The following is a 115,343-nucleotide window of genomic DNA, read 5'->3' as shown; positions in this document are numbered from 1 at the left end:
CGCACTGAAAAGTGTCCAACAGCAACAAATAGAGACGCAGAAAGAACAACAAAAAGCAGTAATACGTTGGAATGAATGGCAGCAAAAGCTAACGTTAACCGAACAACAGCTTACGGCACTACTGAGCAAAGACGATGCGTGGTTAACTCAAGAGCGTGAAGCGCTAAAGTTGATTGAACAGGCGCTATCTTCCGCGTTAACGGTATTAGTGGAACGCGAACAAGCGGTTATTGAACATCAAGCATTAGCAGCTTTATCACATCAGTGGTTAGTACAGCATGAGCTGGCAGAAGACAGTGAGCAGCAAGCTGAATTAGTTGCTGATTGGAACCAGCAAAAAAGTGCACTGGATGAGCAAGTCTTCCAACATCGTCAACAATTAGAGTTGGCGAAACAAGCTGAGTTACAATCAGGCGAATTGACTCAGCAGCTTATAAAGCAGCAAACGCAAACCGAATTGTGGCTACAAATGAATGAGCTGATTGGTTCGGCGACGGGTAATAAGTTCCGTACTTTGGCGCAGGGTTTAACATTGCAACAATTGGTAATTTTAGCCAATGAGCATCTGCAAGATTTAGCACCACGCTATGCTTTACAGCCCGTACCGGGCAGCCCGTTAGCACTGCAAGTGATCGACCATGATATGGGGGATGAAGTGCGCAGTGTTGAATCACTATCGGGTGGTGAAAGTTTCTTAGTGTCTCTTTCTTTGGCGTTAGCGCTTGCTTCACTGGCTGCGGATACGCGTCAGCTAGGCTCTTTGTTTATCGATGAAGGCTTCGGCACATTAGATCCTGATAGTTTAGAGATGGCATTAGCTTGCCTTGATGCATTACAGGCCGATGGGCGTCAGATTGGGGTGATTTCACATGTGGGCACACTGGTCGAACGTATTGGTGTACAGGTTGCGGTAGAGGCAGTCGGTGGCGGTCGTAGCCAAGTATCAATTAAGGGCTAAACGTAACTAATTGAATACATATGAAGAGTCATTAAGACAATAAGACACCAGATGCATTGCACTTAGATAAACACTTGGTTACGTTTTTATCGCCAAGAGTCACAAAAGTGTCATACTTAACACACATAATGACGCTCAAATACAGCAACTACTAGGTAAGTATCACTATGGTAAGAAGGATTCTTGTTGTAGAAGACGAAGCACCAATCCGCGAGATGTTGTGTTTTGTTCTAGAACAAAAAGGCTATCAACCAATTGAAGCCGAAGATTATGATGATGCATTAGAAAAAATTTGTGAACCTTATCCTGAATTAATTCTAATGGATTGGATGTTACCGGGTGGCTCAGGCATTAACCTGATTAAGCACCTAAAGCGTGATGAGCTAACGCGTCAGATCCCTGTAGTAATGTTAACTGCACGTGGTGAAGAAGAAGATAAAGTGCGTGGCCTTGAAGTGGGCGCTGATGATTACATCACCAAACCATTTTCACCTAAAGAGCTAATGGCACGTCTTAAAGCGGTAATGCGTCGTGTATCACCTACGTCATTGGATGATGTTATTGATGTACAAGGTTTAAAGTTAGATCCTGTGTCGCACCGTGTAACAACGAATGATGAACCATTAGACATGGGGCCAACAGAGTTTAAGATGCTGCATTTCTTTATGACACACCAAGAGCGTGTGTATAGTCGTGAGCAGCTATTGAACAATGTGTGGGGTACTAACGTGTATGTTGAAGATCGCACGGTTGATGTACACATTCGTCGTTTACGTAAAGCGCTTGAAGCGGGCGGGCACGATAAAATGGTACAAACAGTGCGTGGTGCGGGTTACCGATTCTCGACACGTTTGTAATGGTGTGCTTTAGTATAACGATCGTTTAGTACAGTGACTGTTTTATAAACAGTGTCTATCAACAGCAAAGTATGATCTCTATTGCCACACGGTGAATGAGAGAACAGAAGTATATTGAAAAGCGATGAAGGGGCGAGAGCTAATCTTCATTGATATGGAGTTTTAATGGTTGAGCGGTTGTCGTGGAAAAAGCTGGTTTTGGAACTGGCTCTTTTTTACTTTCCTTGGGTAATTCTCGGTTTAGTGTTTGGCTATTTGCCGTGGTTCTTATTGGTTGCAACCTGGATTCAGTTAATCTGGCATTTTCATAATCAATTGAAGATGTCTGACTGGCTATGGAAAGAACGTAGCCTGACTCCCCCTTCTGGTTCCGGTAGCTGGGAACCGCTTTTTAATGGCATGTATCGTTTGCAGCAGCGTAATCGCCGTCGTCGTCGAGAACTTGCTACATTAATTCGCCGTTTCCGAAATGGCGCAGAATCTATGCCTGATGCCGTTGTTGTTTTTAGAAGCGAAGGCAATATTGTTTGGTGTAATAAACTGGCACAGCACTTATTGGGTTTACGTTGGCCAGATGATGCAGGCCAGCCGATCAGTAATTTATTGCGTAGCCCTGATTTTGTTCGCTATATCGCCAAGCAAGAATTTGAGCATCCGTTAGAAATCACTTCACCGCTTAATTATGACCGTACATTAGAGCTGCGTATCATGCGTTATACCGAAGGCGAATACCTGATGGTGGTGCGTGATGTTTCTCAATTGAAGCAGTTAGAAGGTATGCGTCGTAATTTCTTTGCTAACGTTTCTCATGAATTACGCACCCCAATGACAGTACTGCAAGGTTATCTGGAAATGTCGAAAGACCCAGAAATGCTGGTGGGGCCAATGTGGGGTAAGGCACACGGTGTAATGACCGAGCAACTTGTGCGTATGAACTCTTTAGTTGAGCAGTTACTGACGCTCTCTAAGATTGAAGCAGCCCCGACGATAGAGCTAGAAGAAACCGTTAATATTCCTGCCATGCTCGACATTCTAGAGAAAGAGGCCATCTCGTTAAGTGGTGATAAAAATCAACACTTTACGTTTGATGTTGATGCATCATTAAATGTCTTCGGTGATGAAGATCAGCTACGCAGTGCCGTGTCTAACTTGGTATATAATGCCGTTAAACACACCCCTAACGATGCCAATATTACAGTGCGTTGGTATCTCTCTGCTGGTGGACCAAGGTTGGAAGTGACTGACAGTGGAGAAGGTATTGGACCACAACATATTCACCGTTTAACAGAGCGTTTTTATCGGGTTGATAAAGCGCGCTCACGTGAAACGGGTGGCAGTGGCTTAGGCCTGGCTATTGTGAAGCATGCGCTGAGCCACCACGATTCACAACTTGAGATTGAAAGTGAATTAGAAAAGGGCAGTACCTTTTCTTTCACCTTGCCTCAACGATTAGTAGCGAAAGCAGCATAATAGCGACGCGAACAAAGCATCAATCAATAGCGACCATAGAAGGTCGCTTTTGCCATTTTATTTTTGGCTGAATGTATAAGGACAACCATCTTATATGAGTGTAATTCGCCGTATTCTTCCCATGATATTAGCATTCAGTATGCACAATGCTTGGGCATTAGATGCTGATTTAGCCGAATACCAAAAAATCAGTGGTGTCTCTGGTAATTTATCGTCTGTCGGTTCAGACACGCTCGCCAATCTGATGACCTATTGGGGCGAAGAATTTAAACGTAAATACCCGAATGTGAATATTCAAATTCAAACCGCAGGTTCATCTACAGCCCCTACCGCATTAACAGAAGCAACGGCTCAACTTGGCCCTATGAGCCGTAAAATGAAGGCCAAAGAAATTGAAGCGTTTGAACATGAATACGGTTATAAGCCAACAGCTATTCGTGTCGCCATTGATGCTTTAGCAGTGTTTGTTCATGAGGATAACCCGTTAAAGGGCATTAATTTTGAGCAGCTTGATGCCGTATATTCTCGAACGTATCGCTGTGGTGCAACGCAGCCTATTACACGTTGGGGTCAATTAGGTTTAACAGGGCGCTGGGTTGACCGAGATATTCAACGCTTTGGACGAAATTCGGTATCAGGTACGTATGGTTATTTTAAGCTACGAGCACTATGCAAAGGTGATTTTCTTAATAATGTTAATGAGCAGCCAGGATCGTCATCCGTCGTACAGTCGGTATCAACATCATTGAATGCGATTGGTTACTCTGGTATTGGTTATAAAACGACGGGTATTCGTGCGATTCCAGTAGCGAGAGAGGGAGATAACTATGTGGATGCAACGATTGAGAATTCGATAAATGGCAGCTACCCACTAGCTCGTTACCTGTACGTATATGTTAATAAGCATCCGAATAAACCATTGGATCCGATTTTAGCTGAATTTTTTAAATTTGTTTTATCGCACAATGGGCAAAGTGTCGTTGAAAAAGATGGATATATACCCTTACCAAGCGGTGTTGTAAAAGCCGATTTAGCCTTGCTTAAGTTGTTGAATTAAAACTGATTGGATTTAACGAAATGAATCGAGATAACTAGATTTTAGTTATCTCGATTGTTTATGTTAATTACTCTTAATGACCATTATTCTTCAATCGATAATTGCCATCCCGCTTTTTGCCAATATTCTTGTTCTTTGATTAAATCAGCCGCTAATAGTTTATTATTACCCAACCAACCGAGGGGTAAAGTAAGCTGCCAGTGCTCTTTCTCTGCCTTAATTTTGATGGTAGGTAAAGGTTCATCAATGCGTTGCCCGTTTAGAGCGGTAGCAATACGCAGCGTGCGAATCAGAGGGTATAAATGTTTACGCTTGTAGATACTAAGTTCTGGCATTTCTTCTAGTTTTAATGCTTTACGTTGAAAACGCACCAAGGTGGCTAATACCGTTTGTTGTTCAAGATTGAAGCCTGGCATCGTACTGTGGCGAAGTAGATAAGCAGAATGACGATGAAACCCTGGATAACTAATACTTAATCCCACTTCGTGAAGTAATGCTCCCCAGCTTAATAATATTGAGAGCTCTGATTTTGCTAACCCAGGATGCGTGTCTATTTGGTTATAAAAATATTCAGCAGCATGTTTCACACGGTTTGCTTGGCCAATATCGATATTATATTGCTTTGCCATGGCATTGGCCGTGCGTGTACGAATATCGCTATGACGGAAACGATCTTCCATTTCATACAATAAACCTTCACGTAGTGCACCATCTGAGTAAATCATTTCATCTATATTCAAAGCGCTAAACACCGCACTTAAAATCGCAAGACCAGCAGCAAAAACGGGTTTACGGTCATCGGTTAAACCGGGTAGATCAAGGTCTTCCGTTGTTTTGAATGACAACACTTGTTCGATAAGTTGGTTTAAGCGTTTGCTGGTAATCACCCCATCAGAGTAACCGCTAGCGATTAATACCTCTCGAATAGCTTTTATCGTGCCTGAGGATCCTACTGCTTTATCCCAGCCGAATTTACGGTATTTACTGGTGATACATTCCATTTTTTGTTGTGCGGCAAGTTGTGCCGCTGCAAAGTTTTTACTGTTTAACTTAGCATTTTGAAAGTGGCTTTTATTGTAGCTTACACACCCCATATGCTTGCTATAAAGTATATGGGTATCGAATTCTTCACCGATCACCAGTTCAGTACTGCCGCCGCCTATATCTACGATCAACTTACGTCCCGTATCGGGCTGGGTGTGCGCAACCCCTAAATAGATTAAGCGAGCTTCCTCAGTGCCGGGAATGATTTCTATAGGGTAGGGCAATATGCTTTCTGCACGCTTTAAAAAAACGTGGGCATTACGGGCTTGGCGTAGGGTATAGGTGGCAGCAATACGTACATTTTCGGGTGCGAAACCTTGTAATCGTTCTGCAAACATCGTTAAGCAGTTTAAGCCACGTTGAATCGCAGCTTGATCTAAGTTCTGTTGGGAATCTAACCCTGAAGCAAGGTGTACCCGCTGTTTGTGGCGGCTGATAATTTGCAAGCTTTGCCCTACAACGCGGGCAACAACCATATGGAAGCTATTTGAGCCCATATCAATTGCTGCAATTTCACGAGGACGTTCGTTATTAATGAGTGTCATTGTTTGTTATCGCCTTTTCTGCTCGTTTCTTCAGCTGCTTTTCACTGTGTTTTAGGTAATCGTAAATGGCGATTTGTGAGCGAACTTTACGACGATTACCACGAGGCACATATTGATTGCTCATTTCTTTATCGAGAATACGTGCCTTCACTGTATCTGTAAGCTGAATGTTTAAGATGTCGATGATTTTTTTCTTTAATGCAGGATCATTGATCAGGCAACCCACTTCAATGCGGTTGTCGATGTTGCGTGTCATCCAGTCGGCAGAAGAGATCATGACATCTGGGTTATTATTATTATTGAATACTGCCACTCTTGGGTGCTCAAGAAAGCGGTCAACAATGCTGATTGCGGAAATGTTCTCACTGATCCCTTTTAACCCTGGTATAAGCGCACACATACCTCGAACAATAAGCTTAATCTTGACGCCGTTATTACTCGCCTGATACAGCATGTTAATCAAGCCCTTATCGACAAGGTTATTAACCTTAAGTGTAATACCAGATAGCAAATTTTGCTTAGCATGTGCAATTTCACGATCAATTAAATCGTAGAGTCGGCTTCGTGAGTTACGAGGTGAAACAATAAGGTGGGTAAATTCAGCTGGGCGATAGGGGTTTTGGATGTAACTAAAGACTTGCTTTACTTCGTCTGCAATCTCTGTGCTACAGGTCATTAAAGAGAAATCAGTATAAATACGTGCTGTTTTTTCGTTAAAATTCCCAGTACCAATGTGCGCATAACGAACTAGTTTATCGTCTTCTTGTCGGGTGATAAGGCATAACTTAGAGTGAATTTTTAAACCTGGTACCCCAAAAACGACATGCACCCCGGCTTCAGTTAATCGCCTTGCCCATTCAATATTGGCCTCTTCATCAAAACGCGCTTGTAGTTCAACCACTACGGTGACACGTTTACCGTTATTGGCCGCATCAATCATTGAATCAATCACCCGTGAGTGTTTGGCTACTCGGTAGATATTAATTTTTATTGAACGTACTTTGGGGTCGTATGACGCCTGGCGAATAAATTCTGTTACATGGTTAAAGGTGTGATACGGATAATACAGCAGAATATCTTGTGCTTTTATGGCATCAAATGCGTTACGTGCTTGGGTGAAATGGTAGCTTTGAATGGGTGGTAATGAGGCATTTTCAAGGTATTTACGCCCGACATTAGGGAAGCCGATAAAATCCTTGAAGTTATGGTAACGACCACCAGGAATAATACTGTCGTAACGGGACACTTTAAGTAGTCCACACAGCACATCGGTCATATTGCCCGGCATATCACGCTGGTAAACAAAGCGTACAGGCATTGCCGTGATGCGTTGATTTAGCCCTTCAGACATTTGTTCCAGTAAGCTATGTTCTACCTCTTGGCTAAGATCGTATTCGGCATCTCTGGTCATTTTCATTGAGTATGCGGTTAGGCTATCGTACTCAAAGAAGCCATTGAAAATATCATCTAAGCAAAAGCGGATAATGTTATCGAGCAAAATGAGGGTTTTTTTTCGTTTACCTTTAGGCTCTGGCAATTCGATGAAACGGGGGAGTTGATCGGTTGGGATCTCAATAAGCGCATGACGTTTTTTTTCACCTTGCTGCATTTCAATGGCAAGGTATGAGTATTCGTCTTTCAGAAATTGCAGTAGGTCAATATCGTCAGTAAGCAGAATCGGCGTAATGTGGGGCAAAATGGAATCACGGAAATATCGGCGCAGCCAATTTTGTTGATGCTCGTCTAATTGAAGATCGTTGACGAGAAAAATATGGCGACGTGCCATTTCAAGTAATATCTCATTGTATAAAGTATCAAAGTCTTGATTCATTTTTAACACACGACTTTGAATTTTGCTTAAGAGGTGCTTAGCGCCATCATCGCCGCCTTGTACCTGATTGATCAGAATTCTACGTTTAATGTCGGCAAATCTTACTTTATAGAATTCATCGGTATTGCTAGAAAAAATACCCAAGAAGCGAACACGTTCAATTAAAGGGACAGATTTATCAGCCGCTTCTTGCAGTACTCGTTCATTGAATGATAACCAGCTAAGCTCTTTTTCAATATAGAGAGATTCCGTGCTCATTGTTTTCCTGTTGTATTATTGAATAGACGATATTGCGAACGGCTTCTTACAAGATAAATAAACGCAGTATTGTGGTTTGATTAAAAGTAGGGAATGACTCTTCATTCCCTATTGAAGTACGTGGAATTTATGCAGGTACGTAATCTTCGATATCCACAGTTAAATCATCGGCTAACTTTTCGAGTTCATCTTGAATAATATCCAGATCAATATTGGCAGGGGTTTCTAATTGAAAAGTCGCGATGAAAATGGGGTATCCCCAGTTAGGTGCACTTTGAGTTTCTGTCTTCAATTTGTTGATATTGATGTTCAGCTGGCTCAATAGCGTGGTGACTTCTTTTACGATACCTGGGCGATCATTGCCCGTTACTGTTAGTTGATGTAATTCTGGTAAAGGCGCTGTTTTTTTTGCTTCTTCCACTATGTGTATTTGTAATTCATCTATTTTGGTTAACGCTGCACTTAATTGCGGCATGTCTTCAGGGGCCACTTCCACTTGCAGAATACCGGCAAACTGACCAGCTAGTTTACTCAGGCTACTGCTTAACCAATTTCCGTTATTTTGGAAAATCGTGTCAGAGAGAAGCTCTACAAGCCCTGGGCGATCTTTACCGATAATGGTGATGATAAGATGTTTCATAACGAATTTCCTTTTTCGTGAGAGTGGGTAATGAGTAAAAGTAGAGTGAAACTTTTATATTAGTACTATACCCAAGTTACCTCTAGATGCTCACTGAGATCACTCTGAATCCTGCATATTGAGGCTGCTTGGGTATATTAATTATTGAAGCATAGAGGGATTCTGTCCACATTCGAACGAGAACCATGAGTTGAAATCTGAATAGGATCATAAATCATTAAGAGTACTGACATTTTATTGCAACTTTATGTCATTTTAATAAGTCGGGATTTCAATAAAGAGGTTACAATGATCTTTGTGGATCCTGTTGTCACAAAATTGTCATCTAAAAGACATATTATTAGTAAACGTATAAAAAGCTAGAGGTAATAATGGCGAGTGCCAGCGCATTTTTGTTGGGGGAAAACCGTGGTCGACGTTTAAGAGACCGATTGGTGCGGTTTGGTGTAACAGCTGGTGGCATTTCTGTACTTATTACTTTGGTTTTGATCTTCTTTTATTTACTTTATGTCACGCTGCCAATCTTCTCGTCAGTCACCGTAAAGCCTCGTAATATCACTATTGCTTCTTTCCCTGATACCGTTGCAGCCGTTGGCGTTGAAGAAAATAACGATTTCGCTTTTCGCTTTTCTAAGCAAGGCGAACTGACTTTTGTCAGCTTGAAACCTGAAGACTCGCTCGATCCTATTATTAGCCAGCACTCTATTGCTAATAACCCCGTTAGTTTTGCACAAAGTCTCCCTCGCGATGCTATTTTTGCTTATGGGCTAAGCGATGGTTTCGTTAACGTTGTAAAACCCATATTTCAGGTTAGCTTTCCTGGTAATAAACGTATAAGCACAGCCAGTGTTTCTTACCCTTTGGGGCAATCACGTTTCTTACTTGATCCGCAAGGGCAAGCCATTGTGGATCTTGCTATTTCATCTCGAGATAGTGAAGCCATTATTGTTGGTAAAACGGCTGATAGCCGCATTGTTGCCATGACATTTAAAGGTCAAGACGATGCATTAAATAGCGGCCCACTAAATACGGGCTCTATCTGGCAACCTCATTCATTCGAAATTACAGACGTACCACAAAACATTAATGAGATTATTGTGACGCCAGATGGGCGCACCGTCTATTTACGCAGTGGTAATTATATTTACGTCGTACAGGTAAACCAATCTGGTGCCAAAGTCCGTGATGTCGTGAATGTGAGTGATAAAAATGGCAACATTGAAAAGATAGAGTTGCTATCAGGTGCTAATTCATTGTTGCTTACTGCCTCTGATAATTCTGTATCGCAATGGTTTGAAGTGGTTCGTGATGGCAAACGATCGTTAGTGAAAGCTCGTGATTTTGAGTTTTCAGCTATCCCGATAAAAGAGTTGGTTTCTGAGTACTACCGCAAAGGCTTTTTTGCTGTACAGCAAGATGGCATGTTGTCGGCATACTACACATCAGAACGTAACGTGTTATACAAAGAACCTCTATTTGAGCAAGTACCTGATAAGCTGATTATTTCTCCTCGTGCAGATCGCTTGTTAGCCATTTCAGGGGATCAATGGCAAACCTATACCGTTAAAAATTCTCACCCTGAAATTGGCTTTGCTTCTTTGTGGCAACAAGTATGGTACGAAGGGTATCAAGAGCCTGATTACGTATGGCAATCAACGTCTGCCAGTGATGAATTTGAACCTAAGCTGAGTTTGGTGCCTATCGTATTTGGTACGCTAAAAGCAGCATTGTATGCCATGTTTTTTGCAATACCGTTAGCATTGGCTGGCGCGGTTTATACTGCATACTTTATGTCATCTAGAATGCGTAATGTAGTTAAACCGACCGTTGAAATTATGGAAGCGCTACCAACCGTTATTCTCGGTTTCTTAGCGGGGTTGTGGCTAGCTCCGATTGTAGAAATGTACCTGTCAGGTATTGTGATGAGCTTGATTTTATTTCCAGTGACTATTTTATTGGTTGGCTGGGGATGGGCTGTATTACCGGGGAAATGGCGATACCGTATTCCTAATGGCTTTCACATTGTGATTCTTATGCCTGTGATTGTGCTATTGGGCTACGGGTGCATAGCGGCGAGTCCGTATATCGATCAATGGTTATTTGACGGCGATGTGCGCGGCTTTCTTACCAATGAACTAGGTATTGGCTACGATCAGCGTAATGCACTCGTTGTTGGTATTGCAATGGGGTTTGCGGTTATTCCTACCATTTTCTCTATTGCTGAAGATGCCATCTTTTCTGTGCCGGGTCATTTAACCAGTGGTTCATTAGCATTGGGTGCAACGCATTGGCAAACTCTGACAAAAGTGGTGCTGTTAACGGCAAGTCCGGGTATTTTTTCTGCGCTAATGATGGGGTTAGGTCGAGCTGTCGGTGAAACAATGATTGTGCTGATGGCTACGGGGAATACCCCTATTATGGATTGGAATATTCTGCAAGGGATGCGTACATTAGCGGCAACGATTGCGATTGAAATGCCAGAATCTGAAGTGGGCAGTTCACATTATCGCGTCCTATTTCTTGCTGCATTTGTCTTGTTTATATTCACTTTTATTTTTAATACTATCGGTGAATTGGTTCGCCAGCGCTTGCGCGAAAAGTACAGTTCATTGTAATAATCATGTGTGTGATACCACGGATGGGCAATGTGTATTCGTGTATTGATTCAAATAGAGTTTATTCTGTCGTTATAGGAATATGGAATATGTTGATTAATGATTAAGTGGTTTAAATCAGGCTCGCCTTGGATATGGCTTACTGCGGGTGCGGTAAGTTTAAGTCTGGTTGCTGTATTGGGTTTATTGCTATTGATTGGCTGGAAAGGGCTCAGCTTTTTTTGGCCGGCGCCTGTTTATCAATTTGATGTGTCGATCAATGGTAGCAACCAAATAATTATTGGCGAAATATACGAACAAAAAAGTATACCGGTTGAACAGCTAGCTGATGCAGGAATCGATGTTTCTAGCATTGAAGGTAATAGCGTACCGCGTTACTTAATTAAAACGGGCAATCGAGAGCGTGTCGCGCTTGATTTTATAACGTTACTGAAAACGCAAATCACACGCCAAGTATTGGCAGACAATATAGCGGTTATCGATCGTGATAAGAATGGTAAATTTTACGGTTATCCTATCGGTTTTATTGATGGCGGTCAGCGTCGCGGTGTCGAAGATATTGAGGCTGGCGTATTACAAGCCAATCTTGTGCGTACCCAATTAGATGACCTACAAGAGACTGAGATTGCAGATATTAATTGGCAATTAAATCAGCAGCGGTTAAAGCTGCGTAAGTTAGCCGTGAATGAATCATCAAACGATCCTGCACAGTTCTCATTAGATGAATCGGCACAACAATCGATTGATACAGAAATAAAACGGTTACAAGATGCTTATTTAGAGGTAGAACAACGTCTTTTTGTGCTGCAAGAAAAATTGCAAAATGATGCATTAGTTGTCGTTGATATGCATGGTAATGAAGTAATGTTGCCGATGATACAAGTGTTGGATATGTGGTATCCGAATAATTTATCATTTTTGGGTAAGTTTACGCACTGGGGGCATCAGGTGGTTAAGTTTTTAACCGAAGACCCCCGTGAAGTTAATACTGAAGGTGGCGTTTTTCCTGCTATTTTTGGTACTGTTTTCATGGTGCTACTAATGAGTATTATAGTGACACCACTAGGCGTAATGGCTGCTATTTACCTACATGAATATGCAGGTAAAAATGGCTTTACTAAGCTTATTCGTGTGGCTGTGATTAACTTAGCGGGTGTGCCTTCTATTGTATACGGTGTGTTTGGTTTAGGCTTTTTCGTATACATGGTTGGGGGAACAATCGATGATGTGTTCTTTTCGTCACAACTGCCAACGCCTACTTTCGGTACACCAGGTATTTTATGGTCGGCACTGACATTAGCCATTTTAACCTTGCCTGTTGTGATTGTATCAACAGAAGAAGGTTTGGCGCGTATTCCTAGTTCAGTGCGCCATGGCTCATTGGCATTAGGTGCCACGCAGTTTGAAACGTTGTGGCGAATAGTATTGCCAATGGCAAGCCCTGCAATAATGACAGGTTTAATTTTAGCGGTTGCACGTGCAGCAGGTGAAGTTGCTCCTCTTATGTTGGTGGGGGTCGTAAAAATGGCACCCACGCTGCCTGTTGATGGTCATTTTCCTTATGTGCATTTAGATCGTAAGTTCATGCACCTTGGATACCATATCTATGATGTCGGCTTTCAAAGCCCCAATGTAGAAGCGGCTCGCCCATTAGTGTATGCCACCTCATTTTTACTAGTGACTGTTATCGTCGGCTTGAATTTAACAGCCATTGGTATTCGAAATCATCTACGTGAGAAATTCCGCTCTTTAGAGCAGTAACGCGTTGATATAATAGCGAGAAACACATGCTTTCAGTTAATCCATCAATGGGCTTATTTGAGCCGTTAGATTTAGCCTCGTTACCCGATGACAAAACGGCGATGTCAATTGAAGGGCTCGATCTTCATTACGGTAATACGCAGGCGTTGTTTGATATTAATATGCGCATTGCGAAAGGGCAGGTTACCTCATTCATTGGTCCGTCAGGTTGCGGTAAATCGACATTATTACGCTGCATTAACCGAATGAATGAATTGGTGGAAGGTTGCCGTGTTGATGGCAAGATCATGCTTCATGGTCAAAACATCTATGACAGTAAAGTGGATGTAGCATCATTACGTCGTCGAGTGGGTATGGTATTTCAGCGCCCGAATCCATTTCCTAAATCGATTTATGAAAACGTGGTTTATGGGCTGCGTTTGCAAGGGTTGAAAGAGCGTCGAGTACTTGATGACGCGGTTGAAAACTCATTACGTGGTGCGGCGTTGTGGGATGAAGTAAAAGATCGTTTACATGAAAATGCCTTTGGTTTATCAGGTGGTCAGCAGCAGCGTTTGGTGATTGCCCGAGCGATTGCGATTGAGCCTGAAGTCTTGTTATTGGATGAACCTACATCAGCGCTGGATCCTATTTCGACGCTGACGATTGAAGAATTGATCAATGATCTAAAAACGAAATACACGGTCATTATCGTAACCCATAACATGCAACAGGCTGCTCGAGTGTCGGATCAAACCGCATTTATGCACATGGGTGAGCTGGTGGAATACTCTAGTACCAATGATATTTTTACCACCCCAAAAGAGAAACGCACTGAAGATTACATTACTGGCCGATACGGTTAAGGAGTCGCAATATGTTAGATAATTTAAGCCTTGGCCGCCATATATCTGGTCAGTTTAATGCCGAATTAGAAAGTATCCGTACGCATGTATTAGCAATGGGTGGGTTAGTTGAACAGCAGTTAGCAGATTCATTAAAAGCAATGCATCAGCAAGATGCTGAATTAGCTAAACGTGTGATTAAAGACGATCACAAAGTTAATGCGATGGAAGTAGCAATTGATGAAGCGTGCACGCGTATTATCGCGAAACGTCAGCCAACCGCGAGTGATTTACGGTTAGTTATCGCCATAATTAAAACCATTACTGATCTAGAACGTATCGGTGATGTAGCAGAAAGTATTGCAAAAGTGGCATTAGAAAACTTTACGAATAAACAATATAACTTATTGGTATCGTTAGAAGCACTTGGTCAACATGCCGTGAAAATGCTGCATGATGTACTTGATGCGTTTGCGCGGATGGATGTAAAAGCAGCCGTTGAAGTGTATCAAGAAGATGATCGTATTGATCGTGAATATGAAGCGATAATTCGTCAATTGATGACATATATGATGGAAGATCCGCGCTCAATACCCAATGTATTACAAGTAATGTGGTCGGCGCGTTCTATTGAACGAGTTGGTGATCGCTGCCAAAATATTTGTGAATATATTATCTATTTCGTTAAAGGCAAAGATGTTCGTCATACTAATCCTGATGAAATCGGCAATATATTGAAGTGATCAATAGCAGCAGTAGGCACCCTGAATAGGTTATACAGGGTGCTTTACGGCGTAGTTATTTAAAACTTATGGTTATTTAAAACTTATAGTTAGCACCAATGTAGAACGTACTGTAATCAGAGTCGACGTCTAGTGGCTTAACTGAAATGGCCTTGTAACCTGCCTTGACTGTCACGTTTTGATTGAAATCATAGCCTGCTTCTAAGCCGTATGACAAGCCAGTATCACTGTCAGAGAATTTATCAACATCACCAAAAAAGTCTTCTTTGAATTCTTCTTTTACACTGTGTAAGCCCAACTGAGCACCTGCGTAAAAGTTATCATTGAAATAATATTTAGGTTTTACATTGATACCGAATGAGTGAGCTTTCAATTCGGCAGACCAACCATCAACTATTGTCACTTTATCCTTACCATAGCTACGATATTCACCTTCGACACCAATGACAATCTGTTGCGTGATTTGGAAGTCATAGCCTGCCACCAAGCCAATGCCAGTATCGAATGATTCACTATCTAGGCGGTTTGAGCCTAAGTCAGCACCGATGTAAAAACCATCTTTAGATGCTAAGGCTGGAGCTGAAAGTAAGGATGCGATAGTTAGAGCAAAGATTGTCTTTTTCATAATATACCCAAATAAATAAGTTGTGATTGTTTTTATACCCGCAGAAGTAACTGCGTTTCGATGTGAGAGATATTAAATTAAACACTGTTCATAATGTAATTAGTTTGGTCTATATCGATTATTAGTAATGCTTATTACCTGTGTTAAGTGCTCATGCCGAAGGGGTATATTGGAGGCTTATTGGGAACTCAGTAACTTAATTATCGTTGTTGATGAATATGTGAGGGGAAGAAAGGTAGGTTTGATAAGACGATCAAAAAAGCCCCTAGAATAAAGATATGAGTCGTAGGGGCGAGAGTAACCAAATGGCTGAATGGGTTATATTTTCATTATAGAAATTGGAGTAACTAGTGGTTCTAATTATAAAATTTCTAACGCTGTTATTATCGATTTTAACTAGCAAGAATGATCAGATACTTATTTAGGTTGGTATAAATACTATTCAAAAAGCTAGAATTTAAAATTAACCCCCATTTCGTATGAGCTTTCAGATGTAACACGTTCGCCTGGGCGTACTCGGTATTCACCGTAGGTATACTTTAAATAGGGTTCAACCCATTTGGGTTTAAATGTAATAGTAATATCATGGCTGTTGATGTTGTCATTTACGACATCTTGAGACCAGCGGTTGCCTGAAAGTAGTCGATCATGATTAAAGTTATAGCTGGTATTAAGCCACGTTAAAGGGCTATAACTAAGTCCAACTGATGATTTCCATTCTCGTTGATCTAGCCAATCAATATCTATCAAGGCTTTTGTGTCACGCCATTCATGAGAGGTACTTGCAAATGCCATGAGGTTCTCGGTTAATGCAGTACCTGTGAAGATACCAAGATCATAAATATCTATGCTATCTGCACGGCCATAACTCGCAAAGGCTTCAGTATAAAATTGACCAAACATCACCCCATAACCAGTGCCTATTTCTAGGTAGCCAGTAGAATCAATTTCGGCGCTTACATTGATTTCTTCGGTAGCTTGAATTGATCCGATTACTGTACCTATCCAGTCATCACCCGTTTTAGATACTTGGAAACCGATTTGTGGTTCAGCTGTGGCTGGCTGAAAAGAACTTGCCAATATTGCAGCAACGGCAAGTACCTTGCTAATAAATTTCATATGTTCACCAAGGCTTATTGTCAAAAGAACCGCTGAATGGCGGCTCTTTTTTAGGTTTGAATCAATCGTTTAACCCGTATGGTTAAGAACGGTTGATCTGTGCCTTGATGTTTTCACGTAGATCTTTCGCTTTGGTACGCAGCTGAGATTTTTGCTCGTTAGAAAGGTTACCAAGATTTGATTTAATTTCTGCAATATCTTTTATACCACCGTTAGCTGTCCAATATTTATCATCATGGATAATGCCAACGACCTGATTATTATCATTTTTGTATACAAATACGTTTTCAAAGTTATAAGACTGACCACCCATCGTGATTCGAGCGGTATTGGCCGAGTCATCATAGGTAATCAAAGCAATATAATTTCCTTCAGAATCAAGTGCTTTGTAAGTGCTATCCCCAACAGCAACAACAGAGTAGTTAACTGGCAAAATATCACCAAGAATAGGGAGTGTAGGCTCCATCTCTATTGGATTTTGGTTGTCAGGTCGAGAAATAACTGCTGCGAAGAGTCGTCCATCTTCGTTTCGAAAGACAACTTCGGTACCATTATCGGTGCGGAGAGTGACAGTATCATCAGTGATCTGGACGTGACCTACTACTTCACCTGTACTGTAATTCGTGATCTCATTATTGTCATTAATTGTAAATACACCTGAATCTGTGTAGATGACGGTTGAGTCATGGGTTTTTGTATCAACGGTGATGACAGTTCCATTATCACCAGTAATAGCAAAGCCATTATGAGTTTCTGAAATATCACCGTATGTTGGTGTTGTAGTATCAAAGCCAGGATCTAATTCTGGATTGCCATATTCTGGATCCAGTTCAATAGGATTTTCAAGTTTAGGGGTAAAGCCATAACCCGGATCTACGTCCTCATTTTTTGAACCGGAAGAAGATGAACAGCCAGCCAAAACAGACACAGCAATGAGTGAAGCCAGTAATTTCTTTTTCATTTGATTCTCTCAATAAAAATTAGTTAGATATTACGAGCTTCCATTGCTCTGCAGTGCCGTTTTATTATGGCTATTTATTGACCTTCCTAGTCGATGAGAGAATATTAAATTGAGCGGTGTTTTTTATCTAATCACCAATTATTATCTAACTGATAAGGCCTGCTAATTAATCTGACTAGCTTAAGTAGCCGATAAGGAGTACTTATAAGGAGGAAGGTTAGTAGAAAGTAGAATTGCCTAATAATAAGAAAGAAGTTTATCAGGCAATATCGCGTTATTTTACAGTTTCTTTTTGCAGTAACTGATTGATGAGTTTATGCAGCCAAAGTGTTGTTGGGTTTCGTTTATTCTTTTGATGATAATAAGCGATAACAGGGAAAGTGATATCTTTACCATCAATACTGACCTTCATTCCGCGTAACTCTCTCAATTCTCGCTCAGGGACAAAAGTGGTTGATGGATAGACCATATCGGTGTGTCTTACTACATCGAGCACTGCCATTGGTAATTCAGAGCGAAATCCAATTCTGACACTCAATCCATGACTTTTCATTACTCGCTCTGCTTGAGAGGTATTTGAGTTCCAATCTGGAATGATCAAGTTAGCCATTTCATAGCCTTTGACATCTTTGGGGGAAATGACGTCTTTTTTAATTGGATGATCTTTACGTACATATACAATGAAGGTGTCATCCCCGACTTTTTTTCGAATTAGTTCTTTAGGTGCATGATGAATATCAAAATTAACTCCGATGGCTATCTCACCTTTATTCAAATCTTCAAGTGTTGTCGGTGACCAGTTAAGAAGATGTACATCGACATTAGGTGCATCTTTACGAATAGCATGGAACAACTTACTAGAAAGGTAAGTAAGGATATGTGGCGCTAGTGCAATACGGATTGATCCCTCAAGATCGGCGGGATCAAAGTCTTGGCTGCAGTTTAAGGTAGAAGATAGTTCATCCATAACTGGATTAATACTATCCATCAGCTCTTCACCGAAAGCTGTTGGTTTTAGACCGTGTCGCGTTTTCACAAAAAGCTCGTCTTCAAAATGGTTGCGAAGTTTGAGTAAGGCTTGGCTGATTGCGGGTTGACTGACGAACAGTCGCTCAGAGGCTTTTCGCATATTGAGCTCTTGCGATAGAATCACAAATGTTCGTAGTAGATTGAGATCGAGCTTTAAATATAAATCTTTCGCCATACTGGCTACCTCTTAAACCATCCATGTTGATATCAAGCTACCAGAAAACTGATAATCACAAAGTGCTTTTTTGTTTGAACAAAGCATTATGCGCGATCAAAACTTATTTTGGGCTGAACAGGTCAGGTATAAAAGTTTGATTGTCTATTGGTGAACGTACGTAGCCTTCTTTATTCACCTTAGGTAACGAGATAGTTGGGTAATCAATTTCTTTATAGGGGATCTGAGTTAATAGGTGTGAAATACAGTTGATGCGTGCTTTCTTTTTATTGTCTGCATCGACAACCCACCAAGGGCATTGTTTTGTGTCTGTATAGGCAAACATTGCGTCTTTTGCTGCGGAGTATTCAGCCCAACGATTGCGGGATTCTAAATCCATAGGGCTAAACTTCCAACGCTTCATTGGGGTATTAATACGTTCTAAAAAGCGTTTTTCTTGTTCGTCATCAGAGACTGAAAACCAGTACTTAACCAAGATAATGCCTGAGCGTTTAAGCATGCGTTCAAATTCAGGGCATGAACGAAGAAACTCGTTGTATTCTTCATCTGAACAAAAGCCCATGACTTTCTCGACACCGGCGCGGTTGTACCAACTACGATCAAGCAATATCATTTCACCAGCGGCAGGAAGGTGAGAAACATAACGTTGAAAGTACCACTGTGTTTTCTCTTTTTCTGTCGGCTGAGGCAGTGCAACAACACGACAAACACGAGGATTAAGCTTTTCAGTGATACGTTTTATTACCCCACCTTTACCCGCGGCATCCCGCCCTTCAAAAATAACGACCACCTTCATACCAGAGTGTTTTATCCATTCTTGCAGTTTTACCAGCTTTATCTGCAAGTTGGCTAGCTCAGATTCATAGTCCTTTTTCTTTAATCGATTGACTGAATTGTTGGACATTGTTCACTCCAGATAAAGCGTACTTAAGAGAGGATGTTATGTAATTGTAACCTTAAGAATAGTTGTTCAGTAAATTTTAGGTATTGATATGACAAAAAAGAATAGCTGTAGCTAACTATTTGTTTGAATTGCAATTGCATGGTGTATCATTTTATTTTTATATGTGTTTTTATTGTAATGATAATTATTATTAATTAATGGTTTATTATTTCAACTTCACTGAATAAGGTTTTTTGATGTACCGATTAATATCTGGATTGGCTGTTAGTTTATTACTAGCAGGTTGTGGTGGTGGTGATGGAGGGAGTGATTTTTCTAAAACGACCACTGACGCACAACGCACTTGCCCACAAAACATGGAATGTGGCTTTTTGTCGGTACCGAAAGATTACAGTAATTTGAATGATGGCAATATTGATGTCTATTACGGTGTTCGCCGAGCAAATATTCCGTCTCAGCGCCTTGGTATTTTGGTTTTCAACTTTGGAGGGCCTGGTGCGAGTGCAGTAAATGGTGCTGGTTCTATGGCTGCAAACCGTTTACCCAATGATATTTTGAATCGCTTTGATATTGTTGGAATGGATCCAAGGGGGGCGGGCCGTAGTGAATATGCTAAAGAACTTACCCAGTGTGCTGAAAACGGTAATTGTGATAATGAATATGCAACATTTTCGCAGTACGTAGGCAGTAATAGTGTGGTAAAGGATCTTGACCAATTACGTCAGAAATTTGGGGATGATTATCTGAATTTTATCGGGTATTCCTATGGTACGCGTTTAGGTTCGTTATATGCGCAACAGTTTCCTGAGCATGTGCGCGCTATTGTGCTTGATTCTTCGATGCCACCAAATGCAGAAAACTACCTACAATTGCGTTTAGGTAATACTAAAGGTTACGACACGGTGGCGAATTACCGTCTAGAAAATACATCAAGAATGAGTAAATTCGAAACAGTGGTCGATACCATCAATGCCTCTAGCTATTACGTTGATACAAAAAATAAGACGTTCTCTAAATATGAATCTGACAGCACATTGAATCGTCTTGTTAGCCGACAATCTTATAACGAATGGGCTCCAATTTCAGATGGGTTATTCAAATTTCTGAAGGATGATGATGCCACTGATTTGCAAACAGCTTTGTCTCAACCTATTTCAAGAATGAGTGAAAACTTTTCATCTTCTTACTCGCGAAGTGATGCTCTATTTGGTGCTGTGATTTGTACCGATGAACTTAGTCCGATAAGTACGAATGAGGTATTAAGATCTGATTTTATGAAGGAATCTAAATTATTTGGCCATTATCAATATGAACAAAATGCATCGTTATGTGCAGACTGGCCGAACTCTCGAGATTCAGTCGCGAATATCGAGAATATGGAGCAAAAGTTAGCGGGTCAGCGTATTTTGATTATCGGCGGGCAGTATGATCCCGCGACACCATATGCTTGGACGGAATCGATGCGTCAGCAATTTGGTAACTTGGCTTCTCTGATTACGGTGAATAACTATGTTGACCACGGTTTTAGCTTTGATGGCAATACGTGTATCGATAACCCAACGACGCAATATTTATTAAACCCAGAAATACCTGTTGGTAATATTAACTGCGATGGCTCTATTCAAACGAAATCGGCCATGTACTCTAGCGGTATAGCGTCTGAAGACGATATCCATCCGGCGAAAAGAGTTCGTGGTTTTTAAGGTACATAATCGACAGGAAAATAAAGCCAGCCATAGTGCTGGCTTTATCGTTTAAATAGTATGAAACCTAACGGATTGCGTTGATTACTGCAGAGATCTTTTCAACCGATGTAACAGGAATGCTGAAGTCATCAATATCGGCGCTACCCATATGTGCTTGGTTAGCGAATTGCACCATATGACTCGGGCGTGTGCTTTTCCCTGATAAGTGAATTTCACTAATACCAGTACGAGTGATAATTTGTTTTGCGTTAGTAGCCGTTACTCCGGCACCCGCCATTATACTCAGACGTTCACCACAATATTTAACCATTTCAGCAATCATATCTACGCCATCAAGCGCATTAGCTTGTAAGCCTGATGTTAGTATTCGCTCACAACCGGCGACCATTATGTTGTCTAATGCTGCCATTGGATCAATACATTGGTCGATAGCGCGATGAAACGTTACCCCTAAGCCATTTGCTTCTTTCATTAGGCTATTAAGAATATCGCGATCGATATGACCTTCTTTCGTTAATACCCCAATAACGACACCCTGAAGCTGTGATTTTTTCGCTGTGTGAATATCAGCCAGCATGATTTCGACATCATCACTTGAAAATAAGAAATCACCTTGGCGTGGGCGAATCATGGCATAAACAGGAATTGAGGCGTGTTTGGCTGCTAACTGCATAAAACCTGAGCTGGGTGTTAAACCACCAAGGGCCAATGAAGAACATAATTCAATGCGGGAAGCGCCACCTTGCTGTGCATAGTGAAGTGACTCTAGGTTGTCGATACAAACTTCAAGTTGGATTGTCATTATTATTCAAATGCGAGTGTATAGGTGTTGGCAGTTTAATCCATATGACCATAAATGTGACTAAATTTTGGGAGGGAATAAGGGCAGTTCGATTAATATTGAAAGGGCAGTTTTGTTCAGATAAAAAAAGGGCCCGGTGCAATCCGGGCCTCATCGTTCTTTTTGCCTTTGGCTGACTTAGGCTTTACGCTTTTGCGTTCGTTGCCTCAACACCGTGAGCATGGTGTTGTTAACTCTTCAATAAGAAGAATTATAGGTCTGCAGTGTGCTCAGATAGGTAGTCAGCAACACCTTTTGGAGATGCGTCCATACCTGCTTTGCCTTCTTCCCACTGTGCTGGACAAACTTCACCGTTTTTCTGGTGGAAGTTTAGTGCATCAACCATGCGTAGCATTTCGTCGATGTTACGGCCTAGTGGAAGGTCGTTAACTACTTGATGACGTACAAGACCGTCTTCGTCGATAAGGAAAGAACCACGGAAAGCAACGCCAGCTTCTGGGTGCTCTACATCGTACGCTTTACAGATTTCGTGTTTAATGTCAGCGATTAATGGGTACTTAACTTGACCGATACCGCCATCTTCGATAGCAGTGTTACGCCATGCGTTGTGAGAGAACTGAGAATCGATTGAAACACCGATTACTTCAACGCCTTTCGCTTGGAAATCTTCAAAGCGCTTGTCAAAAGCGATTAGCTCTGATGGGCAAACAAAAGTGAAGTCTAGTGGGTAAAAGAAAACTACTGCTTTTTTACCTTTAGTGAACTCTGCGAAGTTGAAGTTATCAACAATTTCGCCGTTACCTAGAACAGCTGCAGCAGTAAAATCTGGTGCTTGACGACCTACTAGTACCATTTTGGTGCTCCTAAAATATTCTGTTTGTCGCCGACCTTTTCGGTAGGCTCCTTGTTTGGACGAGACAAACTATACCTAAACTGTTAGATTGAAAAAAGCGGAATAAATAGATTGAAGTAATCGGAAAAAACGATGAGCAAATTTCCTTCACTAAAGCAGCTTCACTATATTGTTACTTTGTTTGAAACGCGCCATTTTGGCAAAGCGGCAGCAAAGTGCTTTGTTAGCCAATCGACTCTGAGTTCAGGCATTCAAAATCTTGAGGAATTGTTGAATTGCCAATTAATCGAGCGTGATAACAAATCGTTAGTCTTTACCTCTACAGGGGAAGAGGTCGTGATACGTTCCCGTGAATTACTGGCACGTAGCCAAGATCTGATGGAATTATCAAGTGGCACAGGTGATGGCATGGAAGGCCAGCTTCGGGTTGGTTGTATACCGACTATCGCTCCATTCTTGCTGTGCGATTTGGTGCAAGAGGTGAATCGTATGCACCCTAACTTGAACCTTCTGCTGCGTGAAGACACTACCACGAACCTGTTAGCAGCGTTACGTAATGGTGAAATGGATGTACTGATCTTAGCTTTGCCTGTTGATATCAATAACATGCACAGCAAGGTCGTAGGGCGAGATGCCTTTAAAATGGTGATCAGCAAAAATCAGGCTGAAAAAGTGAATGTTCCCCTTCGATACGCTGATTTACCAGATGAATCGGTTTTCTTGTTAGAGAAAGAACATTGCTTAACTGATCATGCTGTTTCTGCGTGCAAGCTGACCACCAAAGAAAAAATAAACCCCTTTACAGCCACAAGCTTACACACGTTAGTGCAGATGGTAGCGAATGGGTTAGGCACAACCTTTATTCCTCAAATGGCTATCGATCATGGCTTATTAGATAATCAAAACTTAGTTGTTATTGAACCACCGGGGCAGGCTGCTTACCGTGAAATTGGTTTAGTGTGGCGCCCGACGTCTAGCCGAATCAAGACCTTTAACGGTCTTGCCGACATAGTAGAAGGACTTTTATAGTCCTTTTGAAGTCGTGCTGGTAGAAAGCACAATATTCCAGCACGATCTTCTGATATCCCATCAAAAATCAAGATATATCATCTTATTATCTTCTGAGCGAATACCTCTTTTTTGTAGGTTTATTATGTTTCGTATTGCAAATAAATGAAATTGAGTGAATATTCTCGCCTATAATTCCTGTATGAAATGCAACCACAATGTAGCCCTAATATACTGTTATTGAAATCTTTATAGCGAATGTAATGGATGCATTCTGTTTTAAACGTTTTTTATTAAAAATCCTTAACGCTCACTTCTGGTAATTTAATTACGTAACTTGTTACATTTTTTGCTGTAATTCTTACTATTTATATCAACCGAGTTTTTTACTGTTTTTTGTTTTAATTTTGCGTTTTGAGCTTTAACTCTACTAGTATTTAACTTGTTGTTTTGAATTGATTACTTCTCTTTTGCTGCAAGCGTGTAGTAAAAAAATAATTTGCAATTGTTGATTTGTTACGGCAACGTAAATAGGGCGTTAACGCAGATGATTGCAGAATTTAAGGTTTTTCAATTATTGATAAAAGTAGTGATTAAGTTACAAGTGAGTGGAGGGGTGAAAATGACGGACAATCAAGGCAACGCGGATTATGAAGTTAAACTGTCATTACAGACAATACTGACAGCAGAACAACAAGAAATATTAAGTAGTGAAGCCTTGCAGTTCGTTGAGCGTTTAGTTCAGCGCTTTGCTTCCCGAGTTCCTCAATTACTTTCTGCACGAGAAGAACGCCAGCAAAAAATAGATGCTGGAAAGCTACCTGATTTTCTGCCAGATACGACGGACATACGCAACGGTAATTGGCGTATTCAAAATATACCAACCGACCTACAAGATCGACGTGTTGAAATTACCGGTCCCGTTGACCGTAAAATGGTGATTAATGCCCTGAATGCAAATGTAAAAGTATTCATGGCTGATTTTGAAGATTCATTTGCGCCAGCTTGGAATGAAGTGCTTGATGGGCAGCGTAATCTGCGTGATGCGGTGAATAACAATATTAGCTACACCAACCCAGATAACGGAAAAGAATATGCGTTAAATGATGATCCGGCGGTATTGATTTGTCGTGTTCGTGGTCTTCATTTACCAGAAAAGCATTTGTTGTGGCAAGGGGAGCCTATTCCTGGATCACTGTTTGATTTTGCATTGTACTTCTTCCTTAACTACAAACAGTTACTAGAAAAAGGGAGCGGCCCTTATTTCTACCTGCCCAAACTACAAGCGTATCAAGAAGCGGCATGGTGGAGTGATGTCTTTAGTTTTACTGAAGATGAGTTTGGTTTGCAACGCGGCACAATCAAAGCAACGGTATTGATTGAAACTTTACCAGCCGTTTTTGAAATGGATGAGATTCTTTATAGCTTGAAAGAGCATATTGTTGGTCTTAATTGTGGCCGTTGGGATTATATTTTTAGCTATATCAAAACGCTACGAAACCATCCGGATCGCATCTTGCCAGATAGACAAGTTGTTACGATGGAGAAGCCATTTCTAAATGCTTATTCCCGTTTATTGGTGCGTACTTGTCACCGTCGTGGTGCATTTGCAATGGGAGGAATGGCTGCATTTATTCCATCAAAAGAGCCAGAGCGCAATGCATGGGTACTCAATAAAATTCAAACCGATAAATCATTAGAAGCGAACAATGGCCACGATGGCACATGGGTTGCGCATCCAGGTTTAGCCGATACTGCTCGTGCCGTGTTTGATGAAGCATTGGGTACGCGCAATAACCAATTAGATATTAGCCGTGAAGATGATGCCCCAATTACTGCGGCAAAGTTACTCGCACCATGCGACGGTGAACGTACGGAAGAGGGAATGCGCCACAACATTCGTGTCGCTGTTCAGTACATAGAAGCATGGATTACGGGGAATGGGTGTGTGCCTATTTACGGATTGATGGAAGATGCAGCAACCGCTGAAATATCACGCGCTTCAATTTGGCAGTGGATTAAACACGGTAAATCACTGAGCAATGGAGATGTGGTCACCAACGCGTTATTTGAAGACATGTTAGATCAAGAAATGGTGGTGTTGGAACAAGAGCTAGGAAGCGAACGATTCCAACAAGGCCAGTATGAAGAAGCTGCAGCGCTTATGTCGCGATTAACAACCAGCGACGAGCTTGTGAATTTCTTGACTGTTTCAGGTTATGAATATCTAGCTTAGTTAGTTGAATATCTAAACTGACAGTAAATAGATAAAAAATTAGAAAAGTAAAAGTCGAAGTAAAGAATGCATTAACGATTACGTTAAGCGAATTATCGCCAAATGAAACGAGGGACATCATTATGACATTGACTCGCCAGCAGCAAATAGAAGCTATTGAAAAAGACTGGGCTGAAAATCCACGTTGGAAGCACGTAAAACGTACTTACACCGCTGAAGAAGTAGTAAATCTACGTGGTTCATTTGCCCCTGCAAATACGATTGCCCAGCGCGGCGCTGATAAGCTGTGGGATTTGGTCAATGGTTCTTCGAAAAAAGGATATGTTAACTGTCTAGGTGCATTGACCGGTGGCCAAGCAGTTCAGCAAGCTAAAGCCGGTATTGAAGCAATCTATTTATCAGGTTGGCAGGTTGCTGCCGATAACAACACGGCATCGACGATGTATCCTGATCAGTCGTTATACCCTGTAGATTCAGTACCATCAGTGGTTACTCGTATTAATAATTCATTCCGTCGTGCAGACCAAATTCAGTGGTCTAGTGGCAGTAACCCAGAAGAAGGCATTGATTACTTCTTACCGATTGTAGCCGATGCTGAAGCGGGTTTTGGTGGTGTGCTTAATGCGTATGAACTTATGCGTAATATGATTGATGCTGGTGCCGCAGGTGTTCACTTTGAAGATCAGTTAGCGTCAGTGAAAAAATGTGGTCACATGGGCGGTAAAGTTTTGGTGCCAACCCAAGAAGCGGTCCAAAAATTAGTGGCTGCACGTTTAGCGGCAGACGTCGCGGGTACAACCACTTTGGTTATAGCGCGTACCGATGCTAACGCAGCAGATTTGTTAACGTCAGATTGTGATTCATACGATAACGACTTTATTATCGGTGACCGCACTGCGGAAGGTTTCTACCGTGTACGTGCAGGTATCGATCAAGCCATCTCTCGTGGCTTAGCGTATGCACCGTATGCCGATCTTATTTGGTGTGAAACTGCGAAGCCATGTTTAGAAGAAGCACGTCAGTTTGCTGAAGCGATTCATGCACAGTACCCTGATCAATTATTGGCATACAACTGTTCACCATCGTTTAACTGGGAGAAAAACCTGGATGACGAGACAATTGCTAAGTTCCAGCAAGAGTTGGCAGATATGGGTTATAAATACCAATTCATCACGTTAGCTGGCATTCATAACATGTGGTACAACATGTTTGAATTAGCCCATGCTTATGCTCAAGGTGAAGGCATGCGTCATTATGTTGAGAAGGTACAGCGTCCTGAGTTTGAAGCGGCAGAACGTGGGTATACGTTTGTTGCTCACCAGCAAGAGGTAGGTACGGGTTACTTCGATAAGATGACAAATACGATTCAAGGTGGTCAATCTTCAGTAACGGCATTAACGGGCTCAACAGAAGAAGATCAGTTTTAATTAATCTAAGCATCATTAGGTTATCGTCGAGGAGCACTTGTTGCTCCTTTTTTTTATACATTTTTCTCTTGAGCAGATACTAGCGTTGAGTAAGGCGATGCTGTTTGGTTGCAGTTATTACTTGGGGATAAACGATGTGAAAGACACGTTCTAATTCATCATAATTATCATCTATTTGTTCAGAACACAGCGCGAGTTGATGTAACTTAGGACGTCTTGCTGCCATTCGCATTAAAACCCGTTCAACGCTTGTTTTTTCTCTGTATTGGATTAACCATTGTTGCTGCCACATACGGGCACTCATCAGAACATAGCGTTCGGGTAAGTTTGATTGGTACTGCCGAACAATGCTTTCTGCGTATTGTACAAAGTGCTCTAAGGAATAAGGATGAAAATCTTGCCAGTGAACAGCAAGGAAGTGATCCCAAACAATATCTAATGCAATGCCACTAACACGGCGCGTGTTGTCACTAAATAAGTACCGACATGCCTTTACTTCCGGCATTGCATCAATATAACCATCGACAAAGCGGTGCAGTTTTATACCATCGGCGACGGGCTTAACGTGTTGCGTGTAAGGATCGCCCCGAACGAAATCAGCCAGAAGGTTCCCTGCCATATCACTTTGGCAACAGTCAGCCAAATGCAGATGAGCAAGAAAATTCATGGGTACAGTCTTGTTTTAGGTGGTGTCGTTATCATCAGCAATCGGGTCTATTTCCTCTTGTATCTCTAGTAAGTTAATCGCGATAGAAACAAAGTCTGCATCTGTAATTATGCCGACTAATCGTTTTTTTTCCACTACGGGTAAGCAGCCAATTTTATGTTTTTGCATATAGATAGCAGCCTCTTTAAGGCTGGCATGAGGATCAACACTCATCAGTGTGTGATGCATGCATTTCTCTAGAGGGATATCTAAAGTAGATAGGAAGTTGTTTTTTGTAATGTGCTCTAGGCTGGACTCTTGGGCAGACAGCACATCACGCTGAGTTATAATACCGATAAGTTGTTCATCCATATCGGTTACTGGAATGTGTCGAATGCCAACATCTTCCATAATGGCTTTTGCATCGGCCAATGTATTATGTGGCTGTAAGGTATGTGGGTTTGGGGTCATCATATCGGAAACTGTAAACATATAAACCTCCGGCAGTCCTACTGCAATTAGGTTTCAACAATTCGTTAGCACCTATCCTAATATTGTATCCATCATTTCTTCCTTTTATTGAGACATCAGTTCACGCTGAATGTAATTGTTATAAATCTGCGTAATAACCTGACAATAAAAGCAATATTTAAAATATAGGCAACGATCTTTTTAACCTCTCATTACTGAATGTAGCTAATCCTAGCGTAATAACGAATGACCAAAATCAATGATTAGTCCGGTAATTAGCGAGTTACTGTTGCCAGTTTGAGATCGTATTATTATTTTCGAGCCACAAAAATAATAATAGAAAGCTAGAGTTAATAAACGTTCACTCAGTAGGAACACTTAATGACTAAAGCCTTTGTTAGTTGCCTGTTGTTTTGGTTTGCGTTAGTTGTATTTCAGGCTAAGGCCGACGATAAAGTGGCAGCGACAGCCAAGATTATTGGAGGAATTGAATCATCCCAGAATGAAGTACCGTGGCAGGCTTATCTTAATATGACGTATTCCACCGACAACGGCAGTGAGACATTTGTATGTGGTGGTGTGGTTATTGCCTCTCAAGTTGTTCTAACCGCTGCCCATTGCATGCAAAATGGAGCAACAACAGTTCGGGCTGAAAATGTAAAAGTGTGGGCAGGGATTACCAGTGTATTTAGCGCCCGTACATCTAATGCAGTTCTTGTAACAAAAGTTATTCTTCACCCTTCTTATAATGACGGTCGCTTTGCCAATGATATTGCGCTTTTGGTGCTTGGTGCCCCTTTGCCTGTTGCATCTATCCCTATTTTACCTGCTACTCGGGCAGAGCAACAATTAGCGGATAATGAATTTGTTAATGGATGGGTTGCCAACGGTCAGCGACCTGCGAATTTATTAGTATCAGGGTGGGGCGCAACCCAAATAGAACCCGATAATAGTGCAGGTTCAACAACGTTAAGACAGACATTACTATCAGGTGTACCTGATACGACCTGTGATAATGTGTGGGGTTCGAATATTAGCGCAAGTGAATTAAGTATTTTCCTTTGTGCTGGCTCTACTTCCCCCTTACTTGCCCGTGACAGTTGTTTTGGTGATTCTGGAGGGCCACTAGTATGGCAAAATGTGCAGAAGGCTAGCGACAATGATTTTGGATTGCGTTTAGTTGGGTTAGTGAGTTTTGGTGAAGGTTGTGCGGGGCTGCTGCCCGGTGTTTATACCGAAGTTGCTCAATACCATGATTGGATTACTGGCCTGCTTAGCAGTGAACTGAACATCGAGGCTATGATAATGCCACAATTTACGGTTAATCCATTTCATTCTGATTATACTGGCGCAGGTTCTGATATTGCTACACCTTCAACAACGGGTGTAACGTCGGATGACAGTGGTGGCAGCTTAGGTTTTTTCAGTGTGTTATTTATGGCTGCTTTTATCCGTTGGCGTCGTTCTTAAATTTGGCTGGCCATTATCTGTGGGATGTAATCCATTACTTTCGAGATTAGACCGAAAATTAATTTGTGATTCCCATCTTTCCTTGAAATTGCAGTGGGGCAGCCTATACTAGCTGCCTGCTGTTATTTGGGGCATAAAAAGATGCAAGTTTCTGATTTTCACTTTGATCTACCTGATGAGCTAATTGCTCGTTATCCACAACCTGAACGCACTGCTAGTCGTCTACTGCAACTAACTGGTGAAACTGGAAATATCCAGCATAAGGGCTTTAAGGATGTCTTAGATTTAGCTGAACCTGGCGATCTATTTGTATTCAATAATACGCGTGTTATTCCTGCCCGTATTTTTGGCCGTAAAGCGTCAGGCGGTAAGATAGAAGTGTTAGTTGAGCGCATGCTTGACGATAAAAGCATTCTTGCGCATGTACGAGCATCAAAATCGCCAAAGCCGGGTAATGAATTATTACTGGGCGAAAATGACGATTATCAAGCTGAAATGATTGCGCGTCATGATACGTTGTTTGAAATTCGTTTTAACAGCGATAAAACTGTTTTAGAAATTTTAGAAGAAGTGGGGCATATGCCGCTTCCTCCTTATATCGATCGTCCTGATGAAGATGCTGATAAAGAGCGTTACCAGACGGTTTATAATGCAAAACCTGGTGCAGTCGCTGCACCTACAGCAGGTTTACATTTCGATGATGAACTGATGGCAGCATTAAAAGCAAAAGGGGTTAATTTTGCTTTTGTTACTTTGCATGTCGGTGCGGGTACTTTCCAGCCTGTTCGTGTTGATAACATTGATGATCACCACATGCATTCAGAGTATGTTGAAGTACCTCAAGATGTGGTTGATGCGGTTAATGCGACTAAAGCAAATGGTGGTCGTGTTATAGCTGTTGGTACCACGTCGGTACGTTCTCTTGAAAGTGCCGCGCAAGATGCAGTTAAAAAGGGAACTGAATTAGTCCCTTTTTTTGGTGATACAGAAATCTTTATTTTTCCTGGTTATGAATTCCAGCTGGTGGATGTATTGGTGACTAACTTCCACTTGCCTGAATCGACGTTGATCATGCTAGTAAGTGCTTTTGCTGGTTATGAACATACCATGAATGCATATCTACAAGCGGTCGATAATCAATATCGATTCTTCAGTTATGGCGATTCGATGTTTATTACTCGTCGGAACAACGTGTAACACTTCTTATTATTAAGTCAGTGTGCCTTAAGGCTGCTTTTGTTAAAATAGCAGCCTTTGTTGTGTCAGGTGAACTGCAAATATCAGCAACAATTATGTGAAAGAACAGCACGCCTTAGTAATGGTGATATTTATTTATTCCGCTACGCTTTATGGCGTGGTGATTTGATCTCAATCGAATGATTGGCATTATGTGATAATGAAAGTGTGCATTGGGCAATTGGCCTTTTGCATTGAATCCCACTTGGGAATTATGTCAGATTGTTTCTCTGGCTTTTGGAGGCTTTGTGAAATTTGAGTTAGATAAAACGCAGGGACGCGCGCGTCGCGGTCGCTTACAGTTTGAACGCGGTACGGTTGAAACCCCTGCTTTTATGCCTGTTGGTACCTACGGTACAGTTAAGGGTATGACGCCTGAAGAAGTAAAAGATACGGGCGCACAGATTCTGCTTGGCAATACATTCCACCTGTGGCTACGCCCTGGTCAAGAAGTGATGAAGCTTCACGGTGATTTGCATGACTTCATGCAGTGGCATGGTCCGATTTTGACAGATTCAGGCGGCTTCCAAGTATTTAGCCTGGGTGCTACACGTAAAATCACTGAAGAGGGTGTACATTTCCGTAACCCTGTTAACGGTGATAAAGTTTTCATGGACGCAGAAAAGTCGATGGAAATTCAGTACGATTTAGGTTCTGACATCGTCATGATTTTCGATGAGTGTACGCCATACCCGGCAACACATGATGAAGCGAAAAAATCGATGGAAATGTCACTTCGTTGGGCACAACGCAGCCGTAATCATTTTGATAAACAAGAAAACCCAAATGCATTATTCGGCATTATTCAGGGTGGTGTGTATGAAGACTTACGTGATGTATCTGTTGACGGCCTAACAAATATCGGCTTTGATGGCTATGCTGTGGGTGGCTTGGCTGTTGGTGAACCTAAAGAAGACATGCATCGTATTCTTGAGCATACATGTCCTCAATTACCTGAAGATAAGCCTCGCTACCTGATGGGTGTAGGTAAACCTGAAGACTTAGTTGAAGGTGTTCGACGCGGTATCGACATGTTCGATTGCGTAATGCCGACCCGAAATGCCCGAAATGGACACCTATTTGTTACTGGTGGTGTGATCAAGATCCGTAATGCGAAACATAAAACGGATACAACACCTTTAGATCCGCATTGTGACTGTTACACTTGTCGTAATTATTCAAAGGCGTATTTGTACCACTTGGATAAGTGTAATGAAATCCTAGGTTCACGCCTAAACACAATCCACAATTTACGTTACTACCAGCGTTTGATGGCTAGTATCCGTAGTGCGATTGAAGAAGATCGTTTCGATGCATTTGTAGAAGAATTCTACGCGCGTCGTGACAGAGAAGTTCCACCATTAAAAAACGCTTAATATTTTAAACGAGGACGTTACTAAATGAGTCTTTTCATTTCTCAGGCAAATGCCGCAGCTGAAGGTGCTCCGCAAGGCGGCAGCATGCAGCTTTTTATCATGCTTGGTCTTTTTGCTGTTATTTTTTACTTTATGATTTATCGTCCACAAGCGAAACGTGCGAAAGAGCATAAAACACTTATGAGTTCGATGGGCAAAGGCGACGAAGTGCTAACTAATGGCGGTTTGTTAGGTAAGATCACAAAAGTTTCAGAAGAAACTGATTACATCGTGATTGCACTTAACGACAACAATGAAGTTACTATCAAGAAAGATTTCGTTACAGCTGTACTGCCGAAAGGCACAATGAAATCTCTATAATTTTTCGCTTTGAAGGATCATCGCAGTGTTAAACCGTTATCCCTTGTGGAAGAATCTGATGGTGGTGTTAGCACTGCTCATCGGTCTGCTTTATGCACTTCCCAATGTTTACGGTGAAGATCCAGCGATTCAAATCACCGGGGCGCGTGGCGCCTCGGTTGATATGTCTACTCTGGATACTGTCACCGAAGATTTAAAAAAGAACAATATCTCCTATAAATCTGTCGCTTTCGAAAACGGTACTGTACTTGTCCGCTTTAACGACACTGATACTCAGATCAGTGCTCGCGATATCATCAATGAACAGCTAGGCGATGATTTTGTCGTTGCGCTTAATCTAGCAGCATTAACACCTGACTGGCTTGAATCCATTGGTGCCTCACCAATGAAGCTGGGTCTTGATTTACGTGGTGGTGTTCACTTCTTAATGGAAGTGGATATGGATGCGGCAATGGAAAAGTTACTCGGTCAACAAGAAGAGACTTTCCGTACCGAATTACGTGAAGCTAAAGTGCGTTACCGTGCGATAAGCAAAACAGACTCTTCTGTCGAAGTACGCCTTCGTAATGATGAAGATCTAAAAGCTGCAGAAACGGCTCTCGCGCAATTACACCCTGATATGCTATTTACCGATAGTAATAGCAACGGACGTTTCGTTCTTACTGCACAGTTTACTGAAGCCCGTCTGAAAGAAATTCGTAACTACGCGGTTGATCAAAATATCACGATTCTTCGTAATCGAGTGAATGAGCTGGGTGTTGCTGAACCTCTAGTACAGCGTCAAGGTGCTAACCGTATTGTGGTTGAACTTCCAGGTGTTCAAGATACTGCTCGCGCAAAAGAAATTCTTGGTGCGACGGCAACACTTGAATTCCGTGAAGTCGATAGCACGGCAGACCTTGCTGCAGCTGCGGCTGGTCGAGTACCAGCAGGCAGTGAAGTAAAGTACACCCGTGACAAGCGTCCAGCGGTATTAAAGAAACGTATCATCCTTGCGGGTTCTCATATTACTGATGCGAGTTCAAGTGCTGATGAATATGGCCGTCCTCAAGTTAACATCTCGCTAGACAGCGAAGGTGGTAGCAAGATGACAGCGTTCTCACGTAATAATGTGGGCAAGCTGATGGCGACAGTGTTTACCGAGTATAAAGATAGCGGTAAACGTCAAGCCGACGGTAAAGTGATTCTTCAAAAGCATGAAGAAGTGATCAACCAAGCAACGATTCAAACTGCGTTAGGTCGTAATTTCCGTATTACCGGAATCGATTCGCAGGCAGAAGCACATAACTTAGCGCTTCTACTTCGTGCTGGTGCGCTGATTGCGCCTATCTCTATTGTTGAAGAGCGTACGATTGGTCCGTCAATGGGTCAGCAGAATATCGATATGGGTATTCAGGCGATGATTTGGGGCATGGTAGCAGTAATGCTATTTACCTTAATTTATTACCGTGGTTTTGGTCTAATTGCCAACATGGCACTCGTTATGAACTTGGTATTGATTATCGGTGTTATGTCGATGATTCCAGGCGCGACGATGACCTTACCTGGTATCGCAGGTATCGTATTAACAGTCGGTATGGCTGTCGATGCGAACGTACTTATATTTGAACGTATCCGTGAAGAATTGCGTGAAGGCCGAAGCCCTCAACAAGCGATTCAGCAAGGTTACGGTAATGCATTCAGTACGATTGCCGATGCAAACATTACGACACTTATCACAGCAATTATTCTGTTTGCTGTTGGTACTGGTGCTATCAAAGGCTTCGCTGTAACACTATCAATCGGTATCCTGACTTCAATGTTCACGGCGATTATAGGTACACGTGCGGTTGTTAACTTTGTCTACGGCGGTAAGCGCGTAGATAAACTGTCGATATAGGAGGCGCAAACATGTTTCAACTATTGAAAGTGGATAATGCGATCGACTTTATGCGCTGGTCAAAGTTCGCTTTTGTTTTTTCACTAATGATGATTGCAGTAGCAATTGGCACAGTGGCAACAAAGAAGCTTAACTGGGGTCTCGACTTTACTGGCGGTACGTTAATTGAAGTGGGTTTTGAACAACCTGCAGATTTGCTTAAAATTCGTGATTCGTTAGAAGCGGCGGGTTTTGGCGATGCTATCGTACAGAACTTCGGTACTGCTCGTGATGTACTTGTACGTCTGCAACCTCGTGAAAATGCAAAAGGTGAAGTACTGGGTAACCAGATCATCGATGCATTAAAAGTGGGAACAGGGCAAAGCGTTGAAATGCGTCGTATCGAGTTTGTTGGTCCGAATGTGGGTGACGAACTGGCTGAAGCGGGTGGATTGGCGATTATTATCTCGCTAATTTGTATTTTGCTTTATGTTTCGATGCGTTTCGAATGGCGTTTAGCTGCCGGTGCGGTATTAGCACTTGCGCACGATGTTATAATTACGATTGGTATCTTTTCTCTTCTTGAGGTGGAAGTCGACCTAACAATTGTTGCAGCCTTGCTGACCGTTGTTGGTTACTCACTAAACGATACGATTGTTGTATTTGACCGTATCCGTGAGAACTTCCGTAAAATGCGTAAGGGTGAAGCACCTGATGTGATAAATAGTTCTATCACTCAAACGTTAAGCCGTACGCTGATTACATCGGGTACAACCTTGTTTGTTGTTGTCGCTCTCTTTATGAAAGGCGGAACAATGATTCACGGTTTTGCCTTGGCATTATTGATCGGTATAACGGTGGGTACTTATTCATCAATCTACGTTGCTTCGGCACTAGCATTGAAATTGGGTATCACTCGTGAACACCTAATGCCACCACAGGTAGAAAAAGAAGGTGAAGAATTCGACGCAATGCCTTAATGGGTAGTGTGTAGCTTCATTCATAAAAAACGGAGCCAATAGGCTCCGTTTTTGTATCTATGATTTATCACTATGGGGATCAACTAACCCGAATATCTGTTTATTCTTATAGGCTAACAGCGATAACCATGGCGCTAGATATTGAAGCAATTAAAATCACGAGTGACTTGAATGTCTGTTTTGTTTCTATCTGATGCCCGAATGGCTGTGCATTTATAGTAAGCATAAAAAAAGCCCCGACACAGTCGAGGCTTCAGAAATTTTGAATCGTTATAAACGATTACTTAGCTAATGCTTCGCCACCGTGTTCACGGATTTTAGCGATGATTGGCTTAACTACGCGTGCGTTACCAGCAACGATGTTGCCAGATACTAGGTAGTTAGTGTTACCAGTAAAGTCAGTACAGATAGCACCGGCTTCACGTGCAATTAGTTCACCAGCGGCTAGTTCCCAAGGCTTTTGGCCTAGTTTAACTACGCCATCAACACGACCTGCTGCTAAGTAACAAAGGTCTAGTGCTGTACAACCAGATTGACGCATATCGTCACACTCAACAAAAATTGCTGATTGTACTTTGTTAAGCGCTTCTGCGTGTTGCTTAGCTGCGAATGGTAAACCAGTAGCAATAATAGTACCGCTAAGGTCACGAGGCTGTGATGTACGTAGACGTTGGCTGTTAAGCTGTGCGCCAGAACCACGTGTTGCAGTGAAGAGTTCGTTACGAGATGGATCGTATACTACAGAAACTTCAGTACGACCACGCATGCGTAGTGCAATTGAAATAGCGTAATGAGGCAAACCACGAACGAAGTTTTTGGTGCCATCCACTGGGTCGATGATCCACTGACACTCTTTGTCACGGCCTTCTTTAGTACCAGACTCTGCTGCAAGAATGCAGTGATCAGGGTAAGACTTAAGAATAGAATTGATGATGATAGCTTCAGCTTCATGATCAATATTAGTAACGACGTCACTACCTTTATTGGCAACTTCAATGCCTTGAGGTTTTTCTAACGATTTAATGACATGGTCACCAGCCTTTCGCGCAGCGCGAATGGCGATATTAAGCATCGGATGCATAGGATCTTCCCAACGGATGTTAAAGAACTAAAAATCGGCGGCGAGTATAACAGAGCTAGGGCAAAAGGGAAGTGGTTATTTTTTAAACATCATTAGCGAAAACTAAAAAAAGTAGAAAAACACGCTTTAGTTTTACATGTTTTCCCCACTTCTTTATAGGCTGTGCTAAAATCCACCCGCTCTTAAAAATAGTCGGAAATTGCTAAACCATGTTAGATAAAATAAGCGTTGTTTTAATTGGTACATCTCACCCTGGAAATATTGGCTCAGCAGCACGTGCCATGAAGGTGATGGGGCTTACGAATCTAGTCCTTGTTGACCCAGCTTGTGAGATAGACGCTAAGTCTCTTGCTTTAGCTGCTGGCGCGGCAGATGTCGTAACCAATGCAAAAATCGTCAAAACATTAGATGAAGCAATTGCAGATTGTGGTTTAGTGATTGGCTCAAGTGCACGTTCTCGTACATTAGAATGGCCACAACTTGATCCGCGTGAATCAGGTATCAAAACAATTGAAGAAGCAGCTGCGCACCCCGTTGCTATTTTATTCGGTCGTGAGCGTACTGGTTTAACGAATGAAGAATTACAAAAATGTCATTGCCACGTTTACATTCCGGCGAACCCTGAATACAGCTCATTAAATTTAGCAATGGCAGTGCAAACTGTTAGTTATGAAGTTCGTATGGCATTTTTAGAGTCGCAAAAGTACACGGGTGAGAAGAAAATTGATGAATACCCGCGTGCTAAAGAATTAGAGTTGTTCTACGAGCACCTTGAAAAAGTAACAACTCAGACCCAGTTCATTAATAAGAAGCATCCCGGTATGGTGATGACAAAACTTCGCCGCATGTTTACCCGTGCTCGTCCAGAGCAGCAGGAGCTTAATATTCTGCGTGGTATTCTTTCTTCTATTGAAAAATCATTAGAACATCGCGACAAATAACCCTACTGTGCGTCAGGTCTAAAGCTTGACTAAAATAGTCAGGTAAATACTTGACCATTTTAGTCGGGTATGTAACACTCGTGCTATATACATAAGTGGATAGCGGTGTGTTATGAGATTGACTTCAAAAGGAAGATATGCGGTAACTGCGATGCTTGATGTCGCTCTGCATTCTCAAGATGGTCCAGTACCTTTAGCGGATATTTCCGAACGACAAGGTATTTCACTGTCTTATTTAGAACAACTTTTCTCACGCCTACGTAAAGCTGGTCTTGTGGCGAGTGTTCGTGGACCAGGTGGTGGTTATCGCTTAGGTGAAGATGCGAATGACATCGCGGTAGGCATGGTTATAGCAGCTGTTGATGAATCGGTTGATGCTACAAAGTGTCATGGTAAAGGTGACTGTCAAGGTGGTGTACGCTGCTTAACACATACTTTATGGCATGACTTAAGCTCCCGTATCAGCGGCTTTTTGAATAACATCACTCTTGGTGAGTTGATGAAAGATAATAACGTTCAAGAGATTTCAGGTCGTCAAGATCAAGTCTTAAGCAATAGTTCGCTAAGAACGTCTTTTGGACATAAAAACACACACGATAGCACCACTATAGGTGTCGATGTCCGCTCTTAGTCGCTAGACATCCGTGTTTTCGGAGATGAAAATGAAATTGCCAATATATTTTGATTATTCCGCTACTTGCCCAGTAGATCCACGTGTTGCTGAAAAGATGATGCAATGCCTGACAATGGACGGGAATTTCGGTAACCCTGCTTCTCGTTCACACCGCTTCGGCTGGCAGGCTGAAGAAGCTGTTGATACAGCGCGTGAGCAAGTTGCTGATCTAATGAATGCTGACCCACGTGAAATTGTGTTTACGTCTGGTGCAACAGAATCTGACAACCTTGCAATTAAAGGCGCTGCGCGTTTTTATAGCAAAAAAGGTAAGCACATCATTACCTGTAAGACTGAACACAAAGCGGTATTAGACCCTTGTCGTCAGCTTGAGCGTGAAGGCTTCGAAGTGACATATCTTGCGCCAGAAGCAAATGGCTTAATCGATATGGCAAAATTGCGTGATGCGATTCGTGAAGACACCGTTCTGATGTCTATCATGCACGTAAATAACGAAATTGGCGTAATTCAAGATATTACCGCTATTGGCGAACTTTGCCGTGAAAACAAAATTGTTTTCCACGTTGATGCTGCGCAATCTATTGGTAAGCTACCGATCGATGTACAGGCAATGAAAGTTGACCTTATTTCAGTAACATCGCATAAAATTTACGGTCCTAAAGGAATTGGTGCGCTTTACGTTCGTCGTAAGCCACGAATTCGTTTAGAAGCACAAATGCACGGCGGCGGTCATGAGCGTGGTATGCGTTCTGGCACTCTTGCTACCCACCAGATTGTTGGTATGGGTGAAGCATTCCGCATTGCTAAAGAAGAGATGGAACAAGATCGTGTGCATACTTTAGCACTACGTACTCGCCTTCTTGATGGCCTAAAAGATATGGAATCAGTTCATATTAATGGTGACTTAGAGCAACGTGTATCAAGTAACCTGAATATTAGCTTTGCTTTCGTTGAAGGTGAGTCTTTATTAATGGCATTGAAAGATCTCGCTGTTTCTTCTGGTTCAGCATGTACCTCAGCAAGCCTTGAGCCTTCATACGTACTGCGAGCACTTGGTTTAGATGATGAACTAGCACATAGCTCCATTCGTTTCTCTTTTGGTCGTTTCACGACAGAAGAAGAAATTGATTACGCAATTACACAGATCCGTACTGCAGTAGAAAAACTGCGTGACATGTCGCCGCTATGGGATATGCACAAAGAAGGTATTGATCTTAACTCTGTTGAGTGGGCACACCACTAAGCTAGCGGTCATAAACTTGTGATCATCAAATGTCGAGGAAATCATCATGGCATATAGTGAAAAAGTCATCGAGCATTATGAGAATCCGCGTAACGTGGGCTCTTTCGATAAAAATGATAAAAACATTGGTAGCGGCATGGTGGGTGCACCAGCATGTGGCGACGTAATGAAGCTTCAAATCAAAGTAAGTGATGAAGGTATCATTGAAGATGCGAAGTTTAAAACATACGGTTGTGGTTCTGCAATTGCTTCTAGTTCGCTGATCACTGAATGGGTGAAAGGTAAGAGTTTAGACGAAGCGGCAGCAATCAAGAACTCAGCAATTGCTGAAGAACTTGAACTACCACCAGTGAAGATCCACTGCTCTATTCTTGCAGAAGATGCAATTAAAGCCGCAGTTAGCGATTATAAGAAAAAACACGAAGCAAACTAAGACGTTGAGGGTTGTTGTATGGCCATTACTATTACTGAAGCGGCAGCAAGTCGCGTAGCTACTTTCCTTGAGAATCGCGGTAAAGGCTTTGGCCTTCGCCTAGGTGTCCGTACTTCGGGATGTTCAGGAATGGCTTACGTTCTCGAATTTGTTGATGATATCAATGAAGAGGACGAGGTATTCGAAGAGAAGGGCGTAAGAATCGTAATCGATGCAAAAAGCCTGGTTTATCTTGACGGTACTGAGCTTGATTTTGCCAAAGAAGGGCTAAATGAAGGCTTCCAATTCAACAACCCGAACGTATCAAGCGAATGTGGTTGTGGTGAAAGCTTCAACGTTTAATCGCTATAGTCGTTTCCACTGAGCCTAACTGTTATATCTTCATATATACCAGTTAGGTTTAGTATTTAGAGATACCAGACGCGATATGAATCATTTCGAATTATTTAGACTGCCTTTCCAATTTGAATTGGATGGGGGTCTTCTGTCAACTCAGTTCCGGGAACTACAACGTCGTTTCCATCCTGATAATTTCGCTACAGCTTCAGAACGTGATCGCTTAATGTCGGTCCAAAAAGCAGCGCAAATTAACGACGCATTCCAAACGCTAAAAAATCCAATCTCACGAGCTGAATATATGCTTTCTGAGCAAGATATGGATATTCGTGGCGAACAAAAAACGCTACAAGATCCTGAGTTCTTAATGCAGCAAATGGAGCTGCGTGAAGAACTTGAAGATATCTCAGATGCAAGTGACCCTGAAAGTGCGCTATTCGATTTTGAACAGCAAATAACAGTGTTATATAAATCGCAATTGAGCACTCTTGAGCAACTATTAAATCAGGAAGATTGGGAAGAAGCGGCAGATGCCGTGCGTAAGCTAAAATTTATTGATAAGCTGCGCTATGAAATTGAACGTCTTGAAGAGACTTTCTTTGACTAATTGCTTCTCACCCGAGCACTAACTCCACAGGAAAGATAATGGCACTGTTACAGATTGCTGAACCAGGTCAGAGTGCGGCACCGCATCAACATCGTTTAGCGGTGGGCATTGATTTGGGTACCACAAATTCTCTCGTTGCTGCCGTGCGCAGTGGTGTACCAGAAACCTTAAAAGATGATGAAGGGCGTTCTATTTTGCCTTCAATTGTTCATTATGGTGAGGAATCCCTGCTTGTTGGTCATGAAGCCAGAGAGCTTGCTCAGCAAGATCCTAGTAATACTATCTTTTCAGTAAAACGAATGATGGGGCGCTCTTTAGCGGATATTCAACAACGTTACCCGCATTTGCCGTATCAATTTGAAGCGTCAGATAATGGTTTGCCTCAAATAATGACACGTACGGGGATAGTTAACCCGGTACAAGTCTCTGCCGAGATCCTTAAAACCCTTAATGCACGTGCTGTGGCGACATTAGGTGGTGATCTTGAAGGTGTCGTTATAACGGTTCCGGCGTATTTTGATGATGCGCAACGAGCTGGAACTAAAGATGCAGCTAAACTTGCAAACCTTAATGTATTACGTTTACTTAACGAGCCAACAGCCGCTGCGATTGCTTATGGTTTAGATTCTGGTCAAGAGGGTGTTATTGCTGTTTATGACTTAGGTGGCGGTACATTCGATATTTCTGTTTTACGTTTATCGAAAGGTGTATTTGAAGTATTAGCAACTGGCGGTGATTCAGCATTGGGTGGTGATGATTTTGATCATTTACTTGCAGATTGGATTAAAGAGCAAGCGGGCTATACTGGTGATTTAACTGCACAACAAATGCGTATGGTACAAGATGCTGCCACTGACGCTAAAATTGCGTTAACAGATGCGGATACAGCCCAGATTGATGTGTTGAATTGGCAAGGTTCTGTTACTCGTGAACAGTTTAATGCGTTGATTCAGCCTTTAGTAAAGAAAACACTGATGTCTTGTCGCCGAGCGATGAAAGATTCAGGCATTGAAATTACAGATGTTATCGAAACCGTGATGGTTGGTGGTTCAACACGTGTACCATTGGTTCGTGAAATGGTGGGTAACTACTTCGGTAAAGAACCACTAACATCGATTGACCCTGACAAAGTTGTTGCGATTGGTGCATCAATTCAAGCTGATATCCTTGTAGGAAATAAGCCTGATTCAGATATGCTATTACTTGATGTTATTCCATTGTCTTTGGGTATAGAGACAATGGGTGGCATGATTGAAAAAATCATTCCTCGTAACACGACAATTCCTGTCGCTCGTGCGCAAGAATTCACCACGTTTAAAGATGGCCAAACAGCCATGTCGGTACATGTGGTTCAAGGTGAACGTGAAATGGTCAGCGATTGTCGTTCTTTAGCGCGATTTACACTACGTGGAATCCCAGCTATGGCGGCCGGTGCTGCACATATTCGTGTTACGTATCAAGTTGATGCCGATGGTCTATTGTCTGTTACTGCAATGGAAAAGAGCAGTAACGTTCAATCATCTATCCAAGTTAAACCTTCTTATGGTTTAAGTGATGATGAAGTCGCAACCATGATTCGTGAGTCAATGACGCACGCGCAAGATGATAAAGATGCACGTACATTAGCAGAGCAACAAGTTGAAGCTGATCGTGTATTGGAAGGCCTAATTACAGCTCTCGCAATCGATGGTGATACATTACTGTCAAAAGAAGAGCGTGAAACGCTGGAAGGCGTAATGATGGAACTTGTTCAGCTGCGTCAAGGTAATGATTACCGAGCAATTGAACAGGGTATTAAGAAAACAGATAAAGCGAGCCAAGAATTTGCTTCACGTCGAATGGATCAATCTATTCGACAGGCATTGGCTGGTCAATCGATAGATGAGGTTTAGGCATGCCTAAAATCGTTGTATTACCACATGAAGAACTTTGCCCTGAAGGCGCAATTTTAGAAGCTAAAACGGGTGAAACTGTACTTGATGTAGCACTGCGTAATGGTATTGGTATTGAACATGCTTGTGAAAAATCATGCGCATGTACGACTTGTCATGTTGTTATCCGTGAAGGTTTTGATTCACTGGATGAAAGTGATGAGCTAGAAGATGACATGCTTGATAAAGCATGGGGTCTTGAACCTGAATCCCGTTTAGGTTGTCAGGCAACGGTTGCGGATAGTGATCTTGTTGTAGAGATCCCTAAATATACGATCAATCTAGCTTCTGAGCAGCACTAAGTTTTGTTCTTTTATTTATCAAAATATTGAGTATTAAGGTAAGTAAAAGCAACGATATTAGTGACAATCACGTTATAACGATTAAGAGGTAGCATCATGAGCTTAAAATGGACGGATTCTAGAGAAATAGCGATTGAACTATCTGAGCTGTATCCAGAAACGGATCCTAAGCTGATTCTTTTTACCGATCTTCGCCAATGGATTCTAGATTTAGAAGAGTTTGATGATGATCCCAACCACTGCAGTGAAAGAGTGTTAGAAGCTGTGCAAATGTGTTGGATGGAAGAAGAAGATTAACCGTTTACATATTGTGATAATTGAACAATTGCCCCACTTTTGATTGAACAATAAAAACAATATGATCTCGCTCTACATCCTGATGTAAACAACTTGTTTATGGGCGGATAACAGAGCAGAGTTAGTGAAAGAAATATAAAAGCGGACCATATGGTCCGCTTTGTTGTATTTAAACCTGTAAATATCTTGTAAAACCGCACTATTACCCCCATAACTTGCTGTAAGCCTGCTTAAAGTGATTTGGCAAATGTCATATCCTTGTTATCAAAAAGCATATTGTTTATCGCGTGGGGATGATAAGAGACAAGGATAATGTCTTTTTAATCTTGTCTATATTGCGCTGATATCCTCATCAAGAATCCAAGGAATTTCTAATGTCTTCTATTATGTCTGTTTTCTTATCCCATGACGCTGCTGCAGAGCAATGGGGAACAAACGCGCTACTTTCTTTTTCTGCTGATGGCACAACGGTTCACCTAAGTGGCGATCAAGAAAGTGCTTTACAGCGTGCTGGTCGTAAGTTGGATACACAAGGAATTAAGCAAGTTTCACTTGTGGGTAGTGAGTGGAACTTAGAAGCAATTTGGTCTTTCATTCAAGGACACCGTAATTCAAAGCCTGGTAACCAGGTTACTTGGGAAGGCTTAAATGCTGAAGATGAAGCTGAACTGCAGGCGCGCATTAAAACCACAAACTGGGTACGTGAAGTTATTAACCAATCGGCAGACGTTGTGCGCCCTTCACAGCTTGCGGCACGTGCGGGTGAATTTGTTAAGTCACTTGCACCAGAGCACGTAACGTACAAAATCATTAAAGGCAATGATTTGATTGATGAAGGTTGGATGGGCACGCACACTGTTGGTCGCGGTTCAGAACGTTCAGCTGCAATGCTACGTCTAGATTACAACCCAACAGGCGATGCTGATGCGCCTGTGCACACCTGCATCGTGGGTAAAGGTATTACTTTCGATTCGGGCGGCTACAGCATGAAGCCTTCAGCAGGCATGACGGCAATGAAAGCTGATATGGGTGGCGCAGCAATGGCGACGGGCGGTTTAGCACTTGCGATTGCTCGTGGTAACAACAAGCGTATTAAATTGATCCTATGTTGTGCAGAGAACATGGTTTCGGGTCGCGCTGTTAAGCTCGGCGACATCATTACTTATAAAAATGGTAAAACGGTTGAGGTGCTAAACACTGACGCAGAAGGTCGTTTAGTGCTTGCTGATGGTCTTATCTACGCGAGTAGTCAAAATCCTGAAGTAATTATTGACTGTGCAACATTAACGGGTGCGGCGAAGAATGCACTGGGTAATGATTACCACGCATTGCTAAGTTTCGATCAGACACTCTCTCAAAAAGCCTTAGCGTCAGCGACTGAAGAGCATGAAGGCTTATGGCCGTTACCATTAGCAGATAACCACCGTGGTATGCTGTCATCAAACTTTGCTGACTTATCGAACATTTCAAGTGGTGACTTTTTACCTGGTGCAAGTACAGCTGCAGCGTTTTTATCGTACTTTGTAACAGATTATAAGAAAGGTTGGATGCACATTGATGCAAGTGGTACTTACCGTAAGAGCGGTAACGACAAGTGGTGTGCTGGTGCAACGGGTATGGGGGTGCGTACATTGGCCAACATCTTAAATTCAGCTAGCTAAATATAAGCAGCCGACCATCATGATGCTCCATGGTGGTCAGCAATGTTTAGTATTAAAACACTCATATTATCGAAAACGAATAATTAAAATTTAAAGGCTTTTCATGTTAAGGATTACATTATCAGCGCAAGCCAGTTCAGGGGCTTGGGGAGAGCAAGCATTACTCAGTTATAAAGAAGACGGCGCAGATATTCACTTTAGTGGTGATTTCCCATTACGTCGTATTCAGCAGGCTGCGCGTCAGCTGCAATCGCAAGGTGCAACAAGCGTCAGCCTTGATGGCGAAGGCTGGAGCTACGAGCGTCAGTGGGCATTCTATTGTGGTTTTGCTGCAACCATGACTCCTGTTGCAATTAAGTGGGCATCTATCGATGAAGATGAACTAGAACTGCTTAATGCACGTCGCCGCAGCGCTGATTGGGTACGCCAAGTCGTCAATGCTACACCTGAAGATATGTACCCTGAAAAGTTGGCAAACGATGCAATTGAATTTTTATCATCCGTTGCGGGCGATAAAATAAGTTATGAAATGCTAGTGGGTGACCAACTGCTGGAAAACGGCTGGATAGGCACGCACAGCGTTGGCCGTGCAAGTAGTCGACCACCAGTGATGCTCACCCTCGACTACAACCCAACGGGTGATGACAATGCACCTGTGTCAGCATGTTTAGTCGGCAAAGGGATTACCTTTGATTCCGGTGGCTATAGCTTGAAGTCAAGTGCTGGTATGGTAACTATGAAATGCGACATGGGCGGTGCAGCAACAGTAACAGCAGCGTTAGGCTACGCCATTGAGCAAGGTTTAAATCAACGTGTGAAGTTGATCTTATGTTGCGCAGAAAACATGGTTGCAGGTAACGCCTATAAGCTAGGTGATGTGTTAACGTATAAAAACGGGTTAACCGTAGAAGTGGTTAACACTGACGCAGAAGGTCGCTTGGTACTGGCTGATGGCTTAATTGCTGCAAGCGAAACCAAAACACCATTGATTATCGATGCCGCGACTTTAACCGGTGCTGCTTTGATGGCATTAGGTACCGATTACAATGCGATATTTGGTTTAGATAAACCACTACTGATGAAAGCACAAGAGCTATCTGAATTAGTGAATGAGCCAGCATGGCCGTTACCACTTGAAAAGTGGCATCAAGGTAATTGTCCTTCTTACTATGCGGATACAGCGAATAGCCGAACGCAAAAAGGTGGCGGAATGGGCGGTGCATCTAACGCTGCCGCTTTTTTATCACGTTTTGTTGATAACGAAACAAGCAGTTGGATTCACTTTGATTTAGCAGCTTGCTTCCGTGACAATGCTGATGGTCGTTGGGCCGCCGGCGCGACGGGATTAGGGGTTGCCAATATTGCAGCGTTATTGCTGTAATAGTTAGAAAAAGGCAAGTTATCAACGTTATAACTTGCCTAGACTAGACCAGAAAGCAGCATAGTAGAACTTGTAACCTAAAACTACGTACTGTTTGGTATATAGGCTTAGCCAAGAACGAATTGACTCAAAAGGAAGTATTATAATGACTATTGAAAAAACGTTTTCAATTGTAAAACCCGATGCTGTTAAGCGTAATTTGATTGGTGCTATTTATCAGCGTTTTGAAAACGCTGGCTTAAAAATTGTGGCATCAAAAATGGTTCACCTCGATGCAACTAAAGCACAGGGATTTTATGCTGAGCATGAAGATAAGCCATTCTTTAATGAGCTCGTGGAATTCATGACATCGGGCCCTGTGATGGTACAGGTACTTGAAGGTGAAGACGCTATTTATAGTTACCGTGAATTAATGGGCAAAACTAACCCAGAAGATGCGGCGTGTGGCACGATTCGATCTGATTTTGCATTAAGTATGCGCTATAACTCTGTGCATGGTTCTGATAGCCCCGAATCAGCGGCACGTGAAATTGCCTATTTCTTTACAGAAGATGAAATTTGTTCACGTGACTAATGATTGATTAAATTTCATACAAAACAAATTATTAACGGGAAGCTTCGGCTTCCCGTTGTCATTTTTACTTTGCATAAGGTGTTTTTTCACTGAAGTTACGTGCCATTGCTAAAATAACCTTAGTGCTTACAAGTGGAAACAGGCAGGCAAAGGCTGTACAATTTCGCGCCTTGAATTGTCCTATTACACGCAATCATACTTTTAAGATTGCCAAGGCATAGAATCCGTCATTTTTTAATGAGGCAACAACCGATGACAACAGTCAAAACTAATCTACTGGATTTAGATCGCAAAGGGTTGCGTACATACTTTGCAGAAGAGCTGAATGAAAAAGCCTTCCGTGCTGATCAAATCATGAAGTGGATCTACCAATTCGGTTGTGATGATTTCGATCAAATGACGAATATCAATAAGAAGCTTCGTGAAAAACTTAAGCGTGTTGCTGAAATCCGTGCACCGTATGTTTCGGAAGCACAACACTCAGTTGATGGCACCATTAAGTGGGCCATGCGTGTTGGCGATCAAGATGTTGAAACTGTCTATATTCCTGACGGTGATCGTGCAACCTTGTGTGTTTCTTCACAGGTGGGTTGTGCTCTTGCATGTACTTTCTGCTCAACAGCTCAACAGGGTTTCAACCGTAATTTACGTGTATCTGAAATTATTGGTCAGGTATGGCGTGCAGCAAAAGAAATTGGTATTGAAAAAGAAACGGGTCGTCGTCCTATCACCAATGTTGTAATGATGGGAATGGGTGAGCCACTTCTTAATATGAAAAACCTGATCCCTGCATTAGAAATTATGCTGGATGATATCGGCTTTGGTTTGTCTAAACGTCGTGTAACTGTTTCTACATCAGGAGTTGTGTCTGGTCTTGATCAGATGACCGGTAATATTGATGTTGCTTTGGCTATTTCTTTGCACGCACCAACCGATGAGCTGCGTTCTCAAATCATGCCAATTAATGATCGCTTCAATATCGCGACCTTCCTAGAGTCGGTTCGTCGATACGTTGAGCAATCAAATGCGAACCGCGGTCGTGTAACTGTTGAATATGTTTTGTTAGATCATGTTAATGATGACATGGAACATGCGCGTCAGTTAGCAGTATTGCTAAAAGATACCCCTGCAAAGATTAATCTTATTCCATTTAACCCGTATCCTGGTTCACCATACCGTAAACCGAGTAATTCACGTATTGACCGTTTCATGAAAACGCTTATGGAATATGACTTTACAGTAACAGTACGTAAAACTCGCGGTGACGATATTGATGCAGCTTGTGGGCAATTAGTCGGTGATGTGATTGACCGCACGAAACGCACACAAGTTACGCAACATGATGGTGAACAAATCCCTGTTAAAACGGTCTAAAAACAGACGTATAGACAAGGATGTCGATGTGAGATAAAAATGGTTAAATGGACGTTGTACCCATTATTGTGTAGTTTATTGGTAGGCTGTATAACAGTCCAAGAAACGGGCAAGAAGAAAGAATTTAATCGTATCGATGCATCTGAGGCCAGGATCGCTCTTGGTCTTAGCTATTTAAATGATGGTCAATGGCAACGAGCAAGAGAAAACCTTGAAACAGCATTAAAGTATGCTCCTAGGTATTATCGTGCTCAAAATGCAATGGCATATTACTTTCAGACTGTGGATGAGAATGACGCTGCTGAAAGTATGTATAGAAAAGCATTACGAGATTCACCAAAAAATGGCGATGTTTTAAATAACTATGGTGTATTCTTGTGTAGTGAGCAACGTTACGACGATGCCATCAAAGCCTTTGAAAAGGCAATTAAACAACCGTATTATTATTTGATATCTGCCAGTTATGAGAATGCAGGTTTGTGTAGCCTTAAAAAAGGTGATAATTCACAAGCACAATTTTATTTTAAAAAATCGCTCTCTCATGACCCGTACAGACCAAAATCTATTTTGCAGCTGGCGCAACTTGAAATTGAATCTGATAATTTTAAAGATGCACGCGTCATGCTTTTTAAATTTAACAAGAGATATGGGTATAAAGCGGATAGCTTGTGGCTACTCATTCAGTTAGAAAATCAGGCTGGACGATTAACAGAAGTGGATAAGTATGCCGTTTTGCTTAAAGAGCAGTTCCCAGACTCTCAGCAATATCAGAAATATCTAGCCAATGAATATTAAAGAGAACGAAGAGAATTCAACAGAAGAAGTGATTCGTCCAGGGGATATGCTGCGACAAGCGCGTGAAAAGCTAGGCTACTCTCAAAAAGATATTGCCAGCCGTTTACGCCTTAAACTTTCTGTTATCAATAATATTGAAGACAACATTTTTGAAGAATCTCAAGTAGCTACGTTTACGCGAGGTTACGTGAGTTCATATGCTAAATATGTTGGCTTAAATGAAAAAGAAATACTGGCAAAGCTGGATCTGCTTGGCCATGCACAGCCTAAAGAACAAGAAATGCAAAGCTTCTCTCGTCGAACGAAGCGTGAAGCACATGATAGTCGAATTATGGGGATTACTTGGGGGGTCGCGGCGATTATCATCGGTCTAACCGCTGCATGGTGGTGGCAAAGTGAGCAGTTAGAGTCGGGTACTGACTTATCAACGGTTTCTAGTGAGCTGTCTCAACCGTTAGATGAATCCATAGCCAATTCTGACTTATCTGATCCGGCGATAACGGGTATATCTGCTTCTGACATTAATGCGGCAGCGGAAGGTACCGTTGTTACCGCAAGCGAACCTGAAACTGTGTTATCAGCCACCAATGATAGTGATGTGATTTCTGCTGTTGATGATGAAGTTTCAATTTCAAATCCATCCACAGTTATTAATGTGGGTAGCGATAACGACAGTTTTGTCGCAGAGCAAGCATCTGAAGTTATATCTGAAAGTGCAGAGAGCACAGATGACGGTGCCATTGTTTCGGATTTAAAACTGAGCTTTGCCGGAGACTGCTGGATTGATGTTCGTGACGCGAATGGTAAGCGTCTTGATACTGGTATTAAGAAAACGGGGGATGTGCTGAATTTAAATGGCGCAGCACCGTTTAAAGTTGTACTTGGTGCGCCGGGTGTTGTCGAAATGACTTACAAAGGCGAACCTGTTGATCTTAGCGTGTATCCTGCTGGTAAAGTCGCAAGATTTAAGCTTCCGCTGTAAAGAGAATATGTAATGCATAGTGAATCTCCAATTATACGTCGACAATCCACTCGCATTTATGTCGGCGATGTGCCGATTGGTGATGGTGCACCGATTGCCGTTCAATCGATGACAAATACGCTCACCACAGATGTTGCAGCAACCGTTGCGCAGATAAGAGCATTAGAAAAAGTCGGTGCAGATATTGTGCGCGTGTCTGTTCCCACAATGGATGCAGCAGAAGCGTTTAAGCTTATCAAGCAGCAGGTCAATATACCGCTGGTTGCCGATATTCATTTTGATTACCGCATAGCACTAAAAGTGGCTGAATACGGTGTTGATTGTTTACGCATTAACCCTGGTAACATTGGTAACGAAGAGCGTATACGTTCTGTTGTTGAATGTGCCCGCGATAAAAACATTCCTATTCGAATCGGCATTAATGGTGGTTCGTTAGAAAAAGAAATCCAACTGAAATATGGTGAACCTACGCCTGATGCACTTGTTGAATCAGCAATGCGTCATGTCGATATTCTAGATCGTTTGAACTTTGATCAATTCAAAGTGAGCGTGAAAGCGTCTGATGTTTTCTTAGCCGTTGAATCATACCGTCGATTAGCGAAGCAGATTAAACAACCCTTGCACTTAGGCATTACCGAAGCGGGTGGTGCGCGTGCAGGATCGGTTAAATCAGCCGTTGGTTTAGGCATGCTTCTAGCTGAAGGTATTGGTGATACGTTACGTATTTCATTAGCTGCCGATCCGGTTGAAGAAATCAAAGTTGGTTTTGATATTCTTAAATCACTGCGTATTCGTTCTCGTGGTATTAACTTTATTGCTTGCCCAACATGTTCTCGTCAAGAGTTCGATGTTATTGGTACAGTTAACGAGTTAGAACAACGCTTAGAAGATATTACTACTCCAATGGATGTCTCCATTATCGGTTGTGTCGTTAATGGCCCTGGTGAAGCGGAAGTTTCCCATTTGGGTGTTGCAGGCAGTAGCCGTAAAAGCGCATTTTATGAAGATGGCATTCGTCAAAAAGAACGATTTGATAACGATAATGTCATTGATCAGCTAGAAACAAAAATCCGCGCAAAAGCAGCGATGTTGGACGTTAATAACCGCATTAATGTACAAGAAGTAGAGAAATAAACCGAAACCGCCCTCTGATTGTCAGGGAGCGGTTCACTATTTCCTTTATAACCTTTATATTCGACTCAATTCCCCGTCGGTAAACGAGAAAAAACGTGGCGAAACAAATTCAAGCAATTCGAGGCATGAACGACTGCCTACCTACACAATCTCCTCTTTGGCAAAAAGTGGAAGGTACAATTAAGCAAGTAGTAAGCGCATATGGCTATAACGAAATTCGTATGCCTATCGTTGAATCAACGCATTTGTTTAAGCGTGCTATTGGTGAAGTCACCGATGTTGTTGAAAAAGAAATGTATACCTTTGAAGACCGTAACGGTGACAGCCTAACCCTTCGTCCTGAAGGTACTGCTGGTTGTGTACGTGCGGGTATTCAAAACGGTTTGCTGTATAACCAAGAGCAACGTTTATGGTACATCGGTCCGATGTTCCGTTATGAACGTCCTCAGAAAGGTCGTTACCGTCAATTTCATCAGGTTGGAGTTGAAGTATTTGGTTTGAATGGCCCTGATGTTGATGCTGAATTGATCATGATGACAGCGCGCCTTTGGCGTGAGTTAGGCATTAATCAACACGTTCGCCTAGAGCTGAATTCAATTGGTTCCTTAGAAGCTCGTGCGACATACCGTGAAGCATTGATTGCATTCTTAGAACAGCATTTAGATGTGCTTGACGAAGATTGTAAGCGTCGTATGCACACGAACCCATTACGCGTGCTTGATACTAAAAATCCAGCAGTACAAGAAATTTTGGTCGATGCACCGAAGCTTTCTGAGTACTTAGATGACGATTCTAAAGCACATTTTGCTGGTTTATGTGAACTATTAGACGCTGCTGGTATCGAATATCAAGTAAATGAACGCCTTGTACGTGGTTTAGATTACTATAACCGTACCGTATTTGAATGGATTACTGAAAGCCTAGGTGCCCAAGGTACTGTTTGTGGCGGTGGTCGCTATGATGGCTTAGTCGAACAACTTGGTGGCAAAGCAACACCTGCAGTTGGTTTTGCTATGGGTGTTGAGCGTTTAGTTTTACTGATGGAAACGCTTGAACTGGCAGATGTTCGTCGCTCAGTTGATGCTTATGTCGTTACTGTTGGTGAGGGCACGATGATGGCAGGAATGAAGCTGGCTGAAAAGCTACGCGAAAATGTTCCCGGTTTACGTGTTATGAACCACTTCGGTGGCGGTAATTTTAAAAAGCAATTTAAACGTGCTGATAACGTAGGCGCAGCTATTGCACTGGTTCTTGGTGAGAATGAAATCGCTGATAATACTGTGGTAGTAAAAGATCTCCGTGGTGGTGAGCAAACAACCATGGCACAGGATGAAGTAGCTGCAAAGTTGGCTGAATTGATTTAAGAGAGGACAGGAAGTGGAAGTCTACGAGACCGAAGAACAACAGGTTGAAGCACTTAAATCATGGTGGAAAGAGAACGGCAAAGCCGTTGTTCTTGGTGCTGTGATTGGTTTGGGTGGTCTTTATGGCTGGCGTTATTACCAAGGTGAAGTTCAAACAACAAAAGAACTGACATCTGATGCTTATTCACAGGTAATGACGACTCTCGATAGTGGCAGCGAAAATGCTGTGGCTGATGTACAAGCGTTTATTTCGGCAAATGAAAGTAGCCAGTACTCAGTACTTGCTGCACTTCAACTGGCGAAAACACAAGTCGAGCTTGGTGATTTAGACGGTGCTATTAAGCAGCTAACTTGGGCTATTAGCCAAACTAAAGATCAAGCAATCTTGCCTCTTGCACAGACGCGTCTTGCACGTATTTATGCAGAGCAACAGAAATTCGATGAAGCGCTTGCTGAGCTTGATAAAGTAACAGCGACAAGCTGGCAGTCAAAAATTGCTGAGCTACGCGGTGATATCTTATTGCTTAAAGGCGATATTATTGCTGCTCGTAACGCTTACATAAGTGCACAGCAACTTGGTGCCTCGCCTGCATTGCAGATGAAGCTTGATGATCTAGCTCAGTAAGGCGGATGACTATGCAAAAAGTGTTTAAGCGAGCTTTAACTGTTGCGCTAACGCTTGGCGTTCTTGCTGGCTGTGCTAGTGAAGAAGATACGAATCAGATGGCACCATTGCCTGTTGTTGAGAATACAATTGCATCAACACAAGTCTGGAGTCAGACCATTGGTGATGGCGTTGAAGGTTACTTCTCTCGATTATCTCCAGCTATCGGGTATGGCAAAATCTTTGCGGCTGATCGAAATGGTCTTGTTAAAGCACTTGACCCTGAAAACGGTAAAGTGATTTGGCAACAAGACTTGCAAGGTGATGTAACGGCTAAGCTTGCTGGTGGCATTACGCTTTCTTACGGTAAATTATTCATTGGTACAGAAAATGCGGATGTCATTGCATTGGATGAAGAAACTGGTGAAGAAATTTGGCGCACAAAAGTTGAAGGCGAAGTACTAGCAAAACCGCTTGTTGATAATGGCATGGTGGTCGTTAATACCAGCCGTGGTGTGTTACAAGCGCTTGATGCTGAAACCGGTGAAGCAAAATGGCAGCTAAGCAGTGAAGTGCCAACACTGACATTGCGTGGTGATAGTTCACCAGTAGCGATTTCAGGCGGTATTTTCTGGGGACAGGCCAATGGTCGTCTTGCTGGTGCATTGATGAATACTGGTCAAATGCTATGGCAGCAACCTATCGGTTCACCAAAAGGTGCTACAGAGATAGATCGTTTAGTTGATGTTGATGCAACCCCCGTTATTTCCGGTGAGCGTTTATATGCTTTAGGTTACAACGGTGCGTTAGTTTCAATTGAACTGCGTAGTGGTCAAGTTGCTTGGAAGCGTACTTACTCATCAGCTACAGATTTCGCTATTGATGGTAGCCAGTTATACTTAGTAACAGACAAAGATCACATTGTTGCAGTAGATACACGTAGTGGCACAGAACTTTGGCAAAATAAAGATCTGGAATATCGCTTACTAAGTGCACCTGCTATGATTTCTGGTTACTTAGTATTAGGTGACAGTGAAGGTTATCTTCATTGGTTAGATCCATATACTGGTGAGTTTGTTGCTCAACAAGCAACAGATGGTAGTGGTTTTGCTATACCGCCAATTGCTTTAGATGATGGCTATCTAGTTGTGACTCGTGATGGTAAAATCAACAAAATGCAAATGCCGTAATTAGTCGGTATAATGCAGTGAAATTTTTGTCGGCTCCTGCTGTTTCAAACAGTCAGGAGCCGTTGTTGTTATACCTATTCGCATATTATTGTCGGATGAAGGCTGCACTATAATGTCAGCTGGAGGCAAGAATGAATGGGACAATTGTCTGTAAGACACTAAAAAGTAAGAGGTACTTATGATTCCTGTTGTTGCCCTAGTTGGCCGCCCTAACGTAGGTAAATCGACGTTATTCAACCGTCTTACCCGCACAAGGGATGCGCTGGTAGCTGATTTTCCTGGCCTAACAAGGGATCGTAAATACGGCAGAGCAGAGCTAGAAGAGCACGAATTTATTGTTATTGATACTGGAGGTATTGATGGCACTGAAGAAGGTGTTGAAACTAAAATGGCTGAACAGTCATTAGCCGCGATTGAAGAAGCAGATGTTGTACTGTTTCTTGTAGATGGTCGTGCTGGTCTGACTGTGTCTGATGAAGCGATTGCAAAACACCTTCGTAGCCGTGAAAAACCAACCTTTCTTGTTGTAAACAAGATTGATGGTATTGATGCTGATAGTGCTTGTGCTGAATTCTGGAAACTAGGCGTTGATGCGATGTATCAAGTTGCTGCAGCACATAACCGTGGTGTAACAGCGTTGATGGAACGTGCATTAGCCCCATTTGCAGATTCGTTGAAAGATGATGACGAAGAAGAAGGTCTGATTGACTTATCTTCAGTAGAAGACATCGAAAAAGCGGATCTGACGGAAGAAGATGCAGAAGCAGCTTATAAACGTCTACAAGAGCAGCCTATTAAGTTAGCGATCATTGGTCGTCCTAACGTAGGTAAATCAACACTAACTAACCGTATTCTTGGTGAAGAACGTGTTGTTGTATATGACATGCCAGGTACGACGCGAGATTCGATCTACATTCCAATGGAACGTGATGGACAAGAATACGTACTAATTGATACCGCAGGTGTTCGTCGTCGTAAGAACATGAACCAAGCGGTTGAAAAGTTCTCTGTTATTCAAACCCTAAAAGCGGTTGAAGATGCGAACGTTGTTCTGCTTATCATTGATGCTCGTGAAAATATTTCGGATCAAGATTTAAGCCTATTAGGTTTTGTTCTTAATTCAGGTCGTTCACTTGTACTTGCTGTTAACAAGTGGGATGGGCTTGATAATGAAGTGAAAGAGCGCGTTAAATCAGAATTAGATCGCCGTTTAGGTTTCATTGATTTTGCTCGTATTCACTTTATTTCAGCATTGCATGGTACAGGTGTTGGTCACTTATATGATTCAGTTATTGAAGCATATCAGTCAGCAACTAAGCGTATTAGTACATCGCTTCTAACTCGTATTATGCAAATGGCTCAAGATGATCACCAACCACCTATGGTTCGTGGACGTCGTGTGAAGTTAAAGTATGCACACGCAGGTGGCTACAACCCACCCATTATCGTTATTCACGGTAATCAGGTTAATGAGCTGCCAGCATCATACAAGCGCTACTTGATGAATTACTACCGCCGTTCATTAGAAATGATGGGTACACCTATTCGTATTCAATTCCAGAATAGTGAAAACCCATTTGAAACAACGAAGCAGAAATTAACTGTTTCTCAAGAACGTCAGCGTAAGCGTTTAACGGGTATGCTTCACGGTCGCCGTAAGTAACATGTTTTATTGATCACGAATCGATTGAAATACCCAGCCTTGTGTTGGGTATTTTTTTATCTGTTGAAGTCATAGACTTGTCGAAATAGATGCCATCATAAAGAAAGGTTAAAAATATGTCTGATGTTACACCAACCCACGTGCTATTTACGGAGCAACAATGGCAAATAGAAGCTGAAATTCAGCTATGTGACCCCGCGACTTCGTATGGTGTATACGTCGTAACAGATCGCACCTCTTTTCACCCTGTAAGTCATATTTGGCCAGATCACCCTGCAGATAAAGGCACTATTGCCTTGGGAGATAGTTGCTTTGATGTGGCTGGTTGTCTTACCGGTGCCGTTGATTTAGAGACGAATACGCTTTATGTCGGCACAGATATTCCTGTTAAACGTGATACACCAAATTGGGCGTTTGTTGTGGTGCATTATATTGCTGAAGACGTTCAATGGAGCAAGGGAGATACAGTCATCTTGTCGGTTGATAAGGCTTATCAACAGGCATTAAGCCGTGGGCATAGCGCAGGGCACCTGTCCTCTTTAGCACTCAATAAAGTGCTACATAGCGATTATTGGCGTAAAGATGCCTCACGTAAAGATGAATTAGGCCATTATGATTTTCACAGTTACGCTCAGCAGCAGAGCATTGTAAGTGAAGATAAAAGTACAGATACCTATCGGTTGGGCAAAACATTGCGTAAACGCGGGCTAAACACCGCTGATATGCTGGCTAATTTAGCCGCGTTAACTGATCTCATTAACCAGCAGCTAGAAACTTGGCGTCATAGTGGTGCTGTGGTAGTGATGCGCCGTGAAGGTACGTTGTTAACAGATTCACGTTACTGGCAATGTGATTTAGGTGAGGGTGAAATCATTGAAATTCCATGTGGTGGTTCTCATATACAATCTCTTGCTGAATACAGTGCGCTATTTGTTGAGTTCGAGCACGTTAGTGATCAGGAATTAGTAATGGTTACCCATACAAAACCCTAACTAATGTTATTTAATCGAGTTTTATACTAATTAATGATCGCCGAAAGGCGATTTTTAATTTTGAATATGAAGGGTTAATTACTATTAGAAACCGATGAAATACGCTATCGCCACCGAATATTGATTAATACTGACTTATTAAGCGTAAAAACGCTCGTAAATAGAGTGGGCTGTTATCGATAGATGAGAACTGATCCAATATATAGCTACATCTGGATCTTTAGCTCAAACGGCTTTGGTGTGGTTTTTTATCCTGCGTGAAGTCCATATACAGAATATGTAACTTATGCTTTCGGGATGCGTGTTCATAAATATTCTTTTGGTACCAGATCGCTGATCACAATCCTTTTCACAAATGATCAACTGATTCGCGAACGATCAAGTTGCCTGAAAATAGAGCAATAGTGCTGATCTCTTGCTTATCGATTAACTGTAATGCCTGCTTGACTGCGGTATATGCCATTTCTTCCACCGGAAGCATGATTGTGGTTAAACTCGGAATAGTGAACTCGCCCGCAGGATCATTATCAAAGCCTAATACTGAAATATCTTGAGGTACTTGTAATCCTGCATCGTGTAACGCCCGGATAGCGCCCATTGCCATATTGTCATTGGCGGCGAAAATAGCAGTGAAAGATTGCTTACTGGCGAGTAACTCATTACAAGCGTGATAACCACTTTGGGTAAAATAATCACCATGATAAGCCGTGCAAGTTTGCAGGTTGTACTTGATTAAGGTGTCTTGAAACCCTTGTAGGCGTAAATGGGAGTTTATGGAAGATTCAGGTCCAGTAATACAGGCAAACTCTTTATGCCCTTTGCTTAAAAGGTATTCTGCTGCTTGCTGGGCGGCTTCATACTGATTAAAGCTGATACAACGCTCTTCAAAACCTTCCACTTGTTGGTTAATGATAATCAGAGGAATGGAAAGATCATTCATTAACTGTTTGAGTACGGCTTCAGGTATCTGGCGTGTATAAAGAATGACAGCATCGACTTTACGTTCTACTAAGCTCTCGATAGCCAATTGTTCGCTTGCACTACTATGCCCACCATCCATGATCAGTAATTGCTTACCAGCTTGTAATGTTGTTTGCGATGCTTTCCGCAATAAACTACTGAAATATGCACCTTCGAAAGCAGAAACGACTAACCCAATAGTATTGGTACTGTTGGTGGCTAGAGCACGTGCCAGACTGCTTGGTTTATAATCTAAGGCACTAATTGCCTGATACACGGCGTCTGCCGTGGATTTTTTTACTTGTCCTGTACTGTTTAATACTCGGGAAACCGTGGCTTTTGAAACGCCTGCTAATTTACATACATCTTTGATGGTTGCCATTGGTTCAATTTCCACGAGGTTGATATCAATATATTAAACGGGATGTTTGTCGTTTATCGCTGTTGTTTTTGACTTCTGTATTAGGGCTAATAAAAAGCCCGAACAGTGCCGGGCAATTATATATGCAAGTTACCACAAAGTGTGGGTTCTCTTCCGAAAGGGAAGTATAAAGATCATTGCAAGATCAACAAGGCGAATTAACGTTTAGCACCATTTGATTCAATCACTTCCTGATACCAGAAAAAAGACTTCTTACGTTTTCGCTGCAAATTATTTTCTCGGTCGACGTATACAAAACCATATTGTTTTTGGTAACCGTTTAACCAACTCAGTAAGTCAATGAAAGACCATGGGTAGTATCCACGAAGATCAATTCCTTGCTTAATCGCCGATTCAGCAGCATCAGTGTGGCTTGATAGGTAATCAATACGCGGTTGGTCAACGATTTCGCCATCAATGATCGGATCTTTTGCACCTAAACCGTTTTCAGTGATGTAGAACGGAATATCACCGTATCGCTCTTTTAAGCGTTGCATTCCCACACATAGACCTTCAGGATAAATCTCCCAATCCCAATCGGTATATGTTGATTTTGGATTACGAACAAATTTAAATAATCCTTTAAATCCAAATTCTTGACCTGAACCTTTGTTACCCGTTGTATTTATTTTAGTATTACTAATATCTGGGTTGGCTGCGATCCATTCTCGCTTGTAGTAATTCACCCCGATGAAATCACAGATGTTGTTTTTAAGTAAATCATCATCTTCAAGTGAAAATACAGGCACGCCCCATGTTAGCTGAGTAATATTAAGAATGTGCGAAGGGTACTCACCTTTTAATACCGGATCATAAAGCCAGTGTGTTAGCAGATCATCCGCCATTTTACATGCGGCAATATCTTCTGGTTTGTCGGTGATGGGCTCATGCGGTTGCATGACATTAACAAAGCCGATTTGTCCGTTTTGTGGTATGCGTTGCTGATGTTGGTATTCACGGAAAGTCTTAACCGCTTTAGCATGTGCGATAAAAACATGGTGGCAAGCTTGAATTCCTCGCTTAGGATCGCTTAATCCTGGAGGGTGAGCCCCTGTAAAGTAACCCATACCGATAAAAATTAATGTTTCGTTGAAGGTGGACCATAGTGAAACGCGATCACCAAATTCTTGATAACATAACGCAGCATACTGTTCGAATGCTTCTACGGTTTCACGTGATTCCCAGCCTCCAATATCTTGTAATGCTTGCGGTAAATCCCAGTGGTACAGGGTTATCATGGGCTTAATGCCATATTTAATTAATTCATCAATTAAATCGCTGTAAAACTTAACCCCTGCTTTATTGACTGTCCCACGACCGCTGGGAAATAGACGAGGCCAACTGATCGAAAATCGATAACTTTGCATGCCCATCTCGGCCATTAATGCCACATCTTCTTTAAATCGATGATAGTGATCTGCAGCTACGTCGCCATTTGTTCCCTCGTGAGTGGTACCTGGTTGATGAGAGAAATCATCCCAAATGGACGGTCCTTTTCCATCTACGTTATGGGCTCCTTCCACTTGATAAGCGGCAGATGCCGCTCCCCATAAAAAGTTATCAGGAAACGCTGAGCTGATTTTATTGGTCGACATAGCAAGCTTACCTTTAGATCATGAAACGAAATGTGATGGACAGATAGATAATACTTCAACGATGAAACCGGTTACAGAGACCGGTTTCATTGTTTGCTTCTTATGTGATCATGCTCAAGATAAAGTCTACTTATGCGTTGGATCAAAGGATCGATCTAGACTTAATAATTTTATTTGTGCTTGATTATATGATCACTCATCATGTAGATGGACGATTTGAAAGAAAGGGAAGGTTATGAGTGATAATGTTTGCCCCGATTGTCAGAGCGAATTGAGCTGGAAAGACGACGGGTATTATTGTGATTTTTGCCAACATACAGTCAAGAAACATGTTTTTTGCCCTGACTGTGAACATGAAATGGAAAAGCTTCAAGCGTGCGGTTCAGCCAGTTATTTTTGTAATTTTTGCAATGGATTAAAGTCAAAATCGCGTATTACAATATGCTTTGAATCTGTGCAATAATTATCTATACGCCGCATCTTGCGGCGTTTTTTATAAAATGTAAGTATTGATACCCATCTAAACCCACATCTATTCTTGATCTCGATTGCGAGTAAGAAAGAAGTTACTCACTCACTGTTGAATGTATTTCACCGTTAGTCACTTTGGTTACTAACTTATCGCCAGGTTTTACTTGGTCAACATGACGAATCACTTTACCTTTAGTATCTCGAGTTATTGAATAGCCACGGCTGAGTGTTGCTAATGGGCTTACAGTTTCTAACTTTTCGGCTGCCAGTGCTAACTTATGATTTGCATTTAATAAGCGGTGATCCATCGCATCGAGTAAACGGCGTTTTCTTTGGTCTAATGTGGTTTGATTATTTTTAATTGTTTGCACAGGTGAGTGCAGTGATAATTTGTAGTTTATACGCTCTACATGTTGATGATGACTTGACAGTAATCGCGCCATTGCGAGCTCTAAACGGCTAGAAATATCATCAAGATGTTGCTGTTGTTGATTAAGACGTAACTGAGGATGTTGACGTTCTAAGCGATGGGTTAGCTGGACTGTTTTCGCTTCATGCTTAGATAGATAAGTGCGAATGGCATTTTTAAGTTGCTGATTTTTTTGTTGTATTATCTGCGTTTGATGAGTGATATCACGACTCACTAATTCAGCTGCAGCTGATGGGGTAGGTGCGCGCATATCAGCAACAAAATCGGCAATGGTCACATCAACTTCATGACCAACAGCACTCACAATAGGGATCTGACTGGCGGCAATTGTACGCGCCACGATCTCTTCGTTAAATGCCCATAAATCTTCTAGCGAACCACCCCCACGGCCTACGATCAATACATCACATTCTTGGCGTGCATTCGCTCGACCAATGGCTTGAGCAATCGAAATAGCAGAGCCATCACCTTGCACCATAGTGGGATAAATAACGACAGGTAAGCTGGGATCGCGACGGTGCAAAACATTTAAAATATCATGCAACGCGGCCCCAGTTTTAGAGGTAATAATACCAACTCTTTTAGGTTGCTCGGGTAGCGGTTTTTTCAATGCTTGAGCAAATAACCCTTCCGCCGCCAGCGACATTTTAAGCTGCTCAAATTGTTGCTGTAATCGACCATCACCTTCAGGCTGCATACTTTCGATAATGAGCTGATAATCACCACGTGGTTCGTACAATGATAAACGTGCTTTTACCAGAACTTGTGTGCCGTTGGCTGGCTTAAATGTGACGCGACGATTGTTGCCCCGAAACATGGCACATTTCACTTGAGCACGCGAATCTTTGAGGGTGAAATACCAATGACCCGAAACAGGCATCGATAAATTAGATAGCTCACCGACGAGCCACACAATGCCCATCTCATTTTCAAGCAATAAGCGCACTTCAGCATTAAGGCTAGAAACGGTAAATATACGATCGTTAGATTGCGTCTGGGTGAATAGAGTCACGAAGTGAAATACCTATTGTCGAAAGGCAAGTGGTGTGCAGGAAGAGAATGAAAGTGTACAGGCAGATCTATAGACAGATCTTGGGTATACACGATTGACCGCAACACCGGAAACTTAACCGAAATATATTACGTATCAAGATAAAAGTGTCAATTATTTTTTTTATTTTTTTAGTAGCCAAACGATTGCTTCATACGTATAATTTGTTCGCAATATTTTATCCTCCTTTAACCCCTAACACGGTGTGAGATATTGCAATGTTACGTATCAAACAAGAAGCTTTAACTTTTGATGATGTTTTGCTGGTTCCAGCACACTCTACGGTTCTCCCTAACACTGCCGATCTGCGCACCCAGTTAACGAAAAAGATTTCGCTAAACATTCCTATGGTTTCTGCTGCAATGGACACAGTAACTGAAGGTCGTTTTGCGATCGCGTTAGCTCAAGAAGGTGGCATTGGTTTCATTCACAAGAACATGTCTATCGAGCAACAAGCTAACCAAGTTCGCATGGTTAAAAAGTTCGAAGCTGGTGTTGTGTCTGAACCTGTAACAGTGAAGCCAACTGCAACGATTGCAGATGTAAAACAACTTACCCTTGAAAATGGTTTTGCTGGTTATCCGGTAGTGTCTGATAACAACGAACTCGTTGGTATTATCACTGGTCGTGATGTACGTTTTGTTACAGACCTTTCGATGAAGGTTGAAGATGTGATGACGCCAAAAACAAAATTGGCGGCAGCAAAAGAAGGTGCCTCTCGTGAAGACGTTGAAGCTATCATGCAAGAATACCGCGTAGAGAAAGTACTACTGGTTAATGATGACTTCCAACTGAAAGGCATGATCACTGCAAAAGATTTCCAAAAAGCAGAACGCAAACCGAACGCATGTAAAGATGAGCGCGGTCGTCTACGCGTTGGTGCTGCTGTTGGTGCTGGTGCTGGTAACGAAGAGCGCGTTAAAGCATTAGCGGAAGCAGGTGTTGATGTTCTTCTTATCGATTCATCTCACGGTCACTCTGAAGGCGTTTTACAGCGTATTCGTGAAACCCGTGAAGCTTTCCCTGAACTACAAATTATTGGTGGTAATGTAGCAACTGCTGCAGGTGCTCGTGCCCTAATCGATGCTGGTGTAGATGCTGTTAAAGTCGGCATCGGCCCTGGCTCAATCTGTACAACGCGTATTGTGACAGGTGTGGGTGTTCCTCAGTTAACTGCTATTTCTGATGCTGTTGACGCTGCTTCTGAATTCGGTATCCCAGTTATTGCTGATGGCGGTATTCGCTATTCTGGCGATATGTGTAAAGCAATTGCTGCTGGTGCATCATGTGTAATGGTCGGCTCAATGTTCGCAGGTACTGAAGAAGCACCGGGTGAAGTGGAACTGTACCAAGGTCGTGCATATAAGTCTTACCGTGGTATGGGCTCGCTTGGCGCGATGTCTCAAGGTTCTTCAGACCGTTATTTCCAGACTGATAATGCAGCAGACAAATTGGTACCAGAGGGTATCGAAGGTCGCGTTGCTTACAAAGGTCACATTAAAGAGATCGTACACCAGCAAATGGGTGGACTTCGTTCAAGCATGGGCCTTACTGGTTCAGCTACGATTGACGACTTACGCACTAAAGCTGAATTTGTTCGTATCTCTGGTGCTGGCATCAAAGAATCACACGTGCATGATGTAACAATTACCAAAGAAGCACCAAATTACCGCATGGCTTAAACGTGTTTTTAGCATATTCGTTCATTGATCATTCAATCGTGACGAAAACGTTTGCCTAAGCGAAAAATTTGTATAACATCGGGGGCGTTTTTAGCCCCCACTATTTTCAATTATTTTTGAGACTTCTCGATAATGACTACATCTACTAATATTCATGACCAGCGTATCCTTATTCTGGATTTTGGTTCTCAATATACTCAGCTAATCGCACGTCGTATCCGTGAAATCGGTGTTTATTGTGAGCTTTGGAGCTGGGACGTTGATGAAGCCGATATTCGTGACTTCAACCCAAACGGTATTATTCTTTCTGGTGGCCCTGAAAGTGTGACTGAAGACGGTTCACCTCGTGCTCCACAATATGTGTTTGAAGCCGGTGTACCTGTGTTTGGTGTTTGCTACGGTATGCAAACAATGTCTGAGCAGCTTGGCGGTAAAGTTGCAGGTTCTACTGAACGTGAGTTTGGCTATGCACAAGTTAGAGTTGTAGAACCAACAGGCCTATTTAAAAATATTGAAGATGCAATTGCTGAAGATGGCGCACCATTACTGGATGTATGGATGAGCCACGGTGATAAAGTTGTTGAAATCCCTGATGGTTTCGTGAAAGTTGCAGAAACAGAAACTTGCCCATTTGCTGCGATGGCAAATGAAGAAAAGCGTTTTTATGGTGTTCAGTTTCACCCTGAAGTAACCCATACTCGTCAAGGTATGCGTATTATTGAGAACTTTGTTCTTAATGTGTGTGGTTGTGAAAACCTCTGGACATCAGCGAATATCATCGAAGACGCCGTTGCTAACATTAAAAAGCAAGTGGGTGATGATGAAGTTATCCTAGGCTTATCTGGCGGTGTTGATTCATCTGTTGTGGCAATGCTGCTTCACCGTGCTATCGGTGACAAACTAACATGTGTATTTGTTGATAACGGTTTGCTTCGTTTAAACGAAGGTGAGCAAGTAATGGAGATGTTCGGTGACCATTTTGGTTTGAACATCGTACATGTTAAAGCTGAAGATCGTTTCTTAAACGCATTAGCGGGTGAGAACGATCCTGAAGCTAAGCGTAAGATTATCGGTCACGTATTTATCGATGTATTCGATGAAGAATCGAAGAAGCTGGAAAATGCTAAGTGGCTAGCTCAGGGGACTATTTACCCTGATGTTATCGAGTCTGCTGCCTCTAAAAATGGTAAAGCGCATGTGATTAAATCTCACCATAACGTTGGCGGTCTGCCTGATGATATGGAAATGGGATTAGTTGAGCCTCTACGTGAATTGTTTAAAGATGAAGTTCGTAAGATTGGTTTAGAGCTAGGCCTTCCTTACAACATGCTTTACCGCCACCCGTTCCCTGGACCAGGTCTAGGTGTACGTGTACTTGGTGAAGTAAAGAAAGAGTACTGCGATTTACTCCGTCGTGCTGATGCTATCTTCATTGAAGAATTGCATAGTGCAGATCTTTACAACAAAGTGTCTCAGGCATTTACGGTATTCCTACCTGTACGTTCAGTTGGCGTAATGGGCGATGGTCGTAAATATGATTGGGTTGTATCACTGCGTGCTGTTGAAACTATTGATTTTATGACTGCGCATTGGGCACACCTTCCATACGATTTCTTAGGTAAGGTTTCTAACCGTATCATTAACGAAGTTGATGGCATTTCACGTGTTGTTTACGATATTTCTGGTAAGCCACCAGCAACTATCGAGTGGGAATAATTTTCGTAGCTGGTTCATTTTATGCTGCAATATATTAAGCATTATGAAATGAACTTATAGCGAAAAAAGTAACACGAGATACTGAAAATCGGAATAAACATTAGAAAAGGCACCTTCGGGTGCCTTTTTGTTTTCAGCTACACTATTTATATTATTCAGATGTAGTAACACATGATATTCGGTGTTGAATTAACGGGTGAAAAGTGTTCTTGAATTGTTGGCTTTATGTGTCGCATTAATATTTATTTACAATATAGTATTGTAGACTTTTGTTATTACATGGTTAAACCAGCTTTTTATTTGTCATTTTTCATTACAATCTACCGGTAACTTTCATCGTAACGGTGAAGCAAACAGATTTACGGACGATAAGATAAATACGCCACTGTAAAAAGTGGTAAAGACACCGTCACGAATCTACAACAACATCATTTTCCATGGAGTTCCCATGAGTAAGCAAGCAACAGATCAAATGCCTCCTGCACCTAGCAGTGCAATGAACCGCTTTTTGAATGCAATAGAAACAACAGGTAACAAAATTCCCGATCCCGCTTTATTGTTTTTCTGGGGATTAATCATTGTTTGGATCCTTTCTGCCGTTTTCGCTCAGTTTGATTTTGGGTTTATCCACCCAGTGACGGGCCAAGCTGTTGAAGTGAAGAATTTATTAACCGGTGAGTCATTTGCCAGCTTCTTAGCAAATATGGTTAAGAACTTTACCGGCTTTGCACCTTTAGGCATCGTATTAGTGGCGATGTTGGGTGTGGGTGTTGCTGAAGCATCAGGCTTTATCAATACTGGCCTTAAGAAGATGCTTAATTTCACGCCTGCGAAATTATTAACACCAATGTTAATCTTGGTGGCAATCGTTTCTCACACGGCTGCTGATGCGGGTTACGTGTTGGTTATTCCACTAGGTGGTATTATCTTCCACGCTGCTGGGCGTCATCCTCTTGCGGGTATTGCGGCTGCATTTGCGGGTGTATCGGGCGGTTTCTCTGCTAACTTTATTCCATCAGGGATTGATCCTTTATTAGCTGGCTTTACACAGTCTGCGGCGCAAATTTTAGATCCTACTTATATCGTAAACCCATTGTCTAATTTACTGTTTACCGGTCTATCTTCAATACTTGTTGTGGGTATTGGTTGGTATGTAACAGATAAAGTAATTGAACCACGCTTGGCAAATACTGCAATTGATGAAGATGCAGAAGAAGCGCCGGATATGGGCTCTTTCACTGAAGTAGAAAGTAAAGCTTTCTCTCGTGCTGGTTGGGCAATGATCGCTGGTATCGTGGTATTGGTTGCGTCTGTTATTCCTGAAACGTCGCCACTTCGTTCGCCGACTGGTGATATCACTGCATTCAATGCACCGTTAATGCAGTCGATTGTACCGCTAATCTTTATTCTATTCGTCATTCCTGGCGTGGTGTACGGTAAAGTTGCTGGTACCTTTAAATCAAGTGACGATGTTATAAAGTCTATGTCTGCAACGATGAGCAGCATGGGCAGCTTCATGGTAATGGCATTCTTTATTGCTCAATTCTTAGTTGCATTTACACAATCTAACTTGGGTACATTGCTGGCTCTTTCTGGTGCAGAATTGCTTCATGCAATGAACTTACCGGGGCAGGTGACAATTGTTGGTATGATTTTGCTAACAGCGTTTGTTAACTTGTTAGTGGGCTCGGCATCAGCGAAGTGGGCATTGATTGGTCCTATCTTAGTGCCAATGTTAATGGCTGTGGGTATCTCTCCTGAGCTTACTCAGGCGGCTTACCGTGTGGGTGATTCTGTTTCTAATATCATCTCACCTATGATGGTGTTCTTCCCGCTTGTTGTGGTTTACATGCAGCGTTATGTGAAGGGTTCTGGTATTGGTTCACTAGCGTCAATGATGATGCCTTACTCAATTGCAATGTTGATTGGTTGGACTATCTTCTTGCTAGCATACTGGGCATTGGGTATTCCTCTAGGTGTTCAAGCACCATATACATACAGCATGTAATATCAGTTATATGCGTTAGAACTGGCTTGTTATTGCAAGCTCTACAATGAAAAAAAGCCTCGCATGCGAGGCTTTTTTTTATCCAGATAATACTGGTAACGATAAGCGATTAAGCAAAGTGCTTAGCGTGGAAGCGAAGGTGATCTTCAATAAAGCTCGCAATAAAGAAGTAGCTGTGGTCGTAGCCTTCTTGCATGCGTAGTTCCAATGGGTAGCCGACATTTTCTGCTACAGCAACCAATGCTTCTGGTTTTAATTGCTCTACCATGAAATTGTCTTGATCGCCTTGATCAACTAACGCTGGTAGCCGAGCATCAGTGTGTTTCATGAGTTCAGTTGTGTCGTAGGCTTTCCATTGCTCGGTGTCTTTGCCTAGGTAGCCTGTGAATGCTTTTTGTCCCCATGGACATTGCATCGGGTTAACTATTGGGCTGAAAGCTGATACCGAACTAAAGCGTGCTGGGTTTTTTAGGGCAATTGTTAATGCGCCATGACCACCCATTGAGTGACCACTGATAGCACGTTGTTGGGTTACAGGGAAGTTTGCTTCAATCAGGTCGGGTAGCTCGTTAACCACGTAATCATACATCTGATAATGACGGTTAAAGGGCGCTTGTGTCGCATTGACGTAAAAGCCAGCACCTAATCCAAAGTCATAGCTGCCGTCGGCATCATCAGCAACATCATCACCGCGTGGGCTCGTATCTGGGGCAACAATAGCCATACCTAATTCGGCGGCTAGGCGTTGCGCGCCTGCTTTGTGCATGAAGTTTTCATCAGTGCAGGTTAAGCCTGATAGCCAATACAGGACTGGCACTTTTTCACCACTAACAATTTGCGGTGGTAAAAAAATGGCAAAACGCATATTGCAGTTTAATGCAGTCGAACGGTGAGTATATTGTTTGTTCCAACCGCCAAAACTTTTGTTGGAGCTGATGTTCTCTAAAGTCATTGGATAGCCTTAAATTAAGTAAGTATTAAAAAGCGCTGCCAGAGCAGCGCTTGAATAGTTCAATTAGAACGAGCGTTATAATCGCCGTTACGTTTGATCTACAGGTTACTTATCGAAGTGAATAACACTACGAATACTCTTACCTTCGTGCATTAGGTCGAACGCATCATTGATACCTTCAAGACCCATAGTATGAGTAATGAAGTCATCCAGTGCGAATTCGCCTGCCATGTAACGCTCAACGATTTCTGGCAATTCTGAACGGCCTTTAACACCACCGAATGCAGAGCCACGCCATACACGCCCAGTCACTAGTTGGAATGGGCGGGTTGAGATTTCTTGTCCTGCACCAGCCACACCGATGATGACAGATTCGCCCCAACCTTTGTGACAACACTCTAGTGCTGAACGCATTACGTTTACGTTACCGATACACTCGAATGAGTAATCAACACCGCCGTCTGTCATTTCAACAATAACGTCTTGGATTGGCTTGTCGAATTTAGTTGGGTTGATGCAGTCAGTCGCACCTAGCTTTTTCGCAAGTTCGTATTTAGTTTCGTTGATATCAACACCAATAATACGGCTAGCACCAGCCATTTTCGCGCCAATAATCGCAGATAAACCAATTCCGCCTAAACCGAAGATAGCAACTGTGTCGCCTTTTTCTACTTTTGCCGTATTAAGAACAGCACCCATACCCGTTGTGACGCCACAACCCAGTAAACATACTTCTTCTAGTGGGGCTTCTTTATTCACTTTTGCTAGTGAAATCTCAGGTAATACTGTGTATTCAGAGAATGTTGAGCAACCCATGTAATGGAAAAGAGGCTGACCATCTTTATAGAAGCGAGTTGTTCCGTCTGGCATTAAGCCTTTGCCTTGGGTTTCACGTACCGCTTGGCATAGGTTAGTTTTACCTGATTTACAGAACTTACACTCACCACACTCTGCAGTGTAAAGAGGGATAACGTGATCACCGACTTGAACGCTTGTTACGCCTTCACCAATCTGTTCAACAATACCGCCACCTTCATGGCCTAGTACCACAGGGAAGATACCTTCAGGATCGTCGCCTGAAAGGGTGAATGCATCAGTATGGCAAACACCAGTCGCAACGATACGTACTAATACTTCGCCTGCTCGCGGTAGCATTACATCGATTTCTTCAATTGAGAGAGGTTGTTTTGGGCCCCATGCGATAGCAGCTTTAGATTTGATAAATTGATCAGACATTTTATTTCTCTCTATATTAGGCTAATCACAAAGTGAGTAATCATGCCTATTAATTTTGATAGTTTTCCCACTTATACACAGTAGGTGAGAATTCTGATAGTGACGAATAAATAGTGCTATCTCGTCATTTGTTTTGATGGAAGGTATTATATTTATTTCTGGTGAGATGATAATTAGGGTAAATGGCAAATCACTTTTACTCAGGTGAAATAATTGGGTGGTAGTTTTATCATATGCAGTGAAACTGCTGTAGATGGAGCAAGAGGCTGTGCATGCTGAAAGGTAACCTATCATCACAGCGGCTAGTATCTTGAGGTAGTTTGGGTATAATTTGCGCCCTAATAAATGTAGACATGAGAAAACTTGTGACAGATAACACCGACGAAAATCATGATGAACTATATATGCGCCGTGCTATTGAGCTTGCCAGTCAAGCAGAAGCTGAAGGCGAGGTGCCTGTCGGTGCTGTAGTGGTATATGAAGGTCGAATTGTTGGTGAAGGATGGAATCGCTCGATTGGTCAACATGATGCAACGGCCCATGCCGAGATGATGGCATTGCGTCAAGCAGGAAAGGTGATTCAAAACTACCGTTTATTAGATGCCACGCTATACGTGACACTTGAACCTTGCCCGATGTGTGCTGGGGCGATGGTGCATAGTCGAATTGGTAAAGTCATTTTTGGTGCGAGTGATTTAAAAACGGGTGCAGCGGGCAGTGTAATGAATTTACTCAGCTACGATGAAGTGAACCACCATGTTGATTGTCAGTCGGGGATATTAGATGAAGAATGCCGAGCCCAGCTGCAAGCCTTTTTTAAACGCCGTCGTGCTGAAAAGAAAGCTGAAAAGAAAGCGCGTCGAGCAGCGTTAGATAATCAGTAAATTAAGTACCTTGTGTCCTGTTTGAGTCTTTTGGTTATAAAGTAAGAAGCCCGGTTCAATTGACCGGGCTTCTTATTTTCTAACATGGGTAACGCAAGCTTAACTTGTCAATATTGCAGAGAGTACATAAGTGCGTTGACGCCAAAGAACCTTACGACGAATATTCACACTCAAACGTTTTCGGCGTGTAGCAGCTGATGTCATGTGTTTTTTAAAGTTATTCGCCATCGTTTTTTGTTTGGATATTCTCATAGCATTTCTCTTTTGAAAAACTGTGAAAATGATTGTTCACAGAACTCATTGCATCCGTTGATGCATATGGCTCGATTGTTACCTACTTATTGAAAATCGCGTACGATCCCGATCCCATCTTAGTGCAATAACTTTGAATAGTTGACCCTTCGGTCATAAAACACACAGCCCTGATTTCGATAATGAGTAATACAGGGCTGTATTTGTATGAGCAGGAAGACAGATCACATTGCTTGTTACTGGTTTATTGTGATGGCTTGGGCTCTTCTATTGTCTTTTCTGCACTACTGATTGCTGCTTCACTGTTTAATGAACCATCCACGTTGGCTTGTCTGGGTGGCGCGGGCGGCAAGGTAATGGTCTGCAAACCATCAACAACTTGTACATCATCACTATCATAATCGTGGCTGTGCGCTTGTTCATAGCCAATAATACTTTGATAGTAGCGGCGAATATTTTCGACATAATTTAAGGCTTCATCGCCACGGGCATAACCATAGCGACTTTGCTGATAGTATTTACGTTGGCGTAATAAGGGTAAGCGTTGTTTTACGTCGGTCCAGGTATTTTGGTTACCGCCTTGCTTGTGGGTAAGGCGACGCGCATCCATCATATGACCAAAGCCAACATTATAAGAAGCAAGCGCAAACCATACTTTTTCATGGCTTTCGATACTATCGGGTACTCGGCTAATCATTTTGCGTAAGTACTCTGCACCACCGCGAATACTTTGCTCTGGGTCTAGGCGGTTTTTCACTCCAACAGATTTGGCTGTCGGTAAGGTTAACATCATCATGCCGCGCACACCCGTAGGCGATACGGCTTGTGGATTCCAATGGGATTCTTGGTAGGACAACGCAGCAATTAAGCGCCAATCAAACTCATTAGAATACTTCTTAAATAACGATTCCCAGCGGGGCAATTTACTTTCAATCGCCCGTAAAAATGCACGTGTATCGACATAATCAAAACTGCCAACATGACCAAAATATTTTTCTTCTAATTGAGCTAATTCACCACTTTGTTTGATTTCACCAAAAAACTCAATGAGCAGAGCGTACAGGCTATCATCCGTTGATTTATTGACAAACCATGCAATCGGTTCATCTTCGGTAAGCTCCATTGCAATTGCGACATCGGGATGAATACGCTGACTTAGCGCAACATCCACTGAATCGGCAATCGTAAAATCAAGTTCCCCTTTAGCCACTAGGCGTAGTAGCTCATCAGAGTCGGTTTCTTCAATCGACTCCCAAGTCAAATCAGGGTAAATTTCTTTCAGTTTAATTAAGTGTTTTTCATGGCTAGAGCCTTTTACAACGCTTAACGTACCTTTATTTAAGGCTAAGTCGGCAGGTTTTCTTGGGCGCCATTGTCCATTTTTATATACTACAATCTGGCTAGCATAATAATAAGCAGGGGCTGCGTGATAATTTTCGATACGGTCTTTAGATATGGTAAGGCCTGCCGCCACAACATCAATATCACCACGTTCGAGAGTGGGGAATAACCCAGAAAGGGTAAACATGGGTTGCATTTCGAGCTTTACTCCCAGCTTTTGGGCAAAGCGCTGAGCCAATTCATAATCAAGCCCAGTTGGTCCATCATTACCAATGTAATAAGACAGCTGATTATTTAATGTTCCCACTCGTATAACACCGCTTTCTCGGATCTTTTCAAGATCGGTCAAGTTATCATCTTGCCATTGGCATCCAGAAAGCAATGCTAATACCAATGTGGCGGCAAAGAGCTCTCGGAACTTTGTAATTAACGAATTATTACTCAACAAAACATGCTCATCATTATTATTTGGTGTTCTTTATACCAAAGGTCGGCACCACAGCAAAGAGACTCTGCTTTGAACTCGGTATGAATTCGTTAATGTGTGTCTCAAAACGGGTTTAAATCTTTTTTTTTACAGTTGTTGTAAAAAAAACGCGCAAACGGTTGCGTCAAGAGTTACGTCACAAAAAAAATTCCTTTATACTGTGCTCCATCGTAATCCATGTACTCACGATAAAGCGCTAAAAAGTTGCTGAAGTGGTTAAGGTGACATTGACGTAATAAACCCAAATTTGTTGGGTGTTAGGCCAATATCACCTTCATTCAATTAGCTAATCGAGAGTAGTACGCACATGGAAATTTTGCGTGGTTCACCCGCACTATCTGAGTTTCGCGTTAATAAGCTATTAGAGCGTTGTCGCGAGTTAGATCTACCTGTGTCCGGCATTTATGCCGAGTTCATGCACTTTGCTGATGTCTCTGCTCCCCTGAATTCAGATGAGCAAAGCAAGCTTGCGAGCCTGCTTACATATGGTCCGACGATCGCAGAGCATGAGCCTACTGGCACTATGCTTCTTGTTACTCCTCGTCCCGGTACTATCTCTCCATGGTCTTCTAAGTCTACCGATATCGCGCAGAACTGTGCGTTAGGTAACGTTAAACGCTTAGAGCGTGGTACGGCTTACTACGTAGAAGTCACAGCAGATCTTACGGATGCACAACTTACAGAGTTAAAGGCTCTGATCCATGATCGTATGATGGAAGTTGTCTTTACTAATGTCGATTCTGCAGCTGCATTATTTACCCAAGCAGAGCCTGCACCTGTTCAAAGTGTTGATATCTTGGCCGGTGGTCGCAAGGCGCTAGAAGATGCCAATCTAAAATTGGGCTTAGCATTAGCTGAAGATGAAATTGACTACTTAGTCGAAAATTTCACTATGTTAGGTCGCAATCCTAACGATATTGAATTAATGATGTTTGCTCAAGCGAACTCTGAGCACTGTCGTCATAAAATCTTTAATGCTGACTGGACTATCGACGGTGTCGAGCAAGATAAGTCATTGTTCAAGATGATTAAGAACACCTACGAAAAAAATCATGAGCACGTTCTGTCGGCATATAAAGATAATGCGGCAGTGATGGAAGGTTCAGAAGTAGGGCGTTTTTTCCCTAACCCTGAATCTCGCCAATATAACTACCATCAGGAAGCTGCCCATATCCTGATGAAAGTAGAAACACATAACCACCCAACGGCGATTTCACCATGGCCAGGTGCATCTACCGGTTCTGGTGGTGAAATTCGAGATGAAGGCGCTACAGGTCTTGGTGGTAAACCAAAAGCTGGTTTGGTTGGTTTTACTGTATCTAACTTACGTGTTCCTGGCTTTGAACAGCCTTGGGAAACAGATTTCGGTAAGCCGGGTCGAATCGTTAATGCATTAGATATTATGCTGGAAGGCCCACTCGGTGGTGCGGCATTCAATAATGAATTTGGTCGTCCTAACCTATTAGGTTACTTCCGTACATACGAAGAAAAGGTGACATCGCATAATGGCGAAGAGATTCGCGGTTACCACAAGCCAATCATGATTGCTGGTGGCATGGGTAATATTCGTGCCGATCATGTTCAGAAAAAAGAAATCCCAGTTGGTGCCAAGCTAATTGTACTTGGTGGCCCAGCGATGAACATTGGTTTGGGCGGCGGTGCTGCTTCATCAATGGCGTCTGGTCAATCAGCAGAAGATTTAGATTTCGCATCAGTACAACGTGAAAACCCAGAAATGGAACGTCGTTGCCAAGAAGTGATCGACCGTTGCTGGCAGATGGGGGATGATAATCCAATCGCATTTATTCACGATGTAGGTGCTGGTGGTATTTCAAACGCCTTACCTGAGCTTGTCGATGATGGCGAACGTGGCGGTAAATTCCAGCTACGTAACGTACCTAATGATGAACCGGGTATGAGCCCGCTAGAAATTTGGTGTAACGAATCTCAAGAACGTTATGTTATGGCTGTTGCGCCAGAAAATCTGGCCGTATTTGAAGCTATTTGTAAACGTGAGCGCGCCCCGTTTGCCGTTGTTGGTGAAGCTACAGAAGAGCGTCATCTAACACTTGAAGATGAACATTTCGATAATACGCCAATCGATATGCCTATGGATATTCTATTAGGTAAAGCACCCAAAATGCATCGTGACGCGAAAACACTGAAAGTTGAAGGTCAGGAAATTGACCGCAGTGGCATCGAATTAGAGGCGGCAACACAACGTGTATTACGTTTACCAGCTGTTGCTGAAAAGACATTCCTTATCACGATTGGTGATCGCAGCGTAACTGGTTTAGTTGCACGTGATCAGATGGTAGGTCCTTGGCAGGTTCCTGTTGCTAACTGTGCAGTCACAGCGGCGAGTTATGATACTTACCACGGCGAAGCAATGTCGATGGGTGAACGTACACCTGTTGCACTACTTGATTTCGGCGCATCTGCTCGTTTAGCCGTTGGCGAAGCGATTACCAATATCGCAAGTGCTGATATTGGCGATATGAAGCGTATTAACCTATCGGCAAACTGGATGTCTCCAGCGGGTCACCCTGGTGAAGATGCGGGTTTATACGAAGCCGTTAAAGCAGTAGGTGAAGAGTTGTGTCCTGCTCTTGGCTTAACTATTCCCGTTGGTAAAGATTCGATGTCGATGAAAACCAAGTGGGAGCAAGATGGCGAGCAGAAAGAAGTCACTTCTCCGTTATCATTGGTAATTACTGCATTTGGTCGTGTTGAAGATGTACGTAAAACAGTAACGCCACAGTTGCGTACCGATAAAGGTGATTCAAGTTTAATCTTGATTGATCTAGGTTGTGGTCAAAACCGTCTTGGTGCGACTGCGCTGGCTCAGGTCTACAAGCAACTGGGTGATAAGCCTGCTGATGTTGATAGCCCTGAATTACTAAAAGGCTTCTTCTATGCAGTTCAAGCATTAATACGTGATGAAAAAGTATTGGCTTACCATGACCGTGGTGATGGTGGTTTATATGTGACTCTGGCTGAAATGGCATTTGCGGGCCACACTGGTGTTGAAGTTGACATTAATACGTCTGAAAGCGATGCATGTGACGATGTACTAGCAATGCTTTTCAATGAAGAGCTAGGTGCTGTACTTCAAGTTCGTACTGAAGACCTCGATACGGTGAAATCAGTACTTGCCGAGCATGGCTTAACAGCATGTAGCCATGTTATTGGTACCGTAGTAGATGAAGATGTGGTTCGTATCTGGAATGGCAATGAGCGCGTTCTTGAGCAAAGCCGTACTGACCTTCGTACTGTCTGGGCTGAAACAACTTACCAGATGCAAGCGATGCGTGATAACCCTGCGGGTGCCTTGCAAGAATTTGAAGCGAAGAAAGATAATAGTGATCCTGGCCTAAGCGCTCAGCTAACCTTCGACATTAATGAAGATGTAGCCGCACCCTTTATTGCTGCTCCATTTATTACAAAAGCACCAAAGACTGGTGCATCAGTAGTTAATGCACCTGCAATTAATTTAGGTGCCAAACCACAAATGGCAATTCTACGTGAGCAGGGTGTTAACTCTCATGTTGAAATGGCAGCGGCTTTTGACCGTGCTGGTTTTGAAGCTAAAGATGTTCATATGAGTGACATTCTATCTGGCAATGTTCAGCTAGAAGGTTTCAATGGGCTTGTTGCTTGTGGTGGCTTCTCTTACGGTGATGTATTAGGTGCCGGCGAAGGTTGGGCTAAATCAGTGTTGTTTAACAACATTGCTCGTGACCAATTCGAAGCATTCTTCAAACGTAACGATACATTCTCATTGGGTGTGTGTAACGGTTGCCAGATGATGTCGAACTTAAGTGAGCTTATTCCAGGTTCAGATCTGTGGCCACGCTTTGTTCGTAACGAGTCTGAGCGTTTTGAAGCACGTTTCAGCCTAGTTGAAGTACAGAAGAGTGACTCGTTGTTCTTCAATGAAATGGCTGGCTCTCGTATGCCAATCGCGGTTTCTCATGGAGAAGGTCGTGTAGAAGTGCGTAACGGTGAGCACCTAAATGCTATTGAGCAATCAGGTACTGTTGCGTTACGTTACCTTGATAACTTCGGTAATGTTACTCAGAACTACCCTGCGAACCCGAACGGTTCACCAAATGGTATTACAGGGTTAACAACCACTGATGGTCGTGTAACGATTATGATGCCTCACCCTGAGCGTGTATTCCGTACTGTGGCTAACTCATGGCACCCAGATGACTGGAATGAAAATAGCCCTTGGATGCGCATGTTCCGTAATGCCCGCGTTAATCTTGGCTAACGATGAAAAATGGAAATAGGTTAAAACAATAACCTAGGTTTCAATACATTGAAAACCGTCATCTGGTTGGGTGGCGGTTTTTTATTACCTGAATAATCGTAATCTAGTGAGTTTTTTGATCTAATACAGTTATGATTGAATTAGTGGCTTGCGTGAGTAAATGGAACTTTTACGTTGAGAGCTGTCACACTTATTAGGTGTTACTAATAAGTATAATTATATATACCTAGGAGATCTCAATATGTAGGGGCAAAGTGTCTTTTGCGAATTTTATTGGGCTCTATGCGGTACTGTTAATTTTCAAAGTCTTATCAAGGATGAAGTATGGGGCTAGACGATCTTAAACAAAAAAATGTAGTCAATGCAGCCAAGATCTTGGCGGTATTAGTTGCCACTTGTTTACTCAGGTATGTAGACTCATTCACAGTTATCTTTAGTTATAATCAAGTCGGTATCGTGCCGAGTATTGTCGCTATGTTGGTGTTACTTTCTGGGATCTTCGCTACGACGGGATTATTTAGAGGTATGATGTGGGGCTTTATTCCACTGTATTTTTTCATTCCAGCAGCCACAATGTTTTTTGGTATTAGTATTATTCCATTTCTACCTAGCCTTGTTTCTCCCGAGTTTCGGAGTATTGCGGTACTAACCCTGAACAGCATTGTGTTGCTCTTTGCTGTGTTTTTATTATTACGAATGATGGATTCTAATACTATTTTACAAACGGAAAACGCTTAAATTACAGTGCTGAATCTGTGATAATAGCGCTAACGTTAATAGGTTTATACGTAATCGTATTCATAAATAGACCCATACTCAGCAAAGGACGATGAGAAATGAAAAAGATTGAAGCCGTTATTAAGCCTTTTAAGCTTGATGATGTTCGCGAAGCATTAGCTGAAGTGGGTATCACAGGTATGACTGTTTCTGAAGTGAAAGGATTTGGACGTCAGAAAGGTCATACAGAATTGTACCGTGGTGCAGAATACATGGTCGATTTTCTGCCAAAAGTGAAACTAGAAATTGTTGTGACCGATGAAGTAGCAGAGCAATGTATCGAAACGATTATCGAAACCGCGCAAACGGGTAAAATCGGTGATGGTAAAATCTTCATGTTCGATGTCGAGCGTGTTGTTCGAATCAGAACTGGCGAAGAAGACGAAGATGCGATTTAACTAGATAAGATACCTATATGTATCTGTCTAGTGCTAAAAAAGGCTTACCATAACGGTAAGCCTTTTTGCTATTTGGGTATGCGAGTCAACTGCTTGCTTTCGCCGTACTTGGATTGTAACGGCTTGGTTTATGGTTCATGGCTAATACAAGATTAAGCATCACAGCTCCTAATACCGAGAGCATAAGTACAAGTGGTGTTACAAAGAAGAATGAACACACTAAAATACTGACATCAATTCCCATCTGCATTTTCCCCGCTGGAATACCAAATTTTTCTTGGCAGTATAAAACGAGTACATTGAACCCACCTAAACTTGTACGATGACGAAAGAGTATTAGCATACCTAAGCCCATCAACAGACCACCGAGAATGGCACAATAAATAGGGTCTAAACGGCTGATTTCTAATACAAGATGTAGATTGTCAGTAATAATCGACACTAACCCACCAGAAATGATACTGGTAATAGCAAATGATTTACCCATACGAAACCACGCCATGAGGTAAAATGGCGTGTTCATTAAGAAATATAACTTACCAAAAGACACATCAACGAACTGGGTAAGCAGCAGTGCTAGCCCTGTAGTGCCTCCCGTTAAGAGGTCTGCTTGTTGAAGAAAAAATATTCCCTGTGCAACGATAAATGTACCCGTGAGAATGGCAATAATATTCTCATTCAATGAATGCTTGGAACCGCTCAAAACAAAACTCCTTATAATTTATGGGCGCAATTCTAATCGTGTAACCTCATAGAAAGAAGTAGTACGGTAAAAGCAAAAAATAGAAGCTGTAATTATTTTTTTACGTCGTTGTAAATTATTATTTTTTGATTTTTCTTGAATTTGTATAGAGTGAATGTTTCCTGTCTATTGTGCGTTTGCAAGATTATGAAAATAATTCATGTAACCATCGATAATAAACATGAAGAAATTGTAATAATAAATGATTTTAGGGGTATCTGATTTAGATCAATTTCTGTAAAATACAGCGTTAATTACTGGTGATACGAAAACGTTTGCGTCCACGTGGCGTCTAGCTTTGCGGTTTTTCGTTTTTACCCAAATATTGTGGTTATACCTACCTTAGTCAGGAGAGACAGATGCTAAAGCGCGATATGAATATTGCCGACTATGATGCGGAACTTTTTGCAGCCATTCAGGAAGAAACAGCACGTCAAGAAGAACACATCGAGTTGATCGCTTCTGAAAACTACACAAGCCCACGTGTAATGGAAGCTCAAGGATCTCAGCTGACTAACAAATATGCTGAAGGTTACCCAGGTAAGCGTTATTACGGTGGTTGTGAGTTTGTTGATAAAGCAGAACAATTAGCTATTGATCGTGCATGCCAGCTTTTTGGTGCTGAATACGCGAACGTACAGCCTCATTCTGGTTCTCAAGCTAACAATGCTGTTTACATGGCACTACTAAATCCAGGCGACACTGTATTAGGTATGAGCCTTGCTCACGGTGGTCACTTGACTCACGGTTCTCCAGTAAACTTTTCTGGTAAGTTATACAACATCATCCCTTACGGTATCGATGAAACTGGTCAGATCGATTACGAAGAAATGGAAGCATTGGCGTTAGAGCACAAACCTAAGATGATTATCGGTGGTTTCTCTGCGTATTCTCAAATTGTTGATTGGAAACGCATGCGTGAAATTGCAGACAAAGTAGATGCATATTTCTTTGTTGATATGGCACACGTTGCGGGTCTTATTGCGGCAGGTGTTTACCCTAACCCGGTTCCACATGCCCATGTTGTAACAACAACAACGCATAAAACATTAGCCGGCCCTCGTGGCGGTCTAATTCTGTCAAATGACGGTGAAGACCTTTATAAGAAGTTGAATTCAGCGGTATTCCCTGGTGGTCAAGGTGGCCCTCTAATGCATGTTATCGCAGCAAAAGCGGTAGCCTTCAAAGAAGCAATGGAACCTGAATTTAAAGTTTATCAAGCTTGTGTTGTTGAAAATGCGAAAGCAATGGTTGGCGAGTTCTTAGAGCGCGGTTACAAGATTGTATCTGGTAGCACTGAGAATCACTTGTTCCTTGTTGATTTAATCGACAAAGGCATCACAGGTAAAGAAGCGGATGCCGCACTGGGTGCAGCTAATATTACCGTTAACAAAAACAGTGTTCCAAACGATCCACGTAGCCCGTTTGTAACCTCTGGTATTCGCATTGGTACACCATCGATTACTCGCCGTGGTTTTACGGTTGAAGATACTAAGCAGCTTGCTGGTTGGATTTGTGATGTGCTTGATAACACAGATAAACCTGAAGTTATCGAAGCAACGAAAGCGAAAGTATTAGAAATCTGTAAGCGTTTACCTGTATACGCTTAATGAATACTTGAACGGCGGTGATTAAATAGTAGTCACCTCGTGCTTCAAACCTAAATTAACGGCACCTTTTAAGGTGCCGTTTTGTTTTTCAGAACAAATAGTCACAATGTGCCGTCTTTTTGTTACGAGATTATAAATAAAACCATGGTTATATTCTCTTTCTAGCGTTGAAATGGGTTACACTGAGTCGACGAAAGTTAGGAGGCGTGATGCATTGTCCTTTTTGTGGTGCCAATGACACCAAAGTAATCGATTCCCGTTTAGTTGCAGATGGTCATCAAGTTCGTCGTCGTCGCCAATGTTTAGCGTGCAATGAACGCTATACAACGTTTGAGACTGCCGAATTGGTGATGCCAAGAGTGATAAAAACCAACGGTAACCGTGATTCATTTAATGAAGATAAACTTCGCGGTGGTATTCAGCGTGCGTTAGAAAAACGTCCGGTGAGCGCAGATGATATAGAACGTGCTATTAACACGATAAAATCCCGTTTACGCGCAACGGGTGAACGCGAAGTGCCATCAGATATGATTGGTAACTTAGTAATGGAAGCATTAAAAGAGCTGGATAAAGTTGCTTATATCCGCTTCGCTTCTGTTTACCGTAGTTTTGAAGATATTCGTGAATTTGGCGAAGAAATTGCCAAGTTAGAAAAATAAAAGAATAGTATTAGCTTGCTGCTTTCGATAAGAATCAGCGAGCTAGGCTATTACTCTCTAAGCTAAAAGAATGCATTCGATGTTCTCACCTATTGATCACTCCATGATGCTACGTGCTATTGAATTGGCGAAACGTGGTCGCTTCACTACAGCACCTAATCCCAATGTAGGTTGCGTTATTGCTCAAGGCTCTACCATTGTTGGCGAAGGTTTTCATTACCAAGCTGGTCAGCCTCATGCTGAAGTGTTTGCTTTACGTGCTGCTGGCGAGCAAGCGAAAGGCGCCACTGCGTATGTAACGCTTGAACCCTGCTCCCATTTTGGTCGTACCCCACCTTGTGCCCAAGCCTTAATTAATGCCAATGTTTCTCGTGTTGTTTGTGCCATGGTTGATCCCAACCCTAAGGTGGGTGGCCGTGGGATCGAAATGTTGCAAATTGCGGGCATTGAAGTGCAAACGGGTTTATTAGTAGCAGATGCGCAAGCGTTGAACCTCGGTTTTATCAAGCGAATGAAAACCGGGCTACCGTATGTACAGCTAAAATTAGCAGCAAGCCTTGATGGGCGAACAGCCTTAGCGAATGGTGAAAGTAAGTGGATCACTGGCCCAGAAGCTCGTGCTGATGTGCAACGCTTTCGCGCAAGATCGGGAGCTATTTTATCAACAAGCTCTACCGTTATTGCTGATGATCCATCGTTAAATGTACGTTGGAGTGAATTGGGTGAGCCAGTACATGCTGAATACCCAGAAGCCGCTTTACGTCAACCTACGCGTGTTATTATTGATAGTAAAAACCGTGTTACACCCGACTTTAAACTGTTTAGTCTTGCGGGGAAAACCCTATTAGCACGTGCTGAAATGGGGCAAGAAACGTGGTCTGATTCTGTCACTCAGGTCCTCATTCCAAAGCAAGATAATTCAGAGCAATTAAATTTAACTTCGCTAATGCTTGAGCTCGCGAAACAGGATATTAACCATATTTGGGTGGAAGCGGGGGCTGAGTTAGCGGGCGGATTGTTAGCGGCAGGGTTAGTTGACGAGCTTATTCTTTATCAAGCTCCTAAACTGATGGGGTGTGATAGCCGTAGCTTAATTAACTTAAAAGGGCTGACATCGATGTCTCAAGTACTTAATCTTGAGATAACAGATGTTCGTATGGTTGGTCCTGATTTACGTATTATTGCTCGCGTTTAACGCTTGAGCGAACCAAGGAATTTTAAACATGTTTACTGGCATTATTGAAGCTATCGGTACTATTTCTGCATTGACGCCTAAAGGTGCTGATATTTCGGTAACGGTTGATTCAGGTAACCTTGATTTATCCGATGTTAAACTGGGTGACAGTATTGCTACAAATGGGGTTTGTCTAACCGTTGTCGCATTAACCGATAAAGGCTACGTTGCTGACTTATCGTTAGAGACATTAAAGCGTACTGCTTTTACTGACTATAAATCTGGCCAGAAAGTGAATTTAGAAAAAGCTATGTTACCAACTACCCGTTTTGGTGGTCATATGGTATCTGGTCATGTTGATGAGGTGGGCAAGATTATTGAACGCACTCACACTGGTCGCGCCATTGAATTTTGGGTGAAGGCGCCAGCGCATTTAGCTAAATATATTTCTGAAAAAGGCTCAGTATCGATTGACGGTATCAGCCTTACGGTTAATGCAATTCGTGGCGATGAATTTAAGCTAACGATTGTTCCTCATACTGCCTCAGAAACGACAATGGAATCATTCCAGGTTGGTCGTGTTGTTAACTTAGAAGTTGATGTTATTGCCCGTTATTTAGAACGCTTAATGCTAGGCGATAAAGCCGCTGACAAAAAGTCAGAAGTCACGATGGACTTATTAGCAAGAACTGGGTTTTTAGGATAAAGATTAAAGAAGGGTATTGTTATGGGTTTAAGCACTGCGAAAGAAATTATTGATGATATTCGCCAAGGTAAGATGGTTATCTTGATGGATGATGAAGATCGTGAAAATGAAGGCGATCTTATCATTGCAGCAGAGAAAATTACGCCAGAAGCTGTTAACTTCATGGCAATGTTCGGTCGTGGTTTGATTTGCCTAACCTTAGCGCATGCACGTTGTAAGCAACTCAACCTACCATTAATGGTACAAGACAATACTGAACAGTTTAGTACTAACTTCACTGTTTCTATTGAAGCCGCCGCTGGCGTAACAACCGGTATTTCAGCCGCAGATCGTGCAACAACAGTACAAGCCGCTGTTGCCCCGAATGCCAGCTTTTCTGATATCGTGATGCCGGGACATATCTTCCCATTAATGGCACAAGAAGGTGGTGTACTTAGCCGTGCTGGTCATACCGAAGCGGGTTGTGATATTGCGCGTTTAGCGGGTCTAGAGCCTTCAAGTGTTATTGTCGAAATCCTAAACGAAGATGGCACGATGGCACGTCGTCCTCAGTTAGAAGTGTTTGCTGAAAAGCATGGATTGAAGCTAGGTACAATAGCTGACCTTATCGAATATCGTAATAATAACGAAACCACTATTGAACGAATAGCAGAATGCCGTTTACCAACAGAGTTTGGTGAGTTCGATATGATTACGTACCGTGATACCATCGATAATGAAATTCACTATGCATTGCGTAATGGTGATGTGAAAGAGAATGCAGAAACGTTAGTACGTGTTCATTTGCAAGACACGTTTAAAGATGTTCTACATTCAGGCGCATCGCAATGGACATTGCCTACTGCAATGCAACGTATTGCTTCTGAAGGTGGTGTATTGGTTGTGCTGAGCAAGCAAGAAAACCATGACACAATTATCACGAAAGTGAAAAATCTTGCAGCGAACGATAACGGACAGCCTAAAGTGAAATTGAACCCGAAAGATCAATCTCGTCAGGTTGGTGTGGGCTCTCAGATCTTATCGGATTTAGGCGTTTCAAAAATGCGTCTGCTTGCATCAAGTACACAACGTTATCATTCACTTTCAGGTTTTGGCCTAGAAGTTGTAGAATATATTTGTGAATAATTATTGCTTGGTTGGTAAATTGCCAGCGAGAATGTAAGTAATATCTATTTTGTCCCAAAGTGCGATAAGCACTTTAGAGGGCTTTAATTTAATCAAACGAATAAACCAGCGGTTGTCCGTAGCGACTTTTATATAAAGTGTGGTAGACTCCCGCGGTTTCTCGTATCGGAAAGACATAGTCACAGGAAGGCCCATGAATGTAATTGAAGGCGCTATCGCGGCACCAAACGCAAAAATTGCTATCGTAATTGCACGTTTCAACAGCTTTATTAATGAAAGCTTACTTGCTGGTGCATTAGATGCGCTTAAACGTCAAGGTCAGGTAAGCGATGACAATATTACAGTTGTTCGTTGCCCTGGCGCTTATGAGTTACCACTTGTTGCTCAGCAGGTTGCTAAGAGCGATCGTTATGACGCTATCGTTGCTTTAGGCTCTGTGATCCGTGGTGGAACACCACACTTTGATTATGTTGCCGGCGAGTGTAATAAAGGTCTGGCGCAAGTCGCACTAGAGTACAATACTCCAGTTGCATTTGGCGTTCTGACTGTAGATTCAATCGAACAAGCCATTGAGCGTGCCGGTACCAAGGCTGGTAATAAAGGGGCAGAGGCTGCACTAAGCGCGCTTGAAATGGTAAATGTACTGTCCCAAATCGAATCCTAATGGGGGTTAATGTGAAACCAGCTGCACGTCGTAATGCTCGTCATTTTGCTATCCAGGCAATTTATTCATGGCAGATCACGAAAGGTAATGTTGCGGAAATCGAGCAACAGTTCCTTTCTGATGACAAATTTGAAGAAGAAGAGCACCAGGCTGATGCACCTAGTCTTGCTGCACCACATACAGATCTGAACTACTTTCATGATCTTTTGAATGGTGTTGTACAGAACCATCAGGAATTGGACAGCAAGATGCGTCCTTACCTTTCTCGTCCACTTCAAGATTTGGACCAGATGGAACTTGCTCTACTTCGCTTAGCGATGTATGAGATGACTAAACGCGATGATGTTCCTTATAAAGTTGTTATCAATGAAGCAATCGAGCTAGCTAAGCTATTCGGTGCTGAAGATAGCCACAAATTTGTGAACGGTGTGCTTGATAAAGCAGCGCCAACACTTCGTAAAAAGTAATCGAAAAAGACGTTTTGAGGCCAGCAATTGCTGGCCTTTTTTCTATCTGATTTTTCTGTTTACTATCATATCCATCAACTAATAATAAAATATTATGGCTAGTAACGAATTTGATCTTATCGCTCGCTATTTTGAGCACCAATCTGTCAATCGTCGTGATGTTGCCCTCGCAATTGGCGATGATTGTGCCTTACTCTCTGTGCCTACTGGCAGTCATCTCGCTGTCAGTACCGATTCCCTTGTTGCGGGAACCCATTTTCTTGCTGATGCCGATCCTGCACTCATTGCTCATAAAGCCTTAGCCTCGAACCTGAGCGATTTAGCAGCAATGGGGGCAACACCTGCATGGGTATCGTTAGCATTGACTATGCCAGAGCCTAATGAGGCATGGTTAAGCAAATTTTGTGAAGGGTTCTTTGCCTTAGCTGAATATTTTAATGTGCAGCTTATTGGTGGCGATACGACTAAAGGTCCGTTAAGCATTACCCTAACCGTTCACGGTTTTGTTCCGGAAGGGAAGGCACTCACTCGCGCCGGGGCAAATTCTGGTGATTGGATTTACGTAACCGGAAACCTCGGTGATAGCGCTGCAGGGTTAGCGATATTGCTTAATGAAGTCACGGTTGCAGATGATGCATTAAGAAATACCCTATTAGAACGGCACTATAAAGCGCACCCTAGAGTACTTGCTGGGCAAGCATTGATTGGTATCGCTTCTGCTGCGTTAGATATTTCTGATGGGCTTATTTCAGATTTGGGGCATATTCTAAAACGGTCGCAGGTTTCAGCCGTTATTGATGTTGATAAACTCCCTATTTCTGATGAATTGCTTACGTTCGAGAGTGATAGACAAAAAGCCCAGCAGCTTGCGCTTACCAGTGGTGAGGAATATGAATTATGCTTTACTGTTCCAGAGAAAAATCGAGGAGCCGTCGATACATCTCTAGCACACTCTGGGGTTAAAGTGACTTGTATTGGTCAGTTGCGACCAGGGCAAGGTATTCAGTTGACCCAAAACGATAAACTGCTAGATTGGCAGTTGCACGGTTTTGATCATTTCGCGGAGTAAAGTGTGAGTAATCCTAAAGATAGAATAAATTTAAAAAACCCGTGGCACTTTTTAGCCACAGGTTTCGGGAGTGGTTTATCACCTATTATTCCCGGAACAATGGGTACAGTTGCATCTATACCTTTGTATTTATTGATCGTTCAACTTCCCTTTGCTGCATACATTTTAATAACGATTGTTGCTGCGGTGATTGGTATTACTATTTGTCAGAAAACGTCTGATGATATGGGAGTACATGATCACGGCAGTATTGTGTGGGATGAATTTGTTGGTTTCTGGATCACGATGGCCATTGCGCCTGTGGTGAATTGGCAATGGATACTGGCGGGATTTGTGTTGTTTCGATTCTTCGACATGATCAAGCCATGGCCTATCAGTTGGTTAGATAAGCATGTGCATGGTGGTTTTGGCATTATGGTTGACGACATTCTAGCAGGTTTCATGGCGATGATTTGCCTTTGGGGTGTCGGCCACTGGTTTGGCTGGTAATCGTTATACTAACTCAGTATTTACTGTTTCAGCTGAATACCATTATTAAACCGTGCATGGCGCGGTTTTTTTATACCTTAAGCTAAATCAATCAACAGGCTATTATTTGTTCGTCTAACCTTTATGTAAACTAAATCACTAACTGTCATGGTGAGATATGGGTTGGTTACACCTTGTTTGGATTGCATTTCTTTTTATTTCTTTTTCGGCGTCAAGCCAAGTATATCCATCAACGGCAACTGGCTGGGTATTACCCGGCGTGTGGGAAGAGCCGTTAGCGACATCAGTGTTTGATTCCGCCAAAGAGGTAAAAGAGTGGGAAGTTCAGCATGCTGATGTGGTCTTTGGAAGTTTAGATGATGTTGCCTTAAACCAGCAAACAATCGCGATGGGCTATATGTATACCCAGAAGTTTGATTGTCGACCTGAAGAAAAAACCGCATGGTTAAATAGAAAAACGGCAGAACGAGGTATCGACGTTGAAAATGCGTATCTTCATTACTTGGAAGATACCATCTTATCTGTTCCTTCGGTTGATGGGGGGATGGATTACTTACTAAAAGGGCAGCCCCTTCACTTATTGCTCATTCGTGATGGCAATCTTTCTACCGCCCGCCCGCCTTTAACCCTTAAGCCTTCAGACGAAATAATATTGATTTCTTCTTATCCGTTTGATCAGTTTGATGTCGTTGCTGATACTGTTCCGAGCGTTATGAGGAGTGTTGCTGGTGATGATGGCAATATCGCTAAATGGACCTCGTCAGATACTCAGTGGCTAAAGCGGCAAAAAACTTGGCAAGGCGAATTTACGTTAGCATCCGCTTGGCTGTCGGCATTCCCTTTCTATCAAGATCGCGAAATGAACACGGGGTTGAAGGTATTAAGTCGCGGCTTGAAAATCTGGGCATTAAAATTAAATTGGCCAGCAGGTACAACGCTGTCTGCATTGAGTTTAAAGCCTTGGATTAAGGCTGATAATAACACCTTGTCTTTCCCTGGCTGGGATGATCAAAATGATCGTAATCATGATGGATTTATTAGTAAAATTGAATACAGCACAAGAAGTAACGTAAATGCCAGTGCACGTTTTAAGCATCAAGCAAGATTAATTCCAGCCTCTGGGCTGTGGAGAAATAGCTGTTGGTATCGAACCAATTTTAACCGCTCTGAGATAAATGATTTATACGGTGATTGGTATCATTATGATTGGCAACGACAAGGTTTGAGCGGTGCTTATAATGATGATATGGCTAAGTTGCTTGGCGAAAATCAATTTGCATTAATTACTGGCGGGCAGATTGCAGAGCTTCCTTTTAAGGTTGGTAATGATGAGGCCGCTAAATTTTACGCCGAGCAGATGGCTGACTTTCTTCAAATAATCAAAATTAAAACCGGCACACGCTGGTTAGCTGCAAATATATCAGAGCTTAACCTTTGGGAGTACACAGCTTGGCCCACACCGTTACGCGATATAATGGACGTATGGTTACGTGAGCATTACCTTAGCCCTGCGATGGGGCTAGAGCGAATGCAACGATCGTGGGATAGCTTTGCATTAGCGAGATTAGGTGATAAAAGCTTAATCATGGCAACAACACGAGGGGGTAGAAGCGAAAACAATCTCACCTCAAGTATTGCATGGCATAAAGATATCGAGACGGGTTTAGCTTTATATTACTTTTTTAATTTGCCAAAAGTAACGTATTACCATAGCTGGAATCAGACGTTTATTTACGGCAGTAATAATACCCAGTTTGGTAATGATAATCGCGGTTCGTCGAATTGGTATCGCCAAGGTATCCCGAAAAATTGGGCTTATCAACCGACTAAAATGCTCGATATTTCTATTGGATACCCCAGTAAAACCCCGAAAGGCTACAAGCCTGTTTACTGGAAAAGTAAGCAAGGTAAAGCAAAGACAACAGAAACAAAACTTCTAGTCGGACAAGAAAAAGTGAGTTTACAGAAAGCGAACTGGTTTTGGTTATACCGCTCCGGCTGGATCAGTGAATTTCCTGATGAAGGGGTAATAGCAAGACAATACAGCGATGGCTTGGTGGTTTATCGAGCAAAAAAAGAACGTAATCAAGCGAGTTACTTTAGTTCAAAACCATTACGGGTCTCGTTGCCTGGCGTATATCAACGCGTGAACAGTGACGGTTCGTTGAGTGCCTCAATGCATTATATTGAATTGGGTGGCTATGAAGGGGCGGTGCTTAAAAGAGTAAAATAGAGAGATAAAGTAGGATGAGAAGAGAAGCTCCTAGTATCTAGATAAAACTAGAAACTAGGAGGAAGGTAAGTAAGTTGAGACTTACCTTTTAGCGATAAAGCTTAAGTTAAGCAATATAATCACGAATTTGCTTCTCAATACCTGCGGCATCAATTTCTAATGCGGTATGCAGTTCTTGCTGCGTGCCTTGCTCAACAAAACGGTCGGGAAGGCCAATATTGAGCACTGGCTTTAAGCATTTTGATTTCATCATGAACTCGATAACACCACTGCCAGCACCACCGGCAATAGCGTTTTCTTCAACCGTAACCAAGACATCATGATTGGCAGCTAATTCTAGAATGAGCGCTTCATCAAGCGGCTTCACAAACCGCATATCGGCCACAGTAGCATTTAATTTTTCAGCAGCTTCTAGTGTGTATTCCAGCATTGTACCGAAATTCAGGATAGCAATCTTCTCACCTTGACGGCGAATAATCCCTTTACCGATTTGAAGAGCGGTCATTTCTTTTTGTATTTCTGCACCTAATCCATTACCGCGAGGGTAACGTACCGCGCTTGGGCCTTGATGCTTATGACCCGTGTATAGCATTTGGCGACATTCATTTTCGTCGCTTGGTGCCATAATCACGATATTAGGAATACAACGCATAAAGCTAAGATCAAAAGCACCTTGGTGAGTTTGACCATCAGCACCCACTAGACCACCACGATCAATAGCAAACATCACCGGAAGTTCCATAATGGCAACATCATGAATTAATTGATCATAGCCGCGCTGTAAAAATGTCGAATAGATTGCAACTATGGGGTTATAGCCACCAATAGCCATACCACTTGCTAGCGTTACTGCGTGTTGCTCTGCAATCGCGACATCAAAATACTGGCTTGGGTATTCTTTCGAAAAGCGTACCATGCCAGAGCCTTCACGCATCGCTGGCGTGATAGCCATTAGTTTTTCATCTTCAGCGGCCATATCACATAGCCAATCGCCAAAAATCTTCGAGAAAGTCGGTTTAGCATTTGCCGCTTTTGGTAACGGGTTTTGGCTTAGATCGAATTTAGGTACTGCGTGGTAATTAATTGGATCCGCTTCAGCTGGTGCGTAACCTTTACCTTTTTTCGTCATAATATGAAGGAACTGCGGTCCTTTCAGATTGCGCATGTTTTTCAAGGTCTTGACTAATTCAGCAACATCATGGCCATCAACAGGGCCAATATAGTTGAAGCCTAGCTCTTCAAACATGGTGCCAGGAACAACCATGCCCTTGATATGCTCTTCTGCGCGTTTAACCAATTCTTTGATTGGTGGCGCGCCAGCTAATACTTTCTTGCCGCCTTCACGAATCGTGGTGTAAAGGCTGCCAGAGAGTAAGCGAGCTAAGTGATTATTCAGTGCGCCGACATTTTCTGAAATTGACATTTCATTGTCATTTAGAATCACTAACATGTCTGAATGTACATCACCAGCATGGTTCATGGCTTCAAATGCCATGCCTGCGGTAATCGCACCATCACCAATTACGCTAACAACTTTACGGCCTAAGCCTTCTTTATTAGCGGCAATAGCCATTCCAAGACCAGCACTGATCGAGGTTGAAGAATGACCGACAGATAATACGTCGTACTCACTCTCGCCACGCCAAGGAAATGGGTGGATACCGTTTTTTTGGCGGATCGTTGACATCTGGTCACGACGACCAGTTAGAATTTTATGTGGGTAAGCTTGATGACCGACATCCCAGATCAAATGATCAAAAGGCGTGTTATACACATGATGTAGGGCAACAGTCAGTTCTACAGCACCAAGACCTGAGGCAAAATGCCCGCTTGACTGGCTGACTGAGTTAAGCAAGTAGGTACGTAGTTCATCACATACCTCCGGTAAACTTTCAACCGGCAGTAAGCGTAATTCATCTGGCGTATTGGCTAAAGCAAGATGAGGGTATTTTGATATATCCAGAGTCATAACATTTCGGCGCTTTTACTGATTTTAGTTATTGCGTTCGATAATGTATCGGGCAAAAACTTCTAATTGGGTTGTATTGTAGGGTATTGCATCCAATGCTTGTAGCGCTTCTTGATAAAGTTGTTGTGTTTTTTGTTGTGCACCTTCCAATCCTAATAAAGCTGGGTAGGTACTTTTATCAAGCGCGAGATCTGAACCTTGTGGTTTCCCCAGTGTTTCAGTATCACTTGTGACATCAAGAATATCGTCTTGAACTTGGAATGCGAGACCAATCGCGTCGGCGAATTGGTTTAGCTGTGGCAATACCGCTACACCTTTTTGGCCTGCAGCGAGTGCACCTAAACGAACGGCACATCGGATAAGTGCTCCCGTTTTGTGCTTGTGAATAGCTTCAAGCTGCTGTAAATCAACGTGTTTACCTTCTGCTTCTAAATCAAGTGCTTGACCTATACACATTCCCGCAGCGCCAGAGGCTTGGGCAAGCTCTTTGATCATTGCGATACGTTGCGTATTACCGTCATTACTTAATTGACCATCAGCTAGAATTTCAAAAGCTAGTGTTTGCAGTGCATCTCCAGCAAGAATAGCTAAAGCTTCATCAAATGCAATATGACATGTTGGGTGACCACGACGTAGCTCATCGTCATCCATAGCAGGCAGATCATCATGAATTAATGAATAAGCATGAATACATTCTACCGCTGCAGCAGGAGTATCAAGATCTGCACATTCAGCCCCTAGCATTTGACCCGTAATATAGGTTAAAAACGGACGCGCGCGTTTGCCGCCGAGTAATGTGCCATATTTCATGGTTTTTACTAATGCTTGATCGGCAAAAGGCTGCGCTTCAAGCCATTGAGCTAAATGTTGGTTACTACGATCCTGATAATGTTTCAGTGACTGTGATAAAGTTAAATTGTTATTCATTGTTCTCATTAAATTCAGTCAGTGGTGCTTCATCATCAGCTTGAAGTAATATTTCTACACGCTGCTCTGCTTGCGTAAGTTTTTTCTGACTAGTGCGAGCAAGCATAATGCCGCGTTCAAATTTCTTTAATGCATCTTCGAGTGCAATATCACCAGACTCTAACTCGTTTACAATGGAATCGAGTTCATCTAATGCAGCTTCAAATGCCATATTTTCTGGTTTTTTAGCGGCCATAAATCATTCACTATTTTCTAAGTGTTGGAAAAGTAACGCAGAGAGTAATCTGGGTCAAATTATGTCACATGATTTTGTGTTTGAGGCAGTAATTTTCGTCTTTTGAACGAAGAAAGCTAAATGAAAAACGAAAGGTGCCGATATAGGTACACTTCTGTAGAATACCGCTGTTGATTTAATAATAAATACGATGCGTCACAAAAAGGGGAGCTTTTCGTGGATTTGGCAACGCTTATAGGCCTAGTAGGTTCATTCGCATTTGTAGCAATGGCAATGTTACTAGGTGGCAGTTTAGGGATGTTTTTTGATGTTCCCTCGGTATTGATTGTACTGGGAGGAACGACATTTGTTGTTTTGATTAAATACAGCATTAGTCAGTTTTTCGGTGCAGCTAAAATTGCAGTTAAAGCATTCATGTTCAAAACGGACAATCCAGAAGACTTAATCGCTAAAATTGTTGAAATGGCTGACGCCGCGCGAAAAGGGGGATTTTTAGCGTTAGAAGAAATGGAAGTTGATAACACTTTCTTACGTAAAGGTATCGATCTGCTTGTTGATGGCCATGATGCTGATGTTGTTCGTGCGACGTTACAAAAAGATATCGGCTTAACCAATGAGCGACATGAAAAAGGGGTGGGTATTTTTAGCTCCTTTGGTGATGTTGCACCAGCAATGGGGATGATTGGTACGCTAATCGGTTTAGTCGCGATGTTGTCCAACATGGATGACCCTAAATCAATTGGCCCTGCCATGGCTGTGGCTTTGTTAACCACCTTGTATGGTTCTATTGTTGCGAACATGGTGGCAATACCGATTGCTGACAAATTGTCATTACGTAAGAACGAAGAGAAACTGAATCGTCGACTAATTCTTGATGGTGTTCTTGCTATTCAAGATGGTCAGAATCCGCGAGTGATCGATGGGTACTTGAAAAATTACCTTAATGAGAAAAAACGTGGCGTAGACGTAGATGGTTAGAGGTCACAATGGAAGAAGATGATTGCAAGTGCCCCCCTGGCGCGCCGTTATGGATGGCGACCTTTGCGGATCTAGCGACCTTGTTAATGTGTTTTTTTGTACTCTTGTTGTCATTCTCAGAGATGGATGTACTGAAATTTAAACAGATTGCAGGTTCGATGAAATTTGCTTTTGGTGTTCAAAATATGCTGGAAGTGAAAGATATTCCTAAAGGCACCAGTGTTATCGCGCAAGAGTTTCGCCCTGGGCGGCCTGAGCCAACACCGATTGAAGTTATCATGCAACAAACCATTGATATGACTCAACGCACGCTAGATTTCCATGATGGTGAATCAGACCGTGCCGGAGGCACCAAGCGTGATGCGGGTAAGTTAACTGGTGGGCAATCGGCTGATGTGGCAACTCAAATGAATCAAAATAATCAATCTGAGATGTCTGAGTCGCAAGAGCAGTTATTGGAAGTCATGCAAAAAGCACTTGATCGCGAAATTCAAGATGGTGCGATTGAAGTTGAAAATTTTGGTCAACAAGTCGTTATTCGAATCAAAGAAAAAGGGGCGTTCCCGGCGGGTTCTGCTTTTTTACAGCCTAAATTTCGCCCCTTAGTGCGACAGATTGCTGACTTAGTGAAAGATGTTCCCGGCATTATTAGAATTTCAGGTCATACTGATAATCAGAAGTTAGATTCTGAACTATACCGTTCAAATTGGGATTTATCTGCGCAGCGAGCAGTCTCTGTTGCTCAGGAAATGGAGCAAGTTAAAGGGTTTGATCACAAGCGATTACGGGTGGTTGGATTAGCGGATACTGCGCCATTAAATAGCAATAAAACGGCGGAAGAACGGAAAGTAAATCGTCGAGTTGAGATTTCGATCATGCAGGGTAAGCCGCATTACTCTGATGAAGTGACGAGTTCAGACATACAGAAAAGCGCTGAATAGCTATTATTAGTATCAAGGTGCGGTGTTTTAGAGCAGCTATCTTTTTGTAACTGTTTGAGTTTGAAAGGTGACGTCTGCTCTATTTGGCAGCTATGGTTATAAGGTTTCAATAACAGCAAGGTTTCAGCAACTGCTTGCTTGCTGTATAATCCGCGCCGTTGATTCCGTTCGGTATTAATTTGGCCCAGTGTAGCGAAGCATGTTATGAAATTTATCGTTAAGCCCCATCCAGAGATCTTTTGTAAAAGCGACTCTGTTCGTAAACGTTTTATAAAGATTCTTGATAGCAACATTCGCATTATGGTTAAGCGTGTGTCTGAATCCGTTGCGGTATATAACCGTCGTTATCATATTGAAGTTACAGCAAACGATGACAGTGATCGCGAACAAATACTGGCGATTTTGATGCAGACTCCAGGTATTCATCATACGTTGGAAGTGAAGCAGACTGAATTTAAAGATTTGCACGATATTTTCGAGCAAACGCTTGAACTTGTTGGCGAACAACTAGAAGGTAAAACATTCTGTGTACGTGCTAAGCGCCGTGGACAGCATGATTTTACGTCGATTGAACTGGAACGTTACGTTGGTGGCGGTCTAAACCAAGCGGTTGAATCGGCAAGTGTTAAATTAAAGAACCCAGATATAACAGTACGCGTTGAAGTTGATTACGATCACCTGCACCAAGTATTACACCGTCATAAAGGCTTAGGTGGTTTCCCTCTTGGTACGCAAGAAGACGTATTGAGCCTAATTTCAGGTGGCTTTGATTCTGGTGTTTCAAGCTACTTGCACATTAAGCGTGGCAGTAAAGTTCATTACTGTTTCTTTAATTTAGGTGGTCCTGCCCATGAGATTGGTGTGAAACAAGTTTCTCACTTCTTATGGAAAAAGTACGGGTCATCAGCAAAAGTTAAATTTATCTCGATTGATTTCGAACCTGTTGTTGCTGAAATCCTTGATAAAGTGGACAACGGCCAAATGGGTGTTGTTCTAAAACGTATGTTTATGCGAGCTGCTGGTCAGGTTGCAGAGCGTTATGGTATTCAAGCGCTTGTTACGGGTGAAGCGTTGGGTCAGGTGTCGAGCCAAACTCTAACCAACCTACGTATGATTGATAATGTGACGGACAGTTTGATCCTTCGTCCACTTATCAATTGGGATAAAGAAGATATCATTGATATTGCTCGTAATATTGGCACAGAAGAATTCGCAAAAACAATGCCTGAATTCTGTGGTGTTATATCGAAAAACCCAACGATTAAAGCAGTCAAAGCCAAGCTTGAAAAAGAAGAAGCTAACTTTGATTTTGCTATCCTTGATCGTGTGGTTGAAGAGGCGCGCGTGATGGATATTCGTGATATCGAAAAACAAAGCCAAGAACAAGCACCAGAGATAGAGCTTGTTGATCAAATTGGTGATGGTGCAATCGTTCTGGATATTCGTAGTCCAGATGAAGAAGATGAAAGCCCGCTTGTTATTGATGGCGTGGAAGTAAAACATCTTCCGTTCTATAAATTAGCGACTCAGTTTGGCGATCTTGATCAAGACAAAGAATACTTGTTGTATTGTGATCGTGGTGTAATGAGCCGCTTACAAGCACTATATTTGACCGAAAATGGTTACGGTAACATCAAAGTTTACCGCCCCTAGTTGAAAACATCATCAAAATAAAAAAGCGAGAACCTTAGTTCTCGCTTTTTTTTATACCCTTGGTAAAACATCGTAATGCATATTCGGCCATACAACCATCGGACCCGCGACTTCTGCCGCTTTTTCTTTACCCGCTAAACGAACAATAATTTCTAATGCAAATTCTTGTGAAGTACCAGGTCCTTGGCTGGTTAGCAAATTGCTATTTACATCGTAAACAACACGTTTAGTACGACGACGATCTTCAGGAATATAGGCTTGGAAGGCAGGGTGTGCTGTCATTATTGCCGTCGGAAACATGTTGTGATGCTCTAGAACAAGGGCAGGAGCTGCGCAGATAGCCGCAATCAGTTTACCGTCGTATTTATGCTGCTCTACGAACTCAACCAGTAACGGGCTGTCACGGAAGCATTCAGCGCCATTTACACCACCAGGTAACACCACACAATCAAATTGTTCATCAGCAACCGCCACTAATGCCGCATCGGCAACTAATTTAATGCCACGAGAGCCAGCAACGATTAATGCACCGTCTGAGGCAACACTGGCTGTTGTTACATCAAACCCTGCGCGCAAAAGAATATCAATCGTGTTGATCGCTTCCATCTCTTCAGTGCCGGGGGCGATACAAACAGCAACAGTCATTGTGCGGTTGTGATCATCATTTGTCATCGTGGTTTTGCTCCAATAATTTAACGTCTTGCCATAGCTGGGTATTCATTGGTACAGCAATGCCGTGCACCTTTGCCCGTGTAATGAGATAACCCGTAATATAATCGATTTCAGTCTTTCTTTGCTGGAAAATATCTTGATACATGGATGAATAGTTAGCCGCAGTCGCTTTGATAACGGTATCGACTGTTTGTTTTAATTTTTTAGCGGTTACTGCATAGCCTTCAGCTTGCATGACCGCTGCGACTTCATGGCAAACTTGCGTGAGAACGGCATGAAATTGAGGGGTTGCTAATTCACCGTTTTGACATCGATGAATTGCTGAAAGTGGATTAATCGCACAGTTAATGGCTAACTTTTGCCACAATGGTTCATTAATATCATGATGCCAGCCACAAGGCGCTAAAGCTTGATGAAAGAGCTCGGCAAGGCTAGCGAAACCCTGAGCCGATTGATTGAAAGCACCGAGCCATGTTGGCCCTAATCCAGTATGGTTTATGTGTTCTTTGTTGGGTTTGAAAGCAGCTTGAGACGTGGTGGCGTAAAGAATAGGGTGATCAACGAGTCGCGTTTTAACGTGCTGCTGTGTTCCCATTCCATTATGCATAATCATAATGGGTGTGTGTGGTGCAATATGATCAAAGATGTCGTTTAAGGCTTGCTCAACCTGGAATGCTTTTACCGTTATAATGATAAGCTCGCTCTTGGCAATGCTTTGTATATTATTACTCGTAAAATCAAAGAGCTCTGGTGCTAATGGCGTTTGAGCATGATCTTTTGTTTGAACGCAGTCATTCAATACGATAGAGAATGACGGTTTGTCTGTTCTTGTCCAAAAGTGAATGTGATGATCTTGCTTTGCTAAGCGGCAAGCCCATAAACATCCGATGGCACCTGCGCCTAAAATCGTTATCTGCACGGCATTATTCCTAATTTATTCCTTACTAGGATCATATCATGAGCCGGAATAATAACGTTATGGCTTGAGCTTTTGTCTTACGTTTTATCCAAGATAAGATAGGTTCTTCATGAAAATTATCATGAAGAACCTATGGGGAAATAGCCGTTAAAAATAGCAATTAAGAAGAGGGATAACTTAGAATTTATAAGTAGCTGCAACGTAGTGGCTTATGCCTGTTGATTCGAATGCATTTGTATCTTCAATTAAGTACACATCATTATATAGCTTGAAGCCATAGCCGACTGAATAGCGGTCAGAGTGCCAATAAAAGCCATTAAACATTACACCGCCATGGCTGGCTTGAGAGTTGCCCTGAAAGCTGCTCCCGCCACCAAATTGATAATCAATATAGCCTTGATAAGCGACAAAACTACCATTATCTAAGGTATAAAATGGTTTAAACCAATTAGTGGATATTTGGTAGCCATTCCAGTCTTTGGCGGTAATATTATAATGACCGTAGAAATTAAGCCCAACCTTGCCAAACCATGGCACATTGATATCGGAACCAATACCCCAGAAGGAATTATTGGGTTCAAAATCAGCTTCTGTTCCGCCTCCCCAATTAAATAATGTCGCAAAGTAGAGCTCTTGTACGGAGCCAAAGGAAAGATCTTTTCCGGTAACGGCATCGAGTGATACTCGTGGGGCAAATTTCATGAACATTTTAGGTTTGCCGTCTTTATCACTCGCACTACTTTCGGTTAAATCAAAAATATCAATATAGCCATATAAATCAAAGATCCCAGAACGCCCCCCAAACTCCATTTCCAAGTAATCATGCCCAGAATGAGCTTCGGGATCACGAGGTAGTTCTTCATAGGCATACATAAGGTTGAATTGAAGCCATTTGTAGTCATTTTTGTGAATATCGTCGGAATAATCGACGGCGAAAACGGTACTAGATAACGCTAAAGCTGAGCCAATACTGAATGTTGAGAGTATTTTTTTCATGGAGAGATCTCGCTTTTATGCCGTTGCTGTTTCATTGTGTCGTTATGCCCATATTGTATTTGTCGTTGAACATAACTTTAGAAAGTAGTGCGTTGCTCAGCATGGTTAAATAATAAGCAATGCATCTAAAACAAGGTTAGCGTAGATTCTTAGTTTTGTGTGAAGGTCTTAAATTTAAGCAAGTAAAGTGTTGCGCAGATGGCATGAAGATATAAGAAGGTATTGAAAAAGCGGTGAAAAGCTAGGGTGTATTAAAAATAATAAATGTCTTATTTTTGCGAATTATAGAGTTAAATTGACGCTATCTTCACTTAAAGGCACTAAAAAAGGCGCCAATAGGCGCCTTTCATGCTCAACAAGAAGGGGGGGACTTCTTAGAACTTGTATGTAATGTCGAAGTAGTGACCAAAGCCAGTTGATTTAAACGCTGAGGTGTCTTTGATACCGTAAATATCTTTGTAACCTTTCAGACCGTAACCAACAGCAAAGCGATCAGAGTGCCAGTAGATACCGTTGAACATTGCACCGCCACTGCTTGCTGTTGCGTATTCATCTTCCATTGCGAATTGGTAATCAATGTAACCTTGGTAAGAAATGAAGCTACCATTGTCGAAGAAGAAAAATGGCTTGAACCAATTAGTCGAGATCTGGTAGCCGTTCCAGTCTTTTTTGTTTGAGTCGTATGTGCCGTAAAGGTTTAGGCCCATTTTGCCAAACCAAGGAACCATGATATCTGAACCTAGACCGATTTTCTGAGTGTTAACACCAGAGTTGCCGCCCCACTCCATAAGAGTCGCTACGTAAAGTTCTTGAACTGGCCCGAAAGACAAGTCTTTGCCTGTTACAGCATCAAGAGACATACGTGGTGCAAACTTCATGAAGATTTTTTCTGCGTCAGCTTTATCACTGTCCGGATCTGACGTTAGGTTGAATACGTCAACGTAACCGTAAAGATCGAAGATGCCAGAGCGGCCGCCGAATTCCATTTCTAGGTAATCATGGCTAGATCCACCAGGAAGTTCGTCAACAGCATACATTAGGTTGAACTGTGACCAGCTATAGTCATTCTTGTGGATGTCATCAGAATAGTCAGCTGCACTTACTACTGTAGGAAGTGCTGTTGCTGCTAATACGCTCAGTGCTACTAGTGATTTACGCATGATCAGATACTCGCTAATTGTGTCGATATGATCGGACTTATATGGGCTGTCCGTATTTATGGCGGTGATTCTATTGCTTTATGTCACCTTTGGGAATGTAACGATTGCGCAAACCTTTGCTAAGTGTGATCTTGATCGGCTGTAATCGATTTCAAAGAGAAGGTTTTAGTGATCTTTATGTTTTTTTTTTGACATTTAATTGAACTTTTTCAGATGTGAGTGACAAAGGCGTCTTTTTATGTACAAAGCAAAAGGGGGAGATAGAGGGAAATAGGGTTATAAAAAACGAAGAGATATTCTGCATCAACAGAATACCTCTTTGAATCTCATTTCTAAGTGAAATTTTGACTTTGTTTTTCGCTATGAAGTAAGACTGGAACTGACTTCATCATGCTTTTGGGCTTTTGTTGCCACTAAATAAATTAACAGTAAAACAGGTAAGCCAATCAGTGCGGTCGTAAAGAAGAAAATGTTATAGCCAAAGTTGTCGACATACATACCTGAAAAACCAGCAATGAACTTCGGGAATAACAACATTATCGAGCTAAATAGTGCATATTGTGTCGCTGAAAATGCGACATTAGTTAAGCTAGATAGATAAGTAATGAAGGCTGCGGTGGCAATACCGGCACTTAAGTTATCGGCAGAGATAACAATAGCAAGCATAGGAATGCTATTACCAATAAAGGTAAAGAGCATAAACAGTAAATTTGTGCAGGCAGCTAAAAATGCCCCCAGTGCCAATATACGCATAGTACCGAACTTACTGATCAAAATACCGCCAAGCCCTGCACCTACGAGTGTCATGATCACACCATAGATTTTGGTGACAGAGGCAACTTGTGTCTTAGTGAATCCCATATCGACATAGAAAGCATTGGCCATTACCCCCATAACAACGTCAGAAATTCGGTAACAACCGATCAAGGCTAAGATCAGTAAAGCATGGCGCCCATATCGGTCGAAAAAGTCTTTAAATGGCATAACAGCTGCAGTATAGAACCATGCGATTATTCTGGCCTTTTTCGGAGTCATACCATCATTGATTAATTGTTGACGATATTCTCGCTCAGTATTTTCAATTTCAGCGCTATCTATACTGGGTTCGTTAATGCAAAGAGCTGTAATAATACCGACCAGCATAAAGCCAGCCATGATGAAGTAAGCGAATTTCCAACCCGTTACATCGTATTCTGTATCTGAACCAAACCATGCTGCAAATGCAAGCGAGCCGGCTCCAGCCATAATCATCGCTAGGCGATAACCTGTCATATAAGCGGCTGCAAGTGCGGCTTGAAGGCGTTCTGTTGCAAGTTCAATACGGTAGGCATCAATGACGATATCTTGAGATGCAGAGGCAAATGCGACAATAACAGCAAAGATGGCGAGTTGAATCAGATCAACTTGAGGGTTGCTGAGTGCCATACCGCATAATGAAAGCACAATCATTAGTTGTGAAAACAACATCCAGCCGCGTCGTCGACCAAATAGGTGTGAAAATACAGGAATAGGGAAGCGATCGATTAATGGTGACCACATCCATTTAAAGCCGTAAGCGAGTGCTACCCAACTAAAGAAGCCAATATCAGTTCGGCTGACTTCGGCTTCACGAAGCCAAAATGACAGGGTACCAAATACAAGTAATATTGGTAGTCCAGAAGAAAAGCCTAGCGCCAGCATGATGAGCACTTTTTTCTCTAGATATACTCGCCAACCCTGATTGTTACTATCTTCTACCGCTTGTTCCATGAATACCTCTAGCCCTTGATAGCGTCGCCGCTGTATCTATCAATTATAAAGGTAAGCTACTGTGAACTTCTGTAAAAAGACAGTCAAAAATACGGTTTATTATTAAGTAGTTGTCATTTTGACAAATAGGACGCGATATATTGCTTTATTTAGGCGGTAGAGGGTGACCTTCTAAGGTCTTATCCCTTGCATTTTTATAGGCATTGAACCGACACCAAGTAAGAATTGAGCGCAACCAGACACTTTAAATTGAATAAAGCTATTACCCAGTAGTTGGTGTTCTTCTAAGGATTCCAATAGGTGTAAAAGGTGCCAATAAGTAGATTCATATCCATTTTCGGGCGTACCGGAAGAAACTGATAATTTCCACCACTCATGAAGGTGTTCAGTACAGGTTGTTTTTAGCGAAGTGTAAGTTACATCACCATTCATCGTGCCAAGTGCACTTACTGCAAGTGCGGGAGCATAATCGGCAATGTGTTTGTCAATGACTTCAGACGAAATATCTGGCTTTGATGATACAAGAGTTAGCATAGCAGTCACCTGAACGTTAGATAACGATCAGGTGACGTTATCTAATCTATTTAATAATTTTAATAGCCTTAATAACTATAGGTTGCTGAGGAACATCTTTCATACCTAAAGACCCAATAGTTGTGGTGGGTATATCAGTCATTTTTTCAAGAGTTGAGAAGCCCTTCACAACTTCACCAAATACGGCATAACCAGCACGACCACCTTGAGCGTTCAAAAAACTATTATTTTGGTAATTGATGTAAAACTGACGAGTTGCTGAGTCAGGGTTTTGTGTACGTGCCATCGCAACTGTTGCTCGATTATTCTCTAAGCCATTTGTTGATTCATTTTTGATTGGCGCATAGCTATCACGGCGTTTCATTTCCTGATCAAAGCCACCACCTTGCGCCATGAAACCAGGAATCACTCGGTGAAAAATCGTGTCTACATAGCTGCCATCTTCAACATAGCGTAAAAAGTTTTCGCTTGAAATTGGTGCTTTTTCTTCATTCAGTTGAATGGTGAACTCACCAAGGTTGGTTGTGACTAATACTTGAGTCGCAGCTGTTACAGGCAAGGCCAGCAATAGACAAAAAGCGAGAAGGTAACGGTGCATTATAAGTTCTCCTGAAGGTATTTGTTCAATTCAGCATCAGAATAAATATCTTTTAATACTGCGGTCATCAGGTTGTTCATGCTTAATTCCATATCTTCTACGGATGCGCTCATTGCACCAGTACGTTCAGACTTGCCTGAATAGCGTTTAACAAATTTGCCTTTATTAGTTTCAACAACCAATTGTAGCTGTATTTTACTACTCAAGTCGTGACTCATGATGCTGTGTTTAACGTTAACCATAGCTTCTAAAATATCAAGGCGTAATTTGTCTTGTGTATCGTCAGTTAGCTTATAGCCCTGTGACTGGAGTTGACGTGCAAGGGCATCTTCCAATGTAATTCGCAGATTTTGTGTTGCGTGTAATGGCTGTACATTTTGACGGCCGCTATCAACTACAGCAATAAACTGTGCGGTACGTAAGTCACGGCTTTCTAAGTCGAGTGCCAGTCCATTAGCGGTAGGCTGGGTCGCAATTACAGGTGTTGGCGCAAGGGTTAATTGTGGTTCTGATGGTGCAGAGCAAGCTGTTAACGCAAAGACGGAAGCTGCTAAAAAAAACTTTTTCATTTTTCTTTTTATCCTTAACTGAAATATAACCAGCCAGGTTAGATACAGACTAACGTGGCTCATTATAGAAAAAAGCTGAACTCAACTATTTTACAGATTGATAGACAATGAATTTGTCATTCTGCACAATGATTTCGACATTACCAAATAGACGTTTAAGTTTGTCATCGTATCCTAACTGGCGATTACCAATGACGATTAACTCTCCTTTTGGTCTTAAAACTTGCTTTGCATCACAGAACATTTGCCAAGCAATATGATCAGTAATGGTTGTTTGCTGGTGGAACGGTGGATTACATAAAACGAGATCAGCACTGCTATGTTCAATGTCAGCGAGGCAATCGGTAACAATAGCGGTGAGCTGCTCGGGTGCTTCTAGGTTCTGTTTCGCATTTTCTGTGCAAGATGCGGCAGCCATGAAACTTTCATCGACACAGGTGATTTTTGCCTGTGGATTACGTCGTGCAGCTTTAATACCGATTACACCATTACCACAGCCTAAGTCGATAATGTCTTTATATTTATGATCTTGTGGAATATGCTTCAGTAATAAACGCGCACCAATATCTAGGCTTTCACCTGAGAAGACATTGGCATGGTTACTTAATCTGATGTCATGCTCTGGCACATCCCATGTTTTAGGTTCAGGCATGGGTTTTGCGAGTGAAGCATTAGGTTTAATAAAGACTAAACGGGCTTTTTTCACGGCTAAAGATGTTTTGGTTTCGCCTAGAAATTTCTCACAAAGCTTCAATGTTGAGGTGTGAATTTCTTTTACTTTTGCCGCGCCAATAACCATGCAATCTTCTGGTAAAAGATGACATAGTTGTTGTAATTGCCAAGTCAGTAAGCGGTTATTCTTAGGCAGCTTTATTAATACTAATTGTGGGTTTTTAGGCAATTCAGCCAAGCAATCAATAATATTAACATTGGGCAGTTGGTTAGCTGTTAGGTTCGCTATACAGCCTTGTTTTGCCACAAAAGAATCAGTAACGGTCGTAACATTGGCTCGTTCAGCAAACCAGCAGCTTAAAGCGCCAAAACTGTCATTCAGAATTAGAATTGGGCGCTGTGGATCGAGCTCCATGTCATGAGTATGATTAATTAAATACTCATCTGCAGCATCCCATGCTTGCAGAGTTTCAATTTTGCGTATCGGAAAACGGTTAAGTTTTAACGTACGATCATGCAGAGTCAGTGCTGGTTTCATTACAGATAACTTTCAGGTATGTTTGAAATTAGTTATCTATTTTCGCAGAACCACTGTGTACTGCAATCCTATTATCGAATTTAACTGCTTTTTTATCTGTTGTTTTTTGAATATGCAATGATTTAAAGAGCCAAATAAAGCAGTTGATTTACGAATATAAACACCCGTGAGTAAGAGTTATGATTCAGGAACGCATTCAAGAAAAGTTACAAAAAGCACTTTCACCTGCTCATTTAGAAGTGATAAATGAAAGTTACATGCACAACGTACCTGAAGGCTCTGAAAGCCACTTTAAAGTGATAGTGGTGAGTGAGCAATTTGAAGGAACACGTTTAATTGGCCGCCATCGCGCGGTGAATTCAGCCCTCGCGCATGAGTTAGCCAATGACATACATGCCTTAGCTATTCATACGTATACGCTTAGTGAATGGCAAGAGTTATCAAATGGTGCGCCGTTATCACCGTCATGCCAAGGTGGTTCTAAATAATCGAAACACGAACAAATACCTCTTTAGGGTAGTAGATCGTGACTGTTACGATTTATTCAATATAAAAACCGCATTTGTTGCGGTTTTTTTCGTTTAAAAATTTGAATTGAAAAGCAACATTAGAAGCCTGATTGGCGTATTATTGAATGGCACTCCCAAGGATAGGGAAATAAGTAGAGTCTAAATTTCTGGCTATACTTGTGAAGAGTTTGGCACTGATAAGCGTTGATACTAATAAATATAGTCTGCAGCGTGCCAAGCGAAAGGAGTAATAGATGATGCTACGTAGTGTTAAAGCGATTGTAGTACTTATAGCATCGATGCTTATTAGTGCTTGTGATAGTAATGATTCGACAAGTAATGTTGAAGATATTAGTACTGTTGAATGGACGTTAGTGACGTCTTGGCCAAAAGGTTTTCCTGGGTTGGGAGAGGCTCCAGAGCATTTTGCCGAAAAGGTAAACATACTCAGCCGAGGTCGTTTACAAATAAAAGTGTATGGCGCGGGGGAATTAGTACCCAGTTTTGATGTCTTTAATGCTGTCTCTAAAGGTACAGCACAAATGGGGCACTCTGCGGCTTATTATTGGCAAAAAAAGATTCCAGCGTCGCCTTTTTTCGCCTCTATTCCTTTTGGAATGACAGCACAAGAAATGAATGCTTGGCTTCACTACGGTGGTGGCCTTGAATTATGGCAGGAACTCTATGCACCTTTTGGTGTTGTTCCATTAGCTGGAGGAAATACTGGGGCGCAAATGGGGGGATGGTTTAACAAAAAAATCACCACTATCGATGATCTTTATGGATTGAAAATGCGTTTACCAGGCTTCGGTGCAGATGTACTTAAACGTGCCGGAGGGATTCCTGTTAGTTTACCTGGCGGTGAATTGTTTACGGCGTTAGAAACGGGGGCGATCGATGCGACAGAATGGGTTGGTCCTTATAATGATTTAGCCTTTGGTTTACATAACGCCGCCAAGTACTACTATTACCCAGGGTGGCATGAGCCAGGAACGAATCTGGAGTTCCTGATTAACAAAGATGCTTTGCAAGCATTGCCTGTTGACTTAAGAGAAGTCATTAAGGTTGCTGCACGTGCCGTTAGCCAAGATATGCTGGATGAATACACATTCAAAAATGTTCAGGCATTGGATATTTTACTCAATGAACATGATGTGCCGTTGAAAGTGTTTCCCGACGACGTTTTGCTTCGGCTTAAGCAACTGACTAACGAATTATTAGTAGAAAAAAGTGACTCAGACCCAACATTAAAGAAAGTGTATGACTCTTATTACCGCTTTCTTATTGATGTTCGGCAATATGGGCGTTTTACAGAGAATGCAGATGTAAATATCGATTAACATCGAGAACTGTTTTTTTAACAATGGAAATGGGGCTTTGTTGCCCTATTATTATGACTGTTTTTAGTGTGTAAGCGCTCTGTTAATTTAATTATGTAAGTGGGTGTATTTTGTTGAATCGAGATATTTCCACATTTGTGCGTTGAGTCAAACTTATCACTCAAAAAAGGTACTCTCTTTGGGTTGTTAATTGATTTTCGGACCTATTAACGCGGTTTGCCGTGGCAAAATCTAGTGAATTAGTGCTAGAATCGCGGGCTTGAAAACGACTTGGTATCAAATGATGTGCCAAGTTGGTTAATAGGATGTTGCGATACTGGTTACAAAAAGAGCCCGTGTCAGACAAAGGAAAGTCGTGTCTTAACTGCGCAATATAAAATTCTTTTTCCCGTTAATGTAGTGCAAGTGCGTATGATTACAATAAAAAAAGGGTTAGATATCCCAATCTCAGGGACTCCTACCCAGGCGATAAATGATGGTAATACCATCACAAGAGTTGCCTTACTTGGCGAAGAATATGTTGGTATGCGTCCTACAATGCATACTCGCGTAGGGGATGTAGTGAAAAAAGGTCAGGTTCTTTTTGAAGATAAGAAGAACCCTGGCGTTAAATTCACTGCTCCAGCTAGTGGTAAGGTTGCAGAAATTAATCGTGGCGCTAAGCGTGTTCTACAATCAGTTGTGATTGATGTAGAAGGCAACGAGCAAGTCACATTTAACAGCTATAAGGCTGATCAATTAGCCCAACTAGATCGCGCTGCGATTGTTGAGCAATTGGTTGAGTCTGGTATGTGGACTGCGCTTCGTACGCGTCCGTTCAGCAAGGTTGCTGCAATCGATTCTGAAACAAAGGCTATCTTTGTGACGGCGGTTGATACTAACCCGCTAGCTGCCAACCCTGAAGCTATTATCAATGAGCAAACAGATGCTTTTGTTGCTGGTTTAACGCTATTGTCGCGTTTAACAAGCGATAAAGTACATGTTTGTAAATCAGGTGCTAGCCTTCCTCGATGTTCTGAAGCGAATGTTGAAGAGCATGTGTTCAACGGTCCACACCCTTCTGGTCTTGTTGGTACACACATTCATATGCTATTTGGCGCTGATGCTGCAAATGTAGCATGGCACATCAACTACCAAGACGTGATTGCGTTCGGCCAGCTTTTCCTAACGGGTGAGCTTTATACTGATCGTGTTATTGCATTGGCTGGTCCTGTTGTGAATAAGCCGCGTTTGGTTCGTACTCAGATTGGTGCTTCTATTGAACAGCTAACTGATTCAGAGCTAATGCCTGGTCAAATTCGTGTGATTTCAGGTTCTGTATTAAATGGTACTCCTGCGACAGGTCCTTATGGATACCTTGGTCGTTACCATTTACAGGTATCTGCGCTTCGTGAAGGCTATGAAAAAGAATTCTTAGGCTGGATTGTTCCAGGTAAAAACAAGTTTTCTGTTACACGTTCTTTCCTAAGCCAATTCTTCCCAGGTCAGTTGTTTAATATGACAACGTCGACCAATGGTAGTGATCGCGCCATGGTGCCAATTGGCAACTATGAAAAAGTCATGCCTCTGGATGTTGAACCAACACTACTTCTTCGTGATTTGTGTGCTGGTGATAGCGATAGTGCACAATTACTGGGTGCGTTAGAACTGGATGAAGAAGATCTAGCTCTATGTACGTTTGTATGCCCAGGTAAGTATGAGTTTGGTCCACTGTTACGTGAGTGCCTGGACAAAATTGAGAAGGAAGGGTAATTCATGGGTCTCAAGAATTTACTCGAGCAAGTTGAACATCACTTTGAACCAGGTGGTAAACACGAGAGATGGTTTGCGCTGTATGAAGCGTTTGCAACTCTTATGTACACACCAGGTACAGTGACTCGAACTGGCTCACATGTGCGTGATAGCGTTGATCTAAAACGTATCATGATCATGGTGTGGTTTGCGGTTTTCCCAGCTATGTTCTGGGGTATGTACAACGTTGGTGATCAAGCTATCGTTGCACTGAACCACATGTATGCAGGCGATCAGCTAGTTTCGATCATCGCTGGTGATTGGCATTACTGGTTAACAGATATGCTCGGTGGCGCCATGTCAGCAGATGCTGGCTGGGGCAGTAAAATGCTACTGGGTGCGACGTATTTCTTACCTATCTATGCAGTAGTATTTGCTGTGGGCGGTTTCTGGGAAGTACTTTTCTGTATGGTGCGTAAGCATGAAGTTAACGAAGGTTTCTTTGTTACTTCTATTCTTTTCGCTCTTATCGTTCCAGCTACGCTACCACTTTGGCAAGCAGCTCTAGGTATTACCTTCGGTGTTGTTGTTGCTAAAGAAATCTTTGGTGGTACTGGTCGTAACTTCCTTAACCCTGCACTTGCAGGTCGTGCTTTCCTATTCTTCGCATACCCAGCGCAAATTTCTGGTGATGCAGTATGGACAGCAGCTGACGGCTTTACTGGTGCTACGGCACTAAGCCAGTGGGCTCAAGGTGGTGACGCGAAACTAATCAACGTTGTTACTGGCGACGCGATTACGTGGATGGATGCTTTCATTGGTCGTATTCCTGGTTCTATCGGTGAAGTTTCTACGCTAGCTATCATCCTTGGTGGTGCAATGATTGTGTACATGGGCATTGCTTCATGGCGCATCATCGCAGGTACTATGATTGGTATGATTGCGACAGCAACTCTGTTTAACATCATTGGTTCTGATACTAATGCACTGTTCAGCATGCCTTGGCACTGGCACCTAGTTCTAGGTGGTTTTGCATTCGGTATGATGTTCATGGCAACAGATCCTGTGTCTGCAGCATTTACCAATAAAGGTAAGTGGTGGTATGGCGCATTGATCGGTGCTATGGCTGTGATGGTTCGTGTGGTTAACCCAGCGTACCCAGAAGGTATGATGCTAGCGATTCTATTCGCTAACCTATTCGCACCTCTATTTGACAACCTAGTAGTTCAGGGCAATATCAAACGGAGACTAGCACGTCATGTCAAGTAATAACGATAGCATTAAAAAAACGCTGATTGTTGTTGTTGCATTGAGCCTTGTTTGCTCAATCGTAGTATCAACTGCTGCGGTTGCTCTGCGCCCTCTTCAACAAGAAAATGCAGTGCTTGACGTTCAGCGAAATATCCTTTCAGTAGCTGGCCTACTGGATGATTCGACGAACATCAAAGAATCTTACGCTCAGTTTATCGAGCCTAAGCTTGTTGATCTTAAAACTGGTAGCTTCGTTGAGCAATCTGAAGCAGGACAAACACCTGCTCAGTATAAGCAACGTATTGCTGCAAAAGATCCAGCACAATCAATTAAACTGTCTGGCGATCAAGACTTGGCGAAAATTATTCGTCGTGCTGATCTTGCAACGATTTACTTGGTTAAAGATGCTAACAACAACATTGAAAAATTGATTTTACCGGTTCACGGTAATGGTCTTTGGTCGATGATGTACGCATTCGTTGCTGTTGAAACTGATGGCAACACTGTTGCGGGTATTACTTACTACGATCAGGGTGAAACTCCTGGGCTAGGTGGTGAAGTTGAGAACCCTAACTGGCGTGCTCAGTTTGTTGGTAAGAAGTTGTTTAACGACGACAACAAACCAGCAATTCGTATTGTTAAAGGCGGCGCTCCTGCTGGCGATCTATACGGTGTAGATGGTCTGTCTGGTGCAACCTTGACGGGTAATGGTGTACAACACACCTTCGACTTCTGGTTAGGTGACATGGGCTTTGGTCCGTTTCTAACTAAGGTTCGTGAGGGAGGCCTAAACAATGGCTGATACTAAAGAAATGAAAAAGATTCTGTTTGCGCCGTTTCTGGATAATAACCCGATTGCGCTTCAGGTTCTTGGTGTATGTTCTGCATTGGCAGTAACAACTAAATTAGAAACAGCGTTTGTTATGACGCTAGCGGTAATGTTTGTTACTGCATTTTCTAACTTATTTGTATCGCTAATACGTAATCATATTCCTAACAGTGTGCGTATCATTGTTCAGATGGCGATTATCGCGTCATTGGTAATCGTGGTTGACCAAGTACTTAAAGCGTTTGTTTACGATATTTCTAAGCAGCTTTCTGTATTTGTTGGCCTGATCATTACGAACTGTATCGTAATGGGTCGTGCAGAAGCATACGCAATGAAATCGGCGCCACTTCCATCTTTTATCGATGGTATTGGTAATGGCTTAGGCTACGGTTTTGTACTTATCACTGTTGCTTTCTTCCGTGAATTACTAGGTTCAGGCAAGTTGTTTGGTGTTGAGGTTCTACCTCTAGTTTCTGATGGCGGTTGGTATCAACCAAACGGCCTGATGTTGCTTGCACCGTCTGCTTTCTTCCTAATTGGTTTCATGATCTGGGCAATTCGTATTATTCGTCCAGCACAAGTAGAAGCGAAGGAGTAAGGGCAACATGGAACATTATCTAAGCCTTTTAGTTCGTTCGATTTTTATCGAGAACATGGCACTTTCGTTCTTCTTGGGTATGTGTACATTCCTGGCTGTATCGAAGAAAGTTAAGACTTCTTTTGGTCTAGGTGTTGCGGTAATCGTCGTATTGACTATTGCTGTACCTGTGAACAACTTAGTTTACAACCTATTACTGAAAGATGGTGCGATTGTTGACGGAGTGGATTTAACTTTCCTTAACTTCATCACGTTTATCGGTGTAATTGCAGCGTTAGTACAGATTCTGGAAATGATTCTGGACCGCTTCTTCCCGCCGCTATATAACGCATTGGGTATCTTCCTTCCGCTGATTACAGTTAACTGTGCAATCTTCGGTGGTGTATCTTTCATGGTACAGCGTGACTACAACTTTGCTGAATCGGTTGTTTACGGTTTCGGTTCTGGTGTGGGTTGGATGCTAGCTATCGTTGCTCTTGCGGGTATCCGTGAGAAGATGAAGTATTCAGATGTACCTCCTGGTCTACGTGGCCTAGGTATTACATTCATCACTGTTGGTCTAATGGCGTTAGGCTTTATGTCTTTCTCCGGCGTACAGCTGTAATCAGGATAAAAGGAAAATAGTCAATGGATATTATTCTTGGCGTAGTGATGTTTACCTTGATTATCCTGGCTCTAGTTTTAGTGATTCTTTTCGCTAAATCTAAGCTGGTACCATCAGGTGATATTACTATCTCTGTAAACAACGATCCGGAAAAAGCGATTACAACCGCTGCCGGTGGCAAACTGCTAAATGCTCTTTCTTCTAGCGGTATCTTCGTTTCGTCTGCATGTGGCGGCGGTGGCTCTTGTGGTCAATGTCGAGTGAAAGTTAAATCAGGTGGTGGTGATATTCTACCGACTGAGCTTGATCACATCACAAAAGGCGAAGCACGTGAAGGTGAGCGTCTTGCTTGTCAGGTTAACGTTAAATCTGACATGAACATTGAGCTTCCTGAAGAAATCTTCGGCGTGAAGAAGTGGGAATGTGAAGTTCTTTCGAATGATAACGAAGCAACCTTTATTAAAGAGTTGGTTCTTAAAATCCCTGATGGCGAGGAAGTTCCTTTCCGTGCGGGTGGTTACATTCAGATTGAAGCTGAACCGCACCACATCAAATACGCTGATTTCGATGTACCGGAAGAATACCGTGGTGACTGGGATAAGTTTAACTTATTCCGTTACGAATCTATTGTGAAAGAGCATTCAATCCGAGCTTACTCTATGGCTTCATACCCAGAAGAGAAAGGTTTGATTAAGTTGAATGTACGTATCGCAACACCGCCACCAAATAACCCTGACGTAGCTCCTGGTATTATGTCATCGTATATTTGGTCACTTAAAGCTGGTGATACATGTACTATTTCTGGTCCTTTTGGTGAGTTCTTCGCTAAAGAGACTGATAATGAAATGGTCTTCATCGGTGGTGGTGCTGGTATGGCGCCAATGCGTTCACATATCTTCGATCAGTTACACCGTCTTCAGTCTACTCGTAAGATGACTTACTGGTACGGTGCGCGTTCTAAGCGTGAAATGTTCTATGTAGAAGATTTCGATAAGCTTGCAGCTGAGAACGAGAACTTTGAATGGCATGTTGCACTGTCTGATCCAGCTCCAGAAGAGAACTGGGATGGTTACACAGGTTTCATCCACAACGTGATTTACGAGAACTACTTGAAAGATCACGATGCACCAGAAGATTGTGAGTACTACATGTGTGGTCCACCAATGATGAACGCAGCTGTTATCGGCATGCTGAAAGATCTAGGTGTTGAAGATGAAAACATCCTACTGGATGACTTCGGTGGCTAATTAGCCATGAACACATAGTTAAAATGGCTGATCCGTTAAGGGTCAGCCATTTTCGTAATATAAGCATTTTAAATAAGCATATTTTTACTATGGTTATTTATATTAACAACCTAGCCTTCGCATTTATTGTAAAAGTAAGCGTAGTTAATATTGGTAAACATAAGTAATCCCTTCATTTTTGGAGTTGTTGAATGAAGACGTTCCTTACTCGAGCAGTTATGCTGCTTGTTATGACAATGACATTGGTGGGTTGTGGCGATCAGCGTGAGTTGATTCATTTAAATGGCTCAACGATGGGAACTTACTATTCAATTAAGTTGATTAAGCAGGAAGGCTTACCCGCAGCCACGGATATTCAGGCAGAGATTGATCGTCGTCTAGAATTAGTGAATGATCAGATGTCGACTTATCGTAAGCATTCCGAGCTCAGTCAATTTAACCAACACACAACGAATGAACCTTTTGCGGTATCTGCTGATACGGCAAAAGTTATAAAAGAATCATTACGTTTATCTGAATTAACGAATGGTGCTTATGATGTTACTGTTGGACCGATTGTTAACTTGTGGAGCTTTGGTCCTGAAGCTCGCCCAGAAGCAACACCAACAGATGAAGAGTTAAATAAGCGTCGTGAAATAATTGGTTATCACCACCTTAAGGTCGATGGTAATATGCTAATAAAAGATATTCCAGACCTATATGTTGATCTATCTTCAATAGCTAAAGGCTTCGGTGTTGATGTTGTTGCTGATTATTTTGATGAGTTAGGTGTAGCTGATTACTTGGTTGAAATCGGTGGTGAACTTAGCGTTAAAGGTAACAACCTTGAAGGTATACCTTGGCGTATTGCAGTAGAAAAACCAACGGAAGATGGTAGCCGTTCAGTACAAGAAATTATTGAACCTGGTGATATGGCCGTGGCGACATCAGGCGATTACCGTAATTACTTTGAAGAAGATGGTATTCGTTATTCGCACCTGATTAACCCAAAAACAGGCAAACCGATTGCTAACCATGTGGTATCCGTTACAGTGCTTCACCCATCAAGTATGACAGCCGATGCTTATGCTACTGCATTTTCTGTTATGGGTGAAGAAGAGTCGATAAAACTCGCTAACGAAGAAAATTTACCGATTTTATTAGTAATAAAAACGGAAAATGGCTTCAAAGAGTATCTATCTGATGATTTTGTACCTTATTTGAAGAAAAAGTAGAGAGTAATCATGGCTGTATATCTAACAACCTTCGCGGTGTTTTTACTGGTTATCGTAGCGATGGCTGTCGGCTACATCTTTCAGCGTAAAAGCGTTAGCGGTAGCTGCGGTGGGCTTGATGGTATCGGCATTGCAAAAGAGTGTGACTGCCCTGAACCTTGCGATGCGCGTAAAAAACGTGAAGCCCGAGAAGCACGTCATGCCGACTGGAAAAAGAACCAAATCATCTAGTTGTGAAGTACTGGCGTGGTAGGTTATCACGTTACGGTTAGTTGAAAAATAACTGATGAACAATCTAAAAGCCTGATTCTGTTGAGTCAGGCTTTTTTATTTTCATTTTTCAATTTGTTGCGGTGCTTCATTTATAGGCAACCAAATCGCTATAAAGCATGGGCCACCACTTGGTTGCGCCCATGTTCTTTGGCGTAATACAGGTGATCATCGGCTGTTCTCAGCATGTCATCAATAGCATGGCTTTGTGCTGCGCCTGATACCGCACCAATGCTCATGGTGACGTTTATCGTGTTATCGAGATAAGGAATGCATAAGGCTTCGATATCGACACGCAATTGTTCTAATCGTTGTTGAAAGTGAGAAAATGCTCCACATGCTTGTATACAAAACTCTTCCCCACCAAATCGCGCCACAACGGCATCCTCAAAGCGGGCCTGAATCAAACGGCTTACGTGGATTAACACGGCGTCACCACCATCATGGCCATAGGTATCATTCACTTTCTTAAAGAAATCGATGTCCATCATGGCAATGTTGCGGTGTTGGCAACCTTTATCACATTGTTGGTTAAAGAAATAACGACGGTTCCATAGCCCGGTCAAGGTGTCTTGGTTAGCCATCTTATACAGCTTGTCAGATGTATCTTTCATGTTGAGCATATGGTGAATACGGCAATAAAACTCTTCTTGATTAAACGGTTTGTACAAGAAATCGTTGGCACCGGCTTTCAAGTATTGTGCTGTCATGGAGTTATCGCTGCTGCCCGATAATCCTAAAATCGCGATTTGGTTGCGGCTGTACATGCGACGAATCTCACGGGTCATGGTGATACCGTCTTTTTTTGGCATGTCATTGTCGGTGATGATCAAGGTGACATCAGGATGCTCGGCTAGCAAGCTAATGGCTTCACACCCGTTTTCAGCTTGGATTACTGAGAGGTTTTGGCGCTCGAGCAAATTGACCAAGTGACGACGGATCATTGTTGAATCATCAACTACCATGGCTTTATGGTGGGTGTTGGCCTGTAAGCGTTGTAATAACGGTACCAAATAAGATACCGAAGCGGCACTGTCTTTTAATAGGTAATCAATAACGCCTTTCGACAGTACTTTGTCGCGAATGGTCTGGCTGAAGTGTGCTGTCAGTACTACGGATTTGATGTGGTGACTTAACACGATATCGATGATCTCACCGTCCGTCCCATCTGGTAGGCAATAGTCGAGTACCGCGCATAAAAAGTTGTTGTCTTTCGCAATGATTGCGTTCGCCTCAGCGATCGATTCTGCGAATACTGTGTGAAAGCCTGCTTGATGCAACTGTGCATCAAGAAATTTACGAAAGGCTTTACTGTCTTCAACAACCAATACTTTGTTGAACAAACGGTTCTCCTTACCTAATTATTCTTATTTATAGTTCTATCAAATTTCATCGGTATTG

104 protein-coding genes (1 of these 104 only partly in view) are annotated in these 115,343 nt (G+C 42.3%); 70 read left to right on the top strand and 34 right to left on the bottom strand.

The genetic code is table 11. The features are described from left to right. From C9J47_RS10365 to C9J47_RS10350, 4 genes are all read left to right on the top strand, one after another. Positions 1 to 958, top strand: the end of a protein-coding gene (locus tag C9J47_RS10365) for an AAA family ATPase (protein ID WP_107253430.1). Its footprint begins 2,813 nt before the window's first position; the window shows 958 of its 3,771 coding nt (coding positions 2,814-3,771); its start codon lies beyond the left edge, outside the window; it ends in the stop codon at positions 956 to 958. A gap of 167 nt (positions 959 to 1,125) precedes the next feature. Continuing rightward, positions 1,126 to 1,815, top strand: a complete 690-nt coding sequence (gene phoB / locus C9J47_RS10360) for a phosphate regulon transcriptional regulator PhoB (protein ID WP_011217478.1) — start codon at positions 1,126 to 1,128, stop codon at positions 1,813 to 1,815. Between the two features lie 165 nt (positions 1,816 to 1,980). Then, a complete protein-coding gene (gene phoR / locus C9J47_RS10355) occupies positions 1,981 to 3,285 on the top strand; it encodes a phosphate regulon sensor histidine kinase PhoR (RefSeq protein WP_107253429.1) in 1,305 nt (434 codons plus the stop codon). Positions 3,286 to 3,379: 94 nt separating this feature from the next. After that, the gene (locus C9J47_RS10350; protein ID WP_107253428.1) at positions 3,380 to 4,342 is read left to right on the top strand and encodes a PstS family phosphate ABC transporter substrate-binding protein; all 963 of its coding nucleotides are present in this window, start codon (positions 3,380 to 3,382) and stop codon (positions 4,340 to 4,342) included. Positions 4,343 to 4,425: 83 nt separating this feature from the next. Here the strand turns inward: C9J47_RS10350 and ppx are convergent, their stop codons facing one another. The 3 genes from ppx to C9J47_RS10335 all read right to left on the bottom strand — a co-directional run bounded on the left by ppx (position 4,426) and on the right by C9J47_RS10335 (position 8,660). Continuing rightward, complete coding sequence (gene ppx, locus C9J47_RS10345; protein ID WP_107253427.1) at positions 4,426 to 5,931, bottom strand: exopolyphosphatase; 1,506 nt, start codon at positions 5,929 to 5,931, stop codon at positions 4,426 to 4,428. After that, positions 5,918 to 8,020, bottom strand: a complete 2,103-nt coding sequence (gene ppk1, locus C9J47_RS10340) for a polyphosphate kinase 1 (protein ID WP_107253426.1) — start codon at positions 8,018 to 8,020, stop codon at positions 5,918 to 5,920. The genes ppx and ppk1 overlap by 14 nt, the downstream gene beginning before the upstream one ends. A 127-nt stretch (positions 8,021 to 8,147) precedes the next feature. Continuing rightward, a complete protein-coding gene (locus C9J47_RS10335; protein WP_107253425.1) occupies positions 8,148 to 8,660 on the bottom strand; it encodes a glycine cleavage system transcriptional repressor in 513 nt (170 codons plus the stop codon). Positions 8,661 to 9,031: 371 nt separating this feature from the next. Here C9J47_RS10335 and C9J47_RS10330 point away from each other — a divergent pair, with 371 nt between their 5' ends. From C9J47_RS10330 to phoU, 4 genes are all read left to right on the top strand, one after another. Continuing rightward, the gene (locus C9J47_RS10330) at positions 9,032 to 11,275 is read left to right on the top strand and encodes an ABC transporter permease subunit (protein ID WP_107253424.1); all 2,244 of its coding nucleotides are present in this window, start codon (positions 9,032 to 9,034) and stop codon (positions 11,273 to 11,275) included. A gap of 99 nt (positions 11,276 to 11,374) precedes the next feature. Then, positions 11,375 to 13,036: a phosphate ABC transporter permease PstA gene (gene pstA / locus C9J47_RS10325; protein WP_107253423.1), complete on the top strand. Its 1,662-nt coding sequence runs from the start codon at positions 11,375 to 11,377 to the stop codon at positions 13,034 to 13,036. A gap of 26 nt (positions 13,037 to 13,062) precedes the next feature. Further along, on the top strand, positions 13,063 to 13,881 hold the full coding sequence (gene pstB / locus C9J47_RS10320; RefSeq protein ID WP_107253422.1) for a phosphate ABC transporter ATP-binding protein PstB: 819 nt from the start codon (positions 13,063 to 13,065) through the stop codon (positions 13,879 to 13,881). A gap of 11 nt (positions 13,882 to 13,892) precedes the next feature. Then, entirely contained in the window at positions 13,893 to 14,603 is a 711-nt protein-coding gene (phoU, locus tag C9J47_RS10315; RefSeq protein WP_107253421.1) for a phosphate signaling complex protein PhoU, read from the top strand. Positions 14,604 to 14,679: 76 nt separating this feature from the next. Here phoU and C9J47_RS10310 read toward each other — a convergent pair whose 3' ends face one another. From C9J47_RS10310 to ppk2, 5 genes are all read right to left on the bottom strand, one after another. Beyond that, positions 14,680 to 15,228 carry a porin family protein gene (locus tag C9J47_RS10310; protein WP_107253420.1) on the bottom strand — a complete coding sequence of 183 codons (549 nt, stop codon included), beginning with the start codon at positions 15,226 to 15,228 and terminating at the stop codon, positions 14,680 to 14,682. A 450-nt stretch (positions 15,229 to 15,678) separates the two neighbouring features. After that, positions 15,679 to 16,347, bottom strand: coding sequence for a hypothetical protein (locus C9J47_RS10305; RefSeq protein ID WP_107253419.1), 669 nt, complete (start codon positions 16,345 to 16,347; stop codon positions 15,679 to 15,681). A gap of 82 nt (positions 16,348 to 16,429) precedes the next feature. Further along, a complete protein-coding gene (locus C9J47_RS10300; protein ID WP_107253418.1) occupies positions 16,430 to 17,308 on the bottom strand; it encodes a PQQ-binding-like beta-propeller repeat protein in 879 nt (292 codons plus the stop codon). Between the two features lie 274 nt (positions 17,309 to 17,582). After that, positions 17,583 to 18,512 (bottom strand): LysR family transcriptional regulator, encoded by a 930-nt coding sequence (locus C9J47_RS10295; protein ID WP_107253417.1) that lies wholly within the window; start codon positions 18,510 to 18,512, stop codon positions 17,583 to 17,585. A 103-nt stretch (positions 18,513 to 18,615) separates the two neighbouring features. Next, positions 18,616 to 19,416, bottom strand: a complete 801-nt coding sequence (gene ppk2, locus C9J47_RS10290) for a polyphosphate kinase 2 (protein WP_107253416.1) — start codon at positions 19,414 to 19,416, stop codon at positions 18,616 to 18,618. Positions 19,417 to 19,652: 236 nt separating this feature from the next. Here ppk2 and C9J47_RS10285 point away from each other — a divergent pair, with 236 nt between their 5' ends. After that, complete coding sequence (locus C9J47_RS10285; RefSeq protein ID WP_107253415.1) at positions 19,653 to 21,119, top strand: alpha/beta hydrolase; 1,467 nt, start codon at positions 19,653 to 19,655, stop codon at positions 21,117 to 21,119. Between the two features lie 67 nt (positions 21,120 to 21,186). Here C9J47_RS10285 and C9J47_RS10280 read toward each other — a convergent pair whose 3' ends face one another. Beyond that, positions 21,187 to 21,924 carry a copper homeostasis protein CutC gene (locus C9J47_RS10280; protein ID WP_107253414.1) on the bottom strand — a complete coding sequence of 246 codons (738 nt, stop codon included), beginning with the start codon at positions 21,922 to 21,924 and terminating at the stop codon, positions 21,187 to 21,189. Between the two features lie 250 nt (positions 21,925 to 22,174). Next, a complete protein-coding gene (locus C9J47_RS10275) occupies positions 22,175 to 22,777 on the bottom strand; it encodes a peroxiredoxin C (protein WP_006230787.1) in 603 nt (200 codons plus the stop codon). Positions 22,778 to 22,909: 132 nt separating this feature from the next. Between C9J47_RS10275 and C9J47_RS10270 the strand changes: the two genes are divergently transcribed. From C9J47_RS10270 to aceA, 3 genes are all read left to right on the top strand, one after another. Further along, positions 22,910 to 23,806: a hydrogen peroxide-inducible genes activator gene (locus C9J47_RS10270; RefSeq protein WP_107253413.1), complete on the top strand. Its 897-nt coding sequence runs from the start codon at positions 22,910 to 22,912 to the stop codon at positions 23,804 to 23,806. 601 nt (positions 23,807 to 24,407) lie between these two features. Continuing rightward, the gene (gene aceB / locus C9J47_RS10265; RefSeq protein ID WP_107253476.1) at positions 24,408 to 26,021 is read left to right on the top strand and encodes a malate synthase A; all 1,614 of its coding nucleotides are present in this window, start codon (positions 24,408 to 24,410) and stop codon (positions 26,019 to 26,021) included. A 122-nt stretch (positions 26,022 to 26,143) separates the two neighbouring features. Then, positions 26,144 to 27,448 carry an isocitrate lyase gene (aceA, locus tag C9J47_RS10260; protein WP_107253412.1) on the top strand — a complete coding sequence of 435 codons (1,305 nt, stop codon included), beginning with the start codon at positions 26,144 to 26,146 and terminating at the stop codon, positions 27,446 to 27,448. Positions 27,449 to 27,527: 79 nt separating this feature from the next. Here aceA and C9J47_RS10255 read toward each other — a convergent pair whose 3' ends face one another. Further along, positions 27,528 to 28,115 carry an acyl carrier protein phosphodiesterase gene (locus C9J47_RS10255; RefSeq protein ID WP_107253411.1) on the bottom strand — a complete coding sequence of 196 codons (588 nt, stop codon included), beginning with the start codon at positions 28,113 to 28,115 and terminating at the stop codon, positions 27,528 to 27,530. Positions 28,116 to 28,130: 15 nt separating this feature from the next. Next, complete coding sequence (locus tag C9J47_RS10250) at positions 28,131 to 28,586, bottom strand: CBS domain-containing protein (protein ID WP_107253410.1); 456 nt, start codon at positions 28,584 to 28,586, stop codon at positions 28,131 to 28,133. A 360-nt stretch (positions 28,587 to 28,946) separates the two neighbouring features. Between C9J47_RS10250 and C9J47_RS10245 the strand changes: the two genes are divergently transcribed. From C9J47_RS10245 to secF, 6 genes are all read left to right on the top strand, one after another. Further along, positions 28,947 to 30,035, top strand: a complete 1,089-nt coding sequence (locus C9J47_RS10245; protein ID WP_107253409.1) for a trypsin-like serine protease — start codon at positions 28,947 to 28,949, stop codon at positions 30,033 to 30,035. A gap of 141 nt (positions 30,036 to 30,176) precedes the next feature. Beyond that, positions 30,177 to 31,232, top strand: a complete 1,056-nt coding sequence (gene queA, locus C9J47_RS10240) for a tRNA preQ1(34) S-adenosylmethionine ribosyltransferase-isomerase QueA (protein WP_107253408.1) — start codon at positions 30,177 to 30,179, stop codon at positions 31,230 to 31,232. Between the two features lie 287 nt (positions 31,233 to 31,519). Beyond that, positions 31,520 to 32,647: a tRNA guanosine(34) transglycosylase Tgt gene (tgt, locus tag C9J47_RS10235; RefSeq protein ID WP_006230795.1), complete on the top strand. Its 1,128-nt coding sequence runs from the start codon at positions 31,520 to 31,522 to the stop codon at positions 32,645 to 32,647. A 24-nt stretch (positions 32,648 to 32,671) separates the two neighbouring features. After that, positions 32,672 to 33,007 carry a preprotein translocase subunit YajC gene (gene yajC, locus C9J47_RS10230; protein WP_006230796.1) on the top strand — a complete coding sequence of 112 codons (336 nt, stop codon included), beginning with the start codon at positions 32,672 to 32,674 and terminating at the stop codon, positions 33,005 to 33,007. 25 nt (positions 33,008 to 33,032) lie between these two features. Next, positions 33,033 to 34,886, top strand: coding sequence for a protein translocase subunit SecD (gene secD / locus C9J47_RS10225; RefSeq protein WP_107253407.1), 1,854 nt, complete (start codon positions 33,033 to 33,035; stop codon positions 34,884 to 34,886). An 11-nt stretch (positions 34,887 to 34,897) separates the two neighbouring features. Further along, positions 34,898 to 35,845: a protein translocase subunit SecF gene (gene secF, locus C9J47_RS10220; RefSeq protein ID WP_107253406.1), complete on the top strand. Its 948-nt coding sequence runs from the start codon at positions 34,898 to 34,900 to the stop codon at positions 35,843 to 35,845. A gap of 280 nt (positions 35,846 to 36,125) precedes the next feature. On the opposite strand, the gene suhB is transcribed toward secF, so the two are convergent. Continuing rightward, the gene (suhB, locus tag C9J47_RS10215; RefSeq protein WP_107253405.1) at positions 36,126 to 36,926 is read right to left on the bottom strand and encodes an inositol-1-monophosphatase; all 801 of its coding nucleotides are present in this window, start codon (positions 36,924 to 36,926) and stop codon (positions 36,126 to 36,128) included. Positions 36,927 to 37,135: 209 nt separating this feature from the next. Between suhB and trmJ the strand changes: the two genes are divergently transcribed. The 21 genes from trmJ to C9J47_RS10110 all read left to right on the top strand — a co-directional run bounded on the left by trmJ (position 37,136) and on the right by C9J47_RS10110 (position 57,364). After that, entirely contained in the window at positions 37,136 to 37,867 is a 732-nt protein-coding gene (gene trmJ / locus C9J47_RS10210) for a tRNA (cytosine(32)/uridine(32)-2'-O)-methyltransferase TrmJ (protein ID WP_107253404.1), read from the top strand. Between the two features lie 112 nt (positions 37,868 to 37,979). Continuing rightward, complete coding sequence (gene iscR, locus C9J47_RS10205; RefSeq protein WP_107253403.1) at positions 37,980 to 38,498, top strand: Fe-S cluster assembly transcriptional regulator IscR; 519 nt, start codon at positions 37,980 to 37,982, stop codon at positions 38,496 to 38,498. Between the two features lie 31 nt (positions 38,499 to 38,529). Continuing rightward, positions 38,530 to 39,744, top strand: a complete 1,215-nt coding sequence (locus C9J47_RS10200; protein WP_107253402.1) for an IscS subfamily cysteine desulfurase — start codon at positions 38,530 to 38,532, stop codon at positions 39,742 to 39,744. A 46-nt stretch (positions 39,745 to 39,790) separates the two neighbouring features. Then, positions 39,791 to 40,177 (top strand): Fe-S cluster assembly scaffold IscU, encoded by a 387-nt coding sequence (gene iscU / locus C9J47_RS10195; protein ID WP_006230804.1) that lies wholly within the window; start codon positions 39,791 to 39,793, stop codon positions 40,175 to 40,177. A gap of 18 nt (positions 40,178 to 40,195) precedes the next feature. Continuing rightward, positions 40,196 to 40,519, top strand: a complete 324-nt coding sequence (gene iscA, locus C9J47_RS10190; RefSeq protein ID WP_107253401.1) for an iron-sulfur cluster assembly protein IscA — start codon at positions 40,196 to 40,198, stop codon at positions 40,517 to 40,519. A gap of 85 nt (positions 40,520 to 40,604) precedes the next feature. Then, entirely contained in the window at positions 40,605 to 41,120 is a 516-nt protein-coding gene (gene hscB / locus C9J47_RS10185) for a co-chaperone HscB (protein WP_006230806.1), read from the top strand. Between the two features lie 38 nt (positions 41,121 to 41,158). After that, a complete protein-coding gene (hscA, locus tag C9J47_RS10180) occupies positions 41,159 to 43,012 on the top strand; it encodes a Fe-S protein assembly chaperone HscA (RefSeq protein ID WP_107253400.1) in 1,854 nt (617 codons plus the stop codon). 2 nt (positions 43,013 to 43,014) lie between these two features. Beyond that, positions 43,015 to 43,353: an ISC system 2Fe-2S type ferredoxin gene (gene fdx / locus C9J47_RS10175; protein ID WP_107253399.1), complete on the top strand. Its 339-nt coding sequence runs from the start codon at positions 43,015 to 43,017 to the stop codon at positions 43,351 to 43,353. A gap of 96 nt (positions 43,354 to 43,449) precedes the next feature. Further along, positions 43,450 to 43,650 (top strand): Fe-S cluster assembly protein IscX, encoded by a 201-nt coding sequence (iscX, locus tag C9J47_RS10170; protein ID WP_006230809.1) that lies wholly within the window; start codon positions 43,450 to 43,452, stop codon positions 43,648 to 43,650. A gap of 374 nt (positions 43,651 to 44,024) precedes the next feature. Then, complete coding sequence (gene pepB, locus C9J47_RS10165; RefSeq protein ID WP_107253398.1) at positions 44,025 to 45,311, top strand: aminopeptidase PepB; 1,287 nt, start codon at positions 44,025 to 44,027, stop codon at positions 45,309 to 45,311. Between the two features lie 103 nt (positions 45,312 to 45,414). Then, positions 45,415 to 46,692: an aminopeptidase PepB gene (gene pepB, locus C9J47_RS10160; protein ID WP_107253397.1), complete on the top strand. Its 1,278-nt coding sequence runs from the start codon at positions 45,415 to 45,417 to the stop codon at positions 46,690 to 46,692. A 145-nt stretch (positions 46,693 to 46,837) separates the two neighbouring features. Then, positions 46,838 to 47,266, top strand: a complete 429-nt coding sequence (gene ndk / locus C9J47_RS10155; protein ID WP_107253396.1) for a nucleoside-diphosphate kinase — start codon at positions 46,838 to 46,840, stop codon at positions 47,264 to 47,266. A 252-nt stretch (positions 47,267 to 47,518) separates the two neighbouring features. Further along, a complete protein-coding gene (rlmN, locus tag C9J47_RS10150; RefSeq protein WP_107253395.1) occupies positions 47,519 to 48,640 on the top strand; it encodes a dual-specificity RNA methyltransferase RlmN in 1,122 nt (373 codons plus the stop codon). A gap of 39 nt (positions 48,641 to 48,679) precedes the next feature. After that, positions 48,680 to 49,435, top strand: coding sequence for a type IV pilus biogenesis/stability protein PilW (gene pilW / locus C9J47_RS10145; RefSeq protein WP_107253394.1), 756 nt, complete (start codon positions 48,680 to 48,682; stop codon positions 49,433 to 49,435). After that, the gene (rodZ, locus tag C9J47_RS10140) at positions 49,425 to 50,417 is read left to right on the top strand and encodes a cytoskeleton protein RodZ (protein ID WP_107253393.1); all 993 of its coding nucleotides are present in this window, start codon (positions 49,425 to 49,427) and stop codon (positions 50,415 to 50,417) included. The genes pilW and rodZ overlap by 11 nt, the downstream gene beginning before the upstream one ends. A gap of 12 nt (positions 50,418 to 50,429) precedes the next feature. Next, positions 50,430 to 51,551 (top strand): flavodoxin-dependent (E)-4-hydroxy-3-methylbut-2-enyl-diphosphate synthase, encoded by a 1,122-nt coding sequence (gene ispG / locus C9J47_RS10135; RefSeq protein ID WP_107253392.1) that lies wholly within the window; start codon positions 50,430 to 50,432, stop codon positions 51,549 to 51,551. 95 nt (positions 51,552 to 51,646) lie between these two features. Next, entirely contained in the window at positions 51,647 to 52,915 is a 1,269-nt protein-coding gene (gene hisS, locus C9J47_RS10130) for a histidine--tRNA ligase (protein ID WP_107253391.1), read from the top strand. 13 nt (positions 52,916 to 52,928) lie between these two features. Beyond that, positions 52,929 to 53,540 carry a YfgM family protein gene (locus tag C9J47_RS10125; RefSeq protein WP_006230818.1) on the top strand — a complete coding sequence of 204 codons (612 nt, stop codon included), beginning with the start codon at positions 52,929 to 52,931 and terminating at the stop codon, positions 53,538 to 53,540. 11 nt (positions 53,541 to 53,551) lie between these two features. Then, complete coding sequence (bamB, locus tag C9J47_RS10120) at positions 53,552 to 54,709, top strand: outer membrane protein assembly factor BamB (RefSeq protein ID WP_107253390.1); 1,158 nt, start codon at positions 53,552 to 53,554, stop codon at positions 54,707 to 54,709. Between the two features lie 178 nt (positions 54,710 to 54,887). Beyond that, positions 54,888 to 56,372, top strand: a complete 1,485-nt coding sequence (gene der / locus C9J47_RS10115; RefSeq protein ID WP_107253389.1) for a ribosome biogenesis GTPase Der — start codon at positions 54,888 to 54,890, stop codon at positions 56,370 to 56,372. A 116-nt stretch (positions 56,373 to 56,488) separates the two neighbouring features. Beyond that, complete coding sequence (locus C9J47_RS10110) at positions 56,489 to 57,364, top strand: alanyl-tRNA editing protein (RefSeq protein WP_107253388.1); 876 nt, start codon at positions 56,489 to 56,491, stop codon at positions 57,362 to 57,364. A 349-nt stretch (positions 57,365 to 57,713) separates the two neighbouring features. On the opposite strand, the gene C9J47_RS10105 is transcribed toward C9J47_RS10110, so the two are convergent. Next, positions 57,714 to 58,706, bottom strand: a complete 993-nt coding sequence (locus C9J47_RS10105; protein ID WP_107253387.1) for a LacI family DNA-binding transcriptional regulator — start codon at positions 58,704 to 58,706, stop codon at positions 57,714 to 57,716. Between the two features lie 197 nt (positions 58,707 to 58,903). Next, positions 58,904 to 60,340, bottom strand: coding sequence for a GH1 family beta-glucosidase (locus tag C9J47_RS10100; RefSeq protein WP_107253386.1), 1,437 nt, complete (start codon positions 60,338 to 60,340; stop codon positions 58,904 to 58,906). Between the two features lie 235 nt (positions 60,341 to 60,575). Here C9J47_RS10100 and C9J47_RS10095 point away from each other — a divergent pair, with 235 nt between their 5' ends. Further along, a complete protein-coding gene (locus tag C9J47_RS10095; RefSeq protein ID WP_107253385.1) occupies positions 60,576 to 60,803 on the top strand; it encodes a zinc ribbon domain-containing protein in 228 nt (75 codons plus the stop codon). Between the two features lie 103 nt (positions 60,804 to 60,906). On the opposite strand, the gene xseA is transcribed toward C9J47_RS10095, so the two are convergent. Beyond that, entirely contained in the window at positions 60,907 to 62,253 is a 1,347-nt protein-coding gene (xseA, locus tag C9J47_RS10090; protein ID WP_107253384.1) for an exodeoxyribonuclease VII large subunit, read from the bottom strand. 257 nt (positions 62,254 to 62,510) lie between these two features. Between xseA and guaB the strand changes: the two genes are divergently transcribed. The 3 genes from guaB to C9J47_RS10075 all read left to right on the top strand — a co-directional run bounded on the left by guaB (position 62,511) and on the right by C9J47_RS10075 (position 67,698). After that, positions 62,511 to 63,974: an IMP dehydrogenase gene (guaB, locus tag C9J47_RS10085; RefSeq protein ID WP_006230826.1), complete on the top strand. Its 1,464-nt coding sequence runs from the start codon at positions 62,511 to 62,513 to the stop codon at positions 63,972 to 63,974. Positions 63,975 to 64,106: 132 nt separating this feature from the next. Continuing rightward, on the top strand, positions 64,107 to 65,690 hold the full coding sequence (gene guaA, locus C9J47_RS10080) for a glutamine-hydrolyzing GMP synthase (protein ID WP_107253383.1): 1,584 nt from the start codon (positions 64,107 to 64,109) through the stop codon (positions 65,688 to 65,690). A 448-nt stretch (positions 65,691 to 66,138) separates the two neighbouring features. Further along, positions 66,139 to 67,698, top strand: coding sequence for an AbgT family transporter (locus C9J47_RS10075; protein ID WP_107253382.1), 1,560 nt, complete (start codon positions 66,139 to 66,141; stop codon positions 67,696 to 67,698). A 109-nt stretch (positions 67,699 to 67,807) separates the two neighbouring features. Here the strand turns inward: C9J47_RS10075 and fghA are convergent, their stop codons facing one another. Further along, positions 67,808 to 68,650, bottom strand: a complete 843-nt coding sequence (gene fghA, locus C9J47_RS10070) for an S-formylglutathione hydrolase (RefSeq protein WP_107253381.1) — start codon at positions 68,648 to 68,650, stop codon at positions 67,808 to 67,810. A gap of 105 nt (positions 68,651 to 68,755) precedes the next feature. Beyond that, entirely contained in the window at positions 68,756 to 69,886 is a 1,131-nt protein-coding gene (locus tag C9J47_RS10065) for an S-(hydroxymethyl)glutathione dehydrogenase/class III alcohol dehydrogenase (protein ID WP_107253380.1), read from the bottom strand. A 353-nt stretch (positions 69,887 to 70,239) separates the two neighbouring features. Here C9J47_RS10065 and tadA point away from each other — a divergent pair, with 353 nt between their 5' ends. After that, positions 70,240 to 70,770 carry a tRNA adenosine(34) deaminase TadA gene (gene tadA / locus C9J47_RS10060; RefSeq protein ID WP_107253379.1) on the top strand — a complete coding sequence of 177 codons (531 nt, stop codon included), beginning with the start codon at positions 70,240 to 70,242 and terminating at the stop codon, positions 70,768 to 70,770. A 99-nt stretch (positions 70,771 to 70,869) separates the two neighbouring features. Here tadA and C9J47_RS27060 read toward each other — a convergent pair whose 3' ends face one another. Together C9J47_RS27060 and mltF are read right to left on the bottom strand one after the other, a co-directional pair. Beyond that, on the bottom strand, positions 70,870 to 71,022 hold the full coding sequence (locus C9J47_RS27060) for a hypothetical protein (RefSeq protein ID WP_170107464.1): 153 nt from the start codon (positions 71,020 to 71,022) through the stop codon (positions 70,870 to 70,872). Positions 71,023 to 71,266: 244 nt separating this feature from the next. Then, on the bottom strand, positions 71,267 to 72,811 hold the full coding sequence (gene mltF, locus C9J47_RS10055; RefSeq protein ID WP_107253378.1) for a membrane-bound lytic murein transglycosylase MltF: 1,545 nt from the start codon (positions 72,809 to 72,811) through the stop codon (positions 71,267 to 71,269). Positions 72,812 to 73,157: 346 nt separating this feature from the next. Here mltF and purL point away from each other — a divergent pair, with 346 nt between their 5' ends. From purL to glnB, 3 genes are all read left to right on the top strand, one after another. Further along, on the top strand, positions 73,158 to 77,126 hold the full coding sequence (gene purL / locus C9J47_RS10050; RefSeq protein WP_107253377.1) for a phosphoribosylformylglycinamidine synthase: 3,969 nt from the start codon (positions 73,158 to 73,160) through the stop codon (positions 77,124 to 77,126). A gap of 324 nt (positions 77,127 to 77,450) precedes the next feature. Then, positions 77,451 to 77,864 carry a hypothetical protein gene (locus tag C9J47_RS10045; RefSeq protein WP_107253376.1) on the top strand — a complete coding sequence of 138 codons (414 nt, stop codon included), beginning with the start codon at positions 77,451 to 77,453 and terminating at the stop codon, positions 77,862 to 77,864. Positions 77,865 to 77,962: 98 nt separating this feature from the next. Beyond that, the gene (gene glnB, locus C9J47_RS10040; RefSeq protein WP_006230835.1) at positions 77,963 to 78,301 is read left to right on the top strand and encodes a nitrogen regulatory protein P-II; all 339 of its coding nucleotides are present in this window, start codon (positions 77,963 to 77,965) and stop codon (positions 78,299 to 78,301) included. A gap of 85 nt (positions 78,302 to 78,386) precedes the next feature. Here the strand turns inward: glnB and C9J47_RS10035 are convergent, their stop codons facing one another. Next, positions 78,387 to 79,004, bottom strand: a complete 618-nt coding sequence (locus C9J47_RS10035; RefSeq protein ID WP_107253375.1) for a YitT family protein — start codon at positions 79,002 to 79,004, stop codon at positions 78,387 to 78,389. 398 nt (positions 79,005 to 79,402) lie between these two features. On the opposite strand from C9J47_RS10035, the gene glyA reads away from it, so the two are divergent. The 10 genes from glyA to C9J47_RS09980 all read left to right on the top strand — a co-directional run bounded on the left by glyA (position 79,403) and on the right by C9J47_RS09980 (position 89,239). Beyond that, a complete protein-coding gene (glyA, locus tag C9J47_RS10030; protein WP_107253374.1) occupies positions 79,403 to 80,653 on the top strand; it encodes a serine hydroxymethyltransferase in 1,251 nt (416 codons plus the stop codon). A gap of 209 nt (positions 80,654 to 80,862) precedes the next feature. Then, entirely contained in the window at positions 80,863 to 81,312 is a 450-nt protein-coding gene (nrdR, locus tag C9J47_RS10025) for a transcriptional regulator NrdR (RefSeq protein WP_006230838.1), read from the top strand. A 79-nt stretch (positions 81,313 to 81,391) separates the two neighbouring features. After that, positions 81,392 to 82,507 (top strand): bifunctional diaminohydroxyphosphoribosylaminopyrimidine deaminase/5-amino-6-(5-phosphoribosylamino)uracil reductase RibD, encoded by a 1,116-nt coding sequence (gene ribD, locus C9J47_RS10020; RefSeq protein WP_107253373.1) that lies wholly within the window; start codon positions 81,392 to 81,394, stop codon positions 82,505 to 82,507. Positions 82,508 to 82,535: 28 nt separating this feature from the next. Continuing rightward, positions 82,536 to 83,192: a riboflavin synthase gene (locus C9J47_RS10015; RefSeq protein ID WP_107253372.1), complete on the top strand. Its 657-nt coding sequence runs from the start codon at positions 82,536 to 82,538 to the stop codon at positions 83,190 to 83,192. Between the two features lie 21 nt (positions 83,193 to 83,213). Then, positions 83,214 to 84,317, top strand: a complete 1,104-nt coding sequence (gene ribBA, locus C9J47_RS10010; protein WP_107253371.1) for a bifunctional 3,4-dihydroxy-2-butanone-4-phosphate synthase/GTP cyclohydrolase II — start codon at positions 83,214 to 83,216, stop codon at positions 84,315 to 84,317. Positions 84,318 to 84,510: 193 nt separating this feature from the next. Further along, positions 84,511 to 84,981 (top strand): 6,7-dimethyl-8-ribityllumazine synthase, encoded by a 471-nt coding sequence (ribH, locus tag C9J47_RS10000; protein ID WP_006230842.1) that lies wholly within the window; start codon positions 84,511 to 84,513, stop codon positions 84,979 to 84,981. After that, positions 84,981 to 85,448 carry a transcription antitermination factor NusB gene (nusB, locus tag C9J47_RS09995; protein WP_006230843.1) on the top strand — a complete coding sequence of 156 codons (468 nt, stop codon included), beginning with the start codon at positions 84,981 to 84,983 and terminating at the stop codon, positions 85,446 to 85,448. Before ribH ends, nusB begins: the two co-directional genes overlap by 1 nt. 94 nt (positions 85,449 to 85,542) lie before the next feature. Beyond that, positions 85,543 to 86,517, top strand: coding sequence for a thiamine-phosphate kinase (gene thiL / locus C9J47_RS09990; RefSeq protein ID WP_107253369.1), 975 nt, complete (start codon positions 85,543 to 85,545; stop codon positions 86,515 to 86,517). 3 nt (positions 86,518 to 86,520) lie between these two features. Beyond that, positions 86,521 to 87,006, top strand: coding sequence for a phosphatidylglycerophosphatase A (gene pgpA, locus C9J47_RS09985; RefSeq protein ID WP_107253368.1), 486 nt, complete (start codon positions 86,521 to 86,523; stop codon positions 87,004 to 87,006). 157 nt (positions 87,007 to 87,163) lie between these two features. Then, positions 87,164 to 89,239: a hypothetical protein gene (locus C9J47_RS09980; RefSeq protein WP_107253367.1), complete on the top strand. Its 2,076-nt coding sequence runs from the start codon at positions 87,164 to 87,166 to the stop codon at positions 89,237 to 89,239. 106 nt (positions 89,240 to 89,345) lie between these two features. On the opposite strand, the gene dxs is transcribed toward C9J47_RS09980, so the two are convergent. The 3 genes from dxs to xseB are packed head-to-tail and all read right to left on the bottom strand — an operon-like array spanning position 89,346 to position 92,370. Beyond that, positions 89,346 to 91,208, bottom strand: a complete 1,863-nt coding sequence (dxs, locus tag C9J47_RS09975) for a 1-deoxy-D-xylulose-5-phosphate synthase (protein WP_107253366.1) — start codon at positions 91,206 to 91,208, stop codon at positions 89,346 to 89,348. A 24-nt stretch (positions 91,209 to 91,232) separates the two neighbouring features. Beyond that, positions 91,233 to 92,135 (bottom strand): (2E,6E)-farnesyl diphosphate synthase, encoded by a 903-nt coding sequence (gene ispA, locus C9J47_RS09970; RefSeq protein WP_107253365.1) that lies wholly within the window; start codon positions 92,133 to 92,135, stop codon positions 91,233 to 91,235. After that, positions 92,128 to 92,370, bottom strand: coding sequence for an exodeoxyribonuclease VII small subunit (gene xseB / locus C9J47_RS09965; protein WP_006230849.1), 243 nt, complete (start codon positions 92,368 to 92,370; stop codon positions 92,128 to 92,130). The genes ispA and xseB overlap by 8 nt, the downstream gene beginning before the upstream one ends. A 216-nt stretch (positions 92,371 to 92,586) precedes the next feature. Between xseB and pomA the strand changes: the two genes are divergently transcribed. The 3 genes from pomA to thiI all read left to right on the top strand — a co-directional run bounded on the left by pomA (position 92,587) and on the right by thiI (position 95,942). Next, a complete protein-coding gene (gene pomA, locus C9J47_RS09960; protein ID WP_006230850.1) occupies positions 92,587 to 93,348 on the top strand; it encodes a flagellar motor protein PomA in 762 nt (253 codons plus the stop codon). Between the two features lie 8 nt (positions 93,349 to 93,356). Further along, positions 93,357 to 94,289, top strand: coding sequence for a flagellar motor protein MotB (locus tag C9J47_RS09955; RefSeq protein WP_107253364.1), 933 nt, complete (start codon positions 93,357 to 93,359; stop codon positions 94,287 to 94,289). A gap of 204 nt (positions 94,290 to 94,493) precedes the next feature. Then, positions 94,494 to 95,942 carry a tRNA uracil 4-sulfurtransferase ThiI gene (gene thiI, locus C9J47_RS09950; protein ID WP_107253363.1) on the top strand — a complete coding sequence of 483 codons (1,449 nt, stop codon included), beginning with the start codon at positions 94,494 to 94,496 and terminating at the stop codon, positions 95,940 to 95,942. A 51-nt stretch (positions 95,943 to 95,993) separates the two neighbouring features. On the opposite strand, the gene yajL is transcribed toward thiI, so the two are convergent. The 9 genes from yajL to C9J47_RS09905 all read right to left on the bottom strand — a co-directional run bounded on the left by yajL (position 95,994) and on the right by C9J47_RS09905 (position 104,349). Then, the gene (gene yajL, locus C9J47_RS09945; protein WP_107253362.1) at positions 95,994 to 96,614 is read right to left on the bottom strand and encodes a protein deglycase YajL; all 621 of its coding nucleotides are present in this window, start codon (positions 96,612 to 96,614) and stop codon (positions 95,994 to 95,996) included. Beyond that, the gene (gene panE / locus C9J47_RS09940) at positions 96,604 to 97,533 is read right to left on the bottom strand and encodes a 2-dehydropantoate 2-reductase (protein ID WP_107253361.1); all 930 of its coding nucleotides are present in this window, start codon (positions 97,531 to 97,533) and stop codon (positions 96,604 to 96,606) included. Before panE ends, yajL begins: the two co-directional genes overlap by 11 nt. A gap of 177 nt (positions 97,534 to 97,710) precedes the next feature. Then, complete coding sequence (locus C9J47_RS09935; RefSeq protein WP_107253360.1) at positions 97,711 to 98,529, bottom strand: nucleoside-specific channel-forming Tsx family protein; 819 nt, start codon at positions 98,527 to 98,529, stop codon at positions 97,711 to 97,713. Positions 98,530 to 98,903: 374 nt separating this feature from the next. Beyond that, positions 98,904 to 99,689: a nucleoside-specific channel-forming Tsx family protein gene (locus tag C9J47_RS09930; protein WP_107253359.1), complete on the bottom strand. Its 786-nt coding sequence runs from the start codon at positions 99,687 to 99,689 to the stop codon at positions 98,904 to 98,906. A gap of 360 nt (positions 99,690 to 100,049) precedes the next feature. After that, on the bottom strand, positions 100,050 to 101,438 hold the full coding sequence (locus C9J47_RS09925; RefSeq protein WP_107253358.1) for an AmpG family muropeptide MFS transporter: 1,389 nt from the start codon (positions 101,436 to 101,438) through the stop codon (positions 100,050 to 100,052). Positions 101,439 to 101,609: 171 nt separating this feature from the next. Continuing rightward, positions 101,610 to 101,972 carry a hypothetical protein gene (locus C9J47_RS09920; protein WP_107253357.1) on the bottom strand — a complete coding sequence of 121 codons (363 nt, stop codon included), beginning with the start codon at positions 101,970 to 101,972 and terminating at the stop codon, positions 101,610 to 101,612. 46 nt (positions 101,973 to 102,018) lie between these two features. Further along, positions 102,019 to 102,570, bottom strand: coding sequence for a peptidylprolyl isomerase (locus C9J47_RS09915; protein ID WP_107253356.1), 552 nt, complete (start codon positions 102,568 to 102,570; stop codon positions 102,019 to 102,021). Then, on the bottom strand, positions 102,570 to 103,139 hold the full coding sequence (locus tag C9J47_RS09910) for a YajG family lipoprotein (protein ID WP_107253355.1): 570 nt from the start codon (positions 103,137 to 103,139) through the stop codon (positions 102,570 to 102,572). The genes C9J47_RS09915 and C9J47_RS09910 overlap by 1 nt, the downstream gene beginning before the upstream one ends. Before the next feature lie 85 nt (positions 103,140 to 103,224). Beyond that, the gene (locus C9J47_RS09905; protein ID WP_107253354.1) at positions 103,225 to 104,349 is read right to left on the bottom strand and encodes a methyltransferase; all 1,125 of its coding nucleotides are present in this window, start codon (positions 104,347 to 104,349) and stop codon (positions 103,225 to 103,227) included. Between the two features lie 179 nt (positions 104,350 to 104,528). Here C9J47_RS09905 and bolA point away from each other — a divergent pair, with 179 nt between their 5' ends. From bolA to nqrM, 10 genes are all read left to right on the top strand, one after another. Then, positions 104,529 to 104,837: a transcriptional regulator BolA gene (gene bolA, locus C9J47_RS09900; protein WP_107253353.1), complete on the top strand. Its 309-nt coding sequence runs from the start codon at positions 104,529 to 104,531 to the stop codon at positions 104,835 to 104,837. A gap of 275 nt (positions 104,838 to 105,112) precedes the next feature. After that, positions 105,113 to 106,198, top strand: a complete 1,086-nt coding sequence (locus C9J47_RS09895) for a TRAP transporter substrate-binding protein (RefSeq protein ID WP_107253352.1) — start codon at positions 105,113 to 105,115, stop codon at positions 106,196 to 106,198. A gap of 411 nt (positions 106,199 to 106,609) precedes the next feature. After that, on the top strand, positions 106,610 to 107,950 hold the full coding sequence (locus tag C9J47_RS27225) for a Na(+)-translocating NADH-quinone reductase subunit A (protein ID WP_211321727.1): 1,341 nt from the start codon (positions 106,610 to 106,612) through the stop codon (positions 107,948 to 107,950). Between the two features lie 3 nt (positions 107,951 to 107,953). Beyond that, positions 107,954 to 109,198, top strand: a complete 1,245-nt coding sequence (locus C9J47_RS27220) for an NADH:ubiquinone reductase (Na(+)-transporting) subunit B (protein WP_211321725.1) — start codon at positions 107,954 to 107,956, stop codon at positions 109,196 to 109,198. Beyond that, positions 109,188 to 109,982, top strand: coding sequence for a Na(+)-translocating NADH-quinone reductase subunit C (locus C9J47_RS09885; RefSeq protein WP_006230866.1), 795 nt, complete (start codon positions 109,188 to 109,190; stop codon positions 109,980 to 109,982). Before C9J47_RS27220 ends, C9J47_RS09885 begins: the two co-directional genes overlap by 11 nt. Further along, complete coding sequence (locus C9J47_RS09880; protein WP_006230867.1) at positions 109,975 to 110,607, top strand: NADH:ubiquinone reductase (Na(+)-transporting) subunit D; 633 nt, start codon at positions 109,975 to 109,977, stop codon at positions 110,605 to 110,607. The genes C9J47_RS09885 and C9J47_RS09880 overlap by 8 nt, the downstream gene beginning before the upstream one ends. Before the next feature lie 7 nt (positions 110,608 to 110,614). After that, positions 110,615 to 111,211 carry an NADH:ubiquinone reductase (Na(+)-transporting) subunit E gene (gene nqrE / locus C9J47_RS09875; RefSeq protein ID WP_006230868.1) on the top strand — a complete coding sequence of 199 codons (597 nt, stop codon included), beginning with the start codon at positions 110,615 to 110,617 and terminating at the stop codon, positions 111,209 to 111,211. Positions 111,212 to 111,234: 23 nt separating this feature from the next. Next, the gene (gene nqrF / locus C9J47_RS09870) at positions 111,235 to 112,458 is read left to right on the top strand and encodes an NADH:ubiquinone reductase (Na(+)-transporting) subunit F (protein WP_107253351.1); all 1,224 of its coding nucleotides are present in this window, start codon (positions 111,235 to 111,237) and stop codon (positions 112,456 to 112,458) included. Between the two features lie 191 nt (positions 112,459 to 112,649). Beyond that, on the top strand, positions 112,650 to 113,672 hold the full coding sequence (locus C9J47_RS09865) for an FAD:protein FMN transferase (protein ID WP_107253350.1): 1,023 nt from the start codon (positions 112,650 to 112,652) through the stop codon (positions 113,670 to 113,672). A 9-nt stretch (positions 113,673 to 113,681) separates the two neighbouring features. Further along, positions 113,682 to 113,903: a (Na+)-NQR maturation NqrM gene (nqrM, locus tag C9J47_RS09860; RefSeq protein ID WP_006230871.1), complete on the top strand. Its 222-nt coding sequence runs from the start codon at positions 113,682 to 113,684 to the stop codon at positions 113,901 to 113,903. A 149-nt stretch (positions 113,904 to 114,052) separates the two neighbouring features. Here the strand turns inward: nqrM and C9J47_RS09855 are convergent, their stop codons facing one another. Then, the gene (locus C9J47_RS09855) at positions 114,053 to 115,285 is read right to left on the bottom strand and encodes a response regulator (RefSeq protein WP_107253349.1); all 1,233 of its coding nucleotides are present in this window, start codon (positions 115,283 to 115,285) and stop codon (positions 114,053 to 114,055) included. Positions 115,286 to 115,343: the final 58 nt, after the last annotated feature.

Source organism: Photobacterium indicum, assembly GCF_003026215.1.
GTDB lineage: Bacteria > Pseudomonadota > Gammaproteobacteria > Enterobacterales > Vibrionaceae > Photobacterium > Photobacterium indicum.
The sequence above is the reverse complement of the archived record's forward strand: the minus strand, read 5'-3'. Positions and strand labels throughout refer to the sequence as shown.

Bases quoted from the DNA above. Each gene is read 5' to 3' on its own strand.
- phoB (WP_011217478.1), top strand. From the start codon at position 1,126: ATGGTAAGAAGGATTCTTGTTGTAGAAGACGAAGCACCAATCCGCGAG.
- phoR (WP_107253429.1), top strand. From the start codon at position 1,981: ATGGTTGAGCGGTTGTCGTGGAAAAAGCTGGTTTTGGAACTGGCTCTT.
- C9J47_RS10350 (WP_107253428.1), top strand. From the start codon at position 3,380: ATGAGTGTAATTCGCCGTATTCTTCCCATGATATTAGCATTCAGTATG.
- ppx (WP_107253427.1), bottom strand. From the start codon at position 5,931: ATGACACTCATTAATAACGAACGTCCTCGTGAAATTGCAGCAATTGAT.
- ppk1 (WP_107253426.1), bottom strand. From the start codon at position 8,020: ATGAGCACGGAATCTCTCTATATTGAAAAAGAGCTTAGCTGGTTATCA.
- C9J47_RS10335 (WP_107253425.1), bottom strand. From the start codon at position 8,660: ATGAAACATCTTATCATCACCATTATCGGTAAAGATCGCCCAGGGCTT.
- C9J47_RS10330 (WP_107253424.1), top strand. From the start codon at position 9,032: ATGGCGAGTGCCAGCGCATTTTTGTTGGGGGAAAACCGTGGTCGACGT.
- pstA (WP_107253423.1), top strand. From the start codon at position 11,375: ATGATTAAGTGGTTTAAATCAGGCTCGCCTTGGATATGGCTTACTGCG.
- pstB (WP_107253422.1), top strand. From the start codon at position 13,063: ATGCTTTCAGTTAATCCATCAATGGGCTTATTTGAGCCGTTAGATTTA.
- phoU (WP_107253421.1), top strand. From the start codon at position 13,893: ATGTTAGATAATTTAAGCCTTGGCCGCCATATATCTGGTCAGTTTAAT.
- C9J47_RS10310 (WP_107253420.1), bottom strand. From the start codon at position 15,228: ATGAAAAAGACAATCTTTGCTCTAACTATCGCATCCTTACTTTCAGCT.
- C9J47_RS10305 (WP_107253419.1), bottom strand. From the start codon at position 16,347: ATGAAATTTATTAGCAAGGTACTTGCCGTTGCTGCAATATTGGCAAGT.
- C9J47_RS10300 (WP_107253418.1), bottom strand. From the start codon at position 17,308: ATGAAAAAGAAATTACTGGCTTCACTCATTGCTGTGTCTGTTTTGGCT.
- C9J47_RS10295 (WP_107253417.1), bottom strand. From the start codon at position 18,512: ATGGCGAAAGATTTATATTTAAAGCTCGATCTCAATCTACTACGAACA.
- ppk2 (WP_107253416.1), bottom strand. From the start codon at position 19,416: ATGTCCAACAATTCAGTCAATCGATTAAAGAAAAAGGACTATGAATCT.
- C9J47_RS10285 (WP_107253415.1), top strand. From the start codon at position 19,653: ATGTACCGATTAATATCTGGATTGGCTGTTAGTTTATTACTAGCAGGT.
- C9J47_RS10280 (WP_107253414.1), bottom strand. From the start codon at position 21,924: ATGACAATCCAACTTGAAGTTTGTATCGACAACCTAGAGTCACTTCAC.
- C9J47_RS10275 (WP_006230787.1), bottom strand. From the start codon at position 22,777: ATGGTACTAGTAGGTCGTCAAGCACCAGATTTTACTGCTGCAGCTGTT.
- C9J47_RS10270 (WP_107253413.1), top strand. From the start codon at position 22,910: ATGAGCAAATTTCCTTCACTAAAGCAGCTTCACTATATTGTTACTTTG.
- aceB (WP_107253476.1), top strand. From the start codon at position 24,408: ATGACGGACAATCAAGGCAACGCGGATTATGAAGTTAAACTGTCATTA.
- aceA (WP_107253412.1), top strand. From the start codon at position 26,144: ATGACATTGACTCGCCAGCAGCAAATAGAAGCTATTGAAAAAGACTGG.
- C9J47_RS10255 (WP_107253411.1), bottom strand. From the start codon at position 28,115: ATGAATTTTCTTGCTCATCTGCATTTGGCTGACTGTTGCCAAAGTGAT.
- C9J47_RS10250 (WP_107253410.1), bottom strand. From the start codon at position 28,586: ATGTTTACAGTTTCCGATATGATGACCCCAAACCCACATACCTTACAG.
- C9J47_RS10245 (WP_107253409.1), top strand. From the start codon at position 28,947: ATGACTAAAGCCTTTGTTAGTTGCCTGTTGTTTTGGTTTGCGTTAGTT.
- queA (WP_107253408.1), top strand. From the start codon at position 30,177: ATGCAAGTTTCTGATTTTCACTTTGATCTACCTGATGAGCTAATTGCT.
- yajC (WP_006230796.1), top strand. From the start codon at position 32,672: ATGAGTCTTTTCATTTCTCAGGCAAATGCCGCAGCTGAAGGTGCTCCG.
- secF (WP_107253406.1), top strand. From the start codon at position 34,898: ATGTTTCAACTATTGAAAGTGGATAATGCGATCGACTTTATGCGCTGG.
- suhB (WP_107253405.1), bottom strand. From the start codon at position 36,926: ATGCATCCGATGCTTAATATCGCCATTCGCGCTGCGCGAAAGGCTGGT.
- trmJ (WP_107253404.1), top strand. From the start codon at position 37,136: ATGTTAGATAAAATAAGCGTTGTTTTAATTGGTACATCTCACCCTGGA.
- iscR (WP_107253403.1), top strand. From the start codon at position 37,980: ATGAGATTGACTTCAAAAGGAAGATATGCGGTAACTGCGATGCTTGAT.
- C9J47_RS10200 (WP_107253402.1), top strand. From the start codon at position 38,530: ATGAAATTGCCAATATATTTTGATTATTCCGCTACTTGCCCAGTAGAT.
- iscU (WP_006230804.1), top strand. From the start codon at position 39,791: ATGGCATATAGTGAAAAAGTCATCGAGCATTATGAGAATCCGCGTAAC.
- iscA (WP_107253401.1), top strand. From the start codon at position 40,196: ATGGCCATTACTATTACTGAAGCGGCAGCAAGTCGCGTAGCTACTTTC.
- hscB (WP_006230806.1), top strand. From the start codon at position 40,605: ATGAATCATTTCGAATTATTTAGACTGCCTTTCCAATTTGAATTGGAT.
- hscA (WP_107253400.1), top strand. From the start codon at position 41,159: ATGGCACTGTTACAGATTGCTGAACCAGGTCAGAGTGCGGCACCGCAT.
- fdx (WP_107253399.1), top strand. From the start codon at position 43,015: ATGCCTAAAATCGTTGTATTACCACATGAAGAACTTTGCCCTGAAGGC.
- iscX (WP_006230809.1), top strand. From the start codon at position 43,450: ATGAGCTTAAAATGGACGGATTCTAGAGAAATAGCGATTGAACTATCT.
- pepB (WP_107253398.1), top strand. From the start codon at position 44,025: ATGTCTTCTATTATGTCTGTTTTCTTATCCCATGACGCTGCTGCAGAG.
- pepB (WP_107253397.1), top strand. From the start codon at position 45,415: ATGTTAAGGATTACATTATCAGCGCAAGCCAGTTCAGGGGCTTGGGGA.
- ndk (WP_107253396.1), top strand. From the start codon at position 46,838: ATGACTATTGAAAAAACGTTTTCAATTGTAAAACCCGATGCTGTTAAG.
- rlmN (WP_107253395.1), top strand. From the start codon at position 47,519: ATGACAACAGTCAAAACTAATCTACTGGATTTAGATCGCAAAGGGTTG.
- pilW (WP_107253394.1), top strand. From the start codon at position 48,680: ATGGTTAAATGGACGTTGTACCCATTATTGTGTAGTTTATTGGTAGGC.
- rodZ (WP_107253393.1), top strand. From the start codon at position 49,425: ATGAATATTAAAGAGAACGAAGAGAATTCAACAGAAGAAGTGATTCGT.
- ispG (WP_107253392.1), top strand. From the start codon at position 50,430: ATGCATAGTGAATCTCCAATTATACGTCGACAATCCACTCGCATTTAT.
- bamB (WP_107253390.1), top strand. From the start codon at position 53,552: ATGCAAAAAGTGTTTAAGCGAGCTTTAACTGTTGCGCTAACGCTTGGC.
- der (WP_107253389.1), top strand. From the start codon at position 54,888: ATGATTCCTGTTGTTGCCCTAGTTGGCCGCCCTAACGTAGGTAAATCG.
- C9J47_RS10110 (WP_107253388.1), top strand. From the start codon at position 56,489: ATGTCTGATGTTACACCAACCCACGTGCTATTTACGGAGCAACAATGG.
- C9J47_RS10105 (WP_107253387.1), bottom strand. From the start codon at position 58,706: ATGGCAACCATCAAAGATGTATGTAAATTAGCAGGCGTTTCAAAAGCC.
- C9J47_RS10100 (WP_107253386.1), bottom strand. From the start codon at position 60,340: ATGTCGACCAATAAAATCAGCTCAGCGTTTCCTGATAACTTTTTATGG.
- C9J47_RS10095 (WP_107253385.1), top strand. From the start codon at position 60,576: ATGAGTGATAATGTTTGCCCCGATTGTCAGAGCGAATTGAGCTGGAAA.
- guaB (WP_006230826.1), top strand. From the start codon at position 62,511: ATGTTACGTATCAAACAAGAAGCTTTAACTTTTGATGATGTTTTGCTG.
- guaA (WP_107253383.1), top strand. From the start codon at position 64,107: ATGACTACATCTACTAATATTCATGACCAGCGTATCCTTATTCTGGAT.
- C9J47_RS10075 (WP_107253382.1), top strand. From the start codon at position 66,139: ATGAGTAAGCAAGCAACAGATCAAATGCCTCCTGCACCTAGCAGTGCA.
- fghA (WP_107253381.1), bottom strand. From the start codon at position 68,650: ATGACTTTAGAGAACATCAGCTCCAACAAAAGTTTTGGCGGTTGGAAC.
- C9J47_RS10065 (WP_107253380.1), bottom strand. From the start codon at position 69,886: ATGTCTGATCAATTTATCAAATCTAAAGCTGCTATCGCATGGGGCCCA.
- tadA (WP_107253379.1), top strand. From the start codon at position 70,240: ATGAGAAAACTTGTGACAGATAACACCGACGAAAATCATGATGAACTA.
- C9J47_RS27060 (WP_170107464.1), bottom strand. From the start codon at position 71,022: ATGAGAATATCCAAACAAAAAACGATGGCGAATAACTTTAAAAAACAC.
- purL (WP_107253377.1), top strand. From the start codon at position 73,158: ATGGAAATTTTGCGTGGTTCACCCGCACTATCTGAGTTTCGCGTTAAT.
- C9J47_RS10045 (WP_107253376.1), top strand. From the start codon at position 77,451: ATGGGGCTAGACGATCTTAAACAAAAAAATGTAGTCAATGCAGCCAAG.
- glnB (WP_006230835.1), top strand. From the start codon at position 77,963: ATGAAAAAGATTGAAGCCGTTATTAAGCCTTTTAAGCTTGATGATGTT.
- glyA (WP_107253374.1), top strand. From the start codon at position 79,403: ATGCTAAAGCGCGATATGAATATTGCCGACTATGATGCGGAACTTTTT.
- nrdR (WP_006230838.1), top strand. From the start codon at position 80,863: ATGCATTGTCCTTTTTGTGGTGCCAATGACACCAAAGTAATCGATTCC.
- ribD (WP_107253373.1), top strand. From the start codon at position 81,392: ATGTTCTCACCTATTGATCACTCCATGATGCTACGTGCTATTGAATTG.
- C9J47_RS10015 (WP_107253372.1), top strand. From the start codon at position 82,536: ATGTTTACTGGCATTATTGAAGCTATCGGTACTATTTCTGCATTGACG.
- ribBA (WP_107253371.1), top strand. From the start codon at position 83,214: ATGGGTTTAAGCACTGCGAAAGAAATTATTGATGATATTCGCCAAGGT.
- ribH (WP_006230842.1), top strand. From the start codon at position 84,511: ATGAATGTAATTGAAGGCGCTATCGCGGCACCAAACGCAAAAATTGCT.
- nusB (WP_006230843.1), top strand. From the start codon at position 84,981: ATGGGGGTTAATGTGAAACCAGCTGCACGTCGTAATGCTCGTCATTTT.
- thiL (WP_107253369.1), top strand. From the start codon at position 85,543: ATGGCTAGTAACGAATTTGATCTTATCGCTCGCTATTTTGAGCACCAA.
- C9J47_RS09980 (WP_107253367.1), top strand. From the start codon at position 87,164: ATGGGTTGGTTACACCTTGTTTGGATTGCATTTCTTTTTATTTCTTTT.
- dxs (WP_107253366.1), bottom strand. From the start codon at position 91,208: ATGACTCTGGATATATCAAAATACCCTCATCTTGCTTTAGCCAATACG.
- ispA (WP_107253365.1), bottom strand. From the start codon at position 92,135: ATGAATAACAATTTAACTTTATCACAGTCACTGAAACATTATCAGGAT.
- xseB (WP_006230849.1), bottom strand. From the start codon at position 92,370: ATGGCCGCTAAAAAACCAGAAAATATGGCATTTGAAGCTGCATTAGAT.
- C9J47_RS09955 (WP_107253364.1), top strand. From the start codon at position 93,357: ATGGAAGAAGATGATTGCAAGTGCCCCCCTGGCGCGCCGTTATGGATG.
- thiI (WP_107253363.1), top strand. From the start codon at position 94,494: ATGAAATTTATCGTTAAGCCCCATCCAGAGATCTTTTGTAAAAGCGAC.
- yajL (WP_107253362.1), bottom strand. From the start codon at position 96,614: ATGACAAATGATGATCACAACCGCACAATGACTGTTGCTGTTTGTATC.
- C9J47_RS09935 (WP_107253360.1), bottom strand. From the start codon at position 98,529: ATGAAAAAAATACTCTCAACATTCAGTATTGGCTCAGCTTTAGCGTTA.
- C9J47_RS09930 (WP_107253359.1), bottom strand. From the start codon at position 99,689: ATGCGTAAATCACTAGTAGCACTGAGCGTATTAGCAGCAACAGCACTT.
- C9J47_RS09925 (WP_107253358.1), bottom strand. From the start codon at position 101,438: ATGGAACAAGCGGTAGAAGATAGTAACAATCAGGGTTGGCGAGTATAT.
- C9J47_RS09920 (WP_107253357.1), bottom strand. From the start codon at position 101,972: ATGCTAACTCTTGTATCATCAAAGCCAGATATTTCGTCTGAAGTCATT.
- C9J47_RS09915 (WP_107253356.1), bottom strand. From the start codon at position 102,570: ATGCACCGTTACCTTCTCGCTTTTTGTCTATTGCTGGCCTTGCCTGTA.
- C9J47_RS09910 (WP_107253355.1), bottom strand. From the start codon at position 103,139: ATGAAAAAGTTTTTTTTAGCAGCTTCCGTCTTTGCGTTAACAGCTTGC.
- C9J47_RS09905 (WP_107253354.1), bottom strand. From the start codon at position 104,349: ATGAAACCAGCACTGACTCTGCATGATCGTACGTTAAAACTTAACCGT.
- bolA (WP_107253353.1), top strand. From the start codon at position 104,529: ATGATTCAGGAACGCATTCAAGAAAAGTTACAAAAAGCACTTTCACCT.
- C9J47_RS09895 (WP_107253352.1), top strand. From the start codon at position 105,113: ATGATGCTACGTAGTGTTAAAGCGATTGTAGTACTTATAGCATCGATG.
- C9J47_RS27225 (WP_211321727.1), top strand. From the start codon at position 106,610: ATGATTACAATAAAAAAAGGGTTAGATATCCCAATCTCAGGGACTCCT.
- C9J47_RS27220 (WP_211321725.1), top strand. From the start codon at position 107,954: ATGGGTCTCAAGAATTTACTCGAGCAAGTTGAACATCACTTTGAACCA.
- C9J47_RS09885 (WP_006230866.1), top strand. From the start codon at position 109,188: ATGTCAAGTAATAACGATAGCATTAAAAAAACGCTGATTGTTGTTGTT.
- C9J47_RS09880 (WP_006230867.1), top strand. From the start codon at position 109,975: ATGGCTGATACTAAAGAAATGAAAAAGATTCTGTTTGCGCCGTTTCTG.
- nqrE (WP_006230868.1), top strand. From the start codon at position 110,615: ATGGAACATTATCTAAGCCTTTTAGTTCGTTCGATTTTTATCGAGAAC.
- nqrF (WP_107253351.1), top strand. From the start codon at position 111,235: ATGGATATTATTCTTGGCGTAGTGATGTTTACCTTGATTATCCTGGCT.
- C9J47_RS09865 (WP_107253350.1), top strand. From the start codon at position 112,650: ATGAAGACGTTCCTTACTCGAGCAGTTATGCTGCTTGTTATGACAATG.
- nqrM (WP_006230871.1), top strand. From the start codon at position 113,682: ATGGCTGTATATCTAACAACCTTCGCGGTGTTTTTACTGGTTATCGTA.